Origin of the sequence: Pantoea sp. E2023-21, from assembly GCF_051302795.1 — a bacterium.
In the GTDB taxonomy this organism is placed as follows: Bacteria; Pseudomonadota; Gammaproteobacteria; order Enterobacterales; family Enterobacteriaceae; genus Pantoea; species Pantoea ludwigii_A.
In genome coordinates, this window is the sequence record NZ_CP195344.1 from 2,118,534 (window position 1) to 2,233,876 (window position 115,343).

Annotated in this window: 100 protein-coding genes, 2 tRNA genes, 3 rRNA genes, 1 other RNA gene and 1 pseudogene (2 of these 107 cut by a window edge); 41 read left to right on the forward strand and 66 right to left on the reverse strand. The window is 53.5% G+C overall.

What is annotated here, in order from left to right:
• The 3 genes from ndk to ACRQ84_RS09995 form a co-directional block, all read right to left on the reverse strand.
• On the reverse strand, positions 1-309 hold the 5' portion of the coding sequence (ndk, locus tag ACRQ84_RS09985; protein ID WP_007884899.1) for a nucleoside-diphosphate kinase. It extends 123 nt beyond the left edge of the window; 309 of the gene's 432 nt are visible here — the first part of the coding sequence; the start codon lies at positions 307-309; the stop codon falls past the left edge of the window.
• Positions 310-477: 168 nt separating this feature from the next.
• Positions 478-2,802, reverse strand: a complete 2,325-nt coding sequence (gene pbpC / locus ACRQ84_RS09990; RefSeq protein ID WP_483815969.1) for a peptidoglycan glycosyltransferase PbpC — start codon at positions 2,800-2,802, stop codon at positions 478-480.
• A gap of 6 nt (positions 2,803-2,808) precedes the next feature.
• The gene (locus ACRQ84_RS09995) at positions 2,809-7,695 is read right to left on the reverse strand and encodes an alpha-2-macroglobulin family protein (protein WP_483815970.1); all 4,887 of its coding nucleotides are present in this window, start codon (positions 7,693-7,695) and stop codon (positions 2,809-2,811) included.
• Positions 7,696-7,832: 137 nt separating this feature from the next.
• Between ACRQ84_RS09995 and sseA the strand changes: the two genes are divergently transcribed.
• A complete protein-coding gene (gene sseA, locus ACRQ84_RS10000; protein WP_064739557.1) occupies positions 7,833-8,672 on the forward strand; it encodes a 3-mercaptopyruvate sulfurtransferase in 840 nt (279 codons plus the stop codon).
• 181 nt (positions 8,673-8,853) lie between these two features.
• Here sseA and sseB read toward each other — a convergent pair whose 3' ends face one another.
• The 5 genes from sseB to trmJ form a co-directional block, all read right to left on the reverse strand.
• Complete coding sequence (gene sseB, locus ACRQ84_RS10005; protein WP_483815971.1) at positions 8,854-9,621, reverse strand: enhanced serine sensitivity protein SseB; 768 nt, start codon at positions 9,619-9,621, stop codon at positions 8,854-8,856.
• 49 nt (positions 9,622-9,670) lie between these two features.
• A complete protein-coding gene (pepB, locus tag ACRQ84_RS10010) occupies positions 9,671-10,957 on the reverse strand; it encodes an aminopeptidase PepB (protein WP_064739559.1) in 1,287 nt (428 codons plus the stop codon).
• Between the two features lie 62 nt (positions 10,958-11,019).
• Positions 11,020-12,192: an IscS subfamily cysteine desulfurase gene (locus tag ACRQ84_RS10015; RefSeq protein WP_064739560.1), complete on the reverse strand. Its 1,173-nt coding sequence runs from the start codon at positions 12,190-12,192 to the stop codon at positions 11,020-11,022.
• A 207-nt stretch (positions 12,193-12,399) separates the two neighbouring features.
• Positions 12,400-12,897 (reverse strand): Fe-S cluster assembly transcriptional regulator IscR, encoded by a 498-nt coding sequence (gene iscR, locus ACRQ84_RS10020; protein ID WP_007886228.1) that lies wholly within the window; start codon positions 12,895-12,897, stop codon positions 12,400-12,402.
• A 135-nt stretch (positions 12,898-13,032) separates the two neighbouring features.
• Positions 13,033-13,776, reverse strand: coding sequence for a tRNA (cytosine(32)/uridine(32)-2'-O)-methyltransferase TrmJ (gene trmJ / locus ACRQ84_RS10025; protein WP_064739561.1), 744 nt, complete (start codon positions 13,774-13,776; stop codon positions 13,033-13,035).
• A 121-nt stretch (positions 13,777-13,897) separates the two neighbouring features.
• On the opposite strand from trmJ, the gene suhB reads away from it, so the two are divergent.
• Positions 13,898-14,701 (forward strand): inositol-1-monophosphatase, encoded by an 804-nt coding sequence (gene suhB / locus ACRQ84_RS10030; RefSeq protein ID WP_008108283.1) that lies wholly within the window; start codon positions 13,898-13,900, stop codon positions 14,699-14,701.
• 35 nt (positions 14,702-14,736) lie between these two features.
• On the opposite strand, the gene ACRQ84_RS10035 is transcribed toward suhB, so the two are convergent.
• The 3 genes from ACRQ84_RS10035 to ACRQ84_RS10045 all read right to left on the reverse strand — a co-directional run bounded on the left by ACRQ84_RS10035 (position 14,737) and on the right by ACRQ84_RS10045 (position 17,540).
• Positions 14,737-15,750, reverse strand: coding sequence for an MFS transporter (locus ACRQ84_RS10035; RefSeq protein WP_064739562.1), 1,014 nt, complete (start codon positions 15,748-15,750; stop codon positions 14,737-14,739).
• A 192-nt stretch (positions 15,751-15,942) separates the two neighbouring features.
• A complete protein-coding gene (locus ACRQ84_RS10040; protein ID WP_483815972.1) occupies positions 15,943-16,923 on the reverse strand; it encodes a nickel/cobalt transporter in 981 nt (326 codons plus the stop codon).
• Positions 16,914-17,540: a DUF1007 family protein gene (locus ACRQ84_RS10045; protein WP_483815973.1), complete on the reverse strand. Its 627-nt coding sequence runs from the start codon at positions 17,538-17,540 to the stop codon at positions 16,914-16,916. Before ACRQ84_RS10045 ends, ACRQ84_RS10040 begins: the two co-directional genes overlap by 10 nt.
• A gap of 155 nt (positions 17,541-17,695) precedes the next feature.
• Between ACRQ84_RS10045 and csiE the strand changes: the two genes are divergently transcribed.
• A complete protein-coding gene (gene csiE, locus ACRQ84_RS10050; protein ID WP_483815974.1) occupies positions 17,696-18,964 on the forward strand; it encodes a stationary phase inducible protein CsiE in 1,269 nt (422 codons plus the stop codon).
• Here csiE and ACRQ84_RS10055 read toward each other — a convergent pair.
• Both ACRQ84_RS10055 and glyA read right to left on the reverse strand, forming a co-directional pair.
• Positions 18,961-20,100, reverse strand: coding sequence for a 3-phenylpropionate MFS transporter (locus ACRQ84_RS10055; protein WP_483815975.1), 1,140 nt, complete (start codon positions 20,098-20,100; stop codon positions 18,961-18,963). The genes csiE and ACRQ84_RS10055 overlap by 4 nt on opposite strands.
• A gap of 129 nt (positions 20,101-20,229) precedes the next feature.
• Positions 20,230-21,483 carry a serine hydroxymethyltransferase gene (gene glyA / locus ACRQ84_RS10060; RefSeq protein WP_064739567.1) on the reverse strand — a complete coding sequence of 418 codons (1,254 nt, stop codon included), beginning with the start codon at positions 21,481-21,483 and terminating at the stop codon, positions 20,230-20,232.
• Between the two features lie 339 nt (positions 21,484-21,822).
• On the opposite strand from glyA, the gene hmpA reads away from it, so the two are divergent.
• Positions 21,823-23,007, forward strand: coding sequence for an NO-inducible flavohemoprotein (gene hmpA / locus ACRQ84_RS10065; RefSeq protein ID WP_483815976.1), 1,185 nt, complete (start codon positions 21,823-21,825; stop codon positions 23,005-23,007).
• A 51-nt stretch (positions 23,008-23,058) separates the two neighbouring features.
• Here the strand turns inward: hmpA and glnB are convergent, their stop codons facing one another.
• The 4 genes from glnB to ACRQ84_RS10085 form a co-directional block, all read right to left on the reverse strand.
• Positions 23,059-23,397: a nitrogen regulatory protein P-II gene (gene glnB, locus ACRQ84_RS10070; RefSeq protein WP_007886217.1), complete on the reverse strand. Its 339-nt coding sequence runs from the start codon at positions 23,395-23,397 to the stop codon at positions 23,059-23,061.
• A 75-nt stretch (positions 23,398-23,472) separates the two neighbouring features.
• On the reverse strand, positions 23,473-24,804 hold the full coding sequence (gene glrR / locus ACRQ84_RS10075; protein ID WP_064739569.1) for a two-component system response regulator GlrR: 1,332 nt from the start codon (positions 24,802-24,804) through the stop codon (positions 23,473-23,475).
• Positions 24,805-24,806: 2 nt separating this feature from the next.
• Positions 24,807-25,478, reverse strand: a complete 672-nt coding sequence (gene qseG / locus ACRQ84_RS10080; RefSeq protein WP_483815977.1) for a two-component system QseEF-associated lipoprotein QseG — start codon at positions 25,476-25,478, stop codon at positions 24,807-24,809.
• Between the two features lie 3 nt (positions 25,479-25,481).
• Complete coding sequence (locus ACRQ84_RS10085) at positions 25,482-26,909, reverse strand: sensor histidine kinase (RefSeq protein ID WP_483815978.1); 1,428 nt, start codon at positions 26,907-26,909, stop codon at positions 25,482-25,484.
• Between the two features lie 68 nt (positions 26,910-26,977).
• Here ACRQ84_RS10085 and ACRQ84_RS10090 point away from each other — a divergent pair, with 68 nt between their 5' ends.
• Positions 26,978-27,178 carry a hypothetical protein gene (locus tag ACRQ84_RS10090; protein WP_483815979.1) on the forward strand — a complete coding sequence of 67 codons (201 nt, stop codon included), beginning with the start codon at positions 26,978-26,980 and terminating at the stop codon, positions 27,176-27,178.
• 371 nt (positions 27,179-27,549) lie between these two features.
• Here ACRQ84_RS10090 and purL read toward each other — a convergent pair whose 3' ends face one another.
• On the reverse strand, positions 27,550-31,440 hold the full coding sequence (gene purL, locus ACRQ84_RS10095; RefSeq protein ID WP_483815980.1) for a phosphoribosylformylglycinamidine synthase: 3,891 nt from the start codon (positions 31,438-31,440) through the stop codon (positions 27,550-27,552).
• Positions 31,441-31,710: 270 nt separating this feature from the next.
• Between purL and mltF the strand changes: the two genes are divergently transcribed.
• Complete coding sequence (mltF, locus tag ACRQ84_RS10100; protein WP_064739574.1) at positions 31,711-33,168, forward strand: membrane-bound lytic murein transglycosylase MltF; 1,458 nt, start codon at positions 31,711-31,713, stop codon at positions 33,166-33,168.
• On the opposite strand, the gene tadA is transcribed toward mltF, so the two are convergent.
• A complete protein-coding gene (tadA, locus tag ACRQ84_RS10105) occupies positions 33,165-33,632 on the reverse strand; it encodes a tRNA adenosine(34) deaminase TadA (protein ID WP_064739686.1) in 468 nt (155 codons plus the stop codon). The two genes, mltF and tadA, sit on opposite strands and share 4 nt — an antisense overlap.
• Before the next feature lie 91 nt (positions 33,633-33,723).
• Entirely contained in the window at positions 33,724-34,362 is a 639-nt protein-coding gene (yfhb, locus tag ACRQ84_RS10110; RefSeq protein WP_064739575.1) for a phosphatidylglycerophosphatase C, read from the reverse strand.
• 167 nt (positions 34,363-34,529) lie between these two features.
• Here yfhb and ACRQ84_RS10115 point away from each other — a divergent pair, with 167 nt between their 5' ends.
• The gene (locus ACRQ84_RS10115; RefSeq protein ID WP_064739576.1) at positions 34,530-35,369 is read left to right on the forward strand and encodes a MurR/RpiR family transcriptional regulator; all 840 of its coding nucleotides are present in this window, start codon (positions 34,530-34,532) and stop codon (positions 35,367-35,369) included.
• 55 nt (positions 35,370-35,424) lie between these two features.
• A complete protein-coding gene (locus tag ACRQ84_RS10120; RefSeq protein WP_064739577.1) occupies positions 35,425-35,673 on the forward strand; it encodes a YfhL family 4Fe-4S dicluster ferredoxin in 249 nt (82 codons plus the stop codon).
• On the opposite strand, the gene acpS is transcribed toward ACRQ84_RS10120, so the two are convergent.
• The 11 genes from acpS to rpoE form a co-directional block, all read right to left on the reverse strand.
• A complete protein-coding gene (gene acpS / locus ACRQ84_RS10125; protein ID WP_034825626.1) occupies positions 35,670-36,050 on the reverse strand; it encodes a holo-ACP synthase in 381 nt (126 codons plus the stop codon). The two genes, ACRQ84_RS10120 and acpS, sit on opposite strands and share 4 nt — an antisense overlap.
• Positions 36,050-36,781 (reverse strand): pyridoxine 5'-phosphate synthase, encoded by a 732-nt coding sequence (gene pdxJ / locus ACRQ84_RS10130; protein ID WP_483815981.1) that lies wholly within the window; start codon positions 36,779-36,781, stop codon positions 36,050-36,052. The genes acpS and pdxJ overlap by 1 nt, the downstream gene beginning before the upstream one ends.
• A gap of 70 nt (positions 36,782-36,851) precedes the next feature.
• Positions 36,852-37,580, reverse strand: a complete 729-nt coding sequence (recO, locus tag ACRQ84_RS10135; RefSeq protein ID WP_008101510.1) for a DNA repair protein RecO — start codon at positions 37,578-37,580, stop codon at positions 36,852-36,854.
• Positions 37,581-37,583: 3 nt separating this feature from the next.
• The gene (era, locus tag ACRQ84_RS10140; RefSeq protein WP_176971031.1) at positions 37,584-38,489 is read right to left on the reverse strand and encodes a GTPase Era; all 906 of its coding nucleotides are present in this window, start codon (positions 38,487-38,489) and stop codon (positions 37,584-37,586) included.
• A 49-nt stretch (positions 38,490-38,538) separates the two neighbouring features.
• Positions 38,539-39,219, reverse strand: coding sequence for a ribonuclease III (gene rnc, locus ACRQ84_RS10145; RefSeq protein ID WP_064739581.1), 681 nt, complete (start codon positions 39,217-39,219; stop codon positions 38,539-38,541).
• A 118-nt stretch (positions 39,220-39,337) separates the two neighbouring features.
• On the reverse strand, positions 39,338-40,309 hold the full coding sequence (lepB, locus tag ACRQ84_RS10150) for a signal peptidase I (RefSeq protein WP_064739582.1): 972 nt from the start codon (positions 40,307-40,309) through the stop codon (positions 39,338-39,340).
• 9 nt (positions 40,310-40,318) lie between these two features.
• Positions 40,319-42,118 (reverse strand): translation elongation factor 4, encoded by a 1,800-nt coding sequence (gene lepA / locus ACRQ84_RS10155; protein ID WP_064739583.1) that lies wholly within the window; start codon positions 42,116-42,118, stop codon positions 40,319-40,321.
• 217 nt (positions 42,119-42,335) lie between these two features.
• Complete coding sequence (rseC, locus tag ACRQ84_RS10160; RefSeq protein ID WP_483815982.1) at positions 42,336-42,800, reverse strand: SoxR-reducing system protein RseC; 465 nt, start codon at positions 42,798-42,800, stop codon at positions 42,336-42,338.
• Positions 42,797-43,753 (reverse strand): sigma-E factor regulatory protein RseB, encoded by a 957-nt coding sequence (gene rseB, locus ACRQ84_RS10165; RefSeq protein ID WP_064739585.1) that lies wholly within the window; start codon positions 43,751-43,753, stop codon positions 42,797-42,799. Before rseB ends, rseC begins: the two co-directional genes overlap by 4 nt.
• Positions 43,753-44,409 carry an anti-sigma-E factor RseA gene (gene rseA / locus ACRQ84_RS10170; protein WP_064739586.1) on the reverse strand — a complete coding sequence of 219 codons (657 nt, stop codon included), beginning with the start codon at positions 44,407-44,409 and terminating at the stop codon, positions 43,753-43,755. The genes rseB and rseA overlap by 1 nt, the downstream gene beginning before the upstream one ends.
• 27 nt (positions 44,410-44,436) lie before the next feature.
• Positions 44,437-45,015, reverse strand: coding sequence for an RNA polymerase sigma factor RpoE (rpoE, locus tag ACRQ84_RS10175; RefSeq protein WP_007886161.1), 579 nt, complete (start codon positions 45,013-45,015; stop codon positions 44,437-44,439).
• Between the two features lie 441 nt (positions 45,016-45,456).
• Here rpoE and nadB point away from each other — a divergent pair, with 441 nt between their 5' ends.
• Positions 45,457-47,064 (forward strand): L-aspartate oxidase, encoded by a 1,608-nt coding sequence (nadB, locus tag ACRQ84_RS10180; RefSeq protein ID WP_064739587.1) that lies wholly within the window; start codon positions 45,457-45,459, stop codon positions 47,062-47,064.
• On the opposite strand, the gene trmN is transcribed toward nadB, so the two are convergent.
• Positions 47,061-47,810 carry a tRNA(1)(Val) (adenine(37)-N(6))-methyltransferase TrmN gene (gene trmN, locus ACRQ84_RS10185; RefSeq protein WP_064739588.1) on the reverse strand — a complete coding sequence of 250 codons (750 nt, stop codon included), beginning with the start codon at positions 47,808-47,810 and terminating at the stop codon, positions 47,061-47,063. The two genes, nadB and trmN, sit on opposite strands and share 4 nt — an antisense overlap.
• 141 nt (positions 47,811-47,951) lie before the next feature.
• Here trmN and srmB point away from each other — a divergent pair, with 141 nt between their 5' ends.
• Positions 47,952-49,280, forward strand: a complete 1,329-nt coding sequence (srmB, locus tag ACRQ84_RS10190; protein WP_483815983.1) for an ATP-dependent RNA helicase SrmB — start codon at positions 47,952-47,954, stop codon at positions 49,278-49,280.
• A gap of 188 nt (positions 49,281-49,468) precedes the next feature.
• On the opposite strand, the gene grcA is transcribed toward srmB, so the two are convergent.
• Complete coding sequence (gene grcA / locus ACRQ84_RS10195) at positions 49,469-49,852, reverse strand: autonomous glycyl radical cofactor GrcA (RefSeq protein WP_061718019.1); 384 nt, start codon at positions 49,850-49,852, stop codon at positions 49,469-49,471.
• A 264-nt stretch (positions 49,853-50,116) separates the two neighbouring features.
• Here grcA and ung point away from each other — a divergent pair, with 264 nt between their 5' ends.
• Positions 50,117-50,794 carry a uracil-DNA glycosylase gene (ung, locus tag ACRQ84_RS10200; RefSeq protein WP_064739591.1) on the forward strand — a complete coding sequence of 226 codons (678 nt, stop codon included), beginning with the start codon at positions 50,117-50,119 and terminating at the stop codon, positions 50,792-50,794.
• A 47-nt stretch (positions 50,795-50,841) separates the two neighbouring features.
• Here the strand turns inward: ung and grpE are convergent, their stop codons facing one another.
• Positions 50,842-51,420: a nucleotide exchange factor GrpE gene (gene grpE, locus ACRQ84_RS10205; protein ID WP_483815984.1), complete on the reverse strand. Its 579-nt coding sequence runs from the start codon at positions 51,418-51,420 to the stop codon at positions 50,842-50,844.
• A gap of 122 nt (positions 51,421-51,542) precedes the next feature.
• On the opposite strand from grpE, the gene nadK reads away from it, so the two are divergent.
• From nadK to bamE, 3 genes are all read left to right on the forward strand, one after another.
• Entirely contained in the window at positions 51,543-52,421 is an 879-nt protein-coding gene (gene nadK / locus ACRQ84_RS10210; RefSeq protein ID WP_064739592.1) for an NAD(+) kinase, read from the forward strand.
• Between the two features lie 85 nt (positions 52,422-52,506).
• Positions 52,507-54,168 (forward strand): DNA repair protein RecN, encoded by a 1,662-nt coding sequence (recN, locus tag ACRQ84_RS10215; protein WP_483815985.1) that lies wholly within the window; start codon positions 52,507-52,509, stop codon positions 54,166-54,168.
• A 187-nt stretch (positions 54,169-54,355) separates the two neighbouring features.
• Positions 54,356-54,703: an outer membrane protein assembly factor BamE gene (gene bamE / locus ACRQ84_RS10220; RefSeq protein WP_064739594.1), complete on the forward strand. Its 348-nt coding sequence runs from the start codon at positions 54,356-54,358 to the stop codon at positions 54,701-54,703.
• Between the two features lie 54 nt (positions 54,704-54,757).
• Here bamE and ACRQ84_RS10225 read toward each other — a convergent pair whose 3' ends face one another.
• Both ACRQ84_RS10225 and ACRQ84_RS10230 read right to left on the reverse strand, forming a co-directional pair.
• Positions 54,758-55,048 (reverse strand): RnfH family protein, encoded by a 291-nt coding sequence (locus ACRQ84_RS10225; RefSeq protein WP_064739595.1) that lies wholly within the window; start codon positions 55,046-55,048, stop codon positions 54,758-54,760.
• Positions 55,041-55,475, reverse strand: coding sequence for a type II toxin-antitoxin system RatA family toxin (locus ACRQ84_RS10230; protein ID WP_008101549.1), 435 nt, complete (start codon positions 55,473-55,475; stop codon positions 55,041-55,043). The genes ACRQ84_RS10225 and ACRQ84_RS10230 overlap by 8 nt, the downstream gene beginning before the upstream one ends.
• Before the next feature lie 159 nt (positions 55,476-55,634).
• On the opposite strand from ACRQ84_RS10230, the gene smpB reads away from it, so the two are divergent.
• From smpB to ACRQ84_RS10250, 4 genes are all read left to right on the forward strand, one after another.
• Complete coding sequence (gene smpB, locus ACRQ84_RS10235) at positions 55,635-56,117, forward strand: SsrA-binding protein SmpB (protein ID WP_007886141.1); 483 nt, start codon at positions 55,635-55,637, stop codon at positions 56,115-56,117.
• Between the two features lie 44 nt (positions 56,118-56,161).
• Positions 56,162-56,524: a transfer-messenger RNA gene (ssrA, locus tag ACRQ84_RS10240) on the forward strand.
• 107 nt (positions 56,525-56,631) lie between these two features.
• Positions 56,632-57,486: a PA4780 family RIO1-like protein kinase gene (locus ACRQ84_RS10245; protein WP_064739599.1), complete on the forward strand. Its 855-nt coding sequence runs from the start codon at positions 56,632-56,634 to the stop codon at positions 57,484-57,486.
• Positions 57,487-58,018: 532 nt separating this feature from the next.
• On the forward strand, positions 58,019-58,375 hold the full coding sequence (locus tag ACRQ84_RS10250; RefSeq protein WP_064739688.1) for a hypothetical protein: 357 nt from the start codon (positions 58,019-58,021) through the stop codon (positions 58,373-58,375).
• 63 nt (positions 58,376-58,438) lie between these two features.
• On the opposite strand, the gene ACRQ84_RS10255 is transcribed toward ACRQ84_RS10250, so the two are convergent.
• The 16 genes and pseudogenes from ACRQ84_RS10255 to mgtA form a co-directional block, all read right to left on the reverse strand.
• Positions 58,439-58,768, reverse strand: coding sequence for a DMT family transporter (locus ACRQ84_RS10255; protein WP_483815986.1), 330 nt, complete (start codon positions 58,766-58,768; stop codon positions 58,439-58,441).
• 55 nt (positions 58,769-58,823) lie between these two features.
• Positions 58,824-59,186, reverse strand: a complete 363-nt coding sequence (locus tag ACRQ84_RS10260) for a DMT family transporter (protein ID WP_483815987.1) — start codon at positions 59,184-59,186, stop codon at positions 58,824-58,826.
• 19 nt (positions 59,187-59,205) lie between these two features.
• Complete coding sequence (locus ACRQ84_RS10265) at positions 59,206-59,880, reverse strand: hypothetical protein (RefSeq protein WP_483815988.1); 675 nt, start codon at positions 59,878-59,880, stop codon at positions 59,206-59,208.
• 12 nt (positions 59,881-59,892) lie between these two features.
• On the reverse strand, positions 59,893-60,513 hold the full coding sequence (locus ACRQ84_RS10270) for a phosphate propanoyltransferase (protein ID WP_064739603.1): 621 nt from the start codon (positions 60,511-60,513) through the stop codon (positions 59,893-59,895).
• Positions 60,510-60,899 (reverse strand): BMC domain-containing protein, encoded by a 390-nt coding sequence (locus ACRQ84_RS10275; protein WP_483815989.1) that lies wholly within the window; start codon positions 60,897-60,899, stop codon positions 60,510-60,512. Before ACRQ84_RS10275 ends, ACRQ84_RS10270 begins: the two co-directional genes overlap by 4 nt.
• 11 nt (positions 60,900-60,910) lie before the next feature.
• Entirely contained in the window at positions 60,911-61,846 is a 936-nt protein-coding gene (cutD, locus tag ACRQ84_RS10280) for a choline TMA-lyase-activating enzyme (protein WP_483815990.1), read from the reverse strand.
• Between the two features lie 45 nt (positions 61,847-61,891).
• Positions 61,892-65,280 (reverse strand): annotated as a pseudogene (gene cutC, locus ACRQ84_RS10285) (choline trimethylamine-lyase).
• 21 nt (positions 65,281-65,301) lie between these two features.
• Positions 65,302-66,468, reverse strand: a complete 1,167-nt coding sequence (locus ACRQ84_RS10290; RefSeq protein WP_483815991.1) for a 1-propanol dehydrogenase PduQ — start codon at positions 66,466-66,468, stop codon at positions 65,302-65,304.
• A 7-nt stretch (positions 66,469-66,475) separates the two neighbouring features.
• Complete coding sequence (locus ACRQ84_RS10295) at positions 66,476-66,739, reverse strand: EutN/CcmL family microcompartment protein (protein WP_064739608.1); 264 nt, start codon at positions 66,737-66,739, stop codon at positions 66,476-66,478.
• A 17-nt stretch (positions 66,740-66,756) separates the two neighbouring features.
• Complete coding sequence (locus tag ACRQ84_RS10300; RefSeq protein ID WP_483815992.1) at positions 66,757-68,343, reverse strand: acetaldehyde dehydrogenase (acetylating); 1,587 nt, start codon at positions 68,341-68,343, stop codon at positions 66,757-66,759.
• 38 nt (positions 68,344-68,381) lie between these two features.
• Positions 68,382-68,660: a BMC domain-containing protein gene (locus ACRQ84_RS10305; protein WP_064739610.1), complete on the reverse strand. Its 279-nt coding sequence runs from the start codon at positions 68,658-68,660 to the stop codon at positions 68,382-68,384.
• A gap of 14 nt (positions 68,661-68,674) precedes the next feature.
• On the reverse strand, positions 68,675-68,959 hold the full coding sequence (locus ACRQ84_RS10310) for a BMC domain-containing protein (RefSeq protein WP_064739611.1): 285 nt from the start codon (positions 68,957-68,959) through the stop codon (positions 68,675-68,677).
• Positions 68,960-68,973: 14 nt separating this feature from the next.
• A complete protein-coding gene (locus ACRQ84_RS10315; RefSeq protein WP_064739612.1) occupies positions 68,974-69,252 on the reverse strand; it encodes a BMC domain-containing protein in 279 nt (92 codons plus the stop codon).
• A 410-nt stretch (positions 69,253-69,662) separates the two neighbouring features.
• Complete coding sequence (locus ACRQ84_RS10320) at positions 69,663-70,172, reverse strand: FidL-like protein (RefSeq protein WP_483815993.1); 510 nt, start codon at positions 70,170-70,172, stop codon at positions 69,663-69,665.
• On the reverse strand, positions 70,169-70,948 hold the full coding sequence (locus tag ACRQ84_RS10325) for a winged helix-turn-helix domain-containing protein (protein WP_483817914.1): 780 nt from the start codon (positions 70,946-70,948) through the stop codon (positions 70,169-70,171). Before ACRQ84_RS10325 ends, ACRQ84_RS10320 begins: the two co-directional genes overlap by 4 nt.
• Before the next feature lie 637 nt (positions 70,949-71,585).
• Positions 71,586-74,309, reverse strand: a complete 2,724-nt coding sequence (mgtA, locus tag ACRQ84_RS10330) for a magnesium-translocating P-type ATPase (RefSeq protein ID WP_483815994.1) — start codon at positions 74,307-74,309, stop codon at positions 71,586-71,588.
• 787 nt (positions 74,310-75,096) lie between these two features.
• Between mgtA and ACRQ84_RS10335 the strand changes: the two genes are divergently transcribed.
• From ACRQ84_RS10335 to speG, 6 genes are read left to right on the forward strand one after another with little or no spacing between them, the layout of a single operon-like run.
• Positions 75,097-76,665: an ABC transporter substrate-binding protein gene (locus tag ACRQ84_RS10335; RefSeq protein WP_064739616.1), complete on the forward strand. Its 1,569-nt coding sequence runs from the start codon at positions 75,097-75,099 to the stop codon at positions 76,663-76,665.
• Entirely contained in the window at positions 76,665-77,717 is a 1,053-nt protein-coding gene (locus tag ACRQ84_RS10340) for an ABC transporter permease (protein ID WP_483815995.1), read from the forward strand. The genes ACRQ84_RS10335 and ACRQ84_RS10340 overlap by 1 nt, the downstream gene beginning before the upstream one ends.
• Positions 77,714-78,571: an ABC transporter permease gene (locus ACRQ84_RS10345; RefSeq protein ID WP_064739618.1), complete on the forward strand. Its 858-nt coding sequence runs from the start codon at positions 77,714-77,716 to the stop codon at positions 78,569-78,571. Before ACRQ84_RS10340 ends, ACRQ84_RS10345 begins: the two co-directional genes overlap by 4 nt.
• A complete protein-coding gene (locus ACRQ84_RS10350) occupies positions 78,561-79,394 on the forward strand; it encodes an ABC transporter ATP-binding protein (protein WP_483815996.1) in 834 nt (277 codons plus the stop codon). The genes ACRQ84_RS10345 and ACRQ84_RS10350 overlap by 11 nt, the downstream gene beginning before the upstream one ends.
• Entirely contained in the window at positions 79,387-80,079 is a 693-nt protein-coding gene (locus ACRQ84_RS10355; protein WP_483815997.1) for an ABC transporter ATP-binding protein, read from the forward strand. Before ACRQ84_RS10350 ends, ACRQ84_RS10355 begins: the two co-directional genes overlap by 8 nt.
• Positions 80,076-80,621 carry a spermidine N1-acetyltransferase gene (speG, locus tag ACRQ84_RS10360; protein ID WP_064739621.1) on the forward strand — a complete coding sequence of 182 codons (546 nt, stop codon included), beginning with the start codon at positions 80,076-80,078 and terminating at the stop codon, positions 80,619-80,621. Before ACRQ84_RS10355 ends, speG begins: the two co-directional genes overlap by 4 nt.
• An 80-nt stretch (positions 80,622-80,701) precedes the next feature.
• Here the strand turns inward: speG and ACRQ84_RS10365 are convergent, their stop codons facing one another.
• The 4 genes from ACRQ84_RS10365 to ACRQ84_RS10380 form a co-directional block, all read right to left on the reverse strand.
• Entirely contained in the window at positions 80,702-81,121 is a 420-nt protein-coding gene (locus ACRQ84_RS10365) for a hypothetical protein (RefSeq protein WP_064739622.1), read from the reverse strand.
• A gap of 85 nt (positions 81,122-81,206) precedes the next feature.
• Positions 81,207-82,142, reverse strand: a complete 936-nt coding sequence (mmuM, locus tag ACRQ84_RS10370; protein ID WP_483815998.1) for a homocysteine S-methyltransferase — start codon at positions 82,140-82,142, stop codon at positions 81,207-81,209.
• On the reverse strand, positions 82,132-83,547 hold the full coding sequence (gene mmuP, locus ACRQ84_RS10375; protein WP_064739624.1) for an S-methylmethionine permease: 1,416 nt from the start codon (positions 83,545-83,547) through the stop codon (positions 82,132-82,134). The genes mmuM and mmuP overlap by 11 nt, the downstream gene beginning before the upstream one ends.
• A gap of 136 nt (positions 83,548-83,683) precedes the next feature.
• Positions 83,684-84,022: a DUF2002 family protein gene (locus ACRQ84_RS10380; protein ID WP_064739625.1), complete on the reverse strand. Its 339-nt coding sequence runs from the start codon at positions 84,020-84,022 to the stop codon at positions 83,684-83,686.
• A 150-nt stretch (positions 84,023-84,172) separates the two neighbouring features.
• Between ACRQ84_RS10380 and ACRQ84_RS10385 the strand changes: the two genes are divergently transcribed.
• The 11 genes from ACRQ84_RS10385 to emrB all read left to right on the forward strand — a co-directional run bounded on the left by ACRQ84_RS10385 (position 84,173) and on the right by emrB (position 96,683).
• Positions 84,173-84,493, forward strand: coding sequence for a DUF883 family protein (locus tag ACRQ84_RS10385; protein WP_064739626.1), 321 nt, complete (start codon positions 84,173-84,175; stop codon positions 84,491-84,493).
• Between the two features lie 436 nt (positions 84,494-84,929).
• On the forward strand, positions 84,930-85,172 hold the full coding sequence (gene nrdH / locus ACRQ84_RS10390; protein WP_064739627.1) for a glutaredoxin-like protein NrdH: 243 nt from the start codon (positions 84,930-84,932) through the stop codon (positions 85,170-85,172).
• 3 nt (positions 85,173-85,175) lie between these two features.
• Positions 85,176-85,580 carry a class Ib ribonucleoside-diphosphate reductase assembly flavoprotein NrdI gene (nrdI, locus tag ACRQ84_RS10395; RefSeq protein WP_483815999.1) on the forward strand — a complete coding sequence of 135 codons (405 nt, stop codon included), beginning with the start codon at positions 85,176-85,178 and terminating at the stop codon, positions 85,578-85,580.
• On the forward strand, positions 85,559-87,697 hold the full coding sequence (gene nrdE / locus ACRQ84_RS10400) for a class 1b ribonucleoside-diphosphate reductase subunit alpha (RefSeq protein ID WP_483816000.1): 2,139 nt from the start codon (positions 85,559-85,561) through the stop codon (positions 87,695-87,697). Before nrdI ends, nrdE begins: the two co-directional genes overlap by 22 nt.
• Before the next feature lie 8 nt (positions 87,698-87,705).
• Entirely contained in the window at positions 87,706-88,665 is a 960-nt protein-coding gene (nrdF, locus tag ACRQ84_RS10405; RefSeq protein ID WP_483816001.1) for a class 1b ribonucleoside-diphosphate reductase subunit beta, read from the forward strand.
• 459 nt (positions 88,666-89,124) lie between these two features.
• Positions 89,125-90,315: a glycine betaine/L-proline ABC transporter ATP-binding protein ProV gene (proV, locus tag ACRQ84_RS10410; protein ID WP_483816002.1), complete on the forward strand. Its 1,191-nt coding sequence runs from the start codon at positions 89,125-89,127 to the stop codon at positions 90,313-90,315.
• Positions 90,316-90,317: 2 nt separating this feature from the next.
• Positions 90,318-91,499: a glycine betaine/L-proline ABC transporter permease ProW gene (gene proW, locus ACRQ84_RS10415; RefSeq protein ID WP_483816003.1), complete on the forward strand. Its 1,182-nt coding sequence runs from the start codon at positions 90,318-90,320 to the stop codon at positions 91,497-91,499.
• A gap of 57 nt (positions 91,500-91,556) precedes the next feature.
• Positions 91,557-92,558 carry a glycine betaine/L-proline ABC transporter substrate-binding protein ProX gene (gene proX, locus ACRQ84_RS10420; RefSeq protein WP_483816004.1) on the forward strand — a complete coding sequence of 334 codons (1,002 nt, stop codon included), beginning with the start codon at positions 91,557-91,559 and terminating at the stop codon, positions 92,556-92,558.
• A gap of 720 nt (positions 92,559-93,278) precedes the next feature.
• Complete coding sequence (mprA, locus tag ACRQ84_RS10425; protein ID WP_008101638.1) at positions 93,279-93,809, forward strand: transcriptional repressor MprA; 531 nt, start codon at positions 93,279-93,281, stop codon at positions 93,807-93,809.
• 148 nt (positions 93,810-93,957) lie between these two features.
• On the forward strand, positions 93,958-95,130 hold the full coding sequence (gene emrA, locus ACRQ84_RS10430; protein ID WP_064739691.1) for a multidrug efflux MFS transporter periplasmic adaptor subunit EmrA: 1,173 nt from the start codon (positions 93,958-93,960) through the stop codon (positions 95,128-95,130).
• A 17-nt stretch (positions 95,131-95,147) separates the two neighbouring features.
• On the forward strand, positions 95,148-96,683 hold the full coding sequence (emrB, locus tag ACRQ84_RS10435) for a multidrug efflux MFS transporter permease subunit EmrB (protein ID WP_064739633.1): 1,536 nt from the start codon (positions 95,148-95,150) through the stop codon (positions 96,681-96,683).
• Between the two features lie 36 nt (positions 96,684-96,719).
• Here emrB and ACRQ84_RS10440 read toward each other — a convergent pair whose 3' ends face one another.
• Positions 96,720-97,859, reverse strand: a complete 1,140-nt coding sequence (locus ACRQ84_RS10440) for a tRNA/rRNA methyltransferase (RefSeq protein ID WP_064739634.1) — start codon at positions 97,857-97,859, stop codon at positions 96,720-96,722.
• Positions 97,860-98,015: 156 nt separating this feature from the next.
• Here ACRQ84_RS10440 and trxC point away from each other — a divergent pair, with 156 nt between their 5' ends.
• From trxC to ACRQ84_RS10470, 6 genes are all read left to right on the forward strand, one after another.
• Entirely contained in the window at positions 98,016-98,435 is a 420-nt protein-coding gene (gene trxC / locus ACRQ84_RS10445; protein ID WP_064739635.1) for a thioredoxin TrxC, read from the forward strand.
• A 91-nt stretch (positions 98,436-98,526) separates the two neighbouring features.
• Complete coding sequence (locus ACRQ84_RS10450; RefSeq protein WP_064739636.1) at positions 98,527-99,219, forward strand: tRNA-uridine aminocarboxypropyltransferase; 693 nt, start codon at positions 98,527-98,529, stop codon at positions 99,217-99,219.
• Positions 99,220-99,302: 83 nt separating this feature from the next.
• A complete protein-coding gene (locus ACRQ84_RS10455) occupies positions 99,303-100,073 on the forward strand; it encodes a YaeF family permuted papain-like enzyme (RefSeq protein WP_483816005.1) in 771 nt (256 codons plus the stop codon).
• Between the two features lie 43 nt (positions 100,074-100,116).
• Positions 100,117-102,774 carry a bifunctional acetate--CoA ligase family protein/GNAT family N-acetyltransferase gene (locus ACRQ84_RS10460; protein ID WP_483817915.1) on the forward strand — a complete coding sequence of 886 codons (2,658 nt, stop codon included), beginning with the start codon at positions 100,117-100,119 and terminating at the stop codon, positions 102,772-102,774.
• Positions 102,775-102,890: 116 nt separating this feature from the next.
• Positions 102,891-104,246, forward strand: coding sequence for a CDP-diacylglycerol--serine O-phosphatidyltransferase (gene pssA, locus ACRQ84_RS10465; RefSeq protein WP_064739639.1), 1,356 nt, complete (start codon positions 102,891-102,893; stop codon positions 104,244-104,246).
• A 3-nt stretch (positions 104,247-104,249) separates the two neighbouring features.
• On the forward strand, positions 104,250-104,570 hold the full coding sequence (locus ACRQ84_RS10470) for a YfiM family lipoprotein (RefSeq protein WP_483816006.1): 321 nt from the start codon (positions 104,250-104,252) through the stop codon (positions 104,568-104,570).
• Here ACRQ84_RS10470 and ACRQ84_RS10475 read toward each other — a convergent pair whose 3' ends face one another.
• The 9 genes from ACRQ84_RS10475 to rluD form a co-directional block, all read right to left on the reverse strand.
• Positions 104,571-105,875: an MFS family transporter gene (locus tag ACRQ84_RS10475; protein ID WP_483816007.1), complete on the reverse strand. Its 1,305-nt coding sequence runs from the start codon at positions 105,873-105,875 to the stop codon at positions 104,571-104,573.
• A gap of 233 nt (positions 105,876-106,108) precedes the next feature.
• Positions 106,109-106,224: ribosomal RNA gene (gene rrf / locus ACRQ84_RS10480) — 5S ribosomal RNA — on the reverse strand.
• Positions 106,225-106,324: 100 nt separating this feature from the next.
• A 23S ribosomal RNA gene (locus ACRQ84_RS10485) occupies positions 106,325-109,232 on the reverse strand.
• Positions 109,233-109,434: 202 nt separating this feature from the next.
• Positions 109,435-109,510, reverse strand: a tRNA-Ala gene (locus ACRQ84_RS10490).
• A gap of 142 nt (positions 109,511-109,652) precedes the next feature.
• Positions 109,653-109,729 (reverse strand) — tRNA-Ile (locus ACRQ84_RS10495).
• A 73-nt stretch (positions 109,730-109,802) separates the two neighbouring features.
• Positions 109,803-111,344: ribosomal RNA gene (locus ACRQ84_RS10500) — 16S ribosomal RNA — on the reverse strand.
• The 16S, 23S and 5S rRNA genes sit together here with 2 tRNA genes alongside, the layout of an rRNA operon.
• A gap of 474 nt (positions 111,345-111,818) precedes the next feature.
• Entirely contained in the window at positions 111,819-114,392 is a 2,574-nt protein-coding gene (gene clpB / locus ACRQ84_RS10505) for an ATP-dependent chaperone ClpB (protein WP_483816008.1), read from the reverse strand.
• A 126-nt stretch (positions 114,393-114,518) separates the two neighbouring features.
• Positions 114,519-115,247, reverse strand: a complete 729-nt coding sequence (gene yfiH / locus ACRQ84_RS10510) for a purine nucleoside phosphorylase YfiH (RefSeq protein ID WP_483816009.1) — start codon at positions 115,245-115,247, stop codon at positions 114,519-114,521.
• On the reverse strand, positions 115,244-115,343 hold the 3' end of the coding sequence (rluD, locus tag ACRQ84_RS10515; protein ID WP_064737987.1) for a 23S rRNA pseudouridine(1911/1915/1917) synthase RluD. It continues 881 nt past the right edge of the window; the window shows 100 of its 981 coding nt (coding positions 882-981); its start codon lies beyond the right edge, outside the window; the stop codon is at positions 115,244-115,246. The genes yfiH and rluD overlap by 4 nt, the downstream gene beginning before the upstream one ends.

Sequence of the window (115,343 nt, forward strand, 5' to 3'; positions counted from 1 at the left end):
CAGAGTACCTGCCAGCGCGTTATCTGGGTTAGTTGCACCCATCAGATCGCGGTGACGCTGAACAGCGTTTTCGCCTTCCAGTACAGAAACCACAACTGGACCAGAAGTCATGAATTCAACCAGACCATCAAAGAATGGACGGCCTTTGTGCTCAGCGTAGAAGCCTTCAGCCTGCTCTTTGGTCAGGTGCAGCATTTTTGCGCCAACGATTTTGAAGCCCGCGCTTTCAAAACGGTTATAGATTGCACCAATCACGTTCTTAGCGACGGCGTTTGGTTTCACGATTGAGAAAGTACGTTCGATTGCCATGTTGACCTCTAGTTAGCATCCTGAAGAATCCGGGAGCTCCTCCCGGTAAGAAAACGCGCCGATTATAGGGACATCATGGCGCGTTGCCTATTGGCGATTGGTGGAATTATTGAAAATAATTGATTTTTGTCGGGGCACACAGGCAAAAAGTATGCCATATCCATGTGCTCAACCGCGGGTAAAGGCCACCGACGACAGCTGCCCCGCTTCATCCATCACCACCAACTGATAACTTCCCGGCTCATCCAGTACCAGCGCCGCACTCTTGTTGCTCGCGTTACGCTCAAGCGGTTGCCCGTTTAAAAACCACCAGCGCTGCTCACCTTGCCCGCCCTGCACGGCTACCGACATCACCAGCACCACTTTGCCCGGCAACGGCTGTACGCGTTGACCATTGATCACACCGGTAATCACCATGGGCGGCGCATTGCCCTGATTGAGTGGCGGACAAGTGGGATCGATCGGCGGCAAGCGCTGGGCACGCCGTTCCGCATCCGGCAGCCAGGGTTCAAGTGGCAGCGGCCACATCAGGCGCTCGCGGCTTTGTGCATCCGGGCAATCTGCCGCCACGCGCAATCCCCGGCTGTTTTGCCAGTAGCGCTGGCGTAAGCCATTGACGCTCTCCTGCCCCGACGCCAGCAGCGTGGGTGGCACCGTTTGATTCAATACCCAACTCTGACGACGCTGGCGACAGTTCTCGTCGCCGAAGGGTAACGGCTGTCCGCCAGGCCAGCAGATGCTCATGGCGCTGACCGATGACGGGCGCGGATCGCGCGGCGCACCGTTCACCGGCATATGCCCCGCCAGCAGATTATTGACCTGATTCATCACCGGCACCGCCGAGGCAAAACCAAACTGACCGGCGACGGGCGTTGCATCAGGCCGTCCTACCCATACGCCAATCAGATAGCGCGGGGTGATACCTATCGTCCATGCATCGCGATAGCCATAGCTGGTACCGGTTTTCCACGCCAACGGCACTACGTCTGCCACCGCACCGCTGGCCGAGGGTTGTGCCGCGCCTGCCAGAATGCGCCGTACAATCCATGCCGCGCCCGGCGACAATAGCGGCCTTTCTTGCAAGGGTTGTGTCGTCAGCCAGCGTAACTGCGCCGCGTTACCGTGCCGGGCAAAGGCGCTGTAGGCAGCCATAATCTCATCCATACGCGCGCCGGTGCCACCCAGCACCAACGAAAGATTTGGCTCCGCCCCTGCAGGAAAGCGCAGACTCAAACCCACATTACGTAATCGCGCGGCGATGTTTTTTGGCCCCAGCGCATCCAGCAATTGTACAGCAGGTAAATTGAGCGATCGCTCCAGCGCATCACTGGCGCTCACCGGCCCGTGAAAGCCCGAATCAAAGTTACCGGGACGATAGTCGCCGAATCGACGCGGCACATCCTGCAGCAGCGATTCACCATGAATGAGCCCTTCATCCAGCGCCATACCATAGACAAAGGGCTTCAACACCGATCCCGGCGATCGCACGCTGGATATCATATCGACGTGACCAAAACGGCTGTCGTCATTGAAATCCACCGATCCGACATAGCCGCGCACTTTCATGTTTTGATGATCCACCACCAGCAGCGCCAGCGAGGTTCGCGGCGGCAGGTTGCTTTTCAGCGACGCAGCCAGATTCTCGAGTTCGCGCTGTAGCGACACATCTATCGTTGAGGTGATTTTGTTGTCGGGCGACAGCGACAACAAGCGGCGGGCCAGCAGCGGCGCACGTTGCGGCATCTGACGCGGCGGCAGCCACACCGCTTCTTGTTTGATATCGGCGACATCCTGCGCTGACCAGACGTGATATTCCGCGAGGCGATCCAGCACTTTATTGCGTGCGACTTCGGCGCGTTGCGGCCAGCGGTCAGGACGCAAGCGGCTCGGCGCCTGAGGCAGCACCGCCAGTAGTGCTGCCTCACCTTTGGTGAGCTGTGAAGGCGGTTTCCCCAGCCACATCCAGCTCGCTGCGCCAACACCCTCAACCGTGCCGCCAAAAGGGGCGCGATTGAGATACAGCGTAAGGATGTCGCGTTTAGAGAGATGATATTCCAGCTGTAGCGCGCGCCACGCCTGCACCACTTTGCCACGCAGGGTGCGCGGTTGCGGATCAATAAGACGCGCCACCTGCATAGTGAGCGTGCTGCCGCCGGACACCACGCCGTGATGCAACACGTTTTGCCCCACTGCGCGCACAATCGCCATGGGATTGATGCCGGGATGATGCCAGAACCAGCGATCTTCGTAGGTCAGTAGCGCCTCAATGTAGGCGGGCGACACATCGTCCAGTGCTACCGGATAACGCCACACGCCCTGTTTGTCAGCAAAACGCCACAGCGGCGTGCCGTCTTCGGCCACCACGACGCGCGCCGGTTGCACGTCGTGCAGCGGCAATGGCGTGAGTCGATCCAGCAGCCACAACGCAACCAGCAGCGCCAGTAAAAAAAGCGGCAGCCAGCGCCACCGCTTTAGTCGGTTACTTCCAGACATCAATTCTTAACGCACATTGAGTTTTTCCGGCGTGCTGCCAATCGCGCGCCATTCCGGCACATACATTGATTCCACCTGCGGCGGCGGCAGGCGATAGCTGCCCGGCGTAACCGCGCGCGCCAGATACAACAGCGTGCCCGGCGTGTAGCCATCGAGCGCCAGCGCGGCGACAAAACGATCGTCACGGAATTCGATATGCTTAATGTTGGCTTGCTGCATATCCATCATGCTCTCTTTCAGCGCATCGGCACTGTCACCCAAGCTGGCGCTGCTGTCGCTCAGGTTCTGGTTTTCCAGCTCCAGTCCGGCTGGCAGCAGATCCACGACCAACGCATCACTGACGCGCTCGCTGGCTGCGACTTTGAGCCGCACCACCAGCAGTTCGCCACTTTTCAGGTGGGTGAGATCCGCTGGCTTACCATCCAGCGTGAAGTATTCACGAGTGATCTGCAGAACGTTGCTCATCGGCGACGGTGCGGTGCGCGGATAGCCCACCACATTCAGCGTGCCGTAAAGCGGCGACGCGTTGTTGCTTTTCACCGACACGCCTTGTCGCAGCTGATCTTCACTGATGCTGAGATTCAAAGGTTGGTCGCTGCTGAGTGGCTCCGCTTTGCCTTGTAGTGTGGCCTGCCAGCTTTCGCCTTTGTGCTGCTGCAAAGTGCGGGCAGCAAGGAACAACGCGTTGTTTTCCTGGGTGGAGAACCAGCGCTGACCCTGTACCGCTTTCGCCAACTCAATCAACAGCGAACCTTGCATCTCTGGCAGCAACTGGTTTTCAGTTAACAGCGACAGAATCAGCGCACGATCGCGCACCGGGCTGCCGTAATCACCGAGCCAGCTGTTAGGTTTACGTTCCAGACCAATGCCTTGCGCCAGCGCCAGTTGCGCACGCTGCTGATCGCCCATCAACTTCAGTGCAACACCAAGCTGTACCAGCGCAAGGCCCGATTTTGCCTGTTCGCGTTTTTCATACAGCGCACGCAACGCACCCAGCGGGGCCTGCTGCTGACGCGCCAGCACCATTCCGGCGTAGGCCTGCACGCTGAAACGCAAAGCATCGGCATCGCTGCTCCAGCTGGTTTCGATCTGCGTCGGATCCTGCAGGTAACGCAGCAGACGTTCGTCGGCGCGGGTAATCACGCCATCCGGCACGCTGTACCCGGCTTCGCTGGCGCGCAGCAGGAAATCAGTGACGTAAGCGGTGAGCCAGAACTCTTCCTGACTCTCTTTGCTCCACAAACCAAAGCTGCCGTTGCCGCGTTGCATGCCGGCAAGACGTGCGATGCCGGTATCAATCGAAGCACGACGTGCTTCATCATTGCTGGTTTTGATGCCCATCGCCGTCAGCTGCGCATGGTTGGTGAACACCGATGGCCAAATGCCGCTGGTGGTCTGCTCAAGGCAGCCGTAAGGATAGGCATACAGTGAGCTGATGAAGCTGGCGATATTCAGCGGTGGACGATTGCTGAGCGACAGTTGACCGCTCAAAGTATCCGGCTGCAAACCATTAAAGGCACTCGCCATCACCTGCCAGTTCTGCCCGGTTTGCATCACGTTATCGAAGCTCAGCGTTTGTGCCGGATAAGCCGGACGCACGCCAATTTTCCATTTGCGCTCGCTCGGTTCCAGTGTTTCGCCCGGCAAACTCATGCCGGAAACAGTCACCTGCACATCGCCTTCGCCAAAGCCGCCCTGCGCTTTAACCGGAATCTGCAACGTGGTACGCGCGCCTTTCGCCAGCTGCACACTGGCGGGGATTTGGCCGTTAAGGGCAATCTGCCCGCTGGCGGTGACATTGATTTTTAGCGTTTGCGGTTGATCGGTGAGGTTGGTGAGATCCAGCGCCAGTGTGGATTGATCGCCACTGGCAAGGAAGCGCGGCGTTGCCAGTTCGCTGATCAAAGGTGCGGCAACCACCAGCTTACGATCGGCCGATCCGAAACTGTCGTCGCTCCATACCTGTGCCATCAAACGCAACTCGCCATTAAAGGCCGGAACTGGCAGCTCCAGCGTGCCTTCACCATTGGCATCCAGCGTCACGGGCTGCAACTGTTGCGCCACGATCTGCACGTCGGTGACCGGCTTTTTACCGCCGCGCGACAAGGCATCCGCATCGTCGCCGTCACCACCAAAGCGCAGCGCGGCCAGCTTGCCACCGCCGTCAATCAATTGACCAAATACATCGTATTGATCGGCGTTGTAGCGCTTGCGGCCAAAAAACGCTTCCCACGGATTAGGGGTTTTATAGTCAGTGATGTTGAGCACGCCGCTGTCCACCGCCGACAGCAGTACCTGAACCTGCTGCGGCAATGCGTTCCCTTCACGGCTGGCTTTCACCTTCACTTTTAACGTCTGCTCAGGGCGGATTTTATCCGGCGCGTCGAGCGCTAAGCTGAGGCGGCGCGCTTCGGTTGCCATCGGCAGATGCAGCAGGCCCACCGCGCGTTTGGGCGTGACGCCGCTGGCTTTGTCACCGTCGCGCACCACGATGGCGCTGAGATAGAGATCGTGTCGCTTCCAGCTGTCACTAATTGGCACATCAATGGTTGCGCCGCCCGCCGGAACATCCAGCGGTTGCCACCACAATGTGCCGCTGCTGGATTCCACCAGCAGATAGCCTTTACCTGCGGCAGGTGATTCAACCTGTACATGCGCGGTGTCACCCACTTGATAGGCGGTTTTATCTATTTTCAGTTTGACCTGATCCGGACGCAGTGCGCCGGTGCCGTTGGTGTTGTCCTGCCACCAATATCCCGCCTGGAATCGCACGCTGCTAATGATGTTGTCGCCAGCATGCACTTCCAGTCGATACGTGCCCCACTCCACCGGGAAGCTCACTCTCTGGCTGCCGCCGGCAGCAATGTTGATACGTTGCTCCTCTTCCTGCAGATCCTTTTGATCGTAGCGCGACTGCCAGCCTTCGCTGTCGGAGAAGCTCCAGTAATAGTCGCGGCGTTCGTGAATCAGGCGTACATCAAGATCCTGCGCCGCCAGCTTCTCACCCTGTGGGTTGGCGTATATCACGTCGAATTCAGCAAGGCTGTTTTCCGCTACGGTCGGCTCATCGTGATAACGATCGGTGCGATAGTCATACACTGATTCACTGTTAAACAGCGGACGGATGCCAGGCAACGCCGGCGCCGGCCAAATTGCCTGAGTTGCGCGGCGCGTCACCGGCCGGCCGCCGGTTTCCAGCAGGCTGGCTTGCAGAATCAGATTGAGCGGTGAATGGCTCTCTTTCCAGCTGCTCTCAACCTTGAGCTGCACTTTACCGCTCTGATCCAGCTTCTCATCCACATCATCCAGCGTGCGTTTGAGTTCTTCAGTAATGTCGCCGAATTGATAGCCTGGCAGCGCAGCCACCGCTTCACGCGCCGGGCGCAGGAACAGTTGCCCTTGCAGTTCGTTGCCCGCGGCAGGTGCGCCGTACAAATAGCGGCCTTCCACCGCAAAAGTCACGTCGTCATCCGGCGCCACCGGTTGCGCACTATTATTTAGTGCCAGCGCCATACGTTCCGGCAGGAAATCTTCCACATGGAACGACCAGTTGCGCGGCTGGTTGTCACCGCTGTTAATGCGCAGCGTCCATTCGCCGGTCATGGCAGAAGCGGGCAACGCGAAGCGATGTTGATAGACGCCGCTTTCTGGCTGCCAGACAAAGGTTTGCGACACTTCGCCATTCGGCTGCACAACTTCAGCTTTCACTGGCTGCGACGGCAAGGGTTTGCCATCGGCATCACGCAGCAGCGCGTTGACGATCACCGTTTCACCTGGACGATAGAGATCGCGTGGACCAAATACGAAGAACTGTTTGTCGTAGCCTTGTGGGCCATCAATCGGAAACTCAGCCAAATCCAACGCCGGACGGTTAAGATCGATCAGCGAGGTTTGCCCTTTTTGTGTTGCCAGCAACAGCTTGCCTTTGGCATTCGCCGGTAAGCGCAAATGGCCGTTACTGTCACTGCTACCGCGAGCAAGTTGTTTACCCTTTTCATCTAATAGCTGCACGCTGACGTCATCCAGCGGTGCGCCGCTGGCCAGGCTTTGGGCAAACAGTTCCAGTTGATCGGGGAATTGGTGCAGCGACAGACCGATGTCGCTTAATGTGAACAGTGTCGCCGGTTGCGTGTAGTTGTAAGTACCGGCCTGTTTCATCACCGCCAGGTAAACGCCTGGCTGTTTCAGCGCATCCACATCACCAAGCGGCAACTGCATTTTCTCACGCGTATTGCGCGCCGGGTTGAGATCAAAACGTCCGCCATAAACCAGATCGGCATTTTTCAGCAGATCGCGCGATTCCCAATACGACATGTTGTTGCCGTAATTCCATTGGGCCAGGAAATCGGCCAGCGAAGCGCTTTTTACCCGGAAAAAATCGACATCAACCGTATCTACATTCAGCGCCAGCACCGGTAAACCTTGCGTCAGGCGCAGCGGCAGCAGCGAACCGCGGCTAGCAAAGCCAACCATTGGCTGAATATCACGCGTGGTGATCGTTTGGCTAAACGATTTGGATAAGGGACTGCCATCAGCCGCTTTAAGCCCGGCATCGACATTAATCGTCAACTTGCGCGACGGTTCCGGATGTCGAAAACGCAGCGCTTTACCGTTTTGCGCTAGCTCCCAGCCACCATCCACCTTGCCGCTTTTCTCATCAATAATCTGCAGATGTGCCGCGAAATCCTGCTGGCTATCGAGCGGCGTGTTAAAGGTCAACACCAGCGCGGCGGCACCCTCAAGTTGCAGTTCGGAGAGATCGATAACGGAGAGTGATTGCTGCGTTGCTGTTGCGGCTGTCGTTTCCGCCGCATGAATCGCCGACGTTCCGCCACCCAGTAATACTCCCCCGATCAGCGCGTTGAGCAGCAGCCGGTTAAAACGTTTTGCCATGGTAAATCCCTCACCAGTCCCAGAAGTTAAGAAAGAGTAATGCTGCGCATTTTCGACAACTTTAGCAATCATGCCCTTGAGATAGCGTTCACATTCCCGGAGACTGGTCTTTTCCCGTTTGCTGAGAAGAGGTTGCTATGACAGCCATATTTGTGTCCGCTGATTGGTTGAAAGAACATTACAACGAGGAAACATTGCAGGTGCTTGATGCCCGCATGTTACCGCCAGGTCAGGAAGCCGTGCGTGATATTCAGGCTGAGTATCTGGCCGGTCATCTACCGAATGCCCCGTTCTTCAACATCGAAGCATTGTCCGATCATACGAGTCCTTATCCCCATATGATGCCGCGCGCCGAGTCCTTTGCCGTGGCAATGCGTGAGTTGGGCATCAGCCAGGATAAACATTTGGTGGTGTATGACGAAGGCAACCTATTCTCTGCACCACGCGCGTGGTGGATGCTGCGCGCCTTCGGTTGTGAAAATGTGTCAATTCTGGCCGGCGGATTACAGGGCTGGAAAGCCGCCGGTTTCGATGTTGCTACCGGACCGGTTAACCTGCCAGAAGCCGAATTCGAAGCCGTTTATGATGGCGCACAGGTGAAGCGTCTGACCGATGTGCTGCTGATCAGCCACGAAGGCGGCGCGCAGATTGTTGATGCGCGCGCGGCAAACCGGTTCAACGCCGAAGTGGATGAACCGCGTCCGGGCCTGCTGCGTGGACATATTCCTCACAGTTTAAACGTGCCGTGGAACAGTTTGGTGGTGAATGGCGAACTGAAACCGGCAGCGGAACTGCGCGATCTGTTTGCTAAGGCGGGCTTAAAATTGGATCAGCCGGTAATTGCCAGCTGCGGTTCGGGTGTGACGGCGGTGGTGGTGATTTTGGCGCTCACCTCGCTCGGTGTGCGCGATGTAACGCTGTACGACGGCTCGTGGGGCGAATGGGGCAGCCGCGACGATTTACCGATTGAGAAGTGATGATCAGGTCGCCATGAACAGCGTAATGCTCGTCATTTAAGCGTGAATCGGTCACCATGAATGGCGACCCTACGTTACAGAGCTGGGCTTTCGTAGGGTGCGCATTCATGCGCACCTGCATAATCAGGCAATTATTTGCTTAAGTGAGCGGCATTACGCGATGAATGGCGACCTTACAGCATCAAATAATCCGCTGACTGCCTTTGAAATCGCGCAGGAAACTGCCCCAGCGACGTTCATAGAACGGCGTGATGTGGGCAGTGAAAAAATGGCTCACACCGCGATCTTCATTGACCACTTCACAGATATCAATCGGCGCGTCATCAGCAAGCGTATCTGTCGCGACGCCGCCAGCCGCCTGAATAATTTCATCAATATCATTATCCGCTTCGATACCAATCAGCAGGTTCGGTTCTTCGGTGGCACTTTCACGAATGCTGGCGATGTAAGCACGGCGCACCTGCTTGTACTTGGCAAACAGCTGCGTCAGCGAATCAATCATCTGCGCTGGCGGTTCGGCCACTTCGGACAATAGCAGCGCCTGGCCACCTTCAAGCACGGTTTGCTGGCTTAGCGCACTGCCCTCTTCGCCAATCAAATGCGCGATTTCACCCGGCGAAAACTCTTTGCCCGCAGGCAGTTTCGGATTGAGGAACAGCGTTTCGCCTTGAGTGATCTCAAATAGCGTACGTACCGGCATGCGCAGATAAGGCTGTTCATCTGTGATTGCCTCGCCCATCGCTTCTTCTGACGTAAAGAACGGAATTACGCTGCCGCCACCCTCTTTTTCCCAATGCTGCAATTCGACCGGTGAAGTCGCATCAAACTGTTCGGCCGGGCTTTCGCCTGGCACCCAAACATCGGCGTCCAGCAACAGTTGAAAAAATTCCGGACGGTGCGCAGGCTCAGTGGCGGCCAGCTTCAGCACCTCTTCAAGACGGTTACTCATGTAATGATTTCCAAAAAAATAGGCAGACTTACGTCTGCCATGATGAGGATTATTTCAGTAACAGGTTAGCGACGGTGCGCACGCCCAAACCGGTCGCACCGGCGGACCACTGATCCACCGCGCCTTTGCGGTACGTCGCGGAGCAGTCAATGTGCAGCCAGCCTTGCTGATATTTGCTGACGAAATGCGACAGGAACGCAGCCGCGCTGCTGGCACCCGCCGCGTGTGACGGGCTGGCGATGTTATTCAGATCGGCAAAGTTCGAAGGCAGATGGCTGCGATGGAACTCAGCCAACGGCAGACGCCAGAAGGCTTCATTTTCGCCGGTCGCGCTGCCAAGCAGCGATTCCGCCAGCACATCGTCAAAGGTAAACAGCGCATGATAATCATTGCCCAGCGCAGTTTTCGCCGCACCGGTCAGCGTTGCCGCATCGATCAGCAGTTCAGGATTCTGTTCGCTGGCATCGATCAGGCCATCAGCCAGCACCAGACGCCCTTCCGCATCGGTGTTCATCACTTCTACGGTTTTGCCGTTACGATAGCGGATGATGTCGCCCAGACGGAACGCGTTGCCGCTGACCATGTTGTCTGCGCAGCACAGGAACAGTTTCACGCGCTTATTCAAACCACGTGAAATCGCCAGCGCCAGTGCGCCAGTGAGCGTTGCCGCACCGCCCATATCGGACTTCATTGAGTCCATAAAGGCGCTCTGCTTCAGGCTGTAACCGCCGGTATCAAAGGTGATGCCTTTACCGACCAGACACGCGTAAACCGGTGCATTTTCATCTCCGGTTGGATTGAAATCCAGCGCCAGCAGCACCGGCGCGCGCGTTGAACCGCGACCCACGGTGTGGATGCCGGTGTAACCTTGTACGCGCAGGTCATCACCTTTGGTGATGCGATAGCTGACCGCTTTGCCGCCTACTTCGTTGATCAAATCAACCGCGTTGTGCGCCAGCTGTTCCGGGCTGAGATCTTCCGCCGGCAGGTTGATGGTATCGCGCACCCAATCAACGATCTTCAGACGACGCGCAAACTCTGCCTGATCGGCCTCATTGAATTCCGGCCACTCGACCTGACGTTTGCCTTTCGGGCTGCGATAGCCTTGCCAGAATGCCCAGCACTTTTCCAAATCCCAGCCTTCGCCCTGCAATGCGACATGACGAATGCCCTGACCGTCCAGCTTGCGACCCGCGCGCTGGATGCTCATCAGCGCATCTGCGCCAGTCAGGTGAACGGTCATGCCACTTTCGTTGCTGCTCAGCAGCGCTTTGTCACCCCAGCGCGCATCGGCGGCCTGGGAGCTGAGCGTAATTATCATCGGTTGTGTTGTCATCGCGTGGCTCCGTTTGCGTTAGGTGTCACCTTGCGCCAGAACCGGCGCAAGGGGTGCATGAATTAGCGGGAGTTTGCCGCAGGCGAGAGCGCCCGCAAACGTGTTACCGCTTTGTTAACCAGCTCGATAGCGTACTCAATTTCCTCTGCGCTGGTGAAGCGCCCAAGCGAAAAACGCAGCGAGCTGTGTGCCAGCTCCTGCTCAACGCCCATCGCGCGCAGTACATAGGAAGGTTCGAGACTGGCCGAGGTACAGGCGGAACCGGATGACAGCGCCAAATCTTTCAGCGCCATAATCAACGATTCGCCATCGACGTGGGCAAAACTAATATTGAGGATGTTCGGAGCGCCCTGCTCCAGCGAACCGTTGAGGTTCACGTGACCCAATTGATTAATGCCGCTCCACAGACGCTGGCGCAGCTCGGCCAGACGCGCCATTTCGCTGCTCATCTCTTCGCGCGCAATGCGGTAGGCTTCGCCCATGCCGACAATCTGATGCACCGGCAAAGTGCCAGAACGCATGCCGCGCTCGTGACCGCCGCCGTGCATCTGTGCATCAAGTTGCAGACGTGGTTTACGACGCACCCACAGCGCACCGATGCCTTTCGGGCCATACAGCTTGTGCGCTGAGAACGACATCAAATCCACCGGCAGTTCAGTGACGTCAATCGGCAGTTTGCCGACGCTTTGCGTGGCATCAACGTGGAACAGGATGTCACGCGCACGGCACAGCGCGCCGAGTGCGGCGATATCCTGAATCACACCGGTTTCATTATTGACGTGCATCAGCGACACCAGCACCGTGTCATCGCGCAGTGCAGATTCGAGCATCTGCGGCGTGACAATACCGTCGCCGCCGGGCTGTAAGAAGGTGACATCAAAGCCTTCGTGCGCCAGTTGCAGGCAACTGTCGAGCACCGCTTTGTGTTCGGTTTGGCTGGTAATAATGTGTTTGCCGCGCGCCTGATGAAATTGCGCTGCACCTTTAATGGCAAGGTTATCAGCTTCGGTCGCGCCGGAGGTAAAGACGATTTCACGGGGGTCGGCATTGACCAGCTCTGCAATTTGGTTGCGAGCGACATCAACAGCTTCTTCAGCCTGCCAGCCAAAACGGTGGGAACGGGACGCGGGGTTACCGAAAGTGCCATCCATCGTGAGGAACTGCATCATTTTGGTGGCGACACGCGGATCAGCAGGCGTAGTTGCTGCGTAATCCAGGTAAATCGGTAATTTCATTGCGCTAAAACTCCGTATAAAAAATCATACGTCTTTATAGCACATTCGGCCTTTCCAGTATGAACCCGTCATGCTTCAAGTTATAGGTGCGTTGGCTGCACTCACTCACCCCAGTCACATACTTGTGTATGCTCCTGGGGATACGCTCGCGTGCCGCCTTCCTCAAACTCAAATCATTCAGGGTTGGGAAAACCAGGCTAAGTCAGATTACGCGCGAAGATTAACGTTGATGGTTTCTTGCACACGATGCTGCTGGAAGCGACGATTATCGACGGTGTTCTGACGATCGGCGACATCAAGAATTTCCTGGTTATTCACCAATTCCGCCAGCGTGATGTTATTGAGGAAGTCGCTGATGCGCTCACTCAGATCGCGCCACAGCACGTGTGTCAGGCAACGCTCGCCGCCCTGGCAGCCTTCTTTACCCTGGCATTTGGTGGCATCGACAGATTCGTCAACGGCAGTGATCACGGCACCCACGGCGATAGCGCCAGAGTCTTTACCTAACAGATAACCGCCGCCTGGACCACGAACGCTGGCCACTAAGCCGTGCTTACGCAGACGCGAGAATAACTGCTCCAGATAGGACAGCGAAATGCCCTGACGCTCAGAAATGTCAGCTAGCGGCACCGGGCCCTCGTGTGAGTGCAGTGCAACGTCCAGCATAGCGGTTACGGCATAACGTCCTTTGGATGTCAGTCTCATAGCATACAACCTCGTAAGCGTCCGTCCGATTATCGGCGGGTTATCTGAAGAATTGACGCCAGTCTGACATTCCTGAGTAAAACGGTCAACTATTTAACCGAGTAATTTACTCAACTATTTAACCGACTGTTTTACTCAACTATTATCCCCATTACCTTTGCGCTTTTCGAACGATGCCATCATGCCGCGCAGGATGTTGAGTTCGTCGCGTTCCGGGCGAGCACGCGTATATAAACGACGCAGCTTGCTCATTACCTGGCTTGGTGTACCTTCGCGGATAAAGCCGCTGTTCAACATCATCTGTTCGATGTGCTGATAGAAGCGCTCCAGATCGTCGACCAATGGATACGGCGACACGTCGGGCTCTGCTGCGGGCGCGGCTTTTTCCTGCGCGTCCAGCCATGCCATGCGCACTTCGTAAGCGATGATCTGCACCGCCATCGCCAGATTCAGCGAGCTGTATTCCGGATTGGCCTGAATCGCGACGTGATAGTGACACTTCTGCAACTCTTCGTTGGTCAGGCCGACGCGCTCACGACCAAATACCAAGGCGACCGGCGCCTGCTGGCCTTCTTCCACGCTTTTGATACCGCACTCGCGCGAGTCGAGCATCGGCCACGGCAGTGAGCGTGAACGTGCGCTGGTGCCAACCACCAAACTACAGCCAGCGATGGCTTCATCCAGGGTATCGACAATGCGCGCATTACCAATGACATCGCTGGCGCCAGCGGCGAGGGAAATGGCCTGTGAATCGGGTTTCACCAACGGATTGACCAGATAAAGGTTGGTTAAGCCCATGGTTTTCATCGCGCGTGCGACGGAACCCATGTTGCCAGTGTGCGACGTTTCTACCAGTACGATTCGGATATTTTGCAGCATAATTAGAGGCGGTCAGGGAAATGATGGCGCGCATTCTAACATAAAAAGAGGACATTTGCTGAACACGCTGATATACTCCGCGCCGTTTTCCCCGTTCTTTAACATCCAGCGAGAGATACCGATGCATCCGATGCTCAACATAGCCGTGCGCGCCGCGCGCAAGGCCGGAAATTTAATTGCCAAGAATTATGAAACCCCGGACGCTGTCGAAGCCAGCCAAAAAGGCAGCAACGACTTCGTTACCAATGTTGACCGTGACGCAGAACGTCTGATTATCGAAGTAATTCGTAAATCGTACCCGAAACACACCATCATCACCGAAGAAAGCGGTGAATTGGCGGGCGAAGATCAAGACATTCAATGGGTAATCGATCCGCTGGATGGCACCACCAACTTCATCAAGCGTTTACCACACTTCTCAGTTTCTATCGCTGTGCGCATTAAAGGCCGCACCGAAGTTGCTGTGGTTTACGATCCAATGCGCAACGAACTGTTTACCGCAGTACGCGGTCAGGGCGCACAGCTGAACGGTTACCGCCTGCGCGGCAGCACGGCTCGCGATCTGGATGGCACCATTCTGGCTACCGGCTTCCCGTTCAAGTTGAAGCAGCACGCAACGCCTTACATCAACATCGTTGGCAAACTGTTCACGCAGTGTGCTGATTTCCGTCGTACCGGTTCGGCTGCGCTGGATCTGGCTTACACCGCTGCGGGTCGCGTTGATGGTTTCTTTGAGATTGGCCTGAAGCCATGGGATTTTGCGGCGGGCGAACTGCTGGTGCGTGAAGCGGGCGGTTTGGTGACTGACTTTACTGGCAACCACGGTTATGTGATGTCAGGTAACATCGTTGCCGGTAACCCACGCGTAGTGAAAGCTATGCTGGCATCGATGCGTGAAGAATTGAGTGAAGCGCTGAAGCGCTAAATAAGAAAAGGCGGCTGAATCAGCCGCCTTTTTTATTACCGACGTTCGTGACTTAATACCTGACGCGGCTGTGTCTTGCGACCCACGCGTCCCAGCAACGCCGCCAGTACCGCTTCAATCACCAGCATAAAGAAGGTAAACCAGCTCGCTTTCGCCGTTGCGGCTGCCGCTTGCTCAGCCACTTCGCGGGCTTTCTGCTCCGCCTGCTGTTTCAACTCCTGATACTGTTGCACGGCTTTTTTATAGCTCTCCTCGGTCTGAGTCACAATCTGCTCGACTTCCTGATCGCTTTTACCGGTGCGTGCTTTGATAATATTTTTCAGCGCATCGCGGTCGGCAGCCTGCAAGGTATCTGAATGACGATTCATAACGCCTTTCAACCAATTAGCCAGATCATTATCAGCATTCTGTGGATTCTGCGCCGTTTGCTCTGCCTGATTTTGCGCATTATTGGCTTCGTTATTTACATCCTTTTGTAGATTCTCAGGCTGTAATTCCGATTTACCGGTTTGGCGCAATGTGGTTTGCAGTTCATTTTTTAAATCATCCAGATTGATATTACTTTCCTGCAGCTTTTCTTTTGCCATATTGGTCAGTGAAGGCGCCGCAGCGGAAATTCCATTGCCCACCGCATTCACGCCAGCACCTAAAATATTAAAGGCACCGCCAATAACCCCAGTCGCCAGGGTAATCGCCAACCATAATGTCAGGATAGTGCTGACACCAAACATTAATAATCCGTGCAAAGCCCCTTCACGCTGCGCCAGACGCCCGGCAACGTAGCTGCCGACACCCATGGCGATCAGCATGCTGACGCCAGTCCAGATTAATGCGCCAGTGCCCAAATGCTGCAGTGGATTTTGTTCCTGTTGTGGATCGATGGTTGTCGCACCAATCGCCGTACCTAATATCCCTAATAAAATATGAATTATTAGCGCAGCGATAACGCCGGCAAATACTGCGCTCCAGGAAATACGTTTCAATGGTAGGCCGCCATGCACTTCGTGCACCGTATCCACGCTGCCATTATTAATCCGAGTTTCAGGCATCGTTTTCTCCTCGCAGAATGTTTTGCTGAAATTTTATTATTGCTCAAGCCACCAGAATATTGACTGGTGTGATTGAGCTTAGACAGAGAAATCTATTTTCACCAGCGTACTAAGCGGAGATATTTAATTGCTTATTGAGGGGAGAAATACTTGCAGCAGTGAGTTATTTACACTACCTGTTTATCCTTAATTTCAGAATGGACGAATTCCGCCGCCAATGCCTGGCGAGGCGCTCTGCCATAAGGCAACGCCCGCGACGATTAACAACACACTGCCCAATAACGCAAACACTGGCATGAGCAGCTTAGCCAAGAGATTAGTGTCGCTGGCGCGCCCTAAACGCAGTGCCAACGCACGAGAACGTTGTACTAACAAGCCGAGCGCTGACACCGTCAATGCGGTGCCCATCGCCATCGCCACGGCCGAAGCTACGCCCCATGCATAAACACCGATTACTTTAGCGAACAGCAGCATCATGATGGCACCGGAACAGGGCCGCAGTCCCATTGAGAACACCACTAACGCTTGGGTTTTGCCGCTCACCGCCTGATCCATCTGCGCGGCGCTTGGCAGATGAGCATGACCGCAGCCGCAGTGTTCGTCGTGCTGATGCTGCGGACGAATGGCGTGAATCTGCATTTTTAGTTTCGGTCGTAATTGCTGGTGCAGCGTTCGCAGCGCACGCCAACCAACCCAAATCCCGAGTGCAACAACTAACAGATAACTGCCCTTCTCCAGCCAATAACTGCCGAGATGCATCTGGCGCGATGAGGTTTGCAGAACCACCAACATCAGCGTCACCAAAACTATCGCCACGCTGCCTTGCAGCAATGCCGCCAGCAACGTCAGTTTCAGGCTGGTTTTCAGCTTTGCGGGGTGCGTAGCGAGAAAAGTGCTGATCACCACTTTGCCGTGTCCCGGCCCCAACGCATGCAGCACGCCATAGGCGAGGCTAAACAACATCAGCGTCACGCCCGCCTGCTGCGGTTGCTCAGCGACCTGCTGCAACAGCTGCGTCATCTCGCGATTCAGGACTTTTTGCCACAGCACGCTTTGCAGCAAAATTTGCGACCAGTGCTGCCAAAACAGCACGCCCGCCAACAGCATTAACCCCGCCATCAGCCACAGCGGCCATAAGCGTCGTGCATGGGAAGGAAGCGAAATCAATGACATGTCAGCGTTACCGTTTGAGCGAATTGCTGGCCCAGATCCATATCCTCTGGCGGCGCATCAGCTTTATCCAGCGACAGCGCATATTGTTTCAGCGAGTCATCCGGTTTCGGCGTGTACAGATCGATTTGGCAATGGGATTTAACGACGTCGTCCATGGTTAATGCCTGCGGATTATCATAATACATATCAACGAAATAACTGGGATCGAAGGTCTGAATGCGATACTGCGTCGCGCGCATTACCTGCGGCTCGCCAAACGGCACGATAAACTCCAGCACCGCTTTGTTGCCGTTGCGCGACAGGTTGTACTCTTTCGGCAAATTCAGGAATTTGACCCGATTTTTATCTTGCCACACCTCGGTGAAATAGTGCTGACCGAGCACATTCGCCATCACCTGCGCGGCCAGCTTTTTCCACACCACATCGCCGGGCTTAGCCTTACCTGCGTCGTAGAGCAAGTCCGCGGAGGTAATCTCATCCATGGTCCACACCATTTTCATGCCGCTAAGATGTTGGTTTTCACTGATGAACTCGGTTTTCATGTCAATAAAGCTGTGCGGATGTGACCAGGCTGCGGTGCTGAACAACAGCGTAAACGTAATGAGTGCAATTTTCATGTGTTATAAAGTAACAATTTTAAAGTGAAGTGTAGAGTGGTCCAGAAAAATTGTGACCCGCCCTAAAGCTCTGAACAAAAGTCACGACAAAGTGCAAGGTTACCGCGTGGAGTTAGCTATTCTTAGCTCAAAAGTGACCTGCGGATAAACCATTGATGAGTTCTGCACCTTCCTCTGCACCACTCTTCAGCCGCTCCCAGCGTCGTTGTCATCTGTTACTGCTGCTATTTCTGCCCGCTCCCGCTTTGACGCTTGAAAAGCTCTGCCAGTTAAATGGTGTTGCGCCTGTTGTCGCCCGACAGGATATCGCGGATGTGGGAGATGAGATACAGCGTTACCACCAACTGGAGCTACACCAGATGGTCGATGGCAGCTTCCGCATTCATGGGACGGAACTGGACAGGCGGCTGTGCCTGATCCACTGGCTGCGACGCGCGCTGCGTTTGTCGCAGGCGTTTGTCTGCGAGCATTTTGCCCCGGTGCTGCGTCAGCGCCTGAAAATACTCCAAATCGAGAAAGCGCTGTGGGATGAAACGAACTTGCAGGCGCTGATCCAGCACTGCAGCCTGCGTCTGGCGCGCGACTTCAGCGCACGTGACCGCCTGTTTCTGCAAATCTTCATGAAGTATTCGCTGTGCCAGCGACAGAACGCCCTTTTCAATGAGGGACAACGCGCATGGCTGGCGGAAAAAATTGAACGCGCTGCCGCGGACGACGTAATTCACCATTGGCAGAAACGCTGCCACTTAGCGCCCGACGTCAGTGAAACCGACTTCTGGACGCTGCTGTTCAGCCTGCTTCATGCACCGAACGGTGCGCAGCTCGACCATCCACAAGCTGTCAAGTTGATGCATTCAGTGGAAGCGTTGATTGCGCGCTTTGAGCAGCTGGCGCAGACCCGTTTCAAAAATCAGTCCGAACTCAGGCAGCAACTTTTTACTCATCTGGCACAGGCACTTGATCGCAGCCACTTCTCCATCGGCATAGATAACAGCGTGGCGCTGGATGTTGCACGGCTCTATCCGCGTCTGCTGCGCACCACAGAGCGCGCACTCGAGCATTTCAGCCGGAATTTTGCCACACGCTTTAGCGCTGAAGAGGTCAGTTTGGTTGCGGTGTTATTTGGTGCCTGGCTGATGCAAGAAAGTGCATTGCAGGAAAAGCAGGTATTACTGCTGACGGGCGCAGATGCGGCGCTGGAGCAGTTACTAGAGCAGCAGCTGCGGGAAATGATGCTGCTTCCTATTAACATCAGCTATCAGGATGTCGTCCACTTTCAGCGTGAGGGCGCGCCGCGCGATATCGCGCTGGTGATCACGCCGTACGCCATTTCGTTGCCGCTGTTTTCACCGCCGCTAATTCAGGCTGAGCTGCCGCTGAGTAGTCATCAGCAGCAGCGCATTCGTCAGTTGCTGGAGAGCTAAGCAGCACGCGGACGCAGGAACAATGCCGGCAACGCCACTAAGGCCATTACCCAGAACAAATGTCCTTGCAGATGGGTAAAGAGTACACCGCAAATCATTGTCATCACTGCGATACCGCCGCCCATCGCCAATGCCGAGTAAAGTGATTGCAAACGAATCACTTCTGCACCCTTACGCGCGGCAATAAAACGCATCGCCGCTAAATGGCAGACGGTGAAGCTGCCGCAGTGCAGGATCTGCGCCACAATCAGCAACGGCAACGCCGTGCTGGAACCCAGCAACGTCCAGCGGATAATGGCGCTCACGCCGGATAACAGCAGCAGATCACGCGCGGTCCAACGGTGGAACAGTCGGCTGCTGAGCGCAAAAATAACAATCTCAGCAACCACGCCTAACGACCACAAATAGCCAATAATTGACGCGGAATAACCGCTCTCCTGCCACCAGATCGCGCTGAAGCTGTAGTAAGCCGCATGCGCACCCTGCAACAATGTCACGCATAACATAAAGCGCCACACCGCATTTTCGCGCAGCAGGTCACGCCACACTTGCCAGCCACCGTCGGTTGACGTCTGGCGTTCACTGCCCTGCGGCCTGGTCGCTGGCGTTAACATCATTCCGCCCAACATGCTGATGGCGCCTAATGAGAGCAGCACCAAAATCGCCTGAGACGAGAACGCCGTGACTAACATGCCGGTTAAAGCGGAACTGATGACAAACGCCAGCGACCCCCAAAGACGAACCGGCCCGTAAGCCAGGCCGATTTGCTGCGTCCAGGTGGCGGCCAGCGCATCACTCAGCGGCACCAGCGGTGAGAAAAACAGGTTGAAGCCGATCATCACGAACAGCAGCCACAGCCACTGTTGTCCCAGCCAATAACCGACGGCGAACAGGCACGTCATCAGCGCCAGCAGACGCAGCGCGGTGATCAGCTGTGAGGGATTTTTTACCTGCGAGGCAATCAGCAAACTGCCGACAAAGCGCGCCACCATGCCACACCCCAGCAGCAGACCGATTTTTTCCGCATCGAGTCCGGTGCCTTTTAGCCAGACGCTCCAGAAAGGCAGGTAAATGCCGTAACAAAAGAAGTAAGTGAAGTAGCCCAAACCGAGCCATTTGGCGGAGCCGATTGCCATATTCCCTCCAGCAAAAATGCTGCTGAGCAGCACGAGTGCGCGCTACTTTGTCAGAGCACTGCGGCGACGGCAATAAAAAAAGGATGGCTTGCGCCATCCTTTTTTGTCCTGCATCGACCCGCGTAAAGGTTACGCGTACACCGGCAGACGGCTGCAGATTTCCAGCACTTTCTGTTTGGTGCGTTCGATGGTCGCTTCGTCGTTAATGTTGTCCAGCACGTCAGCGATCCAGCCCGCCAGCTCACGGACTTCAGCTTCTTTGAAGCCACGACGCGTCACTGCAGGTGTACCAATACGCACGCCAGAGGTCACGAACGGGCTCTTCGGATCGTTTGGTACGCTGTTTTTGTTCACGGTGATGTTGGCGCGGCCCAGAGCGGCATCGGCTTCTTTACCGGTCAGGTTTTTGCTGACCAGATCAATCAGGAACAAGTGGTTGTGAGTGCCACCAGAAACGATGTTGTAACCGCGTTCCAGCAGAACTTCCACCATCGCTTTAGCGTTCTTAGCAACCTGCTGTTGATAAGTCTTGAACTCTGGTTCCATTGCTTCTTTGAACGCCACCGCTTTACCGGCGATCACGTGCATCAAAGGACCGCCCTGACCACCCGGGAACACTGCGGAGTTCAGTTTTTTATACAGATCTTCGTCACCATTTTTCGCCAGGATCAGGCCGCCGCGCGGACCCGCCAGGGTTTTATGGGTGGTAGAAGTCACGATGTGTGCGTGAGGAACCGGGTTTGGGTACACGTCTGCAGCAATCAGGCCCGCTACGTGTGCCATATCAACGAACAGGTATGCGCCAACGCTGTCGGCGATTTCACGCATTTTGGCCCAATCGCACACGCCTGAGTAAGCAGAGAAGCCGCCAACAATCATTTTTGGCTTGTGGGTTTGCGCCAGCTCAGCCAGTTCTTCGTAGTTGATTTTGCCGGTTTCATCGATGCCGTAAGGGATAACGTTGTACAGCTTACCAGACAAGTTCACCGGAGAACCGTGTGTCAGGTGACCACCGTGCGCCAGGTTCATGCCCAGAATGGTGTCGCCCGGCTGCAGCAGCGCAGTGTAAACCGCGAAGTTAGCCTGAGAACCGGAGTGCGGCTGCACGTTCGCGAAATCGGCGCCGAACAGTTCTTTCGCACGATCGATCGCCAGTTGCTCAACGATATCAACGTATTCACATCCGCCGTAATAACGTTTGCCCGGATAGCCTTCGGCATATTTGTTGGTGAGCTGTGAACCTTGGGCCTGCATTACGCGTGGGCTGGTGTAGTTTTCAGAAGCAATCAGTTCAATGTGCTCTTCCTGACGCACTTTCTCTTGCTCCATAGCCTGCCACAACGCGGCATCATAATCGGCAATGTTCATATCACGCTTTAACATCCGGACTCTCCTGACTCAGCTAACTTTTTAACGGCAGTTTAGGCCCCGGCAAGGGGGCGAAGGCGAACAGTGTAAACGGTTTTGACAGGTGACGGTAGCGTCAATCCCCTCTTTTTGCGCAAACGATTGGCATGGCGCTGGAACGGGTTTTTTACGCTTTTTTGCAAGCCTGAAAATGACGATATTTCCTCACATTCAACCGGAGAAAATTTCAGCTTTGCGGGCCAGCACGCACCTTTTTTGCCTAATCCTTAATCACAACAGGGGATTTACAGGCGCTTCGATTACCCATAAGATGCATTTAAAATACATGTTTAAATTCACTCTGAGGATGTCACCATGCTCGACGCGCAAACTATCGCTACCATCAAATCCACCTTGCCCGCCATTGCCCAGATCGGTCCGCAGCTTACCGGTCATTTCTACCAGCGTTTACTGACGCAACATCCTGAACTGAAAAACGTGTTCAACATGAACAACCAGCGCAGCGGCAATCAGCGGGAAGCGTTGTTCAACGCCATTGTGGCTTATGGCAGCAACCTGGAAAATTTGGCCGTGCTGTTGCCGGCGGTGGAGAAAATTGCGCAGAAGCATACCAGCCTGAACATTCAGCCCGAGCAGTACGCGATTGTGGGCGAAAACCTGCTGGCGACGATTGATGAGCTGCTGCATCCGGGTGATGAAGTGCTAACCGCGTGGGGTAAAGCGTATGGCGTGCTGGCCGATGTGTTTATTCAGCGGGAAGAAGCCATCTATTCTGCCTCCGAAGCGAAGACGGGTGGCTGGCGCGGCGCGCGTGATTTCCGTATTCGCGCCATCAATCAGGAAAGTTCGGTTATCAAGAGTTTTGAGCTGGTGCCCAACGACGGTCAGCCGGTGGTAACCTTCCTACCAGGTCAGTATCTGGCCATCAGTTTGCAGCCGACAGGTAACGAACATATTCAGCATCGTCAGTATTCGCTGACGCACCAGCCAAACGGGATGTTTTATCGCATCGCGGTTAAACGCGAAGAACTGGGTAGCGTGTCGGGCTGGCTGCACAATAATGCGCAGGTGGGTGATATCGTGCAGTGCGCTGCACCAGCGGGTGATTTCTTCCTGCAGACCGAAGCAGCCACGCCAATTACGCTGATTTCTGCTGGCGTGGGGCAAACCCCAATGTTGGCGATGCTAGCCAATCTGGTAGAGCAGCAACATGCGGCGGCGGTCAACTGGTTACATGCCGTTGAAGCAGGATCTCAGCATGCCTTCGCTGAAGAAGTGAAATCCCTGGGCGCACGCCTGCCAAACTTCACCAGTCACGTTTGGTATCGCCAGCCAGAAAGTGCCGATGACGGACGTTACGACGCGCAGGGCTTGATGGATTTGGCGAGTGTATCCTCCGCATTAAACCAAGCCGATCGACAGTTTTGGATCTGCGGACCGCTGCCGTTTATGCAGTTTGTCGCGCGTCAGCTCGTCGATGCAGGCGTAAGCGCCGACCGTATTCACTACGAAGTGTTTGGTCCTCACAAAGTGCTGTAAAACAAAAAAGCCTGCACAAGGCAGGCTTTTTCAGGCAATGCGCGAAGGGGCTTAAATCGCCTCTTCATCCTCTTCACCGGTACGGATACGCACAACGCGCGCCACGTCAAAGACAAAGATTTTGCCATCGCCGATTTTGCCGGTCTGCGCAGTTTTCATAATGGTTTCTACGCAGGTATCGACGATATCGTCACCTACCACCATTTCGATTTTCACTTTTGGCAGAAAATCAACCATGTACTCTGCGCCGCGATACAGCTCAGTGTGGCCTTTCTGACGACCAAAACCTTTCACTTCACTGACCGTCATCCCGGTGATGCCCACTTCCGCTAACGCTTCACGTACATCATCGAGTTTGAATGGTTTAATAATTGCATCGATCTTTTTCATGACAGATCCTTTTTTACTCCCTCCATGATGGACGGATACCGTTAGTATAAGTGTTCCTGACACCGCCGCAGCAAGCTACTCTTTAAATTCGCTGGCGTCCAGTTCATGGCGCGACAGCAGCTTATAGAATTCAGTGCGGTTACGTCCAGCCAGACGCGCAGCGTTAGTGACATTTCCTTTGGTCATCTGCAGCAATTTACGCAGATAGTTCAGCTCAAACTGATTACGCGCTTCAACGAAAGTGGGCAACGCGGTATTTTCGCCTGCCAGCGCCTGCTCTACTAAAGCATCTCCGATGACCGGCGCGGTACTTAAGGCGACGCACTGCTCAATCACGTTGACCAGTTGACGCACATTGCCCGGCCATGCGGCGCTGACCAATCGCTTCATCGCATCCACCGAGAAGCTACGCACAAAGGGTTTATGACGATCGGCGGACTGCCGCAGCAGATGATTCGCCAGCAGCGGAATATCTTCGGCACGCTCGTGCAGCGCTGGAATTTTCAGGTTCACCACGTTAAGACGATAGTAGAGATCCTCGCGGAAGCTCTTCTTCTCCATCGCTTTCGGCAAATCGCGGTGAGTGGCTGAAATAATGCGCACGTTAATATCCAGATCGCGGTTGCTGCCTAATGGCCGAACTTTACGCTCCTGCAGCACGCGCAGCAGTTTCACTTGCAACGCTTGCGGCATATCACCAATTTCATCCAGGAACAGCGTGCCGCCTTCTGCCGCCTGGAACAGCCCCTCACGCGCGCTGACTGCGCCGGTGAAAGCCCCTTTAGCGTGACCAAACAGTTCGGACTCTAAGAGTTGTTCCGGCAGCGCACCGCAGTTGATAGCGATGAATGGCTTAGTACCGCGCGGGCTGGCGGCATGGATCGCCTGCGCCAATACTTCTTTGCCGGTGCCGCTTTGGCCATTGATCAGAACGCTTACGTCAGATTGTGCCACCATGTGCGATTGTTCCAGCAAGCGCAGCATCTGCGGATTCCGTGTCACAATCGCTTCGCGCCAGCGGTCATCGCTGATCGGCGCGCGTTGGGCCAGCGCTTCATCTATCGCTTTGTACAAGGCATCACGATCGACGGGTTTGGTCAGAAAGCTGAACACGCCTTGTTGGGTGGCGGAAACGGCTTCGGGGATCGAACCGTGCGCAGTGAGAATAATTACCGGTAAACCCGCATGGCGTTTCTGCACTTCGCCGAACAGCGCCAGACCATCCATTTCATCCATGCGCAGGTCGCTGATCACCAAATCGACCTTCTCTTTCTGCAGATGACGCAGCGCTTCCGGCCCGCTGGCGGCCGTCGCTACCTGATAGCCTTCGCTACTCAGACGCATTCCGAGCAGTTTTAGTAAGCCCGGATCGTCATCCACCAGCAATAAACGTGCGGCCTGTTTCATGATTACTGATCCTCACTCTGCACATCGCTGCCGCCGTGCGCTGCGTCGCTGCTGTCCGGCACCTTGCGCGATGACAACTGGCGTTCAATATCAGTTAAACGCTCTAACTTGCGTTGGGTATCGGCCAGTGACTGGCGCATTTTGGTTTGCTGCTGGCGCAGGTTATCCATTTCAGCATCATTACTTTGCTGCAGCGCCGCGTAACGTCCTCGCGCTTCACTCAACTCAAGTTGCGCCGCCTGGTTGCTGCGCCACAGCTGCAGCAGCGGACGCACTGCCGCCGGATAAGAGGCGCTATAACCGTCCAATGTGGTGACGTAATCACGGCGTTCGACCGGCGTGACGTTACCGTTCGCGAGTAAGATGCCTTGTTTAAAGGCACGCGCCCAACCTTGCACCGGCCAACGACGTGCTTCAGCACGCGCTTCAGCCGGCGATAAATGCTCGGCGCAATCAATGGCGCGCTGCCAGTACAGCGGATTGCCTGAGGCGGCTGGCGTTTCGATTTGCCACACATTTTGGCAATCGGTCGCGAGGTAATCCGGCAGACGCACGTCCGGTTCAGGCACGCTGACGCCATTATGTTGCGCACGATCTTGTGACGGTGCCTGACAGGCACTGAGGCTTAACGCCAGCACTGCACAGGTCACAAATTTAGATAGGGTGAATTTCATTAATCAGGCATTCCCGGCGCTGGTCGTCAAAATGATACGAAAACAGACATCCGCATCCTTGCGTGTTACCAACTGCAGATCGCCTTGCATCCTGCGCAGACAATCTTTGGCGATGCTTAAGCCCAGCCCACTGCCTTTAACCGGCCCTTTACGCTGTTGGCTGCCCTGATAAAAGGGCTCAAAAATCATCGCCTGCTCTTCAGCCGGAATCGGTGTGCCGGTGTTCGCCACCTCAATCCACACCTGGTTGCCCTTCTGCTGGCTCTGCAGCCAGATGTTACCGGATTCGCTGCCGTAGTTCACGGCGTTCGAGTAGAGGTTATCAATCACACGTTGCAGCAGCGTCGCTTCCGCAAGACAGTGATGCACTTGCAGATCAATGTGCGTCGTCATTTCACGTGCACTGGCTGGCAACGAGTGCACTTTTACTACCGCATCTATGATTTCATTTAGCGCAACGGGCTCCAGAGCCATTGGGCTATCGGCCAGCTTGCGGTTGTAATCGAGTAACTGCTCGATGAGACGCTGTAAATGGCGGCTGCTGGTATCGAGAATCGCCACCACTTCCTGCTGCTCGGCATTCAGTGGACCGGCGACTTGATCCGCCAGCAGTTCAGTACCTTCACGCAGGCTGGCGAGCGGCGTTTTCAGCTCATGCGACAGATGCCGCAGAAATTCGTGGCGCTGCTCCTCCAGCCAGCTTAAACGCTCACTCAGCCAGACGATGCGCTGCCCCAGAGATCGGATCTCACGTGGACCGCGAAAGCTGCCGCTATCGCCTAAAGCTTTGCCTTCACCCAGCCGATTGATCATGCGTTCAACCCGCTTCACCGGACCGATGATCATCCCAGTGAACAGTAAGACCAGCACCAGGCTGATCAGGAACAGGATTAGCGCCTGCCAGCCAAAAAACTGGCCGCGATCGGCAATTTCACGCTGCAGCTGTAAGCCGCGCGAAAACACCACTTCACGCGTGGCCTGCACCATTTTTGTATTGGTATCGGAGAAACGCTCCAGCGCATTGGCGGCTTGCGTTTCAGGATTGCCGTTATCGCACTGCATCTGCTGCAGCTGCGGTAGGGTCGTTTGCAGTACTTTGAATGAAGGCAGATCGGGCAAACTGGCGGCGTGACTGCTGAGCATTTGGCCGTAACGCGTCCATTGCGTTTGATACAGCTTCGCCAGCGACGCATCGCCAAGTACACAATATTGACGGTAGCTGCGCTCCAGCTCCAGCGCGGTCCGCGCCATCGCTTCGCTGCGACGCACATCGGTAAAAGTGTTGCGGTTGGTATCCGCCGCCTGGTTGCTTAACGCCGAGAGGCTTTCCCACGCTTGCCACGCCAATACCAGCAGCGGCAACAATACCAGCAGGAAGGCCATTAACACCAACTGCCGCAGGGATCGGGGAAACAGACGCCATTTATTCACTACCGCGCTTCCTTAAATGTGAGCTGCAGGCATGCTAGCGAAGTATCAAAATGGAAGAAAGGCCAGATATGAAAACGGCAGGCCTTTTGGCCTGCCGTGAGAGCGACGCCGCAGCATCGCTTGCAAAAAAGGTGGAGCCTAACTCAACGTTGCGTCCGATGCTTGATAACGTTGCAAAGCAAACGATTATCGGTGAGGTGGACGACAGGCTCCGTTTGGTGCGTCATTCGGTTTTTATGAGCTCAGCCGCTAAAGCGGGGCAATCATAAACAGGTGAATGAGCCACACAGGGAGTATAGCAAGTATCGTGCCAATAAATAAATAGTGTTTATTATCAGAGGAATGCCAGATGGGAAGCGTTCTTCGCCTGAAAAGCGGACCGGACGGTCTGGGAAAAATGTCGCTGATTAGCAACAGGTTTAGAGCATGTATTTCCAGATCATATAAATCAATGGGTTAAATGTCACCTTTTGACGACACCACCACAGGCGTAATGTCGCCAATTTCCGACAGTTCGTAATCAATGCCGATTTCAGACAGGTCGCTATGAATGGCGACCCTACGAAAAAATAAAGGCCGCTTTTGCGCGGCCTTTGTAGGGTGCCCATTAATGGGCACCGATAACATGCAGGATGAACGCTTAACCCAACTGCTTACGCGCGTTGCGGAAGATACGCATCCACGGGCTATCTTCGCCCCACTCTGCCGGATGCCAGGAGTTGCTCACGGTACGGAACACACGCTCTGGGTGCGGCATCATAATGGTGACGCGGCCGCTTTCGTTGGTTACCGCAGTGATGCCGTTTGGTGAGCCGTTCGGGTTCGCCGGGTAGCTTTCCGTCACTTTGCCGAAGTTGTCGACGAAGCGCAGCGCCACCAATCCTTTGCTCTCCAGCTGTGCCAAATGCGCACCGTCGCGTACTTCAACAAAACCTTCACCGTGCGATACCGCGATTGGCATATGCGATCCAACCATGCCATCTAGCAACAGCGACGGACTCGCCGCTACCTCGACCAGGCTGAAACGTGCTTCGAAACGCTCGGACTGGTTACGCACAAAGCGTGGCCATAGTTCGCTGCCTGGAATCAGTTCACGCAGGTTCGACATCATCTGGCAACCGTTACATACGCCGAGTGCCAGCGTCTGTGGACGATGGAAGAAGTTCTCAAACTCATCACGCACGCGGCCATTGAACAGGATGGATTTCGCCCAGCCTTCACCCGCGCCCAGCACATCACCGTAAGAGAAGCCACCGCAGGCGACCAGTGCCTGGAACTCTTCCAGACCGCGACGACCAGCCAACAGATCGCTCATGTGCACGTCAACTGCAGTAAAGCCAGCACGGTGGAAGGCGGCGGCCATTTCTACGTGTGAGTTGACGCCCTGCTCACGCAATACCGCCACACGCGGACGTGCGCCGGTTGCAATCATCGGGGCTGCAACATCCTCTTCTGGCTTAAAGGTCAAATGGACGTTCAGACCTGGGTCGTTATCGTCTTTCTTCGCTTCATGCTCCTGATCGGCGCAGGCTGGGTTATCACGCAGACGCTGCATCTGCCAAGTGGTTTCTGCCCACCAGGTACGCAACGTGGTGCGGCTTTCGCTGTACACCACACTATCGCCAGAACGGATCACGAAGCGATCGCCCGGCAACGCTTTACCTATCACATGCAGGCTCGCGCTCAGGCCGTGGTCAGCAAACACCTTCTCAACAGCTGCACGATCCGCTGCGTTAATCTGCAGCACCGCGCCCAGTTCTTCGGTGAACAATGCAGCTAACGCATCGCTGCCCAGTGCGGCGATATCGGCTTCGATTCCGCAGTGACCGGTAAAGGCCATCTCCGCCAGCGTGACCAGCAGGCCGCCGTCAGAACGGTCGTGATAGGCCAGCAGTTTCTGCTCAGCTACCAGCGCCTGAATGGCGTTAAAGAAGCCCGCCAGTTGGGTGGCGTCACGCACGTCGGCAGGTTTGTCGCCCAGTTGACGATACACCTGCGACAGCGCGGTTGCACCCAAGGTGTTAGCACCGTTGCCCAGATCCACCAGCAGCAGCAGGTTATCTTGATCGGCTTGCAGCTGCGGTGTCACCGTGCGACGCACATCTTCAATACGCGCAAATGCAGTGATGACCAGCGACAGCGGCGAGGTCATTTCGCGCTGCTCGGTACCTTGCTGCCAGCGGGTTTTCATCGACATGGAGTCTTTGCCCACTGGAATGGTGATGCCCAACGCGGGACACAACTCTTCGCCGACCGCTTTAACGGCAGCGTACAAACCGGCGTCTTCGCCCGGGTGACCGGCAGCGGCCATCCAGTTCGCGGAGAGCTTCACGCGTTGCAGCGAACCAATTGAGGTTGCTGCGATGTTGGTCAGCGCCTCACCGACTGCCAGACGACCTGAAGCCGCGAAGTCGAGCAAGGCGACTGGCGCACGTTCGCCGAGGGAGAAGGCTTCACCGTGATAGCTATCGAGGCTGGCGGTGGTGACGGCGCAGTTCGCCACCGGAATCTGCCACGGCCCCACCATCTGATCGCGCGCGACCATGCCGGTTACGCTGCGATCGCCAATAGTAATCAGGAAGGTTTTTTCCGCTACGGTCGGCAAGTGCAGCACACGATTCACTGCATCCGCAACGGTAATCCCATCGCGCTGTAGCGCATCGCCTTTGGCTTGCTGACTGGCAACATCACGCGTCATCTTCGGCGTTTTGCCCAGCAGCACGTCGAGCGGCATGTCGATGGGCTTATTGTCGAAGTGGCTGTCGGCGAGGTTCAGGTGCAGCTCTTCAGTGGCTTCACCAATCACCGCATACGGCGCGCGTTCACGCAGGCACAGCTCATCAAACAGCGCCAGTTTCTCCGGCGCTACTGCCAGCACATAACGTTCCTGCGATTCGTTACACCAGACTTCCAGCGGGCTCATGCCTGGTTCATCGCTGAGGATATCGCGCAGATTGAAATTACCACCACGATTACCGTCGCTCACCAGTTCTGGCATGGCGTTCGAAAGACCGCCTGCGCCCACATCGTGGATGAACAGAATCGGGTTGGCTTCGCCCAGCTGCCAGCAGCGGTCGATCACTTCCTGGCAACGACGTTCCATTTCGGGGTTGTCGCGCTGGACAGATGCAAAATCGAGATCGGCATCTGACTGGCCAGAAGCCATTGACGATGCCGCGCCACCGCCCAAACCGATGTTCATGGCCGGACCGCCCAGCACGATCAGCTTGGCGCCCACGACAATCTCGCCTTTCTGCACGTGATCGGCACGGATGTTACCGATGCCGCCCGCCAGCATGATCGGCTTGTGATAGCCGCGCAGTTCCACGCCATTGTGACTGTTGACGCGCTCTTCATAGGTACGGAAATAGCCGTTCAGGGCCGGACGACCAAATTCATTGTTGAACGCCGCGCCGCCTAGCGGGCCTTCGGTCATGATATCCAGTGCAGTAACAATGCGATCCGGCTTGCCGAAATCCTCTTCCCACGGCTGTTCGAAGCCCGGAATACGCAGGTTCGATACCGAGAATCCGACCAGACCGGCTTTGGGCTTCGCGCCACGTCCGGTGGCACCTTCATCACGGATTTCGCCACCGGAACCGGTCGCCGCACCCGGCCACGGTGAAATGGCGGTTGGGTGGTTATGGGTTTCGACTTTCATCAGGATGTGCGCTTCTTCCTGATGGAATGCGTATTCGCCCTTCTGTGCATCGGCATAGAAGCGGCCAACCTCGGAACCTTCCATGACCGCAGCGTTGTCTTTATAAGCAGACAGCACATGCTCAGGATTGTGTTCAAAGGTGTTTTTAATCATTTTAAACAGCGACTTCGGCTGCTTTTCGCCGTCGATAATCCAGTCGGCATTGAAGATCTTGTGACGGCAGTGCTCGGAGTTTGCTTGCGCAAACATGTAGAGCTCGATGTCGTTCGGATTGCGGCCCAGCTTGGTAAAGGCGTCGAGCAGATAATCGATCTCATCGTCGGCCAGCGCCAGGCCCAGCGTGGTGTTGGCCTGATCCAGCGCGCTGCGACCTGCGCCCAGCACGTCGATAGTTGAAAGCGGCTGTGGCTGATGGTGAGCAAACAGCTGCTGCGCATCGCTGAGGTCAGTGAATACAGTTTCCATCATGCGATCATGCAGCAGGCTGGCCAGTTGCTGCCACTGTGCTTCCGTCAGCGTGGGCGCTTGCACATAAAAGGCCATGCCGCGCTCAAGGCGCAAAACCTGTGGCAGATCGCAGTTGTGGGCGATGTCAGTGGCTTTCGATGACCAGGGTGAAATGGTGCCGGGACGCGGCGTTACCAGCAACAGACGCCCTTGCGGCGCGTGTTCGGCGAGAGAAGGACCGTATTTAAGCAGACGTTGCAGGCGGGCTTGCTCATCCGCACTGAGCGGTGCGCTCACATCGGCAAAATGGACGTACTCGGCGTAAATATCACTCACTGAAAGGTGAGCGTCCTGAAAGCGGGTCAGCAGTTTGTTTACACGAAATGCCGACAGAGCGGGCGAACCACGCAGAATTTCCATCATTAAAGATCTCTCGTCTTTGAAGTGCCGGGCGACGCTTCATTGGGCGCAACAGGGGAAAACGGGCGGTATTATAGAGAAACAGCACCGGTTACGAAACCGTTTGCGCATAAATTCTGGCACCTGGCGTTTGGCTGAATTTTGCACAATTCTTGCTATAAAAGTTGCCCTGCCCCTTTTTGTTGCGCAAAATGCCCATCGCTCTGGGAGTTAAAACAACATAAATACTGCCTTTAAAAGACAGAGGCCTGTGAGCCATTACGAGACAACTATTTGAAACGCCTAAAAATAAACTATCTGTTTATCGGTCTGATCACCGTGCTACTTGCGCTAGCATTGTGGCCTTCAATCCCGTGGTACGGGAGCGGAACAGACGCGCTATCACAGATCAAATCACGCGGAGTGCTGCGCATCAGTACCGTTAACTCTCCGCTGACTTACTACACCATTAACAATGCACCAGCCGGCATGGATTACGAGCTGGCGAAGCGCTTCGCCGATTATCTTGGCGTGAAACTTGAGGTTGAGGTGCGTCCTAACCTCGGCGATCTGTTTGACGACCTGGATGACGGTAAAGCGGATTTGCTGGCTGCCGGTCTGATCTACAACAGCGAGCGCCTCGCGCACTACCAAAGTGGCCCGAGCTACTATTCGGTGTCGCAGCAGCTGGTGTACCGCATTGATAAGCCCCGACCGAAAAATCTCGGCGATCTTAAAGGCCGCCTGATTGTGCAGTCCGGTTCGGCATATCTGTCAACTTTACGTTCCGCCAAAGCTGACAGCTATCCCGATCTCGACTGGGCAATCTCCACCGATCAGGGCCAGAAAGCGCTGCTCGAAGCGGTCGCCGACGGCAAACTCGACTACACCGTAGGTGATTCGGTCACCATTGGCTTGCTGCAGCGTATTCATCCGCAGCTGGCGGTGGCGTTTGATGTGACAGATGAAGAACCGGTTACCTGGTACTTGCCACGTAACGATGATGACAGCCTAAACGCGGCGATGCTCGACTTCTATAGCCAGATGGGCGAAGAAGGCACCATGGCGCGGCTGGAAGAGAAATATCTCGGTCACGTTGGCACCTTTGATTACGTTGATACTCGCACGTTCCTGCGCGCCATTGACAACACGCTGCCGGATATCAAACCGCTGTTTGAGAAATATTCGGCCAGCATGGATTGGCGTTTGCTGGCGGCGATCTCATATCAGGAATCGCACTGGAATCCGCAGGCCACTTCGCCAACTGGCGTGCGCGGCATGATGATGTTGACGCGTAATACCGCCGACAGCCTTGACGTCAACGATCGTCTCGATCCCGAACAGAGCATTCGTGGCGGCAGCGAATATCTCAAACGCATGATGGAAAAAGTGCCCGAGAGCATTCCTGAAGATGAACGTATCTGGTTTGCGCTGGCGGCTTATAACATGGGCTACGCGCACATGCTGGATGTGCGTAAGCTGACGGCGAAACAGGGCGGCAATCCGGACAGCTGGGCCGACGTGAAGCTACGTTTGCCGATGCTGAGCCAGAAGCGCTATTACACGCAAACCACCTACGGCTACGCGCGCGGGCATGAAGCGTATAACTACGTGGAGAATATCCGTAAGTATCAGATAAGCCTGGTGGGATATTTGCAGGAGCAGGAGAAGCGTTTAGCGCAGCAGTCGGCGCTCGAGGCCGAGTTAGGCGCCGGTTACCCGGCGGTCGAACCGAAAATTGCGATGAATTAACCGGTGCGCTGCGCCTGACGCAGCGCCTTCTTCTGCTCACGACGCATGCGGAAGAAGTCACTCAGCATCCCAGCGCATTCATCCGCCAGCACACCGCAATCAATCTGAATGTGATGATTCATACCGGGATGGCCAATCACATCCAGCAGTGAACCGGCCGCGCCGGTTTTCTCATCCTTAGCGCCATACACCAGCCGCGTGATGCGACTGTGCACCATCGCACCGGCACACATCACACAGGGTTCCAGCGTGACATAGAGCGTGGTATCCAGCAGACGATAGTTTTCCAGCACCTTGCCACCCTGACGTAGCGCCATGATCTCGGCATGCGCGGTGGGATCGTGCTGACCAATCGGCCGATTCCAGCCTTCGCCAATCACGTTATCGCCCTGCACCAACACCGCACCAACCGGCACTTCGCCCTGCTCCCACGCGCGCTTAGCCAGTTCCAGCGCATAACGCATCCAATATTCATCAGTTTGTGGGTTCACCAGGCAACTCCTGCGGGCAATAAAGGCGGCGCATTATAGCGATGCAGCAGCCGGAATCGAAGCGTTATTCCAGCTGCTGCAACTCGCCGCGCGGCGTAACTCGCCAGCGATGCTGACAGAAGAACAACAGCGGGTTGTCCTGCTTGCTGTCGCTGTAGCCGCTATACAGCTGTAGAGGTGTGCCGATTTTCTCTTCGAGCTGTGCCACCTTTTCATGGCCGAGACAGCGCATCGACAGCAAGCGTCCGCCACGGCCCGGTTTCATCTGGCTGGCGATCAGCTGTACCCGCGGTAAGAAGGCCGAGTCAAAATAGACTTGCTCCACCAGCGACTGCGGCGAACCGGTAATTAACCAGACATCGGCATCGTTACTGCTGAGATAGTCGGTAAGGCGCTGCTGCACTACCGGAAACGCGGTAACGCGCTGGCGGAACCACTCAGCGAATTCCGCTTCACGCTGGCGCAGACGTGATTCGCTATGGCCGAAGGTAATCGCCCACAGCAGTAAACTCATCGGCCAGCGTGCGGCGCGGCCTTTGATTAGCATGCCAAGACCAATTACCGGTAACAGCGGCACCACCAATAGCAGATTGATCGGCTGACGTCGCAGCAGATAGCGCATAAAGGTGCCAAACATGTCTTGCTGATGTAGCGTGCCATCGAGATCGAAAAACACCACGCGTCGTTGTGTACCCTTAGTCAAACAGCACTCCTTCTCTATCCTTCGCGGTTTCTGCACTACAGTGTAGCCAGCTTCGGCGTTCGAGGCGAAAGCTGCTATTTTTAATTCCAGTGACTACAATGCCATTTGAATAGTTTATTCTTCGCCTTTACGCGCTGTTTGCGGATAAAAGAATTAAGGATCGAACCATGAGTTCATTGCTGCGCATTCGTCAGCTTTACCCTCGACTGGCGCTAAATGAGCGCCGGCTGGCGGATTTTTTGCTGTCGCAGCCGGATCGTGCACGGCATCTCAGTTCACAAAAACTTGCCGAGGAATCGGGGGTTAGCCAGTCCAGCGTGGTGAAGTTTGCCCAGAAACTGGGTTATAAAGGATTTCCGGCGCTGAAGCTGGCGCTGAGCGAATCGATGGCCGATCGCGATGCGATTACTGTGCATAACCATATTCTTAGCGATGACCCACTCAAAGTGGTGGGCGAAAAGCTGCTGACCGAAAAAATCTCGGCGATCCGCGCCACGCTGGATATCAATAGCGAAGAGAAACTGCTGCAAACCTTACAGCTACTGAAAAATGCCAATCGTATTTTACTGGTCGGCATCGGCGCGTCCGGTTTAGTGGCGAAAGATTTTTCATGGAAGCTAATGAAAATCGGCATCAATGCGGTGGCGGAGCAGGATATGCACGCTTTGCTGGCCAGCGTGCAAGCAATGGCGCCGGGCGATGTGTTGCTGGCCATTTCCTATACCGGCGAACGACGCGAAATTAACCTGGCGGCGCAGGAAGCGGTGCAGGTCGGCGCCGATGTGCTGGCCTTTACCGGCTTTACGCCAAATGCGCTGCAGCAGAGTGCCACGGTTTGCCTCTATACCGTGGCTGAGGAACAGAGCACGCGCAGCGCGGCGATATCGTCGACCAGCGCGCAGCTGGCGCTCACGGATCTGCTGTTTATGGCGCTGGTACAAAACGATCCGGAACGCGCATCAAGCCATATCCGTCACAGCGAAGAGTTGGTGAAAAAGCTGGTCTGATGAGATGAGGCGCGTATAATACCCGCGCCGTTTATGCTGTTATTGGATTTCCGCTATGGCTCTGCTCATTACCACCAAATGCATCAATTGCGATATGTGCGAACCTGAATGCCCAAACCAGGCAATCAGCTTAGGCGATGCGATCTATGAGATTGATGTTGACCGCTGCACCGAGTGCGTGGGCCATTATGATGTGCCGACCTGCCAAAGCGTCTGCCCGATTGATAACACCATTATTGCTGATCCACAGCACCCGGAGAGTCGCGAGGCGCTGTGGGAGAAGTTTGTGGTGTTGCACCATTAATCTTCGATAATTACCGTCGCACAGGCGTAATGGCGTTCATCTGCTAAGGTCACATGTACGTGCTTCACACCGAGCTGACTGGCAATCACTTTGGCTTGCTCAAAGAAACGTAACCCCGGCTTGCCCAGCGCATCGTTATATACTTCGAACTGATTGAAGGCCAGGCCACCGCGAATGCCGGTGCCGAACGCTTTCGCTGCCGCCTCTTTCACCGCAAAACGCTTGGCAAGGAAGCGCACCGGTTGCTGGTGCGCCTGATATTGCTGCCACTCGGCTTCGCTTAATACGCGGCGGGCCAAACGATCGCCGGAGCGTTCGATCACTCCCGCGATACGTTCGATCTCGACGATGTCGCTACCGAGTCCGAGAATCGCCATTAGCGACGTGCTTCCCGCATCAGCTGCTTCATTTCGCTGACCGCATCAGCCAGACCGCTGAACAGTGCGCGACCAATGATTGCATGGCCGATATTCAGTTCATGCATTTCTGGCAGTGCAGCAATCGGTTGTACGTTGTGATAGGTCAAACCGTGGCCGGCATTCACTTTCAGACCAAGGCTGGCGGCGAAGGTTGCGGCTTTACGGATGCGTGACAGTTCAGCCTGGCGCGCCAGACCTTCTGGCGCTTCGGCATAGGCGCCGGTGTGAATTTCGATATAAGGTGCGCCACTGGCTACGGCGGCTTCAATCTGACGGTGATCGGCATCAATAAACAGTGACACCAGAATACCTGCGTCGCTCAACAAGCGCACCGCGGCATTAATTTTGTCCTGCTGACCCGCCACATCCAATCCACCTTCGGTCGTCACTTCCTGACGCTTTTCCGGCACCAGACAAACGAAGTGCGGCTGGATTTCGCAGGCAATGTCGATCATCTCGTCAGTCACCGCCATCTCCAGATTCATGCGCGTCTGAATGGTGTCACGCAGGATGCGCACATCGCGATCGGTAATGTGGCGACGATCTTCACGCAGATGCACGGTAATGCCGTCGGCACCGGCCTGCTCAGCAACAAACGCGGCCTGCACCGGATCGGGATAGTTTGTGCCACGTGCGTTACGTACGGTGGCAATGTGGTCAATGTTGACGCCTAACAGCAACTCAGCCATGACAATCCTTAAATGTGTTCAGTGTGTTTGCAGTGTACCGCGCTGACTATATCAGGCGGTACGACCAGCGCTAGTCGTTTGCCACATCGGGTTTCTTTTTTGGCACAAACTGGCGAAACAGTTCCTGGCTCTTTAGCGGTTTGCCGCCAAGATAGGGCTTCAGCGCCATACGCGTAAAGCGTTTGGCGGCGCGCAAGGTATCAGCATCGGGGAATTCACGTTCCCATAATGCACGCAGCTGGCGGCCGGTAAAGCTACGCTGATTGACCACTAAACTGGCGATAAAGCCCTTCTCTTCACGGTAGCTGTAGGTCATGCCATCGGCAACTTCTTCGCCGCTGCCGGCACAATGCAGGAAATCGACGCCGTAGCCGAGATGCCCAAGCAGCGCCAGCTCAAACCGACGCAGCGCCGGTTCAGGCGAGCCGTTGCCTGCCGCCAGAGTTTGGATGCAATTCAGGTAATCGAAGAACATGTCAGAGAAAGGGATTTGCTGCTCCAGCACGCGCGACAGCAGTTCGTTGACGTAGAGTCCGCAGTAGAGCGTGATGCCGCTGAGCGGCAATGCCAGCGAAACGGCTTCGGCATTGCGTAGCGTTTTGACGTCACCGCGTCCGCCCCAGCGCACCAGCAGTGGCGTGAAGGGTTGCAGTGCACCTTTCAGTTGCGAACGGCGCGAGCGGGCACCTTTGGCAAGGACGCGGACGCGCCCTTCGCTTTCGCTGAATAGATCGAGAAGCAGGCTGGTTTCGCTGTAAGGGCGACTATGCAGCACAAAGGCGCGTTGCCAGCCTTCCATCGATTACCCTTCGTCAGAGTAACCTAAGCTGCGCAGCGCACGTTCATCGTCCGCCCAGCCAGATTTCACTTTAACCCACAGTTCGAGATGCACTTTCGCCTCAAACATCTCTTCCATGTCTTTACGTGACTCAATGCCGATGGTTTTGATCTTGGCGCCTTTATTGCCGATGACCATCTTTTTCTGGCCTTCGCGCTCAACGAGAATCAGACCATTGATGTCGTAGCCGCCGCGATCGTTAGAGACAAACTGCTCAATTTCTACGGTAACGGAATAAGGCAGCTCAGCGCCAAGGAAGCGCATCAGTTTTTCACGGATGATCTCAGATGCCATAAAACGCTGCGAGCGGTCGGTGACATAATCTTCTGGGAAATGATGCTCAGATTTTGGCAGGCATTTGCGTGCAATCGCCGCAATAGCGTCAACATTTTTGCCGCTTTCCGCAGAGATCGGTACGATTTCGAGGAAGTTCATCTGCTGGCTGAGGAACTGCAGATGAGGCAAAAGAATGCTCTTATCCTGAATGTTGTCGACTTTGTTGATCGCCAATACCACAGGAACCTGGTTATCACGTAGCTTGTTGAGCACCATCTCGTCGTCTGGCGTCCAGCGCGTGCCTTCAACCACAAAGATCACCAGCTCAACATCACCGATGGAGCTGCTGGCCGCACGGTTCATCAAGCGGTTGATCGCTCGCTTCTCTTCCATGTGCAGCCCTGGCGTATCCACATAGATCGCCTGATAAGCGCCTTCCGTGTGGATGCCCATAATACGGTGACGCGTGGTTTGCGGCTTGCGTGACGTGATCGACACTTTCTGCCCCAGCAACTGGTTCAGCAAAGTGGATTTACCGACGTTTGGTCGGCCTACGATCGCGACAAAGCCGCTATATGTTTCGAGTTCGCTCATTCGAGTCCTGACTTGGGCAGCGCCGCTTTCGACGCTGCGATGTGACTATTTATTCGAGGCCAAGCTTAATTAACGCCTGTTCGGCAGCTGCTTGCTCGGCTTTACGGCGGCTGGAGCCAATGCCCACCACCGGTTCTGCCATGCCACTCACCTGACAGTGAATGGTGAATTCCTGATCGTGGGCTTCGCCACGCACCTGCACCACCAAATACGAAGGCAGCGGCAGATGACGTCCCTGCAAATACTCTTGCAGGCGCGTTTTCGGATCTTTTTGCTTATCGCCCGGGCTGATGGCTTCCAGTCGCGAGTGATACCAGTCGAGAATTAACTTTTCGACGGTTTGAATGCTGCTATCAAGGAAAATGCCGCCAATCAAGGCTTCAACGGTATCCGCGAGAATAGATTCACGACGGAAACCGCCGCTTTTCAACTCGCCCGGACCAAGGCGTAAACATTCGCCGAGGTCGAATTCTCGCGCCATTTCCGCCAGCGTATTCCCACGAACCAACGTGGCACGCATGCGACTCATATCGCCTTCGTCCACGCGCGGGAAGCGGTGATAAAGCGCATTGGCGATCACGTAGCTAAGAATAGAATCGCCAAGGAATTCAAGACGTTCATTGTGTTTGCTGCTGGCACTACGGTGCGTCAATGCCTGCTGCAATAAATCCGGATGAGTAAAAGTGTAGCCCAGTTTGCGCTGCAGCTTATTAATGACGATGGGGTTCATGCTATTCCAGTTGTTCTGTGCGTCTGTCACTGCATACGAAACAGGGCTGCGGTTCCAACCTGTTCTGTTTCGTGTGCACTGGCCTCCCTTACGGAAGGCCAACCTTTTTTGAAGCTAATTAGTGGATCCCACCAATGCGGCTAAAGCGCACGCCGGTAGGCCACTGTCCTTCTTGTTTCTCGAAGCTCATCCAGATAGCCACCGCTTTGCCGACCAGATTCTTCTCGGGCACGAAGCCCCAGTAGCGACTGTCGGCGCTGTTATCGCGGTTATCGCCCATCATGAAATACTGCCCTTGCGGCACAATCCAGGTGGATTGCGGCTGGCCCGGCTGCTGATAATACATGCTTGCCTGACTTTGCGCCTCGTTTACCAGCAGAATATCGTGCGTTACGCTGCCCAATGTCTCTTTACGGGTACCGAGACGCAGACCGCCCTTCATGGTTTCACCCTGCGGCGCCTGGAAGAAGCCGTTGCCGGTTTCATTGCCATCAAAGCCGCTGAAGGTTTGAATGAAGTTGCTTGGCTCAACATTCGTATAAGTCACCGGCAGCGCGGTATTGCAGTTGCCGCTGCTACAACCCGGATTGATGGTCAGGGTTTTGCTGTAGGGATCAAACACCACTTTGTCGCCTGGCAAGCCAATCACACGCTTAATGTAATCGACGCTTGGATCTTTCGGGTATTTAAATACCGCTACATCGCCGCGCTGTGGATGGCCAGTTGGAATCAGCGTGGTTTGGGTAATCGGATCTTTAATGCCGTAAGCAAACTTCTCCACGAGGATAAAGTCGCCAATCAGCAACGTTGGCATCATTGAGCCTGATGGAATCTGGAACGGCTCAAAAATAAACGAACGTACGATTAATACCACCGCCAGCACCGGAAACACCGATGCCGTGGTTTCTACCCAACCCGGCTGCGCGGCAACTTTCGCCAGCGTTTTGCTATCAAGTGCATTGCCAGCCTGCGCTTGCGCGGCAGCTTGCTTCGCACGACGCGCCGGTGCCCATTTAAAGCGATCGATACACCAGATAACGCCAGTGATCAGCGTGGCGATCACTAAAACCAGGGCGAACATGTTAGCCATTAAAAATCCTTATTTGCTGTCTTTACCGACATGCAGAATGGCAAGGAATGCTTCCTGCGGCAGCTCAACGTTGCCGACCTGCTTCATTCGCTTCTTACCGTCTTTCTGCTTCTGCAACAGTTTCTTCTTACGGCTAACGTCACCGCCATAGCATTTCGCCAGGACGTTTTTACGCAGCTGTTTTACCGTTGAGCGAGCGATAATGTGGTTGCCGATTGCCGCCTGAATCGCAATATCAAACTGCTGACGTGGGATCAGATCTTTCATCTTCTCTACCAAATCGCGGCCACGATATTGTGAGTTATCACGGTGAGTAATCAGCGCCAGCGCATCAACACGTTCTGAGTTAATCATCACGTCGACACGCACCATGTCAGAGGTTTGGAAACGTTTGAAGTTATAATCCAGCGAGGCATAACCGCGCGAGGTTGATTTCAGACGGTCGAAGAAGTCGAGCACCACTTCCGCCATCGGGATCTCATAAGTCAGCGCAACCTGCTTGCCGTGGTAAACCATGTTGGTTTGCACGCCACGTTTTTCGATACACAACGTAATGACGTTACCGAGGAACTCCTGCGGCAGCAGCATATGACACTCAGCGATCGGCTCGCGCAGTTCTGCAATATTATTCAGCGGTGGCAGCTTCGACGGGCTATCGACATAGATCGTTTCACCGTCGGTGGTTTCTACTTCGTACACCACGGTTGGCGCGGTGGTGATCAGATCCAGATCGTATTCACGTTCCAGACGCTCCTGAATGATCTCCATGTGCAACAGACCGAGGAAGCCGATACGGAAACCGAAGCCCAGCGCCGTTGAGCTCTCTGGCTCGTAGAACAGTGACGCATCGTTAAGGCTCAATTTGCCCAGCGCATCACGGAATGCTTCATAGTCATCAGAGCTGATCGGGAACAGACCGGCGTAAACCTGTGGCTTCACTTTTTTGAAGCCAGGCAACACTTTATCTGCCGGATTGCGCTGCAGGGTCAGCGTATCGCCCACGGGTGCGCCGAGGATGTCTTTAATCGCACACACTAACCAGCCAACTTCACCGCAGTTCAGCTCGTTGCGATCAACGCGCTTCGGCGTGAAGATGCCAAGACGATCCGCGTTATAGCTTTGACCAGAACTCATCACTTTAACTTTGTCGCCTTTACGCAGCGTACCGTTCTTAATACGGATCAGCGACACCACGCCAAGGTAGTTATCGAACCAGGAATCGATGATCAACGCCTGCAGCGGACCTTCTGGATCGCCTTCTGGCGGTGGAATGTCACGCACCAGTCGCTCCAGCACATCGGGCACGCCGACGCCGGTTTTCGCCGAGCAACGCACCGCATCGGTAGCGTCAATGCCGACAATATCTTCAATCTCTTCCGCTACGCGCTCAGGATCGGCGGCAGGCAGGTCGATTTTGTTCAGTACCGGTACCACTTCCAGATCCATTTCCATTGCGGTGTAGCAGTTTGCCAGCGTCTGTGCTTCAACGCCCTGCCCTGCATCGACCACCAGCAATGCTCCTTCACATGCCGCCAGCGAGCGGGAAACTTCATAGGAGAAGTCAACGTGACCGGGAGTATCGATAAAATTGAGCTGGTAAGTTTCACCGTCCAGCGCTTTGTAATCGAGCGTTACGCTCTGCGCTTTGATGGTAATGCCGCGCTCACGTTCCAGATCCATGGAATCCAAAACCTGCGCCGCCATCTCACGATCGCTCAGGCCACCACAAATTTGAATCAAACGGTCAGAGAGCGTTGATTTGCCGTGGTCAATGTGAGCGATGATGGAGAAATTTCGTATGTGCTTCATTTATATGAATATCTTCACGTAGAAAATCAGTGGGAAACTTGAGCACGGACACATTCAGGAAAGTGAGCTTTACCCGGAACCCTGTCGGCCTCATTAATGATGACGCATATTACACTGTTAACGCCGCGCGTTAAAGAATGGAACTGTGGGGAATCGCAACAGATTTCAGCGGTTAAGCCGAATGAGAAAGGCCGCATCAGATGCGGCCTGCTGGGGATCAAACTTCGCTTTCCACGCGCAACGCATCGGGCGGTAACGCAACGCTGAGAATCACCGGCTGAAATGCTTCGCGATCGCCGAATACATTCGAGACACCTTTCGCCACGATAAAGCCGCCAATACCGCCTAATAGCGCGCCACAGGCCGCAGCAAGATCGCTCGCGAACAGCATCTGGAAAATGCCAGCAAGCACAAACAGGCCAAACAGCGGCGTCATGTAAACCAGCAAGGCGGAACCTAACAAGCTGCTTTCACGAATGCCAAGCTCAATGCGCTGGCCGGGTTGCAACGGCTCCACGCTGGCGATAGTCATCACGTGGGCATTTTTGGGTCCCAGATGATTAAGTGCGTGGCTGCCGCAGCCTTTGCGCGCCGAGCAGCTGTTACACGACGTTTTTGCTTCCGTGTGCAGTGTGGCTATGCCTTCTTTCCACGCCACAACGGTGGCCCATTCTCTCATCATTTTGGTGAACCCGAATCTATGCTGTCCGCAATACGTTTGGCAGTGGCTGGCGGTAACTCGCCCACCACCGTGATTTCATTATTATTGCGCACTTCTGTCTGCACCGTACGACGCCCAGTGCGCAATGCCTGCACACTGCTGCTTTTATCTGCTGGCGTAATGTTGATGGCAAAGCTAAATAAGCCATCGCTGTACAGACGCGACTCAACGGTTTTGTTCATCGACGGTATATCGCGGCGGCTTTGTGAAATCAGTTTCATGCCCGCCGGAAGCCAGTTTGGCTGCCAGCTGAGTTCAACTTTGTCACCGGCCGGCAGTGACAGCGTCGGCGGCAAGTTGGCCTTTTCCAGCCCTTGCATCAGATTGCGCACACCTTCATCAACGGCAAAACTGATCACGCGGAACTGCTCTAGCGTTTCGCCGTCACGATCAAGCAGATCGATACGCAGCGGCAATTTGGTATCCACATCCAGCCACACTACATAGCTGTAGCGCGTGCCATCGCGTGACACAATGCGCACCACTTCGCACATTTGATCGGCCATACGCGAGCGGCCAACCGGAATGAAATCGTAGGCCTCACCCAAGCGAGAGAAGTCAGCGAACATCAAACCTGGTAGCGCATCAATTATGTGATTGCCCGGCAGCGAGAAAGGATCTAATCCCGGCTCAAAATAGCTGATGTCATTTCCACGCTGGATGACTTCACGGCGCGGCCCATCCATCTGCAACAGTTGGGCAAAGATACGATTGTCGATTACCGCGTGACGATAACGCAGAGATTCAATGCCAAGACGCGAGACATTGATGTAGGCAAATTCGTAGTTGAGGTTCTGGCTTGCCTGCTCCATCTGTTGCAACAACGCCCCGGACGCAGAAGTCTGCGCCGAGGCGATAGATGAGCAAAACAGGCTGCCTGCCAGCAGGCTAACGGCACACCAAAGCTGCTTCATTACTGCTGCTGAGTTCCTAACGACTGATTTCCGGGAACATTAGCCTGAGCCTGTTGCGGATCGTTTTTCTCAAACTGAACCTGATCGGCATGCAGACGACGTTGCAGTTCATAATCCTGCAGCATAGCATTGACGCGACGACGCTGTTCTTGCACCTGCTGATTAGAGCTGTTGGTGTCGAACGCTTCAGAAGGCACGCCTAAGCTAACGGGTGACGCTTTACCCATCATCGGCAAAGTGTTAAATGCCGGTGAATCGGACGCTTCGGTGGCGCTGCCAGTTGGTGAGCTGTTGTAGTGCTGAACCCCGACAATCACCGCCAGTGATACACAAGCAGCGACACCGACCTGCGTCAGCTGTGCCGCCCAGCTACCACCACGACGCCAGAACGGCATCTTCTCGTAACGTGACGGCTCAGGCTGCGCTTCAGGAATCAGCGGAGTGATTTTGCGTGCCGGCTCGTTTTCGATGGCCGCAGCCACACGTGCGGAGATATCAAAATGCAGCACTTCTCCGATATCACCTCGCAAGGTGTCGCGGATGAGATGGTAGCTTTCCCAGCTTTGCTGAAGATCCGCATCCTTCGACAACGATGCCATCAGCTCGTTATCTAAAGTTTCACCATCCATTAAAGCGGAAAGTTTTTCTTTCTGCATGCTTTGGTACCCTTCCAGTAGCCGTTATCACTGACGTTGGATAAGCGGTTGAACTTTATTATCAATAGCCTCTCGTGCACGGAAGATACGCGAACGTACGGTACCGACCGGACAATCCATGATGACGGCAATCTCTTCGTAACTTAAACCATCCAATTCCCTAAGGGTAATGGCCATACGAAGATCTTCGGGAAGCGCCTCAATGGTGCGAAAGACGATTTGTTTCAGTTCCTCAGACAACATTAAGTTCTCAGGGTTCGATATTTCTTTCAGCGCACCTGCACTTTCGAAATTTTCTGCGTCGATAGCATCCACATCACTGGATGGCGGACGACGCCCCTGAGCAACCAGATAATTTTTCGCTGTGTTCACCGCGATGCGGTACAGCCATGTATAAAAGGCGCTGTCGCCACGGAACGATTCCAGTGCACGATACGCTTTAATAAAAGATTCCTGAACCACATCAGGCACATCGCCTGAAGGAACATAGCGTGAAACCAGGCTCGCCACTTTATGCTGGTATCGAATCACCAGTAAATTAAAGGACTTTTGATCTCCCTTCTGAACCCGCTCAACGAGAACCTGATCCGTTAACTGCTCGCTCATCCGAGGTAATATCTCCCCAAAACTTTTTTATGCGTAAGTGAACTGCCAGCACATCTCATTATTCTGAGCAAGCATGCGCTTAGAGTGACCTGATGGCCTGAAGTTCACTACGACCTGAATTTTTCCGTATCGGAACCACGACATCATTGTTGTTGATTGTCTTTCAGTGTAGCGACTTGCCACGCTGGTGGTGTCTTTTGCGGCACCGATAATCGCTGGCAGAGTACCTTATGACGCCGTCATTTTCACCTTTATTACCTGAATTTTCAGAGTGTTTGATATAAAAAACACATTCAGTTCAATTTCAGAGTTAACTTACTGAATTCACGTTAATATCTACACCAGATAAAGAATTCCCCGCCGCAGATTGTTCAAAATACTTCACAACTTCCCCATCCCGGCTTATGCTCAAGCGACCTTTTGTTTAGTAAATTAAACAGCATGACTTCTCTCCCAGAATATCAGTGTGATGTACTCATCGTAGGCAGCGGTGCGGCAGGTTTATCGTTAGCGCTGCGCTTAGCGCCGCATTATCAGGTTACCGTGCTGAGTAAAGCGCAGGTCAATGAGGGCTCAACGCTGTATGCGCAGGGCGGGATTGCGGCGGTGTTTGATGAAACAGACAGCATCGAATCACACGTTGAAGACACGCTCGTTGCCGGAGCAGGCTTATGCGACCGCGATACGGTGAGCTTTATCGCCAGCAACGCGCGTCACTGCGTGCAATGGCTGATTGATAATGGTGTGGCATTCGATAAAGAACCGCAGGTTGACGGCGAAGCACGTTACCATCTCACACGCGAAGGCGGGCACAGTCACCGCCGTATCCTGCATAGCGCGGACGCCACTGGACGCGCGGTGGAAACCACGCTGGTGAGTCAGGCGCTGAGCCATCCCAATATTCGTATTATCGAACGCACCAATGCGGTGGATTTGATTCTCTCCGATAAGCTTGGTTTGCCCGGGAAACGTCGTGTAGTCGGCGCGTGGATCTGGAACCGCAAGCGCGAAAAGGTGGAAACCTGTCGCGCGCGCGCCGTGGTATTAGCCACTGGCGGCGCAGCGAAAGTGTATCAATACACCACGAACCCGGATGTGGCCTCCGGCGATGGGATTGCAATGGCGTGGCGTGCGGGTTGCCGCGTGGCGAACCTCGAATTCAACCAATTCCATCCCACCTGCTTATTCCATCCGCAAGCGCAGAACTTCCTGCTAACCGAAGCGCTACGTGGTGAAGGAGCATGGCTGTTGCGTCCAGATGGTACGCGTTTCATGCCTGACTTTGATGAGCGGGCTGAACTGGCGCCGCGCGATATTGTTGCGCGCGCAATCGACCATGAGATGAAACGCCTGGGCGTCGATTGCATGTATATCGACATTAGCCACCAGCCGGAAAGTTTTGTGCGCGCGCACTTCCCGATGATTTATGAAAAATTGCTGACCTTTGGCCTGGATCTCACTAAACAGCCGATTCCGATAGTGCCTGCAGCGCATTACACCTGCGGCGGCGTGATGGTTGATCAGCAAGGACGCACAGACGTTGACGGCCTTTATGCCATTGGTGAAGTGAGCTACACCGGCTTACATGGCGCAAATCGCATGGCTTCTAACTCCCTGCTGGAGTGCCTGGTTTACGGTTGGTCAGCGGCAGAGGACATGATCGCTCGCCTGCCGGATGTCGCTGCGGTGGAACATCTGCCCGCGTGGGATGAAAGTCGTGTTGATGATGCCGATGAGCGCGTGGTGATTCAACACAACTGGCATGAACTGCGGCTATTTATGTGGGACTACGTGGGCATTGTGCGCACCACCAAACGTCTGGAGCGCGCACTGCGGCGCATTAATTTGCTGCAGCAGGAGATCGATGAGTATTACGCACATTTCCGCCTGTCTAACAATTTGCTGGAACTGCGCAATCTGGTGCAGGTTGCCGAACTGATGGTGCGCTGTGCGCTGGCGCGCAAGGAAAGTCGCGGGCTGCACTTTACCCTCGACAATCCCGAGCTGCTGGATGAGGCGTTACCCACCATCCTGCAGCCTGAGCGCTAGCGAAACAGGTAGAAATCTTTAACCAGGCTTAGCCAATCCGCTGAATAGCTTTTATCTTCATCACGAATAGCGAGACGTTCCTGTAACGTTTCGCCTGAGGTCGGTGAAAAACCTAACACCACACGATTTGGTGGACGCTGGGCATAGGCGGCGACATCGTAGCGATAACGCAGGTACCAGCCGTCCGCCAGCGCCAGTGAAGTCAGCGCTTCGCCGGCTTCTGCAGGCAGCACCACGCAAAAGAGCCCTTCTTCTTCAATCAACTGCGCAGCACAGCGCAGTAGCGTGTGATGATCAAGTGTTGCAGTGCTGCGCGCGGTATCACGCGCCACGCTGCCCGTTGCCATGCCGGGCGCAAAAAAGGGCGGGTTACTGACAATCAGCGAAAAGCGTTTTTCACACTGCTCGCTCCAGCTGACAATATCCTGATGGTGCACATGGATGCGATCCGCCCACGGCGAAGCCTGCATATTTTCCTGCGCCTGCTGCGCAGCGCTGGCTTCCAGTTCAACCGCATCAATCTCAACCTGATCTGACGTGCGTTGGGCCAGCATCAGCGCGATCAGTCCGCTACCACAGCCAATGTCGAGGATGCTCCGTGCACCTGCAATCGGTGCCCATGCACCGAGTAAAACGCCATCTGTGCCCACTTTCATTGCACAGCGATCGTGCGCCACGAAAAATTGCTTGAAGGTAAAACCATCTTTTCTTAACGTCGGCCGCGCCGGCGGTTGGTCCTGAGACATACTTCACTACCATTGAATTTTTTACTGCCGAAAGTGTAACGTGGTGGCGATAGGAATTCACCTGCGCCTGTAATACCTACACAAACAGATGAAGATTATATTCGTTCTGTCTATAATCAGCGCCCCAAACTGAGGTAGACCATGACCGTAACCACATTCTCCGAACTCGAACTCGACGAAAGCCTGCTACAAGCTTTGCAGGAAAAAGGCTTTACTCGCCCTACTGTTATTCAGGCCGAGACCATTCCTGCCGCGCTGGAAGGCCGTGACGTTCTGGGTTCGGCTCCAACCGGGACGGGGAAAACTGCAGCATTTTTGCTGCCCGCTTTACAGCATTTGCTCGATTTCCCGCGCAAAAAATCAGGCCCGCCGCGTATTCTGATTGTGACTCCCACCCGCGAACTGGCAATGCAGGTTGCCGATCACGCGCGCGAACTGGCTAAACACACGCATCTGGATATCGCGACCATCACCGGTGGCGTGGCATATATGAACCATGCCGAAGTGTTTAGCGAAAACCAGGATATCGTGGTCGCCACCACCGGCCGTTTACTGCAGTACATCAAAGAAGAGAACTTTGACTGCCGTGCAGTTGAAACGCTGATTCTCGATGAAGCTGACCGCATGCTCGATATGGGCTTCGCGCAAGACATCGAAACCATCGCCGCTGAAACTCGCTGGCGCAAACAGACGCTGTTGTTCTCGGCGACGCTTGAAGGCGAGCATATTAAAGATTTTGCCGAGCGTTTGCTGAACGAGCCGGTGTTTATTGAGGCCGACCCAAGCAAAAGCGAACGCAAAAAGATTCAGCAGTGGTATTACCGCGCCGATGATCTTGAGCATAAAAACAAGCTGCTGATTCACCTGTTGAAACAGCCCGATGCCACGCGCGTTATCGTATTTGTGCGTAAACGCGAGCGTCTGCACGAACTGGTCACCTGGCTGCATGAAGCGGGCATTCGCACCAGCTATCTTGAAGGCGAAATGGTGCAGGTAAACCGTAACGAAGCGATCAAACGTATGAATGATGGCCGCGTTAAGGTGATGATCGCCACCGACGTTGCCGCACGCGGTATCGATATTGACGATATCTCGCACGTCATTAACTACGATTTGCCGCGCACCGCCGATACCTATTTACACCGCATCGGCCGTACCGCACGTGCGGGTCGCAAAGGCACGGCAATTTCTCTGGTTGAAGCACACGACCACGTGCTGCTGGGCAAAATCACCCGTTACGTAAATGAGCCCTTAAAGGCGCGAGTGATTGATGAGTTGCGTCCAGAAAGCCGCGCACCCAGTGCCAAAGTCACCGGAAAACCGTCGAAAAAGGCGCTTGCGAAGCGTAAAGAGCTGAAAGAGAAAGAAGAAGAGAAACCGCGCGTTAAAAAACGCCATCGCGATACCAAAAATGTCGGTAAACGCCGCAAGCCAAGCGGCAGCAATACACCAGAGTCCGGTGCGGAATAAAACAGCACATGTCCTATCTAATCGCCTCCTTTGGGGCGATTTTTTTATTTAAGCGTAGCGAAATAACGCTTTGGCTATGAATTTCACTTCAGCCCCCCTTTCTCCCTAAACCAATGCCATAAAAAAAGCCGCACCAATCTGCACTGGCGCGGCTTGTATTGCTGTGTGTCTTTTCGTCAGCGCTGCAATTACAGGCTTTCGGTGAATGTACGTGTAATCACGTCACGCTGCTGCTCTGGCGTCAGCGCGTTAAAGCGTACGGCATAGCCGGAAACGCGAATGGTTAATTGTGGGTATTTTTCCGGATGCTTGACAGCATCTTCCAGCGTTTCCCGGCGCAGCACGTTAACGTTCAGATGCTGACCACCTTCAATACGCACCTGTGGTTTCTGCTCAAGTGGAATTTCACGGTAAGCGATTTCACCAAGGTCGCTGATAGCAACAACCTGGTCTTCTGCGAAATCCCCTTTCGCGCACAGGCAGCGCGCTTCAGCTTTATCATCGTCCAGCAGCCAGAAAGAGTTCAACAGCTGTGGATTATTTGCCTGAGTAATTTGAATGCCGGTAATCATAGTAGTTCTCCAGGGCTTTACGTTGTCGCAACAGGACAACGAGGTTCATTACGATATGGAATGCTGTGGTATATCACTGCATGAAACCCGCCGTTTTGACCTGTATCAATTTCCCCCCAGCGCAGTTCATTCCTTAAAATCTAACAATCTGATTTATAACAATTTCAAAATTAACTTTTTGCGTAAATTTTCAAATTATTTTTACCCTTCTGCTGTCGAGTCCGACACGTTAAGCTAGGCGCACTATTTTGCAGGGAGTCAATGATGGCTGAGAAGCTGACCTGGCACGACGTGCTGGCTGAAGAGAAAGAGAAACCTTACTTTGTGGAAACCCTAAAAGCGGTGGCCAATGAACGCGCTGCAGGCGTAACGGTTTATCCGCCACAGAAGGATGTGTTTAATGCCTTTCGGCTAACCGAACTGGGCGATATCAAAGTGGTGATTTTGGGTCAGGATCCCTATCACGGCCCAAACCAAGCGCACGGACTGGCATTTTCCGTCCAGCCGGGCGTGGCGATCCCACCGTCACTGCTGAATATGTACAAAGAGTTAGAACAGGATATTCCGGGCTTTGTGCGTCCAAGGCATGGTTTTCTTGAAAGCTGGGCGACGCAAGGCGTGATGCTGTTGAACACCGTCTTAACGGTGGAAGCCAGTAAGGCACATTCCCATGCGCGCTTTGGCTGGGAAACCTTTACCGATAACGTCATCAGCGTGATTAATCAGCATCGCGAAGGCGTGATTTTCTTGCTATGGGGTTCGCACGCGCAGAAGAAAGGCAGCATCATTGATACGCAACGTCATCATGTGCTGAAAGCGCCGCACCCTTCTCCGCTCTCTGCACATCGAGGCTTCTTTGGCAGTAAACACTTCTCGCAGGCTAATGCGCTGCTGAGCCAGTCGGGTCAAAGGCCGATCGACTGGATGCCCGTGCTGCCTTAAAAATACAAACGGCCGCATTACGCGGCCGTTGTCATTACAGCAACCAATTAGCTTTTCGCTTTAGTCACTGCAACCATCGCCGGACGCAACAGGCGACCGTTGAGGGTATAACCGCGCTGCATTACCATCAGTACGTGATTTGGCGCCATATCCTCTGATTCCATCATTGACATTGCCTGATGAATTTCTGGATTGAACGGCACGTTGGTTTCACCCACAACTTCCACGCCAAACTTACGTACCGCGCCCAGCAGCGATTTAAGCGTCAGCTCGATACCTTCAATCATCGAAGCCAGTTCAGCATTACCTTTATCTGTTACTTCCAGCGCGCGCTCCAGGCTATCGATCACGGGCAGCAACTCGTTGGCAAATTTTTCCAGCGCAAACTTATGCGCCTTTTCCACATCCATTTCAGCACGGCGACGGATATTTTCGATCTCCGCCTGCGCACGCAACTGTGCATCACGCACGCCGGTCTGCGAAACGGCTAACTCGGCTTCCAGTTGCGCGATACGCTCATCACGTGGATCCACCTCAGCGGTTGTCTCTGCGTCCACGTGCTGCTGATCCTGTTGAATTTCGTCTGAGACTTGCTCGTTTGGGGTGTTCTGTTCTTTACTACTCATGAATTTCTCCGCGTTTTGCACATTCATCTCGCTGGTTGGCTTATTATGGGGATCAGTTTGACGGTTTCAAGTAAACCCATCACATTGCCTGGCCGTTTTGGCTTATAAGGAACTCGCGCTAAATGAACAAACACTTTAACTGCATCGGGATTGTCGGCCATCCGCGCCATCCTACCGCGTTAACCACCCATGAAATGCTCTGGCGCTGGCTAACGGCAAAGGGTTATGAGGTGATTGTTGAGCAGCAGATTGCGCGCGAACTGGATTTGAAAAATGCCCAAACCGGCAGCCTGGCCGACATTGGCCAACGTGCCGACTTGGCCGTTGTCGTTGGCGGCGATGGCAATATGCTTGGCGCCGCGCGCGTGTTGGCGCGCTATGACATCAAAGTGATTGGCATTAACCGTGGCAACCTTGGTTTTCTTACCGATCTCGATCCTGACAATGCTCAGCAACAGCTTGATGATGTGCTGCAGGGTGATTACTTTGTTGAGAGTCGCTTCTTACTGGAGGCGCAGGTGTGCAAACAAGATTGCTCACCGCGCATTGGTAGCGCCATCAACGAAGTGGTGCTGCACCCAGGTAAAGTCGCGCACATGATTGAATTCGAAGTTTATATTGATGAGGTGTTTGCCTTTTCACAGCGATCCGATGGCTTAATTATCTCCACGCCGACCGGCTCTACCGCCTATTCGCTTTCGGCTGGCGGCCCCATTCTAACGCCGTCACTGGACGCCATTACGCTGGTGCCGATGTTCCCACATACGCTTTCTGCGCGTCCGCTGGTGATCAACAGTAGCAGTACCATTCGGCTACGTTTTTCTTCCCTGCGCAGCGATCTGGAGATCAGTTGCGACAGTCAGATTGCCTTGCCGATTCAGGAAGGTGAAGATGTACTGATTCGCCGCAGCGCCAATCATCTCAATCTTATCCATCCTAAAAATTACAATTATTTTAATACGTTAAGTTCAAAACTGGGTTGGTCAAAAAAATTGTTCTGAAAATCAGCGCCGACCACTTTACTGTATAAAAAACCAGGATATACTGTATGTAAAACCATATCTGTTTTTACATACAGGTGATTCTATGCTGGCACAACTGACCATCAGTAACTTTGCTATCGTTCGTGAACTGGAGATCGACTTTCATCGGGGTATGACGGCGATCACGGGTGAAACCGGCGCAGGTAAATCTATCGCTATTGATGCGCTGGGCCTGTGTCTGGGTGGCCGCGCTGAAGCAGATATGGTGCGTCAGGGGGCGAGTCGCGCTGATATCTGCGCACGCTTCCAACTCAAAACGTCCCCTTCCGCGCAGCGCTGGCTGGTGGAGAATCAGCTGGATGAAGGCAATGAATGTCTGCTGCGTCGTGTGATTAGCGCAGATGGTCGTTCGCGCGGCTTTATCAACGGCACGTCGGTACCGTTATCGCAGTTACGTGAATTAGGTCAGTTGCTGATTCAGATCCACGGCCAGCATGCCCACCAGTTGCTGCTCAAATCCGATCACCAAAAACATCTGCTGGATGCTTATGCAGCCCACGATGATTTGCTGTCTGACATGCGTCAGCACTATCAGCGCTGGCATCAGAGCTGCCGCGCGCTGGCACAACATCAGCAGCTATCACAAGAGCGCGAATCACGTCGCGAGCTGCTGCAGTATCAGTTGAAAGAACTCAATGAGTTTGCCCCGCAGCTGGGCGAATTCGAACAGATTGATGAAGAGTACAAACGTTTAGCCAACAGCGGCCAATTGCTGTCTACCAGCCAGCAAGCGCTGCACATTCTCGCTGATGGGGATGACACCAACCTGCAGAGCCTGCTGTATAGCGCCCGCCACATGCTGGGTGAACTCGTGACGCTGGATAATAAAGTCAGTGGCGTGTTCAATCTGCTGGAAGAAGCCGCGATTCAGCTCAGTGAAGCCAGTGATGAACTGCGCCATTACTGCGAACGTCTGGACCTCGATCCCAATCGCCTGCATGAGCTGGAGCAGCGCCTGTCACGGCAGATCGCGCTGGCACGTAAGCATCATGTCTCACCTGAAACATTGCCGGTGCTTTATCAGCAACTGCTGGACGAGGCAGAGCTGCTTTCACAGCAAGAGAGCGACCAGGAAACTCTGCAGGCTGACGTTGTCGCTCACCATAAAGCCGCGTTAGCCAGTGCTGAAAATCTGCACCAACTGCGTGAGCATTCGGCACAGGAGCTGAGCCAGTTAATTACCCAAAGCATGCGTACTCTGGCGATGCCGCACGGCCAATTTGCCATTGTGCTGGAGTTTAATGCAGACCAACTCACCGCTGATGGCGCAACACGCATTGATTTCCGTGTCACCACCAACCCAGGTCAACCACTTCAGCCATTGGGCAAAGTGGCGTCAGGCGGTGAGCTGTCACGTATCGCACTGGCGATTCAGGTGATTACCGCACAGAAAATGGAAACGCCAGCGATGATCTTCGATGAGGTGGATGTCGGGATCAGCGGCCCAACCGCCGCAGTGGTTGGCCAAATGCTGCGACAACTGGGCGAGTCCACGCAGGTGATGTGCGTTACGCATCTGCCGCAAGTTGCCGGCTGCGGTCATCAGCACTTCTTCGTCAGCAAAGAGACCGATGGCGCGATGACCGAAACGCATATGCAGCCGCTGGATAAACGCGCACGTTTGCAAGAGTTGGCCCGTTTGCTAGGTGGTAGCGAAGTCACTCGTAATACATTGGCTAACGCCAAAGAACTTTTAGCTGCCTGATTCAGCACTTTTTTCCCGGCTGGTGGTCATATGCTTGCTCTGTAGAGGTTTCAAATAGCGAAAAGGTTTATTATCATCGGCAGTTATGTCGTCTGAGTAATAAAGCCTGCCGCAGGCAGAGTTCAGAATTTGATGGCAAAAAAATAGCCTGCTGAAAGGCGTTTGGCCCCAGAAAAGGAATGTATAGATGCGCTGTAAAACGCTGACTGCCGCGGCAGTAGTAATGTTGATGATGACCGCTGGATGTTCCACCCTTGAGCGCGTTGTGTATCGTCCGGATATCAATCAGGGGAATTACCTGGTCGCCAACGATGTGTCGAAGATTCATAACGGCATGACGCAGCAGCAGGTCGCCTACACACTCGGTACACCGATGATGCGCGATCCGTTTGGCAGCAACGTTTGGTATTACGTGTTTCGTCAGGAACCCGGCCATGAAGGTGTGAAACAGCAGACGCTGACGCTGACTTTCGACAGCAACGGAACGCTGACCAACATCGATAACAAGCCGAAACTCACCGGCAAAGAAGGCTAAGTGAATGGCAATAAAAAAGGCGCTTGAGCGCCTTTTTTAGTTTTTGCTTTCTGACTATTTCTTTTCAGCTGAGCGCTCTGCGCGTTGACGCCGTAACTCTTTCGGATCGGCAATCAGCGGACGATAGATCTCAATGCGATCACCATCCTGCACTGCATCACTCAATTTTACCGGGCGGCTATAAATACCGACTTTGTTCGTGCTTAAATCGATATCCTTACGCAGCAACAACAAGCCAGACGCCTTTATCGCTTGTTCAACCGTTGCGCCTTCATCTAGCGTTACGGCACGCAAATACTGCTTATCCGGCAATGCGTAAACCACTTCCACGCTGATATCAGGCACGGTAAACCTCTTTCGCGCGCTGACTAAACGCCTGCACCATGCTGTTTGCCAGCTCTTTAAAGATGCGGCCAAATGCCATTTCTACCAACATGTTGGTGAACTCAAAATCAAGGTTCAACTCAACTTTGCAGGCATCATCCCCTAATGAGGTGAAATGCCAGCCGCCGGTCAATTTACGGAATGGGCCATCCACTAACTGCATCAAGATACTTTGATTGCTGATCAGTGTATTTCGTGTGGTGAAGGTTTTACTGATGCCTGCTTTCGAGACATCAACGGCCGCGGTCATTTGATCTCCGCTGTTATCCAGCACACGACTGCCGGTGCAACCCGGCAGAAACTGAGGATACGCATCCACGTCATTCACAAGACGGTACATCTGCTCAGCGCTATAAGGGACCAGCGCTGAACGGCTAATCTGGGCCATAATGGTTCCTGTTCATCACAAAACCATTGAATAATACCATTTTCGGTTACCAAACAAAAATTCACGGCTTTGCTTGCTGTGCTAAAATGGAGTGTTTTTTACCGCCCTGCAGGACAGGGGATGCGCCCATAAACTGAGTGATGTAGACTACGCCGCACTATGACAAAGAAAAAAGTTAACAAACCCGGTTCAGCCACTATTGCCCTCAATAAACGCGCACGTCATGAATACTTCATTGAAGAAGAGTTCGAGGCGGGTATGTCGTTACAAGGATGGGAAGTTAAATCACTCCGTGCCGGTAAGGCTAACATCAGCGATAGCTACATTCTGCTGCGCGATGGTGAAGCTTACCTGTTCGGTTCTACTTTCCAGCCGCTGGCGGTGGCTTCAACGCATGTGGTGTGTGATCCCACGCGCAGCCGCAAGTTGCTGCTGAAACAACGCGAACTCGATTCGCTTTACGGACGTGTTAACCGCGAAGGCTTTACCGTGGTAGCACTGTCGATGTATTGGAAAAATGCCTGGGCCAAACTGAAAATCGGTGTGGCGCGCGGCAAGAAAGAACATGACAAGCGTGACGACGTCAAAGAACGTGAATGGAAGATGGATAAAGCACGTATTATGAAGAATTCAAAACGTTAAGTACTGGATTTCAACGTTTCTTTTCTGTAGTATTGAAATTTCTTGGGGCTGATTCTGGACTCGACGGGATTGTGAAGCCTTAGGAGCATGCCGAGGGGCGGTTTGCCTCGTAAAAAGCCGCAAAAAAATAGTCGCAAACGACGAAAACTACGCTTTAGCAGCTTAATAACCTGCTTTGAAGCCCTCTCTCCCTAGCTTCCGCTCTTAAGACGGGGATCAAGAGAGGTCAAACCCAAAAGAGATCGTGTGGATGCCTTGCCTGGGGTTGAAGCACTAAATCAAATCAGGCTAGTTTGTCAGTGGCGTGTCTGTCCGCAGCTGGCCGGCGAATGTAAAGACTGACTAAGCATGTAGTGCCGACGGTGTAGTAATTTCGGACGCGGGTTCAACTCCCGCCAGCTCCACCAAAATTCTCCATCGGTGATTACCAGAGTCATCCGATGTAGTCCTAAGAGCCCGTATGGCGCAAGCCTTGCGGGCTTTTTTGTATCTGGACTCTTTCAAGGCGACTCGCATGAAAATCCCAAATAGACTCCAGCCTCTCGTCGATGATGGCTTGGTAGATGAAGTACTACAAAGACTAAGAAGCGGCAAAGAAGCTGACGTTTATACAGTTTTAACTGGCGGCAAGATCCAATGTGCCAAAGTGTACAAGGACGCCGCGCAGCGAAGTTTTAAACAGGCCGTTCAGTATCAGGAAGGACGTAAGGTCCGTAATAGCCGCAATTCACGTGCTATGCAAAAAGGTTCCAAATTCGGACGCAAGCAGCAAGAAGAGACCTGGCAAAGCGCTGAAGTTGATGCGTTGTTCCGCCTGGCTAATGCTGGCGTGCGCGTTCCGCAGCCCTACATTTGTATCGACGGCGTATTGTTGATGGAACTGGTCACAGATGCTGAAGGCCTGGTCGCTCCACGCCTAAGCGATGTGTTCTTGTCCGAAGAGAACGCCATGAAGGATTTCGATACGATGATCCGCAATATCGTGCGCATGCTATGCGCCGGCATTGTTCATGGCGATCTGTCAGAGTTTAACGTGCTGCAAGACGCCAACGGGCCAGTAATCATCGACTTGCCGCAGGCTGTTGATGCTGCAGCAAACAACCATGCTGAATCGATGTTTGAACGTGATGTGAATAACATCACCGCCTATTACGGGCAATTTGCTCCACAAATTTTGCAGACACGCTATGCGAAAGAGATCTGGCAGTTATATGAAGACGGAAAGCTGACACCAGAAACGCCGCTCACCGGTCTCTTCGTTGAAGAGTTGCATGAAGTGGATATGAATTCACTAATGGATGAGATCATCTCCGCCGAAGATGAGTTCTACGATCGTCAGCGAGCCGCTAAAGAACGCGATGAAGAATAGATGCAGCTCCATGGCTCAGGCAAACTCGTCATGAACGCTTATGCAGTCGCGTGTTTATTGCCAGCCGGATTCCATAACGTTACCAGCGTAACGTTCAATCCCTGATTGCCGACTTTGGTGCGCAATAGCTGGACATTGCGCCACTGTTGAGCCTGAAAAGGCGTCGATAGAAATTCTTAGCTCGCGTCTCTTTCCACAAACGTTGCAGGATGGCGCGCTTGTTAACGAACAAGGATTTTCCAGAAATTGGCAGGCGTCGGCTAATTTGTTCATCGTTAACCGGATGCATCGAGAACTGCGGCATCAGCGACAGATTAAGCAGCGTCGCTGACTGAGATTGATCGTGTAAATGCTGCAGAGCCGTCGCTAAGTTGGCTCGCCTCTCTTCCCGCAACAACCTAAAATGCTATCTACTGGTGATTTTTCCAACGAAACTAGACCTTTTTCATTCCTGGTTTATTCTTAAATCTTTCCATCCCGGCATATGCCAGGATGAATACCTAAGACGACATATTTCATGAAAGAGGGAATTATGAAAAAGACAATTATTGCAGTATCGGCTCTTCTGCTGGCTTCTTCGGCTTTTGCCGCCACTACACATGCAACTGATGAAACCGTCGCTAACGCACAGGCTGGCGCTAACACCGCCAAAGAGAAACTGCATCAGGCGCAGAATGAAGGTAAAGAGCAGCAGCTTAAAGCTAAGCATGCTGCGGAAGGCAAAAGCGATAACCTGAGCAGCAAAGCCAGCGAAGGTACGCAAAAGGCCTGGAACAAAACCAAAGAAGGTTCTGAGAAAGGTTGGGATGCCACTAAAGAAGGCACCCAGAAAGGCTGGAATAAAACCAAAGAAGGTGCCAGCGATCTGAAAAAGAAAGTGAGCGAATAACTTTCTCAAGTTACTAATAAGGCCGCTACTGCGGCCTTTTTTATTATCCCGATTCTGGACCATTCAGCCCGCAGAAAACACGTTCATTATCACTCCACCTGCAATAATAAGTACCATTGCAAAGACCGCAATGATATCCGGCTTTTGTTTATAAATAAGCATTGAGCATAGTGTTACGCCGACAATACCAAACCCACACCAGAGTGAATAAGCGACCCCAACGGGAATGGTACTCATCGCTCGAGTGAGTGCGAAATAACAGAGTCCGTAAGCACAGATAACTAACAATGATGGCCCAAGCTTGCTAAAGCCCTGGGTTTTTTTAATCATCGATGTCCCAGTAATTTCCGAACCAATAGAAAGGGCTAGCCATAAAAATCCGAGATTAAACATATAACTTTCCTTTTATGCTAATCGATTAAAATATTCTTAACGTAGTTAAAAACCGTTAACTCTCAGCTTGCTCACCCATTTTTGAAAAAACATTCATGATCACAATGCCACTAGCAATAATCATCATCCCAACAATCGACGCAGTATCTGGATGCTGATCGTAAAAGAGCATCCCTAACGTTGATACCAATAAAATACCTGTCCCGGACCATGTGGCGTAAGCGAGTCCAACAGGTATATCTTTTACCGCTCGTGATAATGAATAGTAACAAATGGCATAAAACACGATAAGAAACACTAATAACAACGCTTTGATTCCTCCTTCACTTGAATCAAAAAACTTGAGGGTTGAAGTTGCAGATGTTTCTGAAACAATGACCAAAAGTAGCCATAGCCAGCATTTGTTTTTTGCAGACATAATTAACTCCTGATTTTAATCATCTATTAAGCGTAATTTTTTGCTTCTTTAAATAGTCGGATGCAGCATCAGTCAACAATAATCCTGAACCATCCATCTTTACTTTTTTATTAATAATGTCATTGAGCGTAATATAACGTCGTGTTACTGCCGCAGCGTCAGACGTTTCACTTCCGTTCAATTTAGCGATTAACGCATCTAGGGAACACAAAGTGACCCCCATGCGTCTCAAGGTCATCAACGTTGCCTGAACGTGTTCGATGTAGCCTGGGTGTGGATTTTTCCCTTTTATACGATTAATTTCACTTTCTGGATCGCAGTAATAATGCAATGCCAGCACAGGTAACCCACTACTGAGTGCCTGATGGATAGCTTTTGCAAATGGTCGACGAATCACGCCATTTACCACATCCGCCGCCAGTGAATAGCTAAGAAATGGAATGACCATCGCGCTATAAGATATTGGTGACAGATTGTCCACCCAGGCTTCGTTATGAAATCCAGCGCCTAATGAACGCCATGATGCCTCTTCTTCGTCCCCTTCAAATGCGAGTCGATAAGCACAGTCACAACTTGCCAGCCGCGAATATATAATCTCCCGGTATTCTTGTGCTTCTGAGATCAGTAATAGCGTTGGTCGGCATAAACGCTGCAAAGTTAACGCGACAAGCCGCTCAATATCCCTTTCCGTCATGTCACATCCTCTTCATTGCACCAACGTCACCATCTCGCCGTTGCTCAAACCTGCGGCATTGGCTTCTTCAATATCAAGATGACACTCAAGAACAAAGTTTTCATCGACGCGTACAATCACGGCTTCGAAGATCAAGCCGCGCTTGCCCTGAGATCGCACGCTGACCTGCTGCCCATGGATAACATTCATTCTGCTCGCATCCAGCGGTGACATATGGATATGCCGCCAGGCACAAATCACCTGAGACCGTAATTCAACATGGCCTGCCGGACCGATGAGCAATGCATTGCCCGCGTTGTCCAATGCCCCTGATTCCCTTATCGGCGCTTTGATACCCAGCGCAAAGCAATCAGCACGGGAGAGTTCCAACTGTGATGCAGAGCGAGTAGGCCCAAGTACACGTACGTGCTGCAGCGAACCTTTTGGCCCCACGACCGTAATGGTTTCTTGCGCAGCAAATTGCCCCGGTTGCCGCAAAGGTTTACACGGAGTTAACGGGTATCCCTTACCAAATAAAATGTCCACATCTTCACGCGATAAGTGAACATGACGATTAGAAATGCCGACCGGTATCAAGGCGTTAGATCTTGAAAGATGAACATCAATACGCTGTAAAACTTGGGCATCCATCATGATTTCTGTCCTTTCTTAATGGACACTTTTTGCTCTTTATTCTCATGAGAACGCGTGATTTCTGGCATAACCGCTGCTTTAAAAACAGCAGGCTTATGTGTCAAATAAAACCCCCTGCCCTTTAAGGTTTGTAAAGCCGCAACCACGCTTTCTTCCGGACGAGCAATGATTAGCGATGCAAGCCGCTGTTCGCTTTTAACAACGCTAATGCCATATTCAATGGCAGTACGGATGGCACTGATTTCGCCAACAAAGCAGATATTCACTCGACCAGATCCTACCGTGCGATAACCAATGCAGTTCACATTCGCCGCTTTACAGGCGGCATCAGCTGCCTGTATTGCCGCAGCCAAACCTATCGTTTCAATAATGCCCAAACTGTTCATTGCGCCTCCGATTAATGCCGAACTAAGCGAATATCAAATTCAAATTTCTTCAGGAACACTTCCAGGCGTTGCAGCTCTTGCTGGCTATAAGAGGGATCGTGATGAATGGGATAATCCATCCCCAGCCGTTCATACTTCGCCTTACCTAATTGGTGATAAGGTAAAATATCAATTCGTAAGATATTGCCGCGTTTTGCCAGTCCAGAAATATAATTAATTGCTCCTGTTATGGCATCGTAGGAATCGTTGTAACCACGAACCAAAGGCATTCTGACGATAACTTTTGCACCTGAGTCCACTAACCATTCAAGATTACGCAGCACGGATTCATTGCCAATGCCGAATAAAACCTTATGTTGCGCACTGATTATGTGTTTAAGGTCGAACAGAAAGGTATCTGTTACTGGCTTTAACTTTTCATAATTAACCAGTGACGTTGTCCCTTGCGTTTCCACCGCTGTATTAATCATCAACTTTTTACATTCAGTGAAGAGCGCAACAGCAAAATCGGTTTGCAGGCTCATTTCACCACCACCAATAGTGACGCCACCACCGGATGAAAGATAAAAATCATAATCCTGCATAATAATGTCCATCAACTCTGCTACGGTGACATCTTTACCCAGAATATCTAATGCACGTTGCGTACAGATGTTTTCACATTTCCGGCAACCAATGCACTCAGCTGAGCGGTCGATAACATGTCTACCCTCAACATTTTGATGAACACCTGCGGGACAAACACTCACGCAATCACCACAATCAATGCATTTCTCACGTGAAAACATCACTTGAAAAGCTTTCACCAATCCTTCAGGATTTGCGCACCAGGGGCAGCGTATATTACAGCCTTTAAAAAAAATCAGAGTACGAATACCCTCGCCATCATAAATAGAGTATTTCTGAATATTAAATATTCTTCCTTTTAATTCTGCCGCTGCTTCCATAATACACTCCTTGTTAGACATCCCTGTCATTCATTCCTTTTAGAACTAGAATTTCTCTATTACCGTGCGGCTGATAATTTCATCCTGAACTTCTTTACACAGTTCAACGAAGTAAGCGCTATATCCCGCTACGCGAACAATCAAATCGCGATACTTCTCCGGTTCACGCTGTGCTTTTTTCAACACTTCATTATCGACATAGCTGAATTGCATCTGCCCGTTACCGAGGATAGAAGCCGTGCGTAGCAGGGTGATCAATCCCTGGCGTCCTTCCGGGGTGTCTAATAATCCTTTGAGGAATTTAAAGTTATGCACCATGCCAATATTCATGGTCTCAACATTCATGGTACTGACAGACTTGATCACCGCAGTAGGACCTTGCTTGTCCGCACCCTGCGTTGGACTAATGCCATCTGATAGCGGCATCCAGGCCAGTCGACCATTCGGCGTTGCGTTAGTGAGTTCGCCGATAGGCGTATTATTGGAAATAGATAGCGTTCCGTGACTCAATGTTGAATACAGCATCTGATATTGCCGGCACTCTTTTTCCGTCCATTCGGTAATATCCAGGGCCAGTAAGTCGACATTTTTGTCATCGTTGCCATATTTTGGCGCATTCAGGCAGTCACGGCGCAACGCATCGTAGCCGACAAAATTAGCCAACATCGCATCGCGCATCTGTTCCAACGTGTATTGACGATCTTCGTAAACCAGTTTGCGAATTGCAGCCATGGAATCAATATACGTCGCCAAACCAGAGAAAATGAGCCCCGGGCCGTGGTTGATCATCGCCCCGCCCGCGGCCACATCCCTACCGCTCTCCATACAACCTTCCACCAGCAATGACATGAGCGGCTTGGGCGCGACTTCACGATGGACGCGCTGGCTAATAACCGTGCCTACTGCAGACAAACGCACAATATGCGCTACCTGTTTTTTTACCGCAGCATCAAATTGTTCGAAGGTTTTCAGCTCGCTGAGCTCTCCGGTATCAAGTCCCTGATAACTGTCAAACAGCACCATACGACCGCGATTTAGCACAAACTCAATGGCAATCGGCCACTGTGTATAGCCGGTTGAAGTCCACTGATAAATACGTCCTGATTTTTGCGGCTCTACGCAGCCCATCAGGCAGTAATCACGCGCATCTTCAAAATCAAAACCTTTGCGCAGCATCATTTTGATATGAGAATCATCGAAGTGGCAGGCTGGGAAACCCATACCGGCTTTTACGACATCAACGATTTTTTCCATGTACTTTTGCGGCGACTGATTATGAATACGACAGGCCAATGAAGGCTGATAAACCTTCACAAAACGCACGGCGTCCATAATCAGATAGGTCAAATCATTACAGGCATCGCCGCCGGTGCGCTTCTGCCCCCCTACTGTCAGATTGATAAACGGCTGATAACCGGCAAAATACTTGGCGCCGGCTTCGCTGGACATCCACATCAGCTCAGCACATTTGATAATGAACGCCTGCAGCATTTCGACTGCGGATTCTGCCGTTAGTCGACCGGTGCGGATATCTTCCGCAAACATCGGGTAGCAATATTGGTCGACGCGCCCCAGAGATAACCCAGTTTGGTTCTCTTCAATTTCAAACAGAGACTCCACCGTCCAGATGCTTTGCAACGCTTCCTGCAAGGTCTTAGGCGGATTGGCGGGGACATTTTCATTAACCTCGGCAATCGTCAACAACTCAGTGCGTCGTAGAGGGTTTGATTCTGTCGATGCCAGTTCGCGTGCATGAGATGCAATACGTTGAGCATAACTCATTACCCCTTCGCAGGTTTCTATCGCCGCTTTGTAGTAATAGATGCGATCGATATCCTCAGGGTTTTCCATGCTCAGGGTAGCCAAATGCGCTTGCGCATCAGCTTTAATCCCGTTCATCCCCTTGGTAAACAGCAGTACGTCGTAACCTGGGCAAGTGTCGCCACCGCCGTTGATCTGGTGATAGGAAAGATCGCTGACAAAAGTTTCACCGCTGAAAGACCAAACGCCCGCTTCACGATATTGTGCCTCGCAGATTTCATCCAGCGAGCGGCCCTCCCAGAACGGGACAATCTCTTCACGGATGGTTTTCTTGTCCGCTTCGCTGATGACGAAAGGATCTTGCGGACGTGTGCCCATGGTGTCGAGCTCATCGCGCACCCAGCGCCAGGCGATATCGGGTGAAAAGGCGCCTGCTCGAGGTTTACCGCACGGATGGCCGACAATCAGCTCATCATTTTGTATCAGGATTGGCGCAGTCTCACAGGCACGACGGAAGGCTTTTGCACGCTGTAACACCACCGGCAGCCCCGGATTATTTTTGACGACCTCGGTGAAAGCCAACGCCCTATAGATGGAGACACTCGGACGCGCCTGCAAATAATGGTTACGTAAACGCTGCATGCGTGGCGATAAGCCTTCCATTACGGGCATTTCGTCAGTAGCGGCGATAGGGCTTTCTATTGAAGCCGTGCCGCGGAACAGACGTACGGGCAGATTCAGTGCGCTGAGATTCTGCTGGGCGCTTAGGAATAGTGAGGAGAGTTCATTGATAGCGATAGCGTTATCATCGATCGCGTGGCCACACAGCATTGCATCAAACATCGGATAGCCCTGAATGGCACGCTCAACGCGCACCTCACTCAGCTCAGCCAGCTTGAACCACAGGCTTTCAACAATCTCATATGCCTGCTGCACACTGATTTTTCCGCTTTCCACATCATGTTGATACCAAGGGAAGAGAGCTTTGTCAGCACCACATGGATTGACGGCATACTCGCCGTTATCCATCAGCACTGCCAATTGAAACAGATAGAAAGCCTGACAGGCTTCTTTAAAACTTCGCGCAGGCTGCGCAGGCACATGCCGTAATATCTCGGCACTTTCACGCAGCTCAGCCCGGCGATAGCTGTTCTGTTCGGTGATAACTCGCGTATCAGCTTGATCGGCGAGATTCTTTGCCAATGTGATTAATGCATCGCAGGCATATATCGCGGCACGGCAGGCATTGGCTTCATCGATACTGCTGCGGCTAATGCTACTGCTTAGCGCTTCGCACTGTTTTTCCAGCTTATTACGCATGGTCAGCACGCCCTGCTCAATAACCACCTTGTAATCCGGTGAAACAGGGAGCCCATCAAGGCTTAAGAACTGGAACACCGAAGGACGGTTGCGGGTAGCTTCATCATGAAATAGTGAACCGTGCGGCTTACACGTCGCATTGCCAATAATCAACTGATCGGCTTCGATCGTCGCGGGCATCTGACGCACCAGCTCATAGAAACGGCGTGCGGGTTTAACAGCCGCAGCACACCACTTACCTGACTATCAATGGCATGCAGCAAAGCCGCATGCTCAGAACACAGGGTGCTTTTTTGGCTAAGTAAACGTTCCGCCAGTACTTTTATGCGTGGCGTAGGGCTGTAATGTGACATGAGGATCTCCTGATGTTCTTTTTAATGTTCCTGAGCACGCAGAACGTTGGCATCAATGCTCCATGCTTGACGTAACAGAGCGATAAGCGCGGCCAGATCCGGCTTGCGTGGGTTTGTCGGGGTACAACTGTCGCGCAATGCCTGATGGGCCAGCGCCGACAATTGCTGCTCAAATTGCTCCGCGTCTACTGCTAACGCCTCGATGCCGAGCGGCAATGTCATCTCCTCTTGCATGGCGCGAATAGCCAGTAGCAAGCTGCGTACGCCCTGCCGTGCGTTATCTGCCGGTAATCCAAGCAGGCGTGCAAGATGCGCATATTTCTGTGCCGCAACGTTGTCGCAACTGCCTGCATAATCCGCGTTCCACGCCACGATATGCCCCATTAATAGGGCGTTAGCACGTCCGTGTGGGATGCCAAATACTCCGCCAAGCGCATGTGCCAGGCTATGGGTGATGCCGAGTGATGCATTGGTAAAAGCCATACCTGCCATGCAAGAGGCGTTATGCATTTTCTCGCGGGCGAATGTATCTTCACCGTTGCGCCAGCAGGACGGTAAATAGCTGAACACCTGCTGAACCGCTTTCTCTGCCAGCGCATCGGAGAAATCACTGGCGTGAATCGAGACGTAAGCTTCAAGCGCATGGCATAACACATCCATGCCGGTATCGGCGGTGATAGCGGGCGGCACTGAGGCAACAAATGCGGGGTCAAGAATGGCGATATCGGGCAGCATTTCGCTATCAACCAACACCAGTTTTTCCCCTTGCGCTTTGACTACAGAAAACGCAGTAACTTCCGATCCCGTGCCACTGGTCGTTGGAATGGCGACAAAACACGGGCGCTCACGCTTCGGTGCCGAGACATCATTGGCCAGCGTGAACAGCACTGCTTTCGCCGCATCAATCACCGACCCACCACCCAAGGCGACGATGAGTTGTGGATAGTGGTTTTCCATCAGCGCAACACCGCGCGCCACGGTGGCGACATCGGGATCCGCCTTTACGTCATCCCACACCTGAAAGCGGGTGCCTTGTTGCTGCCATAGCTGAGTGACTTTTTGCGCATAACCGAGCTGTACCATGGCTTGATCGGTCACCAACAACGCATTCAGAGCCGGTAACCCGCTCAGTTGCGCCAGCGCATCCTTGCCGAACTGAATCCGCGGCTTTAGCTGAAATTCCCTCATGGTTGATTCACTCCCTTGCCTCACGAAACACTTTCTCGACAATGGCGACCACCGACATCGCTTTGTACTGCTCTTTGCTCAGGGCAACGTAATTTTCAGCCAATACCACATCACCCATCCCTGCGCCCACAATGTCGACGGCAACCCAGCTTCGGTCCGATATCACCTGTTGATCATCGCCCAATGCGCTAATCAGCAATAAGTTGCTACCGCGCAGCGCATCGCACTTTTGCGTAGCAACAACATGGCCCGTAACCTTTGCGAGAATCATCGTTTTATCGCCTTAATTCAGAAAGTTGCCGTCGATTGTTTTGCCAATACCTGGCGGATGATGCGTTCAACCTGTTGCGCGCTGACCTCTCCCGAAGGCGCAGGCGGTGGTATCGCTGAAACAAAGCGTTGGTCATCCCCACTCTGCGTAAAACGTGCATCATCAAAAATGCTCGCTGGTGAAGCTTTCACGGTTGCCGTTTCAGGTATCGCCACAGAGATGTGGGATTCAGGCGGACGCAAAGCGTTGATCGAACGTACGCCGTAACCCACTTTGCGGATGTTGATCAGATTAAGCGGACTGACATTATCAGAGCTGGAACCACCACCAACTGCGCCACAACCGAGTGTCAGAGCGGGCATGATATTGGTGGTTGCGCCGATGCCACCCAGGGCCGCAGGCGTGTTGATAAGAATGCGGTGCACCGGCTTTTCGAGGCTGAATTGCCGCACGATCTGCGGGTCGCGGGTATGAATGACTAAGGTATGGCCAACGCCTTCGTTAGTGAGTAGCTCAACCACGCGCTGGCAGGCATGTTGTCCATCTTCTTCGACATACATTCCCAGCACCGGACACAATTTCTCGCGCGCATAAGGATTGGTACGTGATACTTCGTTTTGTTCAGCAATTAATACGCGCGTAGTCGCCGGCACACTGAATCCCGCCATGTTGCTCAGCACCAGTGCGGTTTTGCCTACCACTTGAGGATTGATGGTGCCGTTAGCGCGCAGGAGTAATGCCGCCATTTTTGCCGCTTGATCGGCATTCATGAACCAGGCGCCCTGCGTTTCTAATTCGCGTCGCGTTTCGCCATAGATACACCGCTCAACGATGATTGACTGTTCAGAGGCGCAGATAACCCCGTTGTCGAAGGTTTTACTGGTAATGATGTCCGCAACGGCCTGCTGGATATTGGCACTGCGTTCAATAAATGCGGGCCCATTGCCCGGGCCACCGCTGATGGTTGGCGTCCCCGAAGCATAAGCAGCTCGCACCATGCCCTCCCCGCCAGTGGCGAGAATCAGTGAAATCTCCTTGCTGTGCATCAGCTCAGAAGTGGCTTCCTGGGTGAGTTGGCTTAGTCCACTGACGATTCCCGCAGGCGCGCCGGCTTCGGTTGCTGCCTGTGTGACAATTTCAATCGCACGTAAACTGCATTGCCGTGCGCCGGGATGCGGTGAAAACACAATGGCATTGCCGGCTTTGAGCGCGATCAGCGTTTTATAAAAAATAGTGGAGGTCGGATTAGTTGAAGGCACCAGCGCGCAAATTACGCCCAACGGTACGCCAATATCCATCACCTGCTTCGCGGTATCTTCATGGATGATACCCACGGTTTTCATCGATTTGATGGCCTCGAAAACCTGCAATGAAGCAAACTGATTTTTCAGCGTTTTATCTTGCCAGTTGCCGAAGCCGGTCTCTTCGCAGGCCATGCGCCCCAGGGCTTCTGCATGCTGAGCTGCATGGCGGGCAATGTGTTCTACGACATTATCAATCTGCTGCTGAGTAAACGTGGCGAATTGCGCCTGAGCAATTTTCGCCTTGCGCACTAACTCCCGCACCTGCTGGCGGGAGCTTAAGTCGCGGTCCAGTTCCATCATGAGTCAATCCTTCATCAGCGCACAAAGAGTGGAATGCGTCAGGCTTTGTGCTGCGCCGCGATTTTTTCGATGTCGTTATGTGGGCGCGCAATAACACGAGCAGTGACTACTTCACCAATGCGTTTCGCCGCTTCGACACCGGAATCTACTGCGGCATTAACCGCGCCCACATCGCCTTTCACCATCGCCGTCACCAGGCCAGATCCAACGTTTTCATAGCCAATCAATTCAACATTGGCGGCTTTGCACATCGCATCAGCGGCCTCAATACAGGCCACTAAACCTTTGGTTTCAATCAACCCGAGAGCTTCTTTCATAATGGTTATTCCCTTTATTCAGCCACTTTGTACTGCATAACGATTTTGTTGATGTCGTTGTGTGGACGCGCGATCACTAATGAGGTGACGACTTCACCGATGCGCTGTGCAGACTCCACGCCAGAATCCACCGCCGCCTTTACCGCGCCGACATCCCCTTTCACCATGGCAGTCACCAGACCTGAACCGACGTTTTCATAACCGATCAGTTCTACATTGGCGGCTTTGCACATGGCATCCGCCGCTTCGATACAGGCCACCAAGCCTTTGGTTTCAATCAGACCTAATGCATCTCCCATTTGCGTTCTCCCGCTTAAGCTTTATGTTTGATAACAATTTTATTGATGTCGTTATGGGGCCGGGCAATCACCAGCGAGGTCACCACCGCACCCAACCGCTCAGCAGATTCGACACCGGATTCCACAGCGGCTTTCACTGCACCGACGTCGCCTTTCACCATGGCGGTAACCAACCCCGAACCGACATTTTCATAACCAATCAGCTGCACATTGGCGGATTTACACATTGCATCTGCTGCTTCAATGCAAGCGACTAATCCTTTGGTTTCAATCAGCCCTAATGCATCACCCATAACACCTTCCTCTTGGTCATTGAGCGCCCCACTGGCCGCAGTCACACCGTCGTTAGCGGTTCGGAACCCAATATAGGCAACACAGCGATTAACGGAATTTAAATCCACCCTAGGTTGATATTTAGATTAACGTGCTGATATTTTATTTTCTAAACCGTATTTTTATTTATTAATGCTGTTTTAGCGGGGACTTTAGGTAGGTTTGCTACGTGTAAAAAACGCGGATTGCACGGCTTATCTGCGTTGTTATTTGAATGCTGATTAAGTGATAAACAATGGTTCGCCGCTGCGGGCAAAAGTGTGGACAAAATCATTGTTTCGCCGGGATCGACGAAGAGTGACTATGAGTGAGTAGAAACGTTTTATTTGCGAGGAGTTGAGCCGCAGCAAAAGGAGGTGTTTGCGCTAAATTAGCTACCCGATTTCAGCGCGCAGATAAACAGAGGAGAATTGATTGTTCCGATAAGCACCGCTTTTTCGTTGAGCTTTTGTACATTGAGAAAAAGACCGTCATGGCTGTCGGACATCTCGCGCATAAAGTAGTCAAAAATCACATCGGGAGATTCATCTATTGATGAGGCACTAGCTTGCCACTGAACGATGCGATAATGCCTTTCAGCGGGTGAAATGCGTTGGCTTGAATAACGAAAAGAAACATAGCGTTGTAAATATAGCGATCCTGAATTGGAGTGGGTGTAGCCCTCAACAATCAGTGATCCTTTACCCTGCTCACGAAAATTAAAATGTACATTTGCATTGACGTTTTGATACTGCATGCCTTCAAAATGCATAACCGCTTTGGTCGAACAATTTAACTCGTTTGCTCGTTGAGCAGATAAATAATCCCAACCTGAAATGAGCAAGGCCGCAACGGCCACGCATGTAGAGGCGATAAAGAGTGGGCGAGGTGCAAATTTCACGTGGGTTTCCATGCGTAATAGAAATAGTTATCGCAATAACTAAAAACATTGCTCTTCTGTTTAGCGCAGTGGGCTAAAAACACGCGGCCAAGTCCCTCCTTTTGCAGCTTATCATCATAGAAAAAAATAAACTTCCGACCGGGCTGACACTCAATATTAAGCGTTTGCCGCACCGCATTAAAATTTTTGACATAGGGAGTTTGATTAAATGTTGCCAACATCTCCTCGACGACAGATAAATCGCATTGCTTAGATGATAAAGGTGTCAACGTTATTGCGGGTGGGCTGAGTTTCCCATAATAGGTGAACATCATGAGTATACAAGCCAGGCTCAACAGTGTTGCACTGGCGATATTCCAACCGGCTGGAGAGGATAATTCGCCGAATTGCTGGAAAGGTGACTCTTTTTTCCTCAGCATCATATCGGGTAAAGCAACGGGTGAAGAGGGCAGTATTTCGATGATGACAGACGGGTTCAATTGAAGATTGCCGCGTGAAATGCTCACAATCACGTTATCAATGCCGTAAAGGCGGAATGTTTTACGCAGCATACTCAGATATTGATTTAGATTGCTGTTTGACGAGGTGTGTCCTTGATCGTCCCACACGCGCTTAAGCACTTCTTCTCGATTAACCACCCCGGTATTTTGTAGAAAAAAATGCAATAACGAACTGGCAGTAATAGAAAGATGGCTATCAGATGAGGAGCCGTCACACGGCGTTAACGAGCCGTCTATGGTGTCAAAAATCAGGCAGGAATTAATAGTATAACGCATCATTCTGTACCATCTGTCCAGGCTGAATTTCCCTATCCCGATGCGTGTTGTTGGCTTCACCTTATTACGCGCACCTCATCTGAAACAGCACGCATCATAGCGAGGAGCCAGACGTTATTTGTTTGATGTTTATCAATAACTATCGAAAGCCAGATATCGGCGTCTGATTAGTGCGGCAAGGCTCACAAAAGTATTTAGCTATTCAACTAAAAGTTTTAATTATTTTATTCATATGAATAAATCCTCAACGTTAACCTCTTAAATAATCGTTAAATCCTTGTGACCTAAGCGCTAATAGGTCGCCATAAATGACGACCCTGCGTTTATTTTGTTGCGTTTTCGTAAGTTGTGTATTTATGCATACATATATAGAGAGGCGATTTTTTGCATCTTTTAGAGTAATCCACTTAGACTTCCACGCATTACTCAATCAACACGTTTCTCTTATGTCTGTTACCTTTAAACGCCAGCCGCTGCCTATTACCAGACGGACGAAGCGTAAAGAAAAGGGCAGAAGAACCTGCCCTTAAAACGATTACCGAAATACCAGCGATAACACCACGATGATCACCATCATCAGCAGCAGATGGAACACCACCTTATTGAGATTGCGGTTGCGCATTTCACCTCCCTGTACTTAAAACCACTGACCAAAGCGCTTGATGTAGAGCATTTTCATGCCTTGCGCGACCACGCAATAACCCAGCAGTGTTGCCACCAGCCAAGGGAAGTAGGTCCACGGCAGCGGCACTAAACCGACCATCGCGCCCAGCGGTGAGAACGGCAGCAAAATACCGGCGATCATCACACAAGCGGTGGTGAGCAGTACCGGCAGCGCCGCACGGCTCTGGATAAACGGGATCTTTTGCGTGCGCAGCATGTGAACCACCAGCGTCTGGGACAACAAGCCCTCAATAAACCAGCCGGACTGGAACAGCGACTGCATTTCTGGCGTATTCGCCGCAAACACATACCACATCACTGCAAAGGTAGTGATATCGAAAATCGACGACGTCGGTCCAATCCACAGCATGAAGCGTTTGATATTACGTGCATCCCATTTACGCGGTTTGCGCAGAAACTCGCGGTCCATTTTGTCCCATGGCAACGCCAGCTGAGACAGATCGTACATCAGGTTCTGAATCAGTAGATGAATCGCCAGCATCGGCAGGAACGGAATAAAGGCGCTCGCCACCAACACCGAGAAGACATTACCGAAGTTAGAACTGGCGGTCATGTTCAGGTACTTAATGATGTTGCCGAAGGTTTCGCGTCCCTTCATCACGCCCTCTTCCAGCACCATCAAGTCTTTTTCCAGCAGGATAATATCGGAAGACTCTTTCGCGATATCCGCCGCGCTATCGACAGAAATCCCCACATCAGCATCACGCAGCGCCGGTGCATCATTAATGCCGTCTCCCAGGAAGCCAACGGTGTGACCGAGTTGCTGCAACGTACTCACAAGACGCGATTTTTGCAGCGGGGTGAGTTTAGCGAACACCGAACTTTGTGCAGCAGCTACCGCCAACTGCTCGTCGCTCATCAAAGCAATCTGGTCACCGGTAAGGATCGCGCTGCTATCAATGCCCACCTGCTGGCAAATGCGCGCAGTGACAACCGGATTATCGCCGGTCAGCACTTTGACGCTGACGCCATTATCATGCAGCGCACTAATGGCTTTGGCAGCGCTCTCTTTCGGTGGATCGAGGAAGGTGAGCAGTCCTTCTACCATTAATCCTTGCTCATCCGCCACGCTCAACGGCTGCTGTAAGCCCGGCTCATCCAGCACGCGGCTGGCCACCAGCAATACACGGAAACCTTGCTCATTATATTGATGCGCCAGCGCCAACAACTCTGCACGGCGCGTCTCGTTCAGCGGCTGCACCAACTTGCCTTCGCGCTCGGCGGTCGCGATGCTCAGCATCTCTTCCACCGCGCCTTTGCAGATCAGCATCTGTTGATTCAGACGACGATCGCGTACTACCACCGAAACGCGACGACGGATGAAATCAAACGGCAGTTCATCCACTTTGATGTAGCTGTCGCCCACCGCCTCGCTAACGCGGTTTTTGCCGTACTGCAAAATGGCGCGATCCATCAGGTTCAGCGTGCCGCTTTGATAATGACTGTTGAGCCAACTGAGCATCAGCACGCGTGAGTTTTCCACGCCAGCACAATCCAGATGATGTTCAAGAATGATATTGTCCTGGGTCAATGTGCCGGTTTTGTCGGTGCACAGGATGTCCATCGCGCCAAGGTTTTGAATCGCATTCAGGCGTTTGACGATCACTTTACGCCGCGACATGGCGATGGCGCCTTTCGCCAGATTCGAGCTGACAATCATCGGTAACATTTCAGGCGTTAAGCCTACCGCCACCGCCAGCGCAAACAGCGAAGCATCCAGCCAGTCGCCTTTGGTTAAGCCATTTATCAACAGCACTACCGGCACCATCACCAACATGAAGCGGATCAGCAGCCAGCTCACGCTGTTTACACCGCGGTCAAAGGCGGTTTGTGAGCGATTACCCACTATCGATTTTGCCAGGCTACCGAAGTAGGTTTCGCTACCGGTCGCCACCACCACCGCTTTCGCGCTGCCGCTGGAAACGTTGGTGCCCATCAGGCAGACGCTGCCCAGTTCCAGCAGCGATGAGCCCTGCTCGCTGGCACCGCTGCTTTTGCTGGTGACGTGGCCGGTAACGTCATATTTCTCAACCGGTAGCGATTCGCCGGTTAAAATCGCCTGGCTGATAAACAGATCGCGCGAATCGAGCAGGCGCACATCAGCAGGCACCAAATCCCCTGCTGAAAGGTAGATGATGTCGCCAGGCACCAGCGTGGCGATATCCACTTCCTGTTTCAGCGGTGCGTGCTGTGCTGATTCACGACGTAGCACGGTGGCGGTGGTGCGCACCATCGATTTCAGTGCCTGCGCCGCTTTATTAGTACGGAACTCCTGCCAGAAGCGCAGCAAACCGCTGAGCGTTACCATCGTCACAATGATGATGACACCGGTCAGATCGGTCTCCTCGCCGCGGCGCAGCGGCAGCCAGAAATCGGTGAAAAAGCTCACTAATGCCAGCGCCATCAACACATAAATAAACGGATTGTTGAATGCTTGCAGCAACTGCACTAAAGCCGGTGGCGCTTTGTCGTGTTCAACCTGATTGCGACCATACACACCTAAGCGCGCCTCGGCTTCACGCTCACTCAGGCCAAGCGCGTCGCTGCGCAAACGCACCAGCGTTTCGTCGGCAGTGAAACCGGCCTCATCTTCAATCAGGTAACGTGGTGTTTTTTGACGTGTCTGGCGCGTGGTATTCCAGGCTTTTTTGTTCTGGTTGAGTTTCATGTCAGTCATGATGACATTCCTCTTATTTACGGCAATAAAAATCCCTGTGTGCATGGCACACAAATTAAATTAACGGCAATGCTTAATTAAATTAAAAATAACCTGTCGGGAATTTCCATATCACCTCCCGGAAATCAAAGACGAAAAGAGTCGCTCGTTAAATAACGAGTAATAAATAATGACGATGGTAAATACTACGCAGCCGAACAGCGGAACGCTGCCTGGCTCGCAGAGAAAATCAGCACGCTGAGGTTCAGCGCGCGTATCGAGGTGGAGGGAAAAGTGTATTAAAAATCATGTGCATGATGATATTCCCACGCGCTAAAGCACGCGACAGTGTCGTTTTTCAGGGAACAATCATCAGAAAGGGAGGATTGCTGCCCGCCATGTTGGCAAGCAGCGACAAAAAAGTTCGCGCGTCAGCTTGCCTTGTGTTGCCATCTAAAAGGGTGACTGTCCAACTGAACTCTCCTGCTTTGAAATTGCGGCTATTATATTCCGGGAAGTAACGAAGTAAAGTTAATTATCTGTAACTCACTAACCATTTAAATTTCGTTGTAGTTGGGTTGATATTAACTATTCCGGTCGCCGTTAATGGCGCCTCGACAATATCGCTGAGCATTTGTAGGAGGCGCATTTATGCGCACCGGGCAAACAGCTTTAAATCGACAACACCCCTTATAACTGAACCCTTCGGCTTAGATCATTAATGCATATGCATAGCCTGAAAATGACTATTCTTCGTTGCTGCGCTCTCGTAAACTCGCGTTACTTTTTTTAGGCAAGGAAACAACACATGAAAAAAATTATTCCCTCACTGCTGGCGTTATCGCTGGTAGCTGCCTTCTCTGTTCAGGCAGCGACGCCAAAAGATACCCTGGTGATTGCCCAGTCAACGGATGATGCTGATAGCTTCGATCCCGCTCAGGGCTTTGAACTGACCACAGTGCAAGCGTTCACTAACATTTATCAGCGTCTGGTTCAGTCCGATCCCACTAATCCCATCGACTTAAAGCCGACGCTGGCCACGTCATGGCAAGCGGGCAGCGATAACCGCAGCCTGACGTTCGAGCTGCGCAAAGGCGCGCAGTTCGCCAGCGGCAATCCGCTGCGTCCGGAAGATGTGATCTTCTCGCTGGGTCGCGTGGTGAAACTGAATCTCGATCCCTCCTTTATTCTTACCCAACTCGGCTGGAATAAAGACAACGTCGATACCTTCCTGAAGAAGGTAGATGACAACCACGTGCAGATCAGCTGGAGCGCTAACGTCAGTCCGGCCTATGTTCTCAGCCTGCTCTCTGCGCCGGTCTCTTCAATTGTTGATGAGAAAACCGCGCAAGCCAACGCGAAGAATGGTGACTTTGGTCACGCATGGCTCGGGACTCACTCTGCCGGTAGCGGCCCGTATCAGATTCGTAAAGTCGTGCTACATGAAGCGATTCTGCTGTCGGCTAACCCGACTTCTCCCGCGGGCGCTCCGAAGCTGAAAAACATCCTGATCAAGAACGTACCGGAACCGGCTGCGCGTCGTCTGCTGCTGGAACAGGGCGATGTGGATATTGCGCGTAACCTCGGTGCTGATCAGATCGCCTCGCTGAAAGGCAAAGCGGGCGTGAAGACCGAAGCGATTCCCATGGCGTCGCTTTATTACATCCAGTTCAACGTGGGTGAAAATCCAGTGCTGAAGAATCCGGCGCTGTGGGAAGCGGCTCGTTACCTGTTCGACTATAAAGGTATCGCCAACGATCTGCTGAAAGGCCAGTTCGACGTGCATCAGACCTTCCTGCCGAAAGGCTTCCTTGGCGCAATCAACGACACGCCATACAGCTACGATCCTGAGAAAGCCAAAGCCATTCTGAAGAAAGCCGGCCTGACCAATGTTAGCTTTACGCTGTCCACCAGCAACCAACCGCCGTACCTCGACATCGCCCAGGCATTGCAGGGCAGCTTCGCCAAAGGCGGCGTGAAAGTTGAAGTGCAGCCTGGCCTTAGCTCAGAAGTCTCTACCCGCGTGAAAGCGCACAAATACGAAGCCACCCTGAACGCCTGGGGCGCAGACTATTTCGATCCCAATACCAACGCCGCGTCCTTCGCCTACAACCCGGAAGATGGCAGCAAAACCATCGCCTACCGTTCTGACTGGCATACACCCGAGTTGAACAAGCAAACGCTGGCGGCCACCGCGGAGAGCGACACGAACAAGCGTGTCGAGCTGTATCAGGCGATGCAGCGTGAAGTGCTGAAGAACTCACCGTACGTGATTGGCTTACAGGCAAAAAACTTGATTGCGCTGCGCGACAATCTGCAAGGCTATGTGCAAGGCATCAATCCGGACATGGTGTATTACTCGCAGGTTTCTAAGTAATGGCAGTGTCAGCTTCACAGGCCGGGTTCGCCCGGCCACTCTGGCAACGTGTTAGCCACATCGTCACCAGCTTGCTGTCGCTGCTGGTGACGCTGGTCGGTTTGTTAGCGTTCACTTTTATGCTGTCGCACCTGTCGCCTGTTGATCCGGTGCAACAGATCGCTGGCGATCACGCTAGCGAAGCCACCTATACGCAGGTGCGCCACGATCTCGGCCTCGATCAACCGGTGCTGGTGCAGTTCTGGCGCTATATCAGCCATCTGGCACGCGGCGATCTCGGTTTATCGCATCTCACTAATCAGCCGGTCAGCGCCGACCTGATGCGCACCTTTCCGGCCACCATTGAGCTGGCAACCTGTGCGATGATTTTTGCCGCGGTATTCGGCATTGCCTTAGCGCTGCTGGCAGCGTGGAAACCGGGTAGCCTCATCGATAACGTGGCGCGCTTTGTTTCGCTCCTCGGCTACTCTGTGCCGGTGTTCTGGCTCGGTTTGCTGGGTTTGCTGCTGTTTTACGCCGTGCTGCACTGGTCCGCCGGGCCGGGCCAGCTCGATGACATCTGGATTTACACACTGGAGCCGAAAACCGGCTTTGTGCTGATCGATAGCTGGATGTCCGGCGATCCCGAGATGTTCCGCAATGCAATTGCCCATTTGTGGCTGCCGGTGGTGATACTCGGCCTGCTGGCGATGGCGGGCATTACGCGCCTGCTGCGCGCGGCGCTGCTGGAAGAGAGCAACAAAGAGTATGTGGTTCTGGCGCGCGCCAAGGGCGCAAGCCGTGGTCGCATCCTGCTGCGTCATATTTTCCCCAACGTGCTCGGCACGCTGATTACCGTCATCGCCCTCTCCTACGCCACGCTGCTGGAAGGTTCGGTGCTGACCGAAACGGTGTTTGCCTGGCCTGGCGTGGGTCGCTACATGACTAACGCACTGTTTTCCTCTGATGTACCGGCGATTCTCGGCTCGACCTTGCTAATTGGTAGCTGCTTTATTCTGCTCAATGCGCTGGCCGATGCCCTGACCTGGTTAACCGATCCGAGAACCCGATGACTCAACAACTCTCTGAACTCGAAACGCTGCGCCCGCGCCGCCGTCGTGCGCGGGTGACCTCGCTCACCCTCGGTCTGACGCTGGTGCTGATTGTGGTGGCGATGGCGCTGTTCGCGCCGTTGCTGGCACCGTTTGATCCCAATGCGCAGATCATTTCACAGCGCTTACAAGCGCCGTCGGCGCTGCACTGGTTTGGCACCGATGGCTTTGGTCGCGATTTACTGTCACGCGTAATTTACGGTGCGCGCCCGACGCTGCTGCTGGTGTCACTGATTCTGGTACTGACCATTCCGGTTGGCCTGCTGGTCGGCATCACTGCCGGTTACGTTGGCGGCTGGACCGAGCGCGTGTTGATGCGCATAACCGATATCTTCCTCTCGCTACCCAATCTGGTGATCGCGCTGGCGCTGGTCGCCATGCTCGGCCCCGGTTTGATGAATGGCGCGCTGGCGCTGGCACTCACCAGTTGGCCGCCGTTTGCGCGTCAGGCGCGTGCAGAAACGCTGGCGCTGCGCCGCAGTGATTATCTTGCTGCCGCGCGTATGCAGGGCATCACCGGCTTGCGCCTGATGTTTGGCCATATTCTGCCGCTGTGTATGCCAACGGCGGTAGTGCGCGCCGCGCTGAGTCTTGGTGGCATTATTCTTTCAGCGGCCGGGTTGGGCTTCCTCGGTATGGGCGTGCAACCGCCCACTGCCGAATGGGGTTCGATGGTGGCTGAAGGCAGTAAAGTGATCTTTGACCAATGGTGGGTTGCTGCCGCACCCGGCGGTGCCATTCTGTTCGCCAGCCTGGCGTTTAACCTGACAGGCGATGGCCTGCGTGACCGACTGGATACTCGCCATGCCAAATGATCTGTTAATTGATGTACAAGGCCTGACGATTCGCAGCGATGATGCGCTGTTGGTCGATAACATCGGCTTTCAAATTGGCCGCGAACGTGTTGCGCTGGTAGGTGAATCCGGTTCGGGTAAATCCCTCACCGCGCGCACGCTGATGGGCTTGCTGTCGCCTGCGCTGCATTTGCAGGCCGATCGCTTGCAGATTGTCGGCACCGATGCGTTGAGCCTGCGCGAGCGTGATTGGATCCAGCTGCGCGGCAGCAAAGTGGCGATGGTGATGCAGGATCCGAAATACGCCCTCAATCCCACGCGCACTATCGGCTGGCAGGTAGAAGAACCGCTGGTGCTGCACCACAAATTGAGCCGCGCCGAGCGCAAAGAAAAAGTGTGCGAGATGCTGGATGCCGTCGGGTTGCCCGATCCGCGTCAGTTAATGAAGCGCTATCCGCATCAACTCTCTGGCGGCATGGGTCAACGCGTGATGCTGGCGATCGCCCTGATTACCGATCCTGCATTGCTGATCGCTGATGAGCCGACGTCAGCGCTCGATCACGCGATGCGCGATCAGGTACTGGCGCTGATTCGTCGTCTGGTGGAGCAGCGCAACATGGGTTTGTTGCTGATCAGTCACGATCTGCAACAGGTTTCCGAACACTGCGAACGCGTGATGGTGATGTATCAGGGCCGGGTGCTGGATACCTTGCCGGCCGCCGAGCTGGCCAACGCCAGCCATCCTTACACCAGCACGTTGTGGGCCTGTCGTCCGAGTAAGGCCACGCACGGTGAGCGTTTGCCGGTACTGGATCGCGCGGCGCTGGAGAAAAATTATGATTGAGTTATCCAACCTCAGCGTATCGCACAAGCAAGGTTACGAGCTGCGCACCGTGGTACACGATGTGTCGTGGCAGGTCGCGGCCGGAGAGTGTTTTGGTCTGGTTGGGCCATCCGGCTGCGGCAAGTCATCGCTGCTGTGGGTGCTGGCGGGATTGAATCCGCACTGGAGCGGCAGCATGTCGCTGGCGGGCACCGCGGTACAGCCTGGCCACGCGTTTACCGGACAGCTGCGCCGCGATGTGCAAATGGTATTTCAGGATCCGTACGCCTCGCTGCATCCGCGCCATCGCCTGCGCCGCACGCTGGCGGAGCCGCTAAAAATGCTCAAGCGTGATAATATCGACGACCGTATTAATGCCGGGTTCCGCCATGTCGGACTGGATCCGGCGCTGGCGGATCGCTATCCGCATCAGCTTTCAGGCGGTCAGCGTCAGCGCGTGGCGATTGTGCGCGCCCTGCTACTGGAACCGAAGATTCTGCTGCTGGATGAGCCGACCTCAGCGCTAGATATGTCGGTGCAGGCCGAGATCCTCAACCTGCTGAACGATCTGAAACAGAAAGATGGTTTAACCATGGTGCTGGTCAGCCACGATCCCGATGTGATCGATCACATGTGCGATCGCGCGGCACGCATGGCGCAAGGCCGCATCGTGGAGCAACATTCAACAACAAGGAAAACCGTATGACGGTTAAGTTACGTCCGCTGGAGCGGGAAGATTTACGCTTTGTGCATCAATTAGATAATAACGCGAGCGTGATGCGTTATTGGTTTGAAGAGCCGTACGAAGCGTTTGTCGAGCTTTCAGACCTGTATGACAAACATATCCATGACCAAACCGAGCGTCGTTTCGTGGTCGAGCATGATGGGCACAAAGCCGGTCTGGTGGAGTTGGTCGAGATTAACCACGTGCATCGCCGCGCTGAGTTTCAGATCATTATCGATCCTTCACATCAGGGCAAAGGCTTAGCCACCAAAGCGGCGAAGTTAGCGATGGATTACGGCTTTTCGGTGCTGAATCTCTACAAACTCTATCTGATTGTTGATCAGGAGAATAAGAAGGCGATTCACATCTACACCAAGCTGGGTTTTGAGGTGGAAGGCGTGCTCAAGCACGAGTTTTTCATCAACGGCGAATATCGCAACACCATCCGCATGTGCATTTTCCAGCAGCAATATCTGGCGCAGCATAAGCCTGCCAATGCGATGGTGAAACCAACCGCGCAGTGATTGTTTGGTCGCCATGAATGGCGACCCTACGTTAATGCAGCCGGGTTTTCGTAGGGTGCGCATTCATGCGCACCTGAATATTAACCGCGTGCGCCCACCACATTCAGCTTCGGTTGCGGATGTTCAGGTTTGAGATCGTACATGCCGCCATAGAAAGGATCGACCAGCAGCCAGCCGGGAAAACCCAACAGCGGAATATTGCCCAGCAAATACCACAGATTGGCATTCGCCTCGATCGGCAAGGTTATCGGCACGTAGCCCGGGCTCTCCAGCATTACCTGATAGTGCTTCTTACCAAAATAATTACCGGTAGATTTCGCCAGCTCGACGGTTTGCGGCGTATAGCCCTGCGCCACCGCGCGGCCGGTCTCATCCTGCACGGTGAAGCGCGCGCCTTGCGGCAAGGAGTCGATTTTTACCGGTTGCGTTTCAGTGCCGACAATAGTGGCGCAGCCGCTCAGCAACAGCGCACAAGCAGGAAAAAGGAGTCGCAGGTTCATAGCAGGTCCGCTTCAGCATCAGATAGGACAGTGTAAACTGCCCTGGCTGAGCTTAATCGCGCTAGTACTGATGATTTTCTGCGCTTTATTGCGGTTGACAACAAGCCGCAATCGCCGCGATATCTTGCGGGGTGGTACGGCAGCAGCCGCCAATCAGACGTGCACCAGCCTGCTGCCATTCGGCGAACTTGTCATGCAGCGTGCAGCCCGACGGCGCCGAGTGCCAGGTTTTGCTACTGGCATCGTATTGCTCGCCGGAATTCGGATAGACCAGCAGCGGTTTGTCACTCTGCGCCTGCAAGTTACGCAGCGCGGGCGTCACGCTCTCCAGCGCCACGCAGTTGAGGCCAATTGCCGCCACCTGCGGCGTCGCATTCACCAGCTCGGCCACTTTGCTTAACGGCGTACCGTCGCTGATGTGTTCGGCATCGCGCAGGGTAAAGGAGAACCATGCGCTGCTGTCAGGAAATTCGGCCAGCAAACTGACCAGCGCCTGCGCTTCGGCAAAGGACGGCAATGTTTCGCATGCCAGCAGATCCACACCGGCTTCCAGCAACGCCTGAACGCGCGGACGGTGGAACGCTTTCATTTCCTCTTCCGGCAGCGCGTAATCACCGCGATACTCCGCACCATTAGCCAGAAACGCGCCATACGGCCCGACCGAACCGGCCACCAACAGCGGCGCTGTGCTGGCGGAAGATGCACGATAGTCGTCACGCGCCCGCTGCGCCAGTTGCACGCTCTGAGCGATCAGTTCTAGCGCCTGCGCTTCATCTAATCCGCGCGCGGCAAATCCCTGCGGTGTAGCCTGATAACTGGCGGTGATCGCCACATGTGCGCCAGCGGCAAAATAGTCGTGATGCACCTGATAAATCAGTTCAGGATTTTCCATCAGCACTTTGGCGGACCACAGCGCATCGGCCAGATTACAGCCGCGCGCCTCCAGTTCGGTCGCCAGCGCACCATCCAGAATCAGCGTGTCAGTTTGGGTTAGTGCCTGCGCGATGGGATTACGCGACATCGTTGGCCTCCTCAGCCTTAAGAGATGACTTACGTCGTTGTGTCACATGGTATGCGGCATAGCAGAACAGCACAAATGGAATGCCGCACCACAGCGCAATGCGCTGCGATGGATCGAAGGCCAAACCGATACACGCCAGCAGACACAGCAGGAAGCCGAGAATAGGCGTTAACGGATAGAGCGGCGCGCGATACGCGAGTTCCTTTAAGGTGCCCCCCGCCTGCAGATGACGACGGCGGAACACATAATGTGAGGCACAAATACTCAGCCACACCGCCACCACGGCAAAACCAGAAATCGCCGACAGCGCCACAAATACCGTATCCGGCGCAATGACGCTGGAGAACAGCGCCAACAGGCCGCCAACCATGCTAACCGTCAGCGCCAGCACCGGAATACCGCGGCGGTTAACCCTGGCAAAACAGCGCGGCAGCGTGTTCTCATTGGCCAGCGACCACAACATGCGGCCGGAAGCATACAGGCCTGAGTTGGCGGCGGAAAGAATCGCAGTAAGGATCACGAAGTTGAAGATATCGGCGGCATACGGAATACCAATCTTTTCGAACACCAGCACAAACGGACTTTTGACGATGCCCGCCTGATCCATTGGGATCAACGCTGCCAGCACGAATACCGTGCCGATAAAGAAGATGATTAAACGGGCGACGGTGGTGCGGATCGCCAGCGGCAGCGCTTTTTGCGGCTGCTCGGTTTCACCGGCGGCAATACCGATCAATTCCGTGCCCGAGAAAGCGAAGTTGACCGCCACCATGGTCATCAGAATCGGCAGCGTGCCGTGCGGCAGCCAGCCGGAGGCGGTGAGATTATGCAATCCTGGCGCAGCGCTGCCGTCTTTCATCGGAATAAAACCAAAGATCGCCCCCGCGCCGAGAATGATAAAGGCGATGATGGTGATCACTTTGATGATAGAGAACCAGAATTCACCTTCAGCAAAGAAGCGCGTTGAGACAATATTCAGCAGATAAATGGCAATGCAAAACACCAGACACCACAGCCACACCGGCACGCTCGGGAACCAGTACTGCATACAGAATCCGGCGGCGGTCAGGCTCGAACCCAGCGCGACCGTCCAGGTCAGCCAATAAAGCCAGGCGACGGTATAACCGGTTGCCGGGCTGAGATAGCGCGCAGCATAAACATGGAACGCGCCAGTTTCCGGCATCGCGACGGCCAATTCTCCCAGGCATACCATCACCAGCCACACCACCAGCGCGCCAATCAAATAGGCCAGTAACGTACCGGCTGCACCGGTGGTTGAGATGATGTAGCCCGTATTGAAGAACAATCCGGTACCGATCACGCCGCCGAGCGACAGCATCACCAGATGCCGTACTTTCATGGTGCGCTTAAAATTTTCTTGAGGAGGCGTATCCTGAGTTTGCATGATATTTATCCGTATGGACGTCTGAACATCTATATGGACACAAGTTTATACGCGTCAGCGTGCGGATTTGCAATGCGGCAAAGAGTAATGAATGGGATGGGAAAGGTTTGCGGCCCCGCGAAAACGGGGCGCAGCATTAGGCGCCGAATACGCCCTGAAGATAACGCTCAAGCGCAACGCGCGAGCTGAAGCCGTGCGGAATGCCATAATGTTCCTGCGAATCGCCCATCAGGTAGAGCGGGAATTGCGTGTAATGATCGCAGGTTTTCATTTCTGACGCCGGTTCAGCGAAGTTGTGGCTTTTCTCTTTCAGCGTCGGGTGAATAATCAATGCGGTACGTCCCATACGCGCTTCGCGATTAACGTAAACATAGTTTTCGCCGCGGCGATAACCGTAAATCTTTGGCGTCTGGGTATCCATTTCGAAGCCCGCTTTCTCAAGTACGCGTGCTACCTCATCGGGTCGTAAATACATGCTTGCTCCTCTCTTCTCACAGCCCCGCAACCTTACAGCAGCAGGATGGCATGGGCATTCGGAATTTTCCCTAAAGCCTGGCACATCCCTGCGTTTAATCACGCTTCGTCTACACTGAGTATTACGTTTTAAATCAAAGGGAGCTAAAAAATGTTTAATCGAAGCGCAAAAAACGATGACATTGATATCAATCAGGATGTAAACGAACTGGCCGATTCGCTAGAGGCGTTACTTAAATCTTATGGCAGTGAAGCCAAAGACGAGGTTGATAGCGCGCGCAGTCAGGCGCAGGCGCTGCTGAAGCAGACGCGTGCCAAACTGAGCGGTGGACAGAGTCGCGTATCGCAGGCGGCACGTGATGCGGGTACGCAGGTTGATGCCTATGTACACGACAAACCGTGGCACGGCGTTGGCGTCGGTGCTGCTATCGGTCTGGTACTGGGCGCGCTGTTGGTATCTTCACGCCGATAGGCCTGTCCTGTAAATAGACCTAAAAAGCCTCGCTGATGCGGGGCTTTTTTGTGGGCGCAGTTCGTGCGCGCTTTCCCTCACCCTAGCCCTCTCCCGTAAGCGGGAGAGGGAATAGTTTGCGCGATCGGCCCCTTCTCCCGCCTGCGGGAGAAGGTTGGGATGATGGCCGATCGCACAAGATCGACCAGCCCTCCCACCTCATTCTCTTTACAAAATATTTTTCCGGCCTGGAAGGTGCATGATCTCTGGGCTTAGCGATTTTCCGATGTTCTAAACCAGAAATCCCTATATCTGGTGGGCTTGACCCTAAACAACACTACATCTAGTATTCAACTCATCAATCAGTCACCAAATGTCGTCAAGGACGAAGTTCGATGCAAACCGGATTTTGCTTCGTATCTCGCAATCTGACCGCAATCAAAGGGAAATACGAATCATGCGCATTATTATTTACACCAAAGATAACTGTGTCCAGTGCAACGCGACAAAAAATGCCATGGACCGCAAAGGTATCGACTATCAGCTGATCAATCTTGATAGCCAACCTGAAGCCATCGACAACCTCAAATCACTCGGCTATCGCCAGGTGCCAGTGGTGATGACGCAAGACGATCACTGGAGCGGCTTCCGTCCCGACAAAATCGCCGGCCTGCACCAGCTGGCGGCGGTCGGGGGATAAGCCATGTGTCCACTGGTCTATTTCTCTAGCCAGTCGGAAAACACGCACCGATTTATCACTCGTCTGGGGCTGCCTGCCCGCCGCATTCCGGTTGATGGCAAGCAGCGCCTGCATATCGAACAGCCCTACATTTTAGTGGTGCCGAGCTACGGCGGCGGCAGTTCGCGCGGTGCCGTGCCCAGACAAGTTATTCAATTCCTCAATGATGATGCCAACCGACGCGGGATTCGCGGGGTGATAGCTGCCGGTAACCGCAACTTCGGTGCAGGCTATTGCCTGGCGGGCGACATCATTGCGCAGAAATGTCAGGTTCCTTATCTCTACCGCTTTGAGCTGATGGGAACCCCCGACGATATCGCTAATGTAAAAGCGGGAGTGACCCAATTTTGGCAACGACAGACACCCTGAACAGCTCGCTAACCGATTACCACGCGCTCAACGCGATGCTGAACCTGTATGACGCCGATGGCCGCATCCAGTTCAGCAAAGATCACGACGCCACGCGCCAGTTTTTCCTGCAGCATGTGGAACCCAATACCGTGCAGTTTGCTTCTGCGGGCGAGCGCCTGCGCTATCTGGTGGCCGAAGGCTACTACGAAGCCGAGGTGCTGAATCAGTACGAATTCGATTTCCTGTGCCAGCTGCATGACGAAGCCGATGCGGCGGGTTTTCAGTTTCACACCTTCCTCGGTGCGTGGAAGTTTTACACCAGCTACACGCTGAAAACCTTCGACGGCAAACGCTATCTGGAAACCTTCGAACAGCGCGCCTGCATGGTGGCGCTGACGCTGGCACGCGGCAACGAAACCTTAGCGCGCGAGCTGCTGGCGGAAATGCTCAGCGGTCGCTTCCAGCCTGCTACGCCCACTTTCCTCAACTGCGGTAAGCAGCAGCGCGGCGAGCTGGTCTCCTGCTTCCTGCTGCGCATCGAAGACAATATGGAATCGATTGGTCGCGCGGTGAACTCGGCGTTGCAGCTATCCAAACGCGGCGGCGGTGTGGCGTTTCTGCTCTCCAACCTGCGTGAATCGGGTGCGCCGATTAAGCGCATTGAAAACCAGTCGTCCGGCGTGATTCCGGTGATGAAAATGCTGGAAGATGCGTTTTCCTACGCCAATCAGCTTGGCGCGCGTCAAGGCGCAGGCGCGGTGTGGCTGAACGCGCATCACCCGGATATCTTCCGCTTCCTTGATACCAAACGCGAAAACGCCGACGAGAAAATCCGTATTAAAACGCTGTCGCTCGGCGTGGTGATCCCGGATATCACCTTCCAGCTGGCGAAAGAGAATCGCGATATGGCGCTGTTCTCGCCGTATGATGTCGAACGCATCTACGGCAAAGCCTTCGGTGATATCAGCATCAGCGAGCTTTACGACGAGATGCTGGCGGACGATCGCATCACCAAAACCTACATCAAGCCGCGCGATTTCTTCCAGACGCTGGCGGAGATTCAGTTTGAATCGGGCTATCCGTACATCATGTTTGAAGATAGCGTTAACCGCAGCAACCCGATTGCCGGCCGCATCAACATGAGCAACCTTTGTTCCGAGATTTTGCAGGTCAACAGCGCCAGCGAGTTCTATGACGATCTCAGCTATCGTCGCGTCGGCAAAGATATCTCCTGCAACCTTGGTTCGCTCAACATTGCGCATGCCATGGATTCACGCAATCTGGCGCAAACAGTGGAAACCGCCGTGCGTGCGTTGACCGCCGTGTCCGAAATGAGTGAGATCAATTCGGTGCCGTCGGTGGCGGAAGGCAATCGCCGTTCGCACGCTATCGGCCTTGGTCAGATGAACCTGCACGGGTATCTGGCGCGTGAAGGCATGGCGTACGGTTCAGAAGAGGCGCTGGACTTCACCAATCTCTACTTCTATTGCGTCACCTACCACGCCGTGCGCACCTCAAACCTGCTGGCGCAGGAGCATCAGCAGCGTTTCGATGGTTTTGCCGCGTCGCAATACGCCAGCGGCACTTACTTCGATAAGTACATCGAACAAGCCTGGCTGCCGCGCACCGCGCGGGTGGAAAAACTGTTTGCCGATGCCGGGATTGCCCTCCCCACGCAGGCCGACTGGCAAGCGCTGCGTGCAGCGGTCATGCAGCATGGACTGTACAACCAGAACCTGCAGGCGATTCCGCCAACCGGTTCCATCTCGTACATTAACCATGCGACCTCCAGCATTCACCCGATTGTGTCGCGCATTGAGATCCGTAAAGAGGGCAAAACCGGCCGCGTCTATTATCCGGCACCGTTTATGACCAACGACAATCTCGACCTTTATCAGGATGCCTACTCGATTGGGCCGGAAGCGATTATTGATACTTACGCCGAAGCCACGCAGCACGTCGATCAAGGCTTGTCGCTGACGCTGTTCTTCCGCGACGACGTCACCACGCGCGATATCAACAAAGCGCAGATTTACGCGTGGAAGAAAGGCATCAAAACGCTCTATTACATTCGTCTGCGCCAGATGGCGCTGCAAGGCACCGAGGTACAGGGCTGCGTCTCCTGCTCACTGTGATGAAAACTATGCAACTTAAACAAATTCAAGCGATTAACTGGAACCGTATCCAGGACGAGAAAGACCTCGAAGTGTGGAACCGTCTGACCAGCAACTTCTGGCTGCCGGAAAAGGTACCGCTCTCCAACGATCTGCCAGCGTGGCAATCGCTGGACCACCAGCAACAGCAGCTGACCATTCGGGTATTTACCGGTTTGACGCTGCTCGACACCATCCAGAATGTGATCGGTGCGCCAGGCCTGATGGACGATGCCATCACGCCGCACGAAGAAGCGGTGCTGTCGAACATCTCCTTTATGGAAGCGGTGCATGCGCGTTCGTACAGCTCAATTTTCTCCACACTGTGTAATACCGCGGATGTCGATGCGGCCTATCGCTGGAGTGAAGAGAACGACGCGCTACAGAACAAGGCAAAGATTGTGCTGGAGCACTATCGCGCCGAGGATCCGCTGAAGAAGAAAATTGCCAGCGTGTTCCTTGAATCGTTCCTGTTCTATTCCGGGTTCTGGCTGCCGATGTATTGGTCGAGCCGTGGCAAGCTGACCAACACCGCCGACCTGATTCGTCTGATCATTCGTGACGAAGCGGTTCACGGCTATTACATCGGTTATAAGTACCAAAAAGCGCTGGAAAACGTCGATGAAGGTCGCCGTGAAGAGTTGCAACAGTTTGCGATTGATTTGCTGCTGGCGCTGTATGAAAACGAAGTGGTGTATACCGAAGCGCTTTACGGCGAAGTGGGCTGGGCGGAAGAAGTGAAAACGTTCCTGCACTACAACGCCAATAAAGCGCTGATGAACCTCGGCTACGAAGCGCTGTTCCCGGCGGAGTTGACTACGGTGAACCCCGCTATTTTGTCCGCACTGTCGCCTAATGCCGATGAAAACCATGACTTTTTCTCCGGCTCTGGATCGTCTTATGTTATGGGGAAGGCCGTAGAAACCGAAGACGAAGACTGGAACTTCTAATACGCGTCATACTTCGCGCCACTGCTGCGTTGACTGCGCCCACTCTTCCCAGTCACATAGTTCACTATGCTCCTGGGGCGAGCGGGCTTGTCGCCTTGCTGTGACGCGAATTATTTAGCGTATTAATTCAGTGATAATTATATTTTAACTCCATTTTATTTCCGCTTATCTCATCCATTTATTTCACTTATATTTCTTCAATTTGGATAACTTTTCGGCCACTCTGCACCTGAAACAGACCGAAACACGCATAATTTCACTTATCAAACGCAAAAAATTAATCCATGCGCATCCCTTGTGAGCACTGGCGATTTTAGCTATTCGTGCAGTCGCACGCCGCCGAATATCGCCATTCAGGGTTGTCAGATAATTTCACTATGTTAGGGTATAGGGCGCTTAATTTTAATCAGGACCACAACAAGAAATAGTTAAACATTTAACCGGGAAATTAATTACTGCATGGCAATTAAACTCGAAGTAAAGAATTTATATAAAGTATTTGGGGATAATCCCGAAAAGGCATTTAAGCTGATTGATAAAGGCGAAAGCAAAGAGAGTGTTCTGGCAAAAACCGGTCTCTCCGTCGGCGTCAAAAATGCCAGTCTGGCCATTGAAGAAGGCGAGATCTTCGTCATCATGGGGCTTTCAGGTTCAGGTAAGTCCACCATGGTTCGCCTTCTCAATCGTCTGATAGAGCCCACCCGCGGCCAGGTAATCATAGACGGTGTCGATATTGCCAAAATATCGGATTCGGAACTGCGTGAAGTACGCAGAAATAAGATCAGCATGGTATTCCAATCCTTCGCGCTCATGCCACATCTGACGGTGTTAAATAATGCCGCTTTTGGCATGGAATTAGCGGGCGTCCCTTTGGCGGAACGGCAGGAAAAAGCGCTAGACGCATTGCGTCAGGTTGGCCTGGATAATTACGCCCATTCTTATCCCGACGAACTTTCTGGCGGCATGCGTCAACGCGTTGGATTAGCCCGCGCTTTGGCCATTAATCCTGATATTTTATTAATGGATGAAGCCTTCTCAGCACTTGATCCGCTGATTCGTACCGAAATGCAGGATGAACTGGTAAAACTGCAGGCGAAACATCAGCGCACCATCGTATTTATTTCTCACGACCTTGATGAAGCGATGCGTATTGGCGATCGCATTGCCATTATGCAGGGCGGCGAAGTGGTACAGGTCGGCACTCCGGATGAAATCCTTAATAATCCCGCCAACAATTATGTGCGTACCTTCTTCCGCGGCGTCGATATCAGCCACGTATTTAGCGCCAAAGATATTGCGCGTCGCAGCGCGGGATCACTGATCCGTAAAGCGGCGGGTTTTGGTCCGCGATCCGCTATCAAACTGTTGCAGGATGAAGATCGCGAATATGGCTATGTGCTGGAGAAACAGAAGTTTGTCGGCGTGGTTTCTACCGATTCACTGAAAGCCGCACTGGCCGCCGGTGAAGGGCTGGATAGCGCGCTACTCGACACGCCTTTAGCGGTTCCTGCTGATACCTCCCTGAACGATCTGCTGTCCCATGTTGCACAAGCGCCCTGCGCCGTGCCGGTGGTCAGCGAGGAGAATCAGTACGTCGGTATCATTTCGAAAAGCATGCTATTGCGCGCTTTAGACCGTGAAGGAGCCTAAATATGAGTGCACAAACGTCGAATCCGTGGGAAAGCGCCAGCCAAACCACGCAGCAACCCGCCACAACCGATGCCAACGCCGCCGCCAGCAGCAGCGATCCCTGGGCGAGCGGCAGTGCCGCGCCGGCGGATAGCAGCTCCGGCAGCGCCGATGCATGGGGCGATCCGTCTGCAGCCAGCAGCGGTGGCCACGATGCCGCCAGCGGTGCAGCCAGCAGCAGCAGCGACTGGCTCAGCAGCGCACCGGCTCCCGCGCCTGAGCATTTCAACATTATGGACCCGTTCCATAAAACCTGGATTCCACTCGATAGCTGGGTCACCGAAGGCATTGATTGGGTGGTTAGCCATTTCCGTCCGGTGTTTCAGGGCATTCGCGTGCCGGTGGATTACATCCTCAGCGCGTTCCAACAGTTGCTGCTCGGCATGCCTGCGCCGGTGGCGATTGTGGTGTTTGCCCTGATCGCCTGGCAGATTGCCAGCCCGGCGATGGGCATCGCCACACTGATCTCGCTGATTGCCATTGGCGCAATCGGTGCCTGGTCGCAGGCGATGGTAACGTTAGCGCTGGTGCTTACCGCCCTGTTTTTCTGCATCGTCATCGGCTTGCCACTCGGCATCTGGCTGGCGCGCAGCGAACGTGCCGCACGCATTATCCGTCCGCTGCTGGATGCAATGCAGACCACTCCGGCCTTCGTTTATCTGGTGCCAATCGTGATGCTGTTTGGTATCGGCAACGTACCGGGCGTGGTAGTGACCATCATCTTTGCGCTGCCGCCGATTGTGCGCCTCACCATTCTCGGCATTAAGCAGGTGCCAGCCGATCTGATTGAAGCGAGCGAATCCTTCGGTGCCAGCCCGCGTCAGATGCTGTTTAAAGTGCAGCTGCCGCTGGCAATGCCGACCATCATGGCCGGCGTAAACCAGACGCTGATGCTGGCACTGTCGATGGTGGTGATCGCCTCGATGATCGCCGTTGGCGGTCTCGGCCAGATGGTGCTGCGCGGTATTGGTCGACTGGATATGGGCCTCGCTACCGTGGGTGGCGTGGGCATCGTGATTCTTGCCATCATCCTCGATCGTTTGACGCAGTCAATGGGCCGCGACAGCCGCAGCCGTGGCAGCCGCCACTGGTACAGCACCGGCCCGCTGGGTTTGCTGCTACGCCCTTTCAGTAAAAAAGCCTGATTTCAATGGGCGGTCCGCTGCGACCGCCCGTCTTCGACGTAACACGTAAAAAAAGGAATGACTATGCGCAAGACAGCTCTATTCGCTGCCGTCCTGACGACGTTCGCCGCGACGCACGTGTCCGCCGCCGACCTGCCCGGTAAAGGCATCACCGTTAAACCGACTCAGAGCACCATTTCTGAAGAGACTTTCCAGACGCTGCTGGTGAGCCGCGCGTTGGAGAAACTTGGCTATACCGTTGAAAAGCCAAGCGAGATTGATTACAACGTGGCGTACACCACCATCGCTGCCGGTGATGCCACCTTTATTGCCACCAACTGGAAACCGCTGCACGACGATATGTATAAAGCCGCGGGCGGCGATGCGAAGTTTTATCGCCAGGGCACCTACGTCGGTGGCGCAGCACAGGGTTACCTCATCGATAAGAAAACCGCTGAGCAGTACCACATCACTAATATTGAGCAGCTGAAAGATCCAAAGATCGCCAAACTGTTTGATACCAATGGCGATGGTAAGGCGGATTTAACCGGCTGTACGCCAGGCTGGGGTTGTGAAGCAGTAATTAATCACCAGATTGATGCTTACAAGCTGAGCAATACCGTTGAGCATAATCAGGGCAACTACTCGGCGATGATTGCCGATACCATCACGCGCTTTAAGCAGGGCAAACCGGTCTTCTATTATACCTGGACACCGTATTGGGTCAGCGACGTGCTGAAGCCGGGTAAAGATGTGGTGTGGCTGCAGGTGCCGTTCTCATCCCTGCCGGGCGAGCAGAGCAAAGTCGATACGAAGCTGGCAAACGGTGCTAACTACGGTTTCCCGGTGAATACCATGCACATCGTCGCTAACAAAGCCTGGACCGAGAAGAACCCGGCAGCGGCTAAACTGTTTGCTGAAATGAAGCTGCCAATTGGCGACATCAATGCTGAGAATGCGGCGATGCATGCGGGTCATGCTTCTGAAGCCGACATCAACGGCCACGTTGATGGCTGGATCAAAGGTCATCAGGCTGAATTCGATAAGTGGATTCAGGACGCCCTGGCGGCAGCGAAATAACGCATTAACGCGCTGGATTTACATTAGCGTTTGTATTGTGGCGGCGCGATTTATCGCGCCGTTTTTCTTACCATCAATGCAGTAAAACAGCCCTGCGCAATACATTGTGCGGCTACGGTATGTGGCTGCCTCAACCTTTTCCTGCCGCTAGTAAGCGAAGCGTGCGCTATAGCGCACTGGTACGTCCTGTTAATTAACACACCATTGAAATAATTTTTTGGGTTACTATTACCCTACAATGATTATCTCTCTTATCCTCGCGCAATGAATGCTTCCCGTTTGGCAATCGAATTCCATCCTTTTTGGCTGGTCTGGCATCCGTACGCGTGTTGTTAAGCTAATGTTAATCAACACTTTGATTTTAATGAACAACCTGTGCTGTAAAAGTGTTTAGAAATCGTAAAGACGGGTCCAAAATGGTGAGCAATACTGTTCATTGATGATTGGCTTTGTTATGGTTAGCAGCGCAGTTATTCACCACAGTTATTTTTTCTCACGAAATTATTTATCAGTAAAATGGTTTCCTGAGATGAATTGATGGCATTGACTGCCTGTGTTGTCAGGCGGGATGTCAGGGCGAAATGCCCAGGGTTAAGGAACAACCTGGAATGTCAGATGTTGACAATGTGATCGTGCTAACAATCACCTGAGGAAATTGTGACTACGCTTAATCTGTCACCATCATTACTATACCAGTTGCAACTAAGAGGTTTTTTTAAAATGGAAAGTTCGTTTACTCCCATTGAACAGATGCTAAACATCCGTGCTAACCGCCATAAAGATTTTCCGCTGCAGGAGATCATTCTTACCCGTCTGTGCATGCACATGCAGGGAAAACTGCTGGATAATCGCAACAAAATGTTGAAGGCGCAGGGAATTAACGAGACCTTATTCATGGCGCTGATTACCCTCGATGCGCAGGAAAATCAGAGCATCCAGCCTTCAGAACTGAGTTCTGCGCTCGGCTCTTCACGCACCAACGCTACGCGTATCGCCGATGAGCTGGAGAAGCGTGGTTGGATTGAACGCCGTGAAAGCGAGAACGACCGTCGCTGCCTGCATCTGCATTTGACCGAAAAAGGCAATGAATTCTTACGTCAGTTGCTGCCACCGCAGCATCAGAGCCTGCAATACTTGTGGTCTTCGCTTTCGACCAACGAGCAGGATCAGCTGGAATCGATTACCCGTAAGTTACTTAACCGTCTCGATAAAATGGACGAAGATCAGGTTATCGCTTCCCTGTCGCGCTAATAGCAAGAAGTGCGACACAATCACCTTCCGAAATCGCTATTTTAATCCCCTTTTGTCCGGCCAGCGCTTAAGTGCTGGCTTTTTTGACTCGGGCAACCGTGTCGAAGGATCGGCACATCCCGACTAAATGGAAAACGTGGAGAACGACATGAGTGCGACAGCGGAAGCCCAAAGCCCGCAACAGCCAGCGAATAAAAAGAAGAAGCGCAAAGGTGTGCTGATCCTGCTGGCTATCGTGTTTGTAATTATTGGTGTTTCGTATCTGGCTTACTGGTATCTGGTGCTGCGTCACTTCCAGGAAACTGATGATGCTTACGTCGCAGGTAACCAGGTGCAGGTGATGGCGCAGGTTTCCGGCAGCGTAAACAAAGTGTGGTTTGATAACACCGACATGGTGAAAAAAGGCGACGTGCTCGTTTCGCTGGATAAAACCGATGCGCAGCAGGCGTTTGAAAAAGCGCAGACCGCGTTGGCCACCAGCGTGCGTCAAACTCATCAGTTGATGATCAATGGCAAGCAGTATCAAGCCACTATTAAGCTGCAGCAAACCGCGCTGGATCAAGCCGAAGCTGACTTGAAACGCCGCGAACCGCTGGGCGCGTCTAATCTGATTGGCCGCGAAGAGCTGCAACACTCACGTGATGCCGTTGCGACGGCCAAAGCGCAGCTGGATGTGGCGGAGCAGCAATACAACGCTAATCAGGCGATGATTCTGAATACCTCGCTGGAAAAACAGCCCGCGGTGCAGCAGAGTGCTGCCGAGCTGCGCGATGCCTGGCTGGCACTGCAGCGTACCGACATCCGTAGCCCGATTGATGGCTTCATTTCACGTCGTAGCGTGCAGGTTGGTTCGCAAATCTCTACCACTACGCCGCTGCTGGCAGTCGTGCCGTCCACCAATCTGTGGATCGACGCGAACTTTAAAGAGACGCAGCTTGCGGGCGTACGTATTGGCCAATCGGCCACGGTGATCAGCGATATCTACGGCGATGACGTGGAGTATCACGGCAAAGTGGTGGGTCTGGATATGGGTACCGGCAGCGCTTTCTCACTGCTACCCGCGCAGAACGCCACCGGTAACTGGATCAAAGTGGTGCAGCGCCTGCCAGTGCGTATTGAGCTGGATCCAAAACAAGTGGCGGAGCATCCGCTGCGTATCGGCCTCTCCACGCTGGTGAAAGTGGACACGCAGAACAAAGAGGGCGCCACGCTGGCCAGTGCTATGCGTTCGCAAGCCGCTTATGAAAGTAATGCATTGGCAATCGACCTCGCGCCGGTTAACCAGCTGATTACTGACATCGTTCGTGCCAACGCTGACTAACGCCGCGGGAGGCTGTTATGGCACAAAAACCGCTTGAAGGTGCGCCGTTAGTCCTGATGACTATCGCCTTGTCGCTGGCGACGTTTATGCAGGTACTCGACTCCACCATCGCTAACGTGGCGATTCCAACCATCGCCGGTAACCTCGGTGCTTCGAACTCGCAGGGCACGTGGGTGATTACCTCTTTCGGGGTGGCGAACGCCATTTCGATTCCCATTACCGGTTGGCTGGCGAAGCGCATCGGTGAAGTGAAGCTGTTTACGTGGTCGACCATCCTGTTTGTGATCGCGTCCTGGGCTTGCGGCATGTCCGAAAGCCTTGAGATGCTGATCTTCTTCCGTGTCATTCAGGGTGTGGTCGCCGGTCCGCTGATTCCGTTATCGCAGAGTTTGTTGTTAAACAACTATCCGCCGGCGAAACGCAGCGTGGCACTCTCGCTGTGGGCGATGACGGTAATTGTGGCGCCGATCTGCGGCCCGATTTTGGGCGGCTGGATCAGCGATAACTATCACTGGGGCTGGATCTTCTTCATCAACGTGCCGATTGGATTGGTGGTGGTGTTACTGACGCTGCAAACGCTGCGTGGACGTGAAACCAAAACTGAAATCCGCCCGATCGATATGGTTGGCCTGGTGCTGCTGGTGGTCGGTATTGGCTCACTGCAGGTAATGCTCGATCGCGGTAAAGAGCTCGACTGGTTTAGCTCCACCGAAATCATCGTTCTGATGGTGGTCGCCGTGGTGGCGCTATTGGTGTTGCTGGTGTGGGAGCTCACCGACGATCACCCCATCGTCGATTTGTCGTTGTTCAAAATGCGCAACTTCACCATCGGCTGTTTGTCGATAAGCCTGGCCTATATGCTCTACTTCGGCTCAATTGTGTTACTGCCGCAGCTGTTGCAGGAGGTATATGGCTACACCGCCACCTGGGCCGGATTGGCGTCAGCACCGGTCGGGATTCTGCCGGTGATCCTGTCGCCGATTATTGGTCGCTTCGCGCACAAGCTGGATATGCGTAAGCTGGTGACCTTCAGCTTCATCATGTATGCCGTCTGTTTCTACTGGCGCGCCTACACGTTTGAGCCGGGCATGGATTTTGGTGCGTCAGCGTGGCCGCAGTTTATTCAGGGCTTTGCCGTGGCGTGCTTCTTTATGCCACTTACCACCATTACGCTGTCAGGCTTACCGCCAGAACGTATGGCGGCGGCATCGAGCCTGTCGAACTTCGTTCGTACGCTGGCCGGTTCCATCGGTACCTCGATTACCACCACCATGTGGAGCAATCGTGAGTCGATGCATCATAGCTATCTGTCGGAGTCTGTGAATCCGTACAACGTCAATTCACAACAGATGTACGACCAACTGGAAAGCCTGGGTATGACCCAGCAGCAGGCATCGGCGTATATTGCGCAGCAGATCACGAACCAGGGTCTGATTATCTCGGCGAATGAGATCTTCTGGGCGTCAGCGGGCGTGTTCTTGATTTTGCTGGTGCTGGTGTGGTTTGCGCGTCCGCCATTTGGTGCGGGCAGCGGCGGTGGCGGAGCTCACTAAGCGATAAAACAAAAACGGGCCTTGCGGCCCGTTTTTTTATGCGTTCTGACGCCACCATTCGGCGAGCAAAATTCCGGTCGCCACTGACACGTTGAGGCTTTCAACGTTGCCGGTCCCGCCAATCGACAGGCTGAGATCGCCTTGCTGGAAAGCGCTGTCTGACAGACCTTCGCTCTCCTGACCTAATACCAGTACCATTTTGGCCGGCAGCTCAGCTTTTGCCAGCGGTGTGCCTTCGTGGCTGGAAGTGGTAACGATGGTGTAACCCGCTTTACGGAAAGCTTCCAGGCCAGCGGCAAAGCTTTCGCCGCTGATCGCCTGAACGTGCTCAGCGCCACCTTCGGCGGTACGCACTGCCGCACCTGACTCCAGCAGTGAAGCGTCATTCACCAGCAAACCTTTCACACCGAAGTGCGCACAGCTACGCATAATGCCGCCGAGGTTGTGCGGGTTGCTGACATCTTCCAGCGCCAGTACGCAATCTTTAGTCGGTGCCTTTGTCAGCCACTCGGTAACCGGCATGCCCATGCGTTTCTTGATGATGAAGCACACGCCACCGTGGTGTTCTGTACCTGAAGCTTTAGTCAGCTCGGCATCTTCCACCACGTGATAGGCTTTACGGTTGGCCGCCAGCCAGCGCAGGGTTTCACGGAAACGCGGTGTCACGCTCTGAATGAACCAGGCGCGCACGATACTTTCCGGACGACTCAGGAACAGCGCCTGGCAGGCATTTTCACCGTATACGCGCGTCTCTTCCTGACGCTGACGGCGAATCTGCTCGGGATCGATGACCGGCTTGTTGTCGGCATCATCCAGTTGGCTGTCATCGGCGACGGGCGGACGTGAAACGGTGCGCCACGGTGAATCACCGAAGCTGCGGCTGTCACTACCACGATCGTCGCGCTGACCAAAGCTGCGGCCACGCTCACTGTTGCGCGCATCACGTGGCGCAGAACCACGACCGCCCGCTTCGCTGCGTGCGCCACGCGGTGCACCGCTACGGCCACCCTCTTCATTAGTACGTGCACTGCGAGGACCAGAACGACGATTATCTTCCTGGCGCGCAGCAGGACGGCCGCCTTTGCCGGTACGGGGATTCGGCTTTTGACCGCCATCCTCATCACGTACGTACATCACTTTTACCTTGCCGCTTTTGCCTTTAAATTCGTCGTTCATCTGTTCCTCCAGCATTGAGAGCGCGAAGATTACCTGATGTGTCGGTGCTTAGCTATCAACTATTGAACCTATTGGGTAATCCAGATTGAGCATAGCACTCAACCTTTTCATAATGTCCCGCAATCATCAGATTTACAGGTTCGGGTTGAGGTAAATATGAATACAGTTTGTGCCGCCTGTCAGGCAACCAATCGCGTGCCAGAGTCGCGTATTGCCGATGGAGCGAAATGTGGTCGTTGTGGTAGCGAGCTGTTTAATGGCGAAGTCGCCAACGCCACGGCAGCCACGCTGGATAAGTATCTGCAAGACGATCTGCCCGTGGTGATCGACTTCTGGGCGCCGTGGTGCGGCCCGTGCGTAAACTTCGCGCCGGTGTTTAAAGATGTTGCTGACGAGCGTCGCGGTAAGGTGCGCTTTGTTAAGGTGAATACCGAAGCTGAACCGGCGCTTAGCGCGCGTTTCCGTATTCGCAGCATTCCCACCATTATGCTGTTCAAGAATGGTGAGATGGTCGACATGCTAAATGGCGCGATGCCGAAAGCGCCGTTCAACGAATGGCTCGACGAATCGCTGTAAACCGCTGATGGCCAGCCGCAAGCTGGCCTTCCTTATTACCTTTCCCCACTAATTCCATTACACTGGCGTTTTTTCTCCTGCCAGCGAATCTATGTTTGAAAATGCCGTCCTGCGCTTACGTGCGCAACGTTTAGCGCGCGCCACGCGCCCGTTTCTTGCGCGTGGGAATCGTGTCGTACGTTGCCAACGCTGCTTGTTGCCGCAAAAAAATTGTCTGTGCGCCACGATCCAGCCACAGCAAGCGCGTAGCCGCTTTTGTCTGGTGATGTTCGATACCGAGCCGATGAAGCCGAGTAACACCGGCAGATTAATCGCCGATGTTCTACCGGACACCGAGGCCTTTGGCTGGTCGCGTACCGAGCAGGATGCCGCGCTGCTGGCGGCGGTTAAAAATGAACATTATCAGCCGCTGGTGGTTTTTCCCGCGTCGTATGCCGATGCCGATCGCCAAGTCCTCACCCGCCCGCCACTTACCGGTAAACCGCCGCTGTTCATCATGCTCGACGGCACCTGGACTGAAGCGCGCAAGATGTTCCGCAAAAGCCCGTGGCTTGATGCGTTGCCGGTGATGTCGCTTAACGTTTCGACGCCATCGCGCTACACGCTGCGCGAAGCCCACGGCGCAGGCCAGCACTGTACTGCCGAGGTCGCTGCCGCGCTGCTGGAACAGGCGGGCGATCTCGCTGCCGCCACGGAATTGCAGCACTATTTCGCACGTTTCCGTCATGCTTATCTGGCGGGGAAACCGCATCATCCGGTGCATAGCCTCGAAAATGTCCTTTAAGGATTTGCCTCTTTTGTAACCGGCACGTTTGATTTATAGTCGCGCATCGCCACGGAGTTGGCTTTATATGCAAAGGATGCACGATGAAAATCTTCTGGCTGCTGATGCTGCTGCTCACCGGCTGCAGCACCGCCCCGCAACCCGACCGCGCTTTTCCGCCGCAGCTGCAATCTGCCAGCACACGCCCTACCGCACTGATTTCAAGCAGCGCTTTGATGCCCGGCGATTTGTTGCTCTCATCGGCCACGTCACCACAATCCTGGGGAATTCGCCTGTTTACTCTGACTGGCGTAAGCCATGCCGCGATTTATCTTGGTGATGAACAGGTTGCGGAAGCGGTTGGCAGTGGCGTTAAAATCATTCCACTAAATCTTGCTATAGATGAAAGCAATAGTCTGCTGGTGCTGCGCGTGCCTGGCATGACCAGCGAGCAAATGCTGCGCTTACGGGAGTTTGCCGATTTACAGCAAGGCAAAAAATACAACTTCAAAGGCATCGTGATGTTTATGCCGTTTATGGTGTCACGCCGTTTGTGTGAACTGCCGCTCGTCAATGAAGAAGTTCGCAGTGCCTGCCTTACTGCAATGGCCCGCGTGCAGTTAGCTGATGTTGACGATCCTCAAGCCAATCGCTTCTTCTGCTCCGAATTTGTATTGGCGGGCTATCGTCACGCGGGTATTGAACTGTTGCAGGGACAGGCTAATTGGGTCAGCCCGGCGGATTTACTGCATTTACGGGACGGCGATGTCTCTGCATGGCAGGTGCAGCAGAATATGCAGTATGTCGGCCATTTAAAACGCTGGAACCTAAAAGAGATCCTCAGCCTGCGATCGGCGAATCGGCAAGCGCGGTAAAAAGCGTTTACAATCATGCCAATCTTAATGGCAGGAGCGGATGATGAGCCAACGCGGACTGGAAGCGCTGTTACGACCTAAATCAATCGCGGTAATCGGTGCCTCGATTACACCGGGGCGCGCCGGCTACTTTATGATGCGTAATCTGCTGGCCGGCGGATTTAGCGGTCCAGTGTTGCCGGTGACGCCGAAGTACAAAGCGGTGAGCGGCGTGCTGGCCTGGCCCGATATTGCCAGCCTGCCCTTCGCACCCGATCTCGCCATTATCTGTACTCACGCCAAACGGAATCTCGAACTGCTGCAACAGCTGGGTGAAAAAGGCTGTAAGGCCTGCATTATTCTCTCGGCACCGTCCAGCCAGTTGGAAGAGCTAAAAGCCTGCGCCAGCCAGTGGCAAATCCGTCTACTCGGACCCAACAGTTTAGGGTTGCTGGCGCCGTGGCAAGGGTTGAATGCCAGCTTCTCGCCGGTACCCATTGCCAAAGGACGCATTGCTTTTATTTCCCAATCCGCAGCGGTCTCTAACACTATTCTCGATTGGGCACAGCAGCGCAATCTCGGCTTCTCCTGGTTTATCGCATTGGGAGATAGCCTGGATATCGACGTTGATGATCTGCTGGATTTCCTCGCGCGCGATGGCAAAACTAGCGCGATTCTGCTTTATCTCGAACACCTCAGCGATGCGCGTCGTTTCGTTTCCGCTTCACGCAGCGCCTCGCGTAATAAACCGATTCTGGTGATTAAAAGTGGTCGCAGCCATCAGGCGCAGGCGATGATCGGTACGCACAGTGGGCTGGATGCGGCCTGGGATGCGGCGATTCAGCGCGCCGGTTTACTGCGCGTGCAGGATACGCACGAGCTGTTTACGGCGGTGGAGTCGCTAAGCCATATGCGACCACTGCGCGGCGATCGCCTGATGATCATCAGTAACGGCGCAGCACCGGCTGCGCTGGCATTAGACGAATTGTATGCGCGCAACGGTAAGCTGGCGACGTTGAGCGAAGAGACATTGCAGGCGCTGGCCGCACTGCTGCCGGAAGGCGTTGGCCGCGGTAATCCGCTCGATTTGAAAGATGATGCGACGCCGGCGCGCTATGTCGCCTGCATCGAGCGGCTGCTGGATAGCCATGAACTTGATGCACTGATGATCATTCATGCGCCAAGCGCCGTATCGCCCTCCAGTGAAACGGCCGAGCAGATTATTGCTGCCGTTGCCAAACATCCGCGTGGCAAGCAGATCACGCTGCTGACTAACTGGTGCGGTGAATACTCATCGCAGGTCGCACGGCGCGCTTTTACCCAGGCTGGCATTCCCACCTGGCGCACACCCGAAGGAACGATAACCGCCTTTATGCATCAGGTGGAATATCGCCGTAACCAAAAGCAGTTACGTGAGACGCCCGCGCTACCGATCGGGCTGACCCAGAACAGCGCACAGGCGCATCAGCTGATTCAACAAGCACTGGATAAAGGCATCACTACACTGGATACCCATGAAGTACAGCCGGTGTTGCAGGCTTACGGATTGGCAACGCTGCCCACCTGGATTGCCAGCGATAGCGCTGCCGCGGGCAAAATCGCCGATCAGATTGGTTATCCCGTGGCACTTAAACTGCGTTCGCCGGATATTCCGCACAAGTCCGAGGTACAAGGCGTAATGCTGTATCTGCGCAGTGCCGCAGAAGTAGAACAAGCGGCTGAAGCCATTTTCGATCGCGTGCGCGTAACCCATCCACAGGCGCATATTGATGGCCTGCTGGTACAAAGTATGGCGAACCGCGCCGGGGCACAGGAGTTACGCGTGGTGGTCGAACAGGATCCGCTGTTTGGTCCCATCATCCTGCTGGGCGAAGGTGGCGTCGAGTGGCAGCCTGATAAGCAAGCCGCCGTCGCTTTGCCGCCACTGAATATGACGCTGGCGCGCTATCTGGTGATTCAGGCGATGAAAAGCGGCAAAGTACGCAGCCGTAGCGCCTTACGACCGCTGGATATTACCGGGCTTAGTCAGCTGTTAGTGCAGGTTTCCAACCTGGTGGTCGATTGTCCGGAGATTCAACGCCTGGACATTCATCCGCTGCTGGCATCGGCCGATGAATTTACGCTGCTGGACGTTACGTTGCATCTGGCGCCCTTTAGCGGTGATAACGAAACACGCCTGGCAATCCGCCCTTATCCGCATCATCTGGAAGAGCAAGTAGAGCTGAAAGATGGGCAACATTGCTTGTTCCGCCCCATTCTGCCGGAAGATGAACCGCAACTGCGCGCGTTTATCGCTCAGGTCACCAAAGAAGATCTCTACTATCGCTATTTCAGTGAAATCAATGAGTTCACCCATGAAGATTTGGCGAATATGACTCAAATCGATTATGACCGTGAAATGGCGATTGTGGCGGTGCGCCAGCATAACGGCACTGACGAAATTATTGGCGTGACGCGCGCGATTTCGGATGCAGACAATATCGATGCTGAATTCTCGGTGCTGGTACGATCCGATCTTAAGGGGTTGGGCATGGGCAGGCGCTTGCTGGAGAAGATGATTCGCTATACGCGCGATCATGGCCTGCAACAATTGAACGGTATCACCATGCCAAACAATAGCGGCATGATTACGCTGGCGCGAAAACTCAACTTTCGTGTGAATATTCAACTGGATGATGGCATTGTCAGCCTGAATTTGCCGCTCGGTAACGTCATCAGCTAACCTGTACAGAAAGGTAAAAATCCTCCTCTACAGGCCGGTTGATGGTATTATTTACCGTTAGGATCATGATTTGATGGCAAAAGGCCATGCAATGAACAGAGAAGAAGTGCACCGTGATGTTGTCTAAATTTAAACGTAATAAACACCAACAACACCTCGCACAGCTGCCTAAACTGTCACAATCCGTGTCGGATCTGACGACGCTTTACTCGCCTGCCGAGTTTCGCGAAACCCTGCTGACGAAAATTGCCGAGGCAGAAAAGCGTATCTGCATCACCGCGCTGTATCTGGAAAATGATGACGGCGGCCGGGGCATTATGCAGGCGCTGTACGCGGCCCGTCAGGCACGTCCGGAACTGGATGTCTGTATTTTGGTTGACTGGCATCGTGCGCAGCGTGGTCGTATTGGCGCTGCCCGCGGCGTGACCAATGCTGACTGGTATTGCGAAATGGCTGCTCAGCATCCGGATATCGCCATCCCGGTTTATGGCATTCCGGTTAACACGCGTGAAGCGCTCGGCGTGCTGCATCTGAAAGGTTTTATCATTGATGATACGCTGCTTTATAGCGGCGCGAGCCTGAATGACGTTTATCTTCATCAGCATGATAAGTATCGTTATGATCGCTATCAGCTGATCCGCAATTCGCAGCTGACCGATACCATGTATGCGTGGATATGCGAAAATCTCAAGGAATCCGATGCGGTTAACCGCCTTGATAAAACTGAGCGTCCTTCCAGCCCGGAAATAAAGAACGAAACGCGTCAATTCCGTCAGGAGCTACGCAGCTTTAATTATCAGTTCACCGGTAATGCAGATAATGAATCACTTGCCGTCACGCCGCTGGTTGGCCTGGGTAAACGCAGTCTGCTTAATAAAACCATCTTCCATTTGATGCCGTGCGCCGAGCGTAAGTTGACGCTTTGTACACCTTATTTCAACCTGCCCGCCATTTTGGTACGTAACCTGATTCATTTACTGCGTCAGGGCAAAGAAGTGGAAATCATCATTGGCGACAAAACGGCCAATGATTTCTATATCCCGCCGGAGCAGCCGTTTAAGATTATCGGGGCGTTGCCCTATCTATATGAGATCAATCTGCGTCGCTTCCTCAGCCGTTTACAGTATTACGTCAATAACGGTCAGTTGACGGTGCGTTTATGGAAAGATGGCGAGAACAGTTATCACTTAAAAGGCATTTGGGTGGATGACGAATGGATGATGATCACAGGTAATAACCTCAACCCGCGCGCGTGGCGACTTGACCTGGAAAATGCGGTGCTGATTCACGATCCGCTGAATCAATTGGCTGAGCAGCGTGAAAAAGAACTGGCTTTGATTCGTGAGCATACGTCCGTGGTGCAGCATTTCCGCGAATTGGAGAGTATTTCCGATTATCCGGCTAAGGTACGCAAACTGATTCGCCGCCTGCGCCGTATTCGTATTGATCGCTTGATTAGCCGTCTGCTTTAGTCGATGCGTGCGCTCATCCTCTGCGTGGTTTTGCTGTGTAGTGGATGTGCGCATGTCGCCGAAGATAACTGGACGGGTAAAGATAAAGCACAACACTACTTCTCTTCCGCTGTGTTGGCCGCTGCAGGTAGTGAGATCTCTCAGCATCAACAACAAAGCCGTGGGCAAAATTTGCGTTTCGGCTTTCTGTTTTCGCTCAGTTTTGGGGTCGGGAAAGAGTTGTATGACAGCCGCTCAGCAGGGAGCGGCTGGAGTTGGAAAGATCTTAGCTGGGATGTCGCCGGTGCCGCCAGCGGCATCGCACTGTGGAATCTCAGCCAGTAACTACAGTGCGATCCCCTTCCCTTTACGATGCAGCATTAACGATACCAGGAATGCTAAAGCGCCCATGGCTGAGACATACCAAAAGAAGCTGGTTTCAATGCCTTCCCTTTTAAGCAGCAACGCGACATATTCAGCCGAACCACCAAATATGGCATTCGCCACCGCATAGGAAAGGCCAACGCCCAGCGCACGCACTTCAGGTGGGAACATCTCGGCCTTCAAAATGCCGCTAATCGCGGTATAGAAACTGGTGATGATCAGTGCCAGCATAATCAAGCAAAATGCCAGCCAGCTGCTTTGCACATTTTGTAGCAGCATCAGAATCGGAACCGTGCAGATTGCTGCTCCAGCACCGAAAATCATCATTGAGGCTCGACGACCGATTTTATCTGACAGTGCGCCAACGATCGGCTGAATCAACATAAATACCAGCAAAGCTCCGGTCATCAATCCACTGGCACTGCGCGCATCCATCCCGGCGGTATTCACCAGATATTTCTGCATATAGGTGGTAAAGGTATAGAAGCTCAGCGAACCACCTGCGGTAAAACCTAGCACCATCAGAAACGCACGCGTGTGATTGCGTAGTAATCCCGTAATACTGCCGGCATCACGATGTTCGCGGTGTTTTTTCTCGGAGGTTTCGTTGAGAGAACGACGTAACCACAATGCAACAACAGCCAATATCGCGCCGAGGAAGAACGGTATACGCCACCCCCAACTTCGAAGCTGTTCATCGCTAAGGAGTTGTTGCAGAACGACGACGGTCAGCACGGCCAGTAATTGACCTCCGATTAACGTCACATACTGAAAAGAAGCATAAAATCCTTTTCTTCCTTCCAGTGCCACTTCGCTCATATAGGTGGCGCTCGTGCCATACTCCCCACCGACCGATAAGCCCTGGAACATACGTGCCAGCAGAAGAATTACTGGGGCAGCTATGCCAATTTCGCTAAAGCCAGGTAAACAGGCGATGACTAACGATCCCAGACACATCATGCACACGGAGATCAGCATCGAGGCTTTACGGCCGTGGCGATCGGCAATATAACCAAACAACCATCCGCCGATCGGACGCATTAAAAAGCCTGCTGCGAAAACGCCAGCAGTTTGCAGCAATTGAGTGGTGGTATCCCCGCTTGGGAAGAAGACGTGGGCAAAATAGAGTGAGAAGAAGGAGTAAACATAAAAATCGAACCATTCAACTAAATTGCCGGATGAAGCGCCAACAATCGCCCAGATGCGTTGTTTACTGTCAGCTGCCGCTTCAGGTAGTGCCACTTTTTGTTGTTGTGAGTCTGTCATGCTTACCTCTTTTCCTTGCGAAGAATTAACGCCAAAGGATTGAGTAAAGCATCTATTAACTGATTGCGGGAATCGTCTCTAATCCTTGATCACGAAATGTGACTGACTGAGAACTTTTATTGCGGTTTTTAGCTGATTTTCATGTAAATTCAGCCATATTGTAGCTTTAATTAGCAATATACAGACGTAAAAAAGCCCCGAACTTCCGTTCGGGGCTTCTTCACCTGATTGATGCATGGCAGTTCCCTACTCTCGCATGGGGAGACCCCACACTACCATCGGCGCTACGGCGTTTCACTTCTGAGTTCGGCATGGGGTCAGGTGGGACCACCGCGCTAAAGCCGCCAGGCAAATTCTTTTGCTCACGCCGCCCTCGCGGGCCGCGCAAATCTATCCGGTAAAACAAGCTGAAAATCAGGTCTCTCAGACCAAAACGCCTCTGGCGTTGTAAGGTTAAGCCTCACGGGTCATTAGTACCGGTTAGCTCAACGCATCGCTGCGCTTACACATCCGGCCTATCAACGTCGTAGTCTTCAACGTCCCTTCAGGACCCTCAAGGGGTCAGGGAGAACTCATCTCGGGGCAAGTTTCGTGCTTAGATGCTTTCAGCACTTATCTTTTCCGCACTTAGCTACCGGGCAATGCCATTGGCATGACAACCCGAACACCAGTGGTGCGTTCACTCCGGTCCTCTCGTACTAGGAGCAACCCCCCTCAATTCTCCAGCGCCCACGGCAGATAGGGACCGAACTGTCTCACGACGTTCTAAACCCAGCTCGCGTACCACTTTAAACGGCGAACAGCCGTACCCTTGGGACCTACTTCAGCCCCAGGATGTGATGAGCCGACATCGAGGTGCCAAACACCGCCGTCGATATGAACTCTTGGGCGGTATCAGCCTGTTATCCCCGGAGTACCTTTTATCCGTTGAGCGATGGCCCTTCCATTCAGAACCACCGGATCACTATGACCTGCTTTCGCACCTGCTCGAGCCGTCACTCTCGCAGTCAAGCTGGCTTATGCCATTGCACTAACCTCCTGATGTCCGACCAGGATTAGCCAACCTTCGTGCTCCTCCGTTACTCTTTGGGAGGAGACCGCCCCAGTCAAACTACCCACCAGACACTGTCCGCAGCCCGGATTACGGGCCTACGTTAGAACATCAAACATTAAAGGGTGGTATTTCAAGGTTGGCTCCACGCAGACTGGCGTCCACGCTTCAAAGCCTCCCACCTATCCTACACATCAAGGCTCAATGTTCAGTGTCAAGCTATAGTAAAGGTTCACGGGGTCTTTCCGTCTTGCCGCGGGTACACTGCATCTTCACAGCGATTTCAATTTCACTGAGTCTCGGGTGGAGACAGCCTGGCCATCATTACGCCATTCGTGCAGGTCGGAACTTACCCGACAAGGAATTTCGCTACCTTAGGACCGTTATAGTTACGGCCGCCGTTTACCGGGGCTTCGATCAAGAGCTTCTCCTTGCGGATAACCCCATCAATTAACCTTCCGGCACCGGGCAGGCGTCACACCGTATACGTCCACTTTCGTGTTTGCACAGTGCTGTGTTTTTAATAAACAGTTGCAGCCAGCTGGTATCTTCGACTGGCTTCGGCTCGGGGAGCAAGTCCCTCCACCTACGCGCCAGCGTGCCTTCTCCCGAAGTTACGGCACCATTTTGCCTAGTTCCTTCACCCGAGTTCTCTCAAGCGCCTTGGTATTCTCTACCTGACCACCTGTGTCGGTTTGGGGTACGATTTCGTGTTACCTGGAGCTTAGAGGCTTTTCCTGGAAGCAGGGCATCAGTTACTTCACCACCGTGGTGGCTCGTCGTCACGCCTCAGCCTTAAGACACCCCGGATTTACCAAAGGTGTCAGCCTACACGCTTAAACCGGGACAACCGTCGCCCGGATAACCTAGCCTTCTCCGTCCCCCCTTCGCAGTAACACCAAGTGCAGGAATATTAACCTGCTTCCCATCGACTACGCTTTTCAGCCTCGCCTTAGGGGTCGACTCACCCTGCTCCGATTAACGTTGAACAGGAACCCTTGGTCTTCCGGCGAGCGGGCTTTTCACCCGCTTTATCGTTACTTATGTCAGCATTCGCACTTCTGATACCTCCAGCATGCCTCACAGCACACCTTCAACGGCTTACAGAACGCTCCCCTACCCAACAACACATAGTGTCGCTGCCGCAGCTTCGGTGCATGGTTTAGCCCCGTTACATCTTCCGCGCAGGCCGACTCGACCAGTGAGCTATTACGCTTTCTTTAAATGATGGCTGCTTCTAAGCCAACATCCTGGCTGTCTGTGCCTTCCCACATCGTTTCCCACTTAACCATGACTTTGGGACCTTAGCTGGCGGTCTGGGTTGTTTCCCTCTTCACGACGGACGTTAGCACCCGCCGTGTGTCTCCCGTGATAACATTCTTCGGTATTCGCAGTTTGCATCGGGTTGGTAAGCCGGGATGGCCCCCTAGCCGAAACAGTGCTCTACCCCCGAAGATGAGTTCACGAGGCGCTACCTAAATAGCTTTCGGGGAGAACCAGCTATCTCCCGGTTTGATTGGCCTTTCACCCCCAGCCACAAGTCATCCGCTAATTTTTCAACATTAGTCGGTTCGGTCCTCCAGTTAGTGTTACCCAACCTTCAACCTGCCCATGGCTAGATCACCGGGTTTCGGGTCTATACCCTGCAACTTAACGCCCAGTTAAGACTCGGTTTCCCTGCGGCTCCCCTATACGGTTAACCTTGCTACAGAATATAAGTCGCTGACCCATTATACAAAAGGTACGCAGTCACCCCCATAAATGAAGGCTCCCACTGCTTGTACGTACACGGTTTCAGGTTCTGTTTCACTCCCCTCGCCGGGGTTCTTTTCGCCTTTCCCTCACGGTACTGGTTCACTATCGGTCAGTCAGGAGTATTTAGCCTTGGAGGATGGTCCCCCCATATTCAGACAGGATACCACGTGTCCCGCCCTACTCTTCGAACTCACAGAATGTGCACTTTCGTGTACGGGGCTGTCACCCGGTATCGCGCGACTTTCCAGACGCTTCCACTAACGCACAAACTGATTCAGGTTCTGGGCTGTTCCCCGTTCGCTCGCCGCTACTGGGGGAATCTCGGTTGATTTCTTTTCCTCTGGGTACTTAGATGTTTCAGTTCCCCAGGTTCGCCTCGCAACACTATGTATTCATGTTGCGATGATGCACTGAGTGCACCGGGTTTCCCCATTCGGACATCGTCGGCTGTAGCGGTTCATATCACCTTACCGACGCTTTACGCAGATTAGCACGTCCTTCATCGCCTCTGACTGCCAGGGCATCCACCGTGTACGCTTAGTCGCTTAACCTCACAACCCACAGGCGTTTTGCAACGCGTGCAGACTGCAAGCATTTGAGAGACTCGAACATGTCGTTATTCATTTCCTATTACGGAGAAATGAACCAACATGTCGTTTCAATTTTCAGCTTGTTCCGGATTGTTAAAGAGCATAATACTTCGCAGCACGCCGTTGCCGGCACGCTCTGAAGTATTGTTTTGAGTCACTGTAATGGTGGAGCTAAGCGGGATCGAACCGCTGACCTCCTGCGTGCAAGGCAGGCGCTCTCCCAGCTGAGCTATAGCCCCATACAGTTACTGCAGAGACCACTACTACCACTCACCAGGAGTCCCGTTTTTACAAACGGTCATTTCTTTTCAGGCAAGGCAAAGTGTCGCGACGTATAGTTCACTATACGAGCGGCGCTTTAACGCAGCATGAGAAGAAATTTGGTAGGCCTGAGTGGACTTGAACCACCGACCTCACCCTTATCAGGGGTGCGCTCTAACCACCTGAGCTACAAGCCTGTAGAGGTTTTTTCTGCTCGTTACTTTCTATCAGACAATCTGTGTGAGCACTACGCGGGAAGGTATCTTCAGGTAAGGAGGTGATCCAACCGCAGGTTCCCCTACGGTTACCTTGTTACGACTTCACCCCAGTCATGAATCACAAAGTGGTAAGCGCCCTCCCGAAGGTTAAGCTACCTACTTCTTTTGCAACCCACTCCCATGGTGTGACGGGCGGTGTGTACAAGGCCCGGGAACGTATTCACCGTAGCATTCTGATCTACGATTACTAGCGATTCCGACTTCACGGAGTCGAGTTGCAGACTCCGATCCGGACTACGACGCACTTTATGAGGTCCGCTTGCTCTCGCGAGGTCGCTTCTCTTTGTATGCGCCATTGTAGCACGTGTGTAGCCCTACTCGTAAGGGCCATGATGACTTGACGTCATCCCCACCTTCCTCCAGTTTATCACTGGCAGTCTCCTTTGAGTTCCCGGCCGAACCGCTGGCAACAAAGGATAAGGGTTGCGCTCGTTGCGGGACTTAACCCAACATTTCACAACACGAGCTGACGACAGCCATGCAGCACCTGTCTCAGAGTTCCCGAAGGCACCAAAGCATCTCTGCTAAGTTCTCTGGATGTCAAGAGTAGGTAAGGTTCTTCGCGTTGCATCGAATTAAACCACATGCTCCACCGCTTGTGCGGGCCCCCGTCAATTCATTTGAGTTTTAACCTTGCGGCCGTACTCCCCAGGCGGTCGACTTAACGCGTTAGCTCCGGAAGCCACTCCTCAAGGGAACAACCTCCAAGTCGACATCGTTTACGGCGTGGACTACCAGGGTATCTAATCCTGTTTGCTCCCCACGCTTTCGCACCTGAGCGTCAGTCTTTGTCCAGGGGGCCGCCTTCGCCACCGGTATTCCTCCAGATCTCTACGCATTTCACCGCTACACCTGGAATTCTACCCCCCTCTACAAGACTCTAGCCTGCCAGTTTCGAATGCAGTTCCCAGGTTAAGCCCGGGGATTTCACATCCGACTTGACAGACCGCCTGCGTGCGCTTTACGCCCAGTAATTCCGATTAACGCTTGCACCCTCCGTATTACCGCGGCTGCTGGCACGGAGTTAGCCGGTGCTTCTTCTGCGGGTAACGTCAATCGGTAAGGTTATTAACCTCACCGCCTTCCTCCCCGCTGAAAGTACTTTACAACCCGAAGGCCTTCTTCATACACGCGGCATGGCTGCATCAGGCTTGCGCCCATTGTGCAATATTCCCCACTGCTGCCTCCCGTAGGAGTCTGGACCGTGTCTCAGTTCCAGTGTGGCTGGTCATCCTCTCAGACCAGCTAGGGATCGTCGCCTAGGTGAGCCATTACCCCACCTACTAGCTAATCCCATCTGGGCACATCCGATGGTGTGAGGCCCGAAGGTCCCCCACTTTGGTCTTGCGACGTTATGCGGTATTAGCTACCGTTTCCAGTAGTTATCCCCCTCCATCGGGCAGTTTCCCAGACATTACTCACCCGTCCGCCACTCGTCACCCAAGGAGCAAGCTCCTCTGTGCTACCGTTCGACTTGCATGTGTTAGGCCTGCCGCCAGCGTTCAATCTGAGCCATGATCAAACTCTTCAATTTAAGTTTGATTTGCTGCAACGAGTGCAGCGATGCTCATCTGTAAAACGTCATAATGAATTTCATTATGTGTTCACTCGTGAGACTTGATATTTTTTTGCGTCCGGAGACGCTGATATCAATCCTGCGAGTGCCCACACAGATTGTCTGATAAATTGTTAAAGAGCGTTGCGAGCAGCGGGTTAACCGTCTGTCGCGAGGTGGCGTATATTACGCTTTCCTCCTTCGGAGTCAAACACTTTTTTCAGCGTTTTCATCCGGCGGGGTGAATTTCTTCACTCCCTGCTGAGCCGTCTGCGTTGCCGCTTTGCCGTCTCAGTGGTGGCGCATTATAGGGAGTTATTCGGAGCTGACAAGTGCAAATTTCAAGTTTTTGCGCGACCGCTCACTTTCCAGGCGATACGTTGCAAAAAGCAGCTGATTCTTGCGAAAAGGCCAAAAAAAACGGGCCCGCAGGCCCGTTTCAAGTGAATGTCATTACTGATGAGCAACAATCACATCGTCTTTTACATCCATTTCAATCGTTTTACCCGGAACCAAGGCACCAGAAAGAATCTGCTGCGCCAGCGGGTTTTCAATCTGCTGCTGAATAGCACGCTTCAATGGACGCGCACCATAAACCGGGTCATAACCATTTTCGCCGAGCAGTTTGAGCGCATCATCGGAGATATGTAGCTGGTAGCCACGCTCCTCAAGACGTTTATACAAACGTTGCAACTGAATCTGCGCAATCGAAGCAATGTGTTTTTCGCCCAGCGGATGGAACACCACCATGTCATCTATACGGTTGATAAATTCCGGACGGAAGTGCTGTCCAACAACCGTCATTACCACCTCTTTCATTTCCGGATAATCCAGAGAACCAAAACGTTCCTGAATAAGGTCGGAACCAAGGTTCGAGGTCATGATCACCACGGTATTACGGAAATCCACCGTGCGGCCTTGCCCATCAGTTAAGCGACCATCATCCAACACCTGCAGTAGGATGTTGAACACATCAGGATGCGCCTTCTCGACTTCATCCAGCAAAATCACCGAATAAGGCCGACGGCGTACCGCTTCGGTCAAATATCCGCCCTCTTCATAGCCGACGTATCCTGGAGGTGCACCCACCAGACGCGACACGGAGTGTTTTTCCATAAACTCGGACATATCAATGCGCACCATTGCGTCATCGCTGTCGAATAAGAAGTTAGCCAGCGCTTTACACAATTCGGTTTTACCGACGCCCGTGGGTCCAAGGAACAAGAAGGAACCAATTGGACGATTCGGATCCGATAGGCCAGCTCGGCTACGTCGAATCGCATTCGAAACCGCTTCAACCGCTTCGTTCTGTCCGATAACGCGTGAGTGCAACTCTTGCTCCATACGCAGCAATTTATCGCGTTCACCTTCCATCATGCGTGCGACTGGAATTCCAGTCCAACGTGCCAGCACGTCGGCGATCTCCACATCCGTTACGCGATTGCGTAACAGCTTCATGGTTTTCCCCTCAGACTGCGTAGCAATGGCTAACTGTTTCTCCAGCTCCGGAATTTTACCGTACTGCAGTTCAGACATCTGACCAAGGTCGCCAACGCGACGCGCTTGCTCCATCGTCAGACGCGCTTGCTCAAGTTCTGCTTTGATGTTCTGCGTGCCGGTCAAAGAGGCTTTTTCTGCTTTCCACTCCTCTTCAAGCTCAGCGTATTCACGCTCTTTCTGATCAAGTTCGCTTTCAAGCATTTCCAGACGTTTCACGCTGGCGTCATCAGACTCTTTCTTTAATGCCTGCTGCTCCAGTTTTAACTGGATAATGCGACGCTCCAGTCGATCGAGTGATTCGGGCTTCGAATCCATCTGTAAACGAATACTGGATGCCGCTTCATCAATCAGGTCAATGGCCTTATCTGGCAGCTGACGATCGGAAATGTAACGATGCGACAGCGTCGCCGCAGCCACAATCGCGGGATCGGTGATCTGCACATGGTGATGCAGTTCATAGCGTTCTTTCAATCCGCGCAGAATGGCAATGGTATCTTCCACACTCGGCTCAGCGACAAAAACTTTCTGGAAACGACGTTCCAGTGCCGCATCTTTCTCAATAAACTGACGATACTCATTCAGCGTAGTTGCGCCGACACAGTGCAACTCACCGCGCGCCAGTGCGGGTTTCAGCATGTTGCCCGCATCCATTGCACCATCGGCTTTACCGGCGCCAACCATGGTATGCAGTTCGTCGATAAACAGAATGACGTTGCCTTCCTGTTTCGCCAGATCGCTAAGCACGCCTTTGAGACGCTCTTCAAATTCTCCGCGATATTTGGCGCCAGCCACCAGCGAACCCATATCCAATGCCAGCACGCGACGACCTTTGAGACCTTCCGGCACTTCACCATTGATGATGCGCTGCGCTAAACCTTCGGCGATAGCCGTTTTACCGACGCCAGGTTCACCAATCAGTACCGGGTTATTTTTGGTACGACGCTGCAACACCTGAATGGTGCGACGGATCTCTTCATCACGCCCAATGACCGGATCCAGTTTGCCAAGTTCGGCACGCTCGGTAAGGTCAATGGTGTATTTTTTTAAAGCCTGACGCTGATCTTCAGCCCCTTGATCGTTCACGTTGTCTCCTCCCCGTAATTGGTCGATGGCCTTAGAGAGTTTGTCCGAAGTCGCGCCAACTGATTTCAAAAGGTCAGCCAGCGAGCCACGTGAATCGAGGGCCGCCAATACAAATAATTCAGATGATATAAAGTTATCGCCGCGCTTTTGCGCCAGCTTGTCGCACAGGTTAAGCACCCGAATGAGATCGGCGGATGGCTGTACGTCGCCATCGGTACCTTCTACCTGCGGCAGTCGATTAATTGCTTGTTCAATACTGGTGAGCAGACCAGCCACATCGGCACCCGCTGCGCTTAGCAACGGACGCACCGATCCGCCTTCCTGATTAAGCAGCGCGCTCATCAAATGAAGGGGTTCAATGAATTGATTGTCATGTCCCAGAGCAAGGGACTGTGCATCGGCAAGTGCCAGTTGAAATTTATTAGTAAGACGATCCAGACGCATAATTCCTCCCATTACAGGTCAAAATGCTACTGGAGATTAAATGAGGTCATCCCTCAAATTTTTCAAGGTTAATGACCTGAGTTGTGAGCAAAAAATACGCTAACTGGACCGTCTTGTGGCGTAAGACTATCTCAGCCAAATCAAAGTTGCCATACGCCCGGTAACACCATCGCGCCGGAAGGAGAAAAAATCATCGCGTTCATGGAAGGTACAACGCATTGTACCGCTGATGGAATGCACTCCGGCAGCCTGCAGGCGCAGGCGAGCCAGCAGCCAAATATCGGCAAAGTATTTGCTACCAACCGGGCGAAAAGCCTGTTCCGCTTGTAAATCATGTGCCATGAATGCCGATCTGACTTCCGGTCCAACTTCAAATGCTTGCGGACCGATTGCCGGGCCAAGCCATGCATGGATGTCGTTCGCCGGACAGTGAAACTGTGACAACGTCTGTTCCAGTACGCCATTGCAGAGTCCACGCCATCCAGCATGCGCAGCTGCGACTTCACTGCCATCTTTGCTACAAAACAACACCGGCAAACAATCCGCCGTCATCACTGCGCAAACCACCCCGCTTTCACGCGTGATTGCGGCATCAGCGCGCGGTAGCGGTTCAGTGGCAGGTAAGCGCGCAACGATTTGACCATGAACCTGATCGAGCCATTGCGGCATCTTAGGTAATGCCAGCTGCTCAATTAAGCGTTGACGATTTTGAGCAACATGCGACTCAGCGTCGCCAACATGCCCACCAAGATTCAGCGAATCCCAAGGGGCAGCGCTAACGCCGCCGTGACGCGTGGTGGAACATGCCCGAACATGCTGCGGCGCAGGCCAATCCGGGATGATCCATTCACTCATAGCCAGTCCATCTGATCGCGGAATTCATGAGTATCGGCTTTCAGTGCATCAATTAAATCGACCATATCCTGCGGCAATGGCGCATGCCATTCCATC

Bases quoted from the DNA above. Each gene is read 5' to 3' on its own strand.
- pbpC (WP_483815969.1), bottom strand. From the start codon at position 2,802: ATGTCTGGAAGTAACCGACTAAAGCGGTGGCGCTGGCTGCCGCTTTTT.
- ACRQ84_RS10090 (WP_483815979.1), top strand. From the start codon at position 26,978: ATGAAAACGGCAGGCCTTTTGGCCTGCCGTGAGAGCGACGCCGCAGCA.
- ACRQ84_RS10310 (WP_064739611.1), bottom strand. From the start codon at position 68,959: ATGGGAGATGCATTAGGTCTGATTGAAACCAAAGGCTTGGTGGCCTGT.
- nadK (WP_064739592.1), top strand. From the start codon at position 51,543: ATGAACAAACACTTTAACTGCATCGGGATTGTCGGCCATCCGCGCCAT.
- proW (WP_483816003.1), top strand. From the start codon at position 90,318: ATGAGTGCACAAACGTCGAATCCGTGGGAAAGCGCCAGCCAAACCACG.
- ACRQ84_RS10355 (WP_483815997.1), top strand. From the start codon at position 79,387: ATGATTGAGTTATCCAACCTCAGCGTATCGCACAAGCAAGGTTACGAG.
- lepB (WP_064739582.1), bottom strand. From the start codon at position 40,309: ATGGCTAACATGTTCGCCCTGGTTTTAGTGATCGCCACGCTGATCACT.
- emrB (WP_064739633.1), top strand. From the start codon at position 95,148: ATGGCACAAAAACCGCTTGAAGGTGCGCCGTTAGTCCTGATGACTATC.
- qseG (WP_483815977.1), bottom strand. From the start codon at position 25,478: ATGAAATTCACCCTATCTAAATTTGTGACCTGTGCAGTGCTGGCGTTA.
- ACRQ84_RS10120 (WP_064739577.1), top strand. From the start codon at position 35,425: ATGGCTCTGCTCATTACCACCAAATGCATCAATTGCGATATGTGCGAA.
- rnc (WP_064739581.1), bottom strand. From the start codon at position 39,219: ATGAACCCCATCGTCATTAATAAGCTGCAGCGCAAACTGGGCTACACT.
- ACRQ84_RS10115 (WP_064739576.1), top strand. From the start codon at position 34,530: ATGAGTTCATTGCTGCGCATTCGTCAGCTTTACCCTCGACTGGCGCTA.
- nrdF (WP_483816001.1), top strand. From the start codon at position 87,706: ATGCAACTTAAACAAATTCAAGCGATTAACTGGAACCGTATCCAGGAC.
- clpB (WP_483816008.1), bottom strand. From the start codon at position 114,392: ATGCGTCTGGATCGTCTTACTAATAAATTTCAACTGGCACTTGCCGAT.
- rseA (WP_064739586.1), bottom strand. From the start codon at position 44,409: ATGCAGAAAGAAAAACTTTCCGCTTTAATGGATGGTGAAACTTTAGAT.
- recO (WP_008101510.1), bottom strand. From the start codon at position 37,580: ATGGAAGGCTGGCAACGCGCCTTTGTGCTGCATAGTCGCCCTTACAGC.
- yfiH (WP_483816009.1), bottom strand. From the start codon at position 115,247: ATGAGTGAATGGATCATCCCGGATTGGCCTGCGCCGCAGCATGTTCGG.
- pssA (WP_064739639.1), top strand. From the start codon at position 102,891: ATGTTGTCTAAATTTAAACGTAATAAACACCAACAACACCTCGCACAG.
- ACRQ84_RS10470 (WP_483816006.1), top strand. From the start codon at position 104,250: ATGCGTGCGCTCATCCTCTGCGTGGTTTTGCTGTGTAGTGGATGTGCG.
- rseC (WP_483815982.1), bottom strand. From the start codon at position 42,800: ATGATGAGAGAATGGGCCACCGTTGTGGCGTGGAAAGAAGGCATAGCC.
- emrA (WP_064739691.1), top strand. From the start codon at position 93,958: ATGAGTGCGACAGCGGAAGCCCAAAGCCCGCAACAGCCAGCGAATAAA.
- ACRQ84_RS10295 (WP_064739608.1), bottom strand. From the start codon at position 66,739: ATGATTCTCGCAAAGGTTACGGGCCATGTTGTTGCTACGCAAAAGTGC.
- mmuP (WP_064739624.1), bottom strand. From the start codon at position 83,547: ATGCAAACTCAGGATACGCCTCCTCAAGAAAATTTTAAGCGCACCATG.
- lepA (WP_064739583.1), bottom strand. From the start codon at position 42,118: ATGAAGCACATACGAAATTTCTCCATCATCGCTCACATTGACCACGGC.
- ACRQ84_RS10365 (WP_064739622.1), bottom strand. From the start codon at position 81,121: ATGAACCTGCGACTCCTTTTTCCTGCTTGTGCGCTGTTGCTGAGCGGC.
- mmuM (WP_483815998.1), bottom strand. From the start codon at position 82,142: ATGTCGCGTAATCCCATCGCGCAGGCACTAACCCAAACTGACACGCTG.
- ACRQ84_RS10335 (WP_064739616.1), top strand. From the start codon at position 75,097: ATGAAAAAAATTATTCCCTCACTGCTGGCGTTATCGCTGGTAGCTGCC.
- ACRQ84_RS10035 (WP_064739562.1), bottom strand. From the start codon at position 15,750: ATGCCTGAAACTCGGATTAATAATGGCAGCGTGGATACGGTGCACGAA.
- ACRQ84_RS10315 (WP_064739612.1), bottom strand. From the start codon at position 69,252: ATGGGTGATGCATTAGGGCTGATTGAAACCAAAGGATTAGTCGCTTGC.
- ACRQ84_RS10250 (WP_064739688.1), top strand. From the start codon at position 58,019: ATGAAAAAGACAATTATTGCAGTATCGGCTCTTCTGCTGGCTTCTTCG.
- ung (WP_064739591.1), top strand. From the start codon at position 50,117: ATGGCTGAGAAGCTGACCTGGCACGACGTGCTGGCTGAAGAGAAAGAG.
- glnB (WP_007886217.1), bottom strand. From the start codon at position 23,397: ATGAAAAAGATCGATGCAATTATTAAACCATTCAAACTCGATGATGTA.
- sseA (WP_064739557.1), top strand. From the start codon at position 7,833: ATGACAGCCATATTTGTGTCCGCTGATTGGTTGAAAGAACATTACAAC.
- rseB (WP_064739585.1), bottom strand. From the start codon at position 43,753: ATGAAGCAGCTTTGGTGTGCCGTTAGCCTGCTGGCAGGCAGCCTGTTT.
- glrR (WP_064739569.1), bottom strand. From the start codon at position 24,804: ATGAAACAGGCCGCACGTTTATTGCTGGTGGATGACGATCCGGGCTTA.
- ACRQ84_RS10300 (WP_483815992.1), bottom strand. From the start codon at position 68,343: ATGATGGAACTGGACCGCGACTTAAGCTCCCGCCAGCAGGTGCGGGAG.
- trmJ (WP_064739561.1), bottom strand. From the start codon at position 13,776: ATGCTGCAAAATATCCGAATCGTACTGGTAGAAACGTCGCACACTGGC.
- ACRQ84_RS10040 (WP_483815972.1), bottom strand. From the start codon at position 16,923: ATGTCATTGATTTCGCTTCCTTCCCATGCACGACGCTTATGGCCGCTG.
- acpS (WP_034825626.1), bottom strand. From the start codon at position 36,050: ATGGCGATTCTCGGACTCGGTAGCGACATCGTCGAGATCGAACGTATC.
- ACRQ84_RS10475 (WP_483816007.1), bottom strand. From the start codon at position 105,875: ATGACAGACTCACAACAACAAAAAGTGGCACTACCTGAAGCGGCAGCT.
- cutD (WP_483815990.1), bottom strand. From the start codon at position 61,846: ATGGAAGCAGCGGCAGAATTAAAAGGAAGAATATTTAATATTCAGAAA.
- mgtA (WP_483815994.1), bottom strand. From the start codon at position 74,309: ATGACTGACATGAAACTCAACCAGAACAAAAAAGCCTGGAATACCACG.
- proV (WP_483816002.1), top strand. From the start codon at position 89,125: ATGGCAATTAAACTCGAAGTAAAGAATTTATATAAAGTATTTGGGGAT.
- speG (WP_064739621.1), top strand. From the start codon at position 80,076: ATGACGGTTAAGTTACGTCCGCTGGAGCGGGAAGATTTACGCTTTGTG.
- ACRQ84_RS10440 (WP_064739634.1), bottom strand. From the start codon at position 97,859: ATGAACGACGAATTTAAAGGCAAAAGCGGCAAGGTAAAAGTGATGTAC.
- grpE (WP_483815984.1), bottom strand. From the start codon at position 51,420: ATGAGTAGTAAAGAACAGAACACCCCAAACGAGCAAGTCTCAGACGAA.
- ACRQ84_RS10380 (WP_064739625.1), bottom strand. From the start codon at position 84,022: ATGTATTTACGACCCGATGAGGTAGCACGCGTACTTGAGAAAGCGGGC.
- mprA (WP_008101638.1), top strand. From the start codon at position 93,279: ATGGAAAGTTCGTTTACTCCCATTGAACAGATGCTAAACATCCGTGCT.
- ACRQ84_RS10245 (WP_064739599.1), top strand. From the start codon at position 56,632: ATGAAAATCCCAAATAGACTCCAGCCTCTCGTCGATGATGGCTTGGTA.
- ACRQ84_RS10230 (WP_008101549.1), bottom strand. From the start codon at position 55,475: ATGGCCCAGATTAGCCGTTCAGCGCTGGTCCCTTATAGCGCTGAGCAG.
- ACRQ84_RS10345 (WP_064739618.1), top strand. From the start codon at position 77,714: ATGACTCAACAACTCTCTGAACTCGAAACGCTGCGCCCGCGCCGCCGT.
- hmpA (WP_483815976.1), top strand. From the start codon at position 21,823: ATGCTCGACGCGCAAACTATCGCTACCATCAAATCCACCTTGCCCGCC.
- ACRQ84_RS10385 (WP_064739626.1), top strand. From the start codon at position 84,173: ATGTTTAATCGAAGCGCAAAAAACGATGACATTGATATCAATCAGGAT.
- ACRQ84_RS10450 (WP_064739636.1), top strand. From the start codon at position 98,527: ATGTTTGAAAATGCCGTCCTGCGCTTACGTGCGCAACGTTTAGCGCGC.
- recN (WP_483815985.1), top strand. From the start codon at position 52,507: ATGCTGGCACAACTGACCATCAGTAACTTTGCTATCGTTCGTGAACTG.
- ACRQ84_RS10275 (WP_483815989.1), bottom strand. From the start codon at position 60,899: ATGAACAGTTTGGGCATTATTGAAACGATAGGTTTGGCTGCGGCAATA.
- ACRQ84_RS10455 (WP_483816005.1), top strand. From the start codon at position 99,303: ATGAAAATCTTCTGGCTGCTGATGCTGCTGCTCACCGGCTGCAGCACC.
- ACRQ84_RS10350 (WP_483815996.1), top strand. From the start codon at position 78,561: ATGCCAAATGATCTGTTAATTGATGTACAAGGCCTGACGATTCGCAGC.
- tadA (WP_064739686.1), bottom strand. From the start codon at position 33,632: ATGCGTTATGCGCTGGAACTGGCTAAGCGCGCGTGGGAGCAGGGCGAA.
- ACRQ84_RS10260 (WP_483815987.1), bottom strand. From the start codon at position 59,186: ATGTCTGCAAAAAACAAATGCTGGCTATGGCTACTTTTGGTCATTGTT.
- nadB (WP_064739587.1), top strand. From the start codon at position 45,457: ATGACTTCTCTCCCAGAATATCAGTGTGATGTACTCATCGTAGGCAGC.
- trmN (WP_064739588.1), bottom strand. From the start codon at position 47,810: ATGTCTCAGGACCAACCGCCGGCGCGGCCGACGTTAAGAAAAGATGGT.
- purL (WP_483815980.1), bottom strand. From the start codon at position 31,440: ATGATGGAAATTCTGCGTGGTTCGCCCGCTCTGTCGGCATTTCGTGTA.
- ACRQ84_RS10045 (WP_483815973.1), bottom strand. From the start codon at position 17,540: ATGAAAATTGCACTCATTACGTTTACGCTGTTGTTCAGCACCGCAGCC.
- pepB (WP_064739559.1), bottom strand. From the start codon at position 10,957: ATGACAACACAACCGATGATAATTACGCTCAGCTCCCAGGCCGCCGAT.
- nrdI (WP_483815999.1), top strand. From the start codon at position 85,176: ATGTGTCCACTGGTCTATTTCTCTAGCCAGTCGGAAAACACGCACCGA.
- ACRQ84_RS10290 (WP_483815991.1), bottom strand. From the start codon at position 66,468: ATGAGGGAATTTCAGCTAAAGCCGCGGATTCAGTTCGGCAAGGATGCG.
- ACRQ84_RS10055 (WP_483815975.1), bottom strand. From the start codon at position 20,100: ATGGCAATCGGCTCCGCCAAATGGCTCGGTTTGGGCTACTTCACTTAC.
- glyA (WP_064739567.1), bottom strand. From the start codon at position 21,483: ATGTTAAAGCGTGATATGAACATTGCCGATTATGATGCCGCGTTGTGG.
- ACRQ84_RS10015 (WP_064739560.1), bottom strand. From the start codon at position 12,192: ATGAAATTACCGATTTACCTGGATTACGCAGCAACTACGCCTGCTGAT.
- csiE (WP_483815974.1), top strand. From the start codon at position 17,696: ATGAGTTCTGCACCTTCCTCTGCACCACTCTTCAGCCGCTCCCAGCGT.
- grcA (WP_061718019.1), bottom strand. From the start codon at position 49,852: ATGATTACCGGCATTCAAATTACTCAGGCAAATAATCCACAGCTGTTG.
- ACRQ84_RS10270 (WP_064739603.1), bottom strand. From the start codon at position 60,513: ATGATGGATGCCCAAGTTTTACAGCGTATTGATGTTCATCTTTCAAGA.
- pdxJ (WP_483815981.1), bottom strand. From the start codon at position 36,781: ATGGCTGAGTTGCTGTTAGGCGTCAACATTGACCACATTGCCACCGTA.
- smpB (WP_007886141.1), top strand. From the start codon at position 55,635: ATGACAAAGAAAAAAGTTAACAAACCCGGTTCAGCCACTATTGCCCTC.
- ACRQ84_RS10460 (WP_483817915.1), top strand. From the start codon at position 100,117: ATGAGCCAACGCGGACTGGAAGCGCTGTTACGACCTAAATCAATCGCG.
- iscR (WP_007886228.1), bottom strand. From the start codon at position 12,897: ATGAGACTGACATCCAAAGGACGTTATGCCGTAACCGCTATGCTGGAC.
- suhB (WP_008108283.1), top strand. From the start codon at position 13,898: ATGCATCCGATGCTCAACATAGCCGTGCGCGCCGCGCGCAAGGCCGGA.
- ACRQ84_RS10255 (WP_483815986.1), bottom strand. From the start codon at position 58,768: ATGTTTAATCTCGGATTTTTATGGCTAGCCCTTTCTATTGGTTCGGAA.
- era (WP_176971031.1), bottom strand. From the start codon at position 38,489: ATGAGCGAACTCGAAACATATAGCGGCTTTGTCGCGATCGTAGGCCGA.
- ACRQ84_RS10340 (WP_483815995.1), top strand. From the start codon at position 76,665: ATGGCAGTGTCAGCTTCACAGGCCGGGTTCGCCCGGCCACTCTGGCAA.
- ACRQ84_RS10265 (WP_483815988.1), bottom strand. From the start codon at position 59,880: ATGACGGAAAGGGATATTGAGCGGCTTGTCGCGTTAACTTTGCAGCGT.
- trxC (WP_064739635.1), top strand. From the start codon at position 98,016: ATGAATACAGTTTGTGCCGCCTGTCAGGCAACCAATCGCGTGCCAGAG.
- rpoE (WP_007886161.1), bottom strand. From the start codon at position 45,015: ATGAGCGAGCAGTTAACGGATCAGGTTCTCGTTGAGCGGGTTCAGAAG.
- srmB (WP_483815983.1), top strand. From the start codon at position 47,952: ATGACCGTAACCACATTCTCCGAACTCGAACTCGACGAAAGCCTGCTA.
- ACRQ84_RS10305 (WP_064739610.1), bottom strand. From the start codon at position 68,660: ATGAAAGAAGCTCTCGGGTTGATTGAAACCAAAGGTTTAGTGGCCTGT.
- ACRQ84_RS10325 (WP_483817914.1), bottom strand. From the start codon at position 70,948: ATGCGTTATACTATTAATTCCTGCCTGATTTTTGACACCATAGACGGC.
- proX (WP_483816004.1), top strand. From the start codon at position 91,557: ATGACTATGCGCAAGACAGCTCTATTCGCTGCCGTCCTGACGACGTTC.
- ACRQ84_RS09995 (WP_483815970.1), bottom strand. From the start codon at position 7,695: ATGGCAAAACGTTTTAACCGGCTGCTGCTCAACGCGCTGATCGGGGGA.
- sseB (WP_483815971.1), bottom strand. From the start codon at position 9,621: ATGAGTAACCGTCTTGAAGAGGTGCTGAAGCTGGCCGCCACTGAGCCT.
- bamE (WP_064739594.1), top strand. From the start codon at position 54,356: ATGCGCTGTAAAACGCTGACTGCCGCGGCAGTAGTAATGTTGATGATG.
- nrdH (WP_064739627.1), top strand. From the start codon at position 84,930: ATGCGCATTATTATTTACACCAAAGATAACTGTGTCCAGTGCAACGCG.